The sequence below is a fragment of the Paraburkholderia graminis C4D1M genome (genome assembly GCF_000172415.1).
GTDB classification, from domain to species: Bacteria; Pseudomonadota; Gammaproteobacteria; order Burkholderiales; family Burkholderiaceae; genus Paraburkholderia; species Paraburkholderia graminis.
The window spans coordinates 56,440-171,782 of record NZ_ABLD01000004.1; the positions used below are offsets into that span (position 1 = coordinate 56,440).

At 62.9% G+C, this 115,343-nt stretch carries 100 protein-coding genes and 2 pseudogenes (2 of these 102 only partly in view); 32 read left to right on the forward strand and 70 right to left on the reverse strand.

Features of this window, described 5'->3' with window-relative positions; translation table 11 throughout:
* Positions 1–324 carry the start of an SDR family NAD(P)-dependent oxidoreductase gene (locus tag BGRAMDRAFT_RS08325; RefSeq protein ID WP_006048262.1) on the reverse strand. 435 nt of this gene lie to the left of the window's left edge, so 324 of the gene's 759 nt are visible here — the first part of the coding sequence; it begins with the start codon at positions 322–324; its stop codon lies beyond the left edge, outside the window.
* Between the two features lie 96 nt (positions 325–420).
* Between BGRAMDRAFT_RS08325 and BGRAMDRAFT_RS08330 the strand changes: the two genes are divergently transcribed.
* Positions 421–1,335 (forward strand): LysR family transcriptional regulator, encoded by a 915-nt coding sequence (locus tag BGRAMDRAFT_RS08330; RefSeq protein ID WP_006048263.1) that lies wholly within the window; start codon positions 421–423, stop codon positions 1,333–1,335.
* Positions 1,336–1,538: 203 nt separating this feature from the next.
* Positions 1,539–1,856 carry a hypothetical protein gene (locus BGRAMDRAFT_RS08335; protein ID WP_006048264.1) on the forward strand — a complete coding sequence of 106 codons (318 nt, stop codon included), beginning with the start codon at positions 1,539–1,541 and terminating at the stop codon, positions 1,854–1,856.
* Positions 1,857–2,867: 1,011 nt separating this feature from the next.
* On the opposite strand, the gene BGRAMDRAFT_RS08345 is transcribed toward BGRAMDRAFT_RS08335, so the two are convergent.
* The 13 genes from BGRAMDRAFT_RS08345 to BGRAMDRAFT_RS08405 all read right to left on the reverse strand — a co-directional run bounded on the left by BGRAMDRAFT_RS08345 (position 2,868) and on the right by BGRAMDRAFT_RS08405 (position 16,807).
* Positions 2,868–3,455, reverse strand: a complete 588-nt coding sequence (locus tag BGRAMDRAFT_RS08345) for a c-type cytochrome (protein WP_006048267.1) — start codon at positions 3,453–3,455, stop codon at positions 2,868–2,870.
* 123 nt (positions 3,456–3,578) lie between these two features.
* A complete protein-coding gene (locus tag BGRAMDRAFT_RS08350) occupies positions 3,579–4,904 on the reverse strand; it encodes an amidase (protein ID WP_006048268.1) in 1,326 nt (441 codons plus the stop codon).
* Between the two features lie 19 nt (positions 4,905–4,923).
* Positions 4,924–5,904, reverse strand: coding sequence for an ABC transporter substrate-binding protein (locus BGRAMDRAFT_RS08355; RefSeq protein WP_006048269.1), 981 nt, complete (start codon positions 5,902–5,904; stop codon positions 4,924–4,926).
* A gap of 43 nt (positions 5,905–5,947) precedes the next feature.
* Positions 5,948–6,805, reverse strand: coding sequence for an ABC transporter permease (locus BGRAMDRAFT_RS08360; protein ID WP_006048270.1), 858 nt, complete (start codon positions 6,803–6,805; stop codon positions 5,948–5,950).
* Entirely contained in the window at positions 6,802–7,578 is a 777-nt protein-coding gene (locus tag BGRAMDRAFT_RS08365) for an ABC transporter ATP-binding protein (RefSeq protein ID WP_006048271.1), read from the reverse strand. Before BGRAMDRAFT_RS08365 ends, BGRAMDRAFT_RS08360 begins: the two co-directional genes overlap by 4 nt.
* 54 nt (positions 7,579–7,632) lie before the next feature.
* Entirely contained in the window at positions 7,633–8,928 is a 1,296-nt protein-coding gene (oxlT, locus tag BGRAMDRAFT_RS08370; protein ID WP_006048272.1) for an oxalate/formate MFS antiporter, read from the reverse strand.
* A gap of 107 nt (positions 8,929–9,035) precedes the next feature.
* Entirely contained in the window at positions 9,036–10,646 is a 1,611-nt protein-coding gene (locus BGRAMDRAFT_RS08375) for a gamma-glutamyltransferase family protein (protein ID WP_006048273.1), read from the reverse strand.
* Positions 10,647–10,784: 138 nt separating this feature from the next.
* A complete protein-coding gene (locus BGRAMDRAFT_RS08380) occupies positions 10,785–11,531 on the reverse strand; it encodes a GntR family transcriptional regulator (RefSeq protein ID WP_006048274.1) in 747 nt (248 codons plus the stop codon).
* A gap of 115 nt (positions 11,532–11,646) precedes the next feature.
* Complete coding sequence (locus BGRAMDRAFT_RS08385) at positions 11,647–13,095, reverse strand: purine-cytosine permease family protein (protein WP_006048275.1); 1,449 nt, start codon at positions 13,093–13,095, stop codon at positions 11,647–11,649.
* A gap of 9 nt (positions 13,096–13,104) precedes the next feature.
* On the reverse strand, positions 13,105–14,265 hold the full coding sequence (gene argE, locus BGRAMDRAFT_RS08390) for an acetylornithine deacetylase (protein ID WP_006048276.1): 1,161 nt from the start codon (positions 14,263–14,265) through the stop codon (positions 13,105–13,107).
* On the reverse strand, positions 14,258–14,935 hold the full coding sequence (locus BGRAMDRAFT_RS08395; RefSeq protein ID WP_006048277.1) for a DUF1028 domain-containing protein: 678 nt from the start codon (positions 14,933–14,935) through the stop codon (positions 14,258–14,260). The genes argE and BGRAMDRAFT_RS08395 overlap by 8 nt, the downstream gene beginning before the upstream one ends.
* Before the next feature lie 10 nt (positions 14,936–14,945).
* Positions 14,946–15,383: a RidA family protein gene (locus BGRAMDRAFT_RS08400; RefSeq protein ID WP_006048278.1), complete on the reverse strand. Its 438-nt coding sequence runs from the start codon at positions 15,381–15,383 to the stop codon at positions 14,946–14,948.
* A 65-nt stretch (positions 15,384–15,448) separates the two neighbouring features.
* Positions 15,449–16,807 (reverse strand): flavin-containing monooxygenase, encoded by a 1,359-nt coding sequence (locus BGRAMDRAFT_RS08405; protein ID WP_006048279.1) that lies wholly within the window; start codon positions 16,805–16,807, stop codon positions 15,449–15,451.
* Positions 16,808–16,976: 169 nt separating this feature from the next.
* On the opposite strand from BGRAMDRAFT_RS08405, the gene BGRAMDRAFT_RS08410 reads away from it, so the two are divergent.
* The 6 genes and pseudogenes from BGRAMDRAFT_RS08410 to BGRAMDRAFT_RS08435 all read left to right on the forward strand — a co-directional run bounded on the left by BGRAMDRAFT_RS08410 (position 16,977) and on the right by BGRAMDRAFT_RS08435 (position 23,696).
* Positions 16,977–17,903: a LysR family transcriptional regulator gene (locus BGRAMDRAFT_RS08410; protein WP_006048280.1), complete on the forward strand. Its 927-nt coding sequence runs from the start codon at positions 16,977–16,979 to the stop codon at positions 17,901–17,903.
* Positions 17,904–18,086: 183 nt separating this feature from the next.
* Positions 18,087–19,247: an SRPBCC family protein gene (locus BGRAMDRAFT_RS08415; RefSeq protein ID WP_006048281.1), complete on the forward strand. Its 1,161-nt coding sequence runs from the start codon at positions 18,087–18,089 to the stop codon at positions 19,245–19,247.
* Between the two features lie 32 nt (positions 19,248–19,279).
* Positions 19,280–20,463: pseudogene (locus BGRAMDRAFT_RS08420) on the forward strand (ABC transporter ATP-binding protein).
* Position 20,464: 1 nt separating this feature from the next.
* On the forward strand, positions 20,465–21,511 hold the full coding sequence (locus BGRAMDRAFT_RS08425) for an ABC transporter substrate-binding protein (RefSeq protein ID WP_006048284.1): 1,047 nt from the start codon (positions 20,465–20,467) through the stop codon (positions 21,509–21,511).
* A gap of 42 nt (positions 21,512–21,553) precedes the next feature.
* Positions 21,554–22,807: an ABC transporter permease gene (locus tag BGRAMDRAFT_RS08430; protein ID WP_006048285.1), complete on the forward strand. Its 1,254-nt coding sequence runs from the start codon at positions 21,554–21,556 to the stop codon at positions 22,805–22,807.
* A gap of 61 nt (positions 22,808–22,868) precedes the next feature.
* A complete protein-coding gene (locus tag BGRAMDRAFT_RS08435; protein WP_006048286.1) occupies positions 22,869–23,696 on the forward strand; it encodes an ABC transporter permease in 828 nt (275 codons plus the stop codon).
* 59 nt (positions 23,697–23,755) lie between these two features.
* Here BGRAMDRAFT_RS08435 and BGRAMDRAFT_RS08440 read toward each other — a convergent pair whose 3' ends face one another.
* Positions 23,756–24,118: a DUF4148 domain-containing protein gene (locus tag BGRAMDRAFT_RS08440; RefSeq protein ID WP_006048287.1), complete on the reverse strand. Its 363-nt coding sequence runs from the start codon at positions 24,116–24,118 to the stop codon at positions 23,756–23,758.
* Between the two features lie 345 nt (positions 24,119–24,463).
* Here BGRAMDRAFT_RS08440 and BGRAMDRAFT_RS08445 point away from each other — a divergent pair, with 345 nt between their 5' ends.
* From BGRAMDRAFT_RS08445 to BGRAMDRAFT_RS08455, 3 genes are read left to right on the forward strand one after another with little or no spacing between them, the layout of a single operon-like run.
* Positions 24,464–27,658: an efflux RND transporter permease subunit gene (locus tag BGRAMDRAFT_RS08445; RefSeq protein ID WP_006048288.1), complete on the forward strand. Its 3,195-nt coding sequence runs from the start codon at positions 24,464–24,466 to the stop codon at positions 27,656–27,658.
* 9 nt (positions 27,659–27,667) lie between these two features.
* Positions 27,668–28,909 carry an efflux RND transporter periplasmic adaptor subunit gene (locus BGRAMDRAFT_RS08450; RefSeq protein ID WP_006048289.1) on the forward strand — a complete coding sequence of 414 codons (1,242 nt, stop codon included), beginning with the start codon at positions 27,668–27,670 and terminating at the stop codon, positions 28,907–28,909.
* A 15-nt stretch (positions 28,910–28,924) separates the two neighbouring features.
* A complete protein-coding gene (locus BGRAMDRAFT_RS08455; protein WP_006048290.1) occupies positions 28,925–30,379 on the forward strand; it encodes an efflux transporter outer membrane subunit in 1,455 nt (484 codons plus the stop codon).
* Here the strand turns inward: BGRAMDRAFT_RS08455 and BGRAMDRAFT_RS08460 are convergent.
* From BGRAMDRAFT_RS08460 to BGRAMDRAFT_RS08535, 16 genes are all read right to left on the reverse strand, one after another.
* Positions 30,354–31,769 carry a heavy metal sensor histidine kinase gene (locus tag BGRAMDRAFT_RS08460; protein ID WP_006048291.1) on the reverse strand — a complete coding sequence of 472 codons (1,416 nt, stop codon included), beginning with the start codon at positions 31,767–31,769 and terminating at the stop codon, positions 30,354–30,356. The two genes, BGRAMDRAFT_RS08455 and BGRAMDRAFT_RS08460, sit on opposite strands and share 26 nt — an antisense overlap.
* Complete coding sequence (locus BGRAMDRAFT_RS08465) at positions 31,769–32,446, reverse strand: heavy metal response regulator transcription factor (protein WP_006048292.1); 678 nt, start codon at positions 32,444–32,446, stop codon at positions 31,769–31,771. Before BGRAMDRAFT_RS08465 ends, BGRAMDRAFT_RS08460 begins: the two co-directional genes overlap by 1 nt.
* Positions 32,447–32,492: 46 nt before the next feature.
* On the reverse strand, positions 32,493–33,164 hold the full coding sequence (locus BGRAMDRAFT_RS08470) for a response regulator transcription factor (protein WP_006048293.1): 672 nt from the start codon (positions 33,162–33,164) through the stop codon (positions 32,493–32,495).
* Entirely contained in the window at positions 33,154–35,355 is a 2,202-nt protein-coding gene (locus tag BGRAMDRAFT_RS08475; RefSeq protein WP_052303190.1) for a sensor histidine kinase, read from the reverse strand. The genes BGRAMDRAFT_RS08470 and BGRAMDRAFT_RS08475 overlap by 11 nt, the downstream gene beginning before the upstream one ends.
* A gap of 228 nt (positions 35,356–35,583) precedes the next feature.
* A complete protein-coding gene (locus BGRAMDRAFT_RS08480) occupies positions 35,584–35,964 on the reverse strand; it encodes a response regulator transcription factor (protein WP_006048295.1) in 381 nt (126 codons plus the stop codon).
* 140 nt (positions 35,965–36,104) lie between these two features.
* Positions 36,105–36,506, reverse strand: a complete 402-nt coding sequence (locus tag BGRAMDRAFT_RS08485) for a hypothetical protein (RefSeq protein WP_006048296.1) — start codon at positions 36,504–36,506, stop codon at positions 36,105–36,107.
* A gap of 64 nt (positions 36,507–36,570) precedes the next feature.
* On the reverse strand, positions 36,571–37,653 hold the full coding sequence (locus BGRAMDRAFT_RS08490; RefSeq protein WP_232292237.1) for a GlxA family transcriptional regulator: 1,083 nt from the start codon (positions 37,651–37,653) through the stop codon (positions 36,571–36,573).
* Positions 37,654–37,759: 106 nt separating this feature from the next.
* Complete coding sequence (locus tag BGRAMDRAFT_RS08495; RefSeq protein ID WP_006048298.1) at positions 37,760–38,560, reverse strand: crotonase/enoyl-CoA hydratase family protein; 801 nt, start codon at positions 38,558–38,560, stop codon at positions 37,760–37,762.
* 2 nt (positions 38,561–38,562) lie between these two features.
* Entirely contained in the window at positions 38,563–40,164 is a 1,602-nt protein-coding gene (locus BGRAMDRAFT_RS08500) for a class I adenylate-forming enzyme family protein (protein ID WP_006048299.1), read from the reverse strand.
* Between the two features lie 18 nt (positions 40,165–40,182).
* Positions 40,183–41,373 (reverse strand): acyl-CoA dehydrogenase family protein, encoded by a 1,191-nt coding sequence (locus BGRAMDRAFT_RS08505; RefSeq protein WP_006048300.1) that lies wholly within the window; start codon positions 41,371–41,373, stop codon positions 40,183–40,185.
* A 13-nt stretch (positions 41,374–41,386) separates the two neighbouring features.
* Positions 41,387–42,265, reverse strand: coding sequence for a nitrilase-related carbon-nitrogen hydrolase (locus tag BGRAMDRAFT_RS08510; protein WP_006048301.1), 879 nt, complete (start codon positions 42,263–42,265; stop codon positions 41,387–41,389).
* A 35-nt stretch (positions 42,266–42,300) separates the two neighbouring features.
* Positions 42,301–43,197 carry a glycine betaine ABC transporter substrate-binding protein gene (locus BGRAMDRAFT_RS08515; RefSeq protein WP_006048302.1) on the reverse strand — a complete coding sequence of 299 codons (897 nt, stop codon included), beginning with the start codon at positions 43,195–43,197 and terminating at the stop codon, positions 42,301–42,303.
* Positions 43,198–43,232: 35 nt separating this feature from the next.
* On the reverse strand, positions 43,233–43,970 hold the full coding sequence (locus tag BGRAMDRAFT_RS08520) for an ABC transporter permease (protein WP_006048303.1): 738 nt from the start codon (positions 43,968–43,970) through the stop codon (positions 43,233–43,235).
* Positions 43,967–45,085 (reverse strand): ABC transporter ATP-binding protein, encoded by a 1,119-nt coding sequence (locus BGRAMDRAFT_RS08525; RefSeq protein ID WP_006048304.1) that lies wholly within the window; start codon positions 45,083–45,085, stop codon positions 43,967–43,969. Before BGRAMDRAFT_RS08525 ends, BGRAMDRAFT_RS08520 begins: the two co-directional genes overlap by 4 nt.
* A 2-nt stretch (positions 45,086–45,087) precedes the next feature.
* Entirely contained in the window at positions 45,088–45,813 is a 726-nt protein-coding gene (locus tag BGRAMDRAFT_RS08530; protein ID WP_006048305.1) for an ABC transporter permease, read from the reverse strand.
* Between the two features lie 315 nt (positions 45,814–46,128).
* Entirely contained in the window at positions 46,129–47,436 is a 1,308-nt protein-coding gene (locus BGRAMDRAFT_RS08535) for an MFS transporter (RefSeq protein ID WP_006048306.1), read from the reverse strand.
* Between the two features lie 403 nt (positions 47,437–47,839).
* On the opposite strand from BGRAMDRAFT_RS08535, the gene BGRAMDRAFT_RS08540 reads away from it, so the two are divergent.
* Positions 47,840–48,607, forward strand: a complete 768-nt coding sequence (locus tag BGRAMDRAFT_RS08540; RefSeq protein WP_006048307.1) for a transposase — start codon at positions 47,840–47,842, stop codon at positions 48,605–48,607.
* Between the two features lie 59 nt (positions 48,608–48,666).
* On the opposite strand, the gene BGRAMDRAFT_RS08545 is transcribed toward BGRAMDRAFT_RS08540, so the two are convergent.
* The 4 genes from BGRAMDRAFT_RS08545 to BGRAMDRAFT_RS08560 form a co-directional block, all read right to left on the reverse strand.
* The gene (locus BGRAMDRAFT_RS08545; RefSeq protein ID WP_006048308.1) at positions 48,667–48,954 is read right to left on the reverse strand and encodes a DUF1330 domain-containing protein; all 288 of its coding nucleotides are present in this window, start codon (positions 48,952–48,954) and stop codon (positions 48,667–48,669) included.
* A gap of 550 nt (positions 48,955–49,504) precedes the next feature.
* Entirely contained in the window at positions 49,505–50,683 is a 1,179-nt protein-coding gene (locus tag BGRAMDRAFT_RS34455; RefSeq protein ID WP_006048309.1) for a response regulator, read from the reverse strand.
* Positions 50,683–51,138: a response regulator gene (locus BGRAMDRAFT_RS34460; protein ID WP_006048310.1), complete on the reverse strand. Its 456-nt coding sequence runs from the start codon at positions 51,136–51,138 to the stop codon at positions 50,683–50,685. Before BGRAMDRAFT_RS34460 ends, BGRAMDRAFT_RS34455 begins: the two co-directional genes overlap by 1 nt.
* Positions 51,128–54,478, reverse strand: a complete 3,351-nt coding sequence (locus BGRAMDRAFT_RS08560) for a hypothetical protein (RefSeq protein WP_157140595.1) — start codon at positions 54,476–54,478, stop codon at positions 51,128–51,130. The genes BGRAMDRAFT_RS34460 and BGRAMDRAFT_RS08560 overlap by 11 nt, the downstream gene beginning before the upstream one ends.
* A 770-nt stretch (positions 54,479–55,248) precedes the next feature.
* On the opposite strand from BGRAMDRAFT_RS08560, the gene BGRAMDRAFT_RS08565 reads away from it, so the two are divergent.
* Positions 55,249–55,989 carry an ABC transporter substrate-binding protein gene (locus tag BGRAMDRAFT_RS08565; RefSeq protein WP_006048312.1) on the forward strand — a complete coding sequence of 247 codons (741 nt, stop codon included), beginning with the start codon at positions 55,249–55,251 and terminating at the stop codon, positions 55,987–55,989.
* A gap of 32 nt (positions 55,990–56,021) precedes the next feature.
* Here BGRAMDRAFT_RS08565 and BGRAMDRAFT_RS08570 read toward each other — a convergent pair whose 3' ends face one another.
* The gene (locus BGRAMDRAFT_RS08570) at positions 56,022–56,996 is read right to left on the reverse strand and encodes a LysR substrate-binding domain-containing protein (RefSeq protein WP_006048313.1); all 975 of its coding nucleotides are present in this window, start codon (positions 56,994–56,996) and stop codon (positions 56,022–56,024) included.
* A gap of 136 nt (positions 56,997–57,132) precedes the next feature.
* On the opposite strand from BGRAMDRAFT_RS08570, the gene BGRAMDRAFT_RS08575 reads away from it, so the two are divergent.
* Entirely contained in the window at positions 57,133–58,347 is a 1,215-nt protein-coding gene (locus tag BGRAMDRAFT_RS08575; protein WP_006048314.1) for an MFS transporter, read from the forward strand.
* 14 nt (positions 58,348–58,361) lie between these two features.
* Here BGRAMDRAFT_RS08575 and BGRAMDRAFT_RS08580 read toward each other — a convergent pair whose 3' ends face one another.
* Entirely contained in the window at positions 58,362–58,544 is a 183-nt protein-coding gene (locus tag BGRAMDRAFT_RS08580; RefSeq protein ID WP_006048315.1) for a hypothetical protein, read from the reverse strand.
* Between the two features lie 169 nt (positions 58,545–58,713).
* Here BGRAMDRAFT_RS08580 and BGRAMDRAFT_RS08585 point away from each other — a divergent pair, with 169 nt between their 5' ends.
* Positions 58,714–59,616, forward strand: a complete 903-nt coding sequence (locus BGRAMDRAFT_RS08585) for a LysR family transcriptional regulator (RefSeq protein WP_006048316.1) — start codon at positions 58,714–58,716, stop codon at positions 59,614–59,616.
* On the opposite strand, the gene BGRAMDRAFT_RS08590 is transcribed toward BGRAMDRAFT_RS08585, so the two are convergent.
* Positions 59,582–59,980 carry a RidA family protein gene (locus BGRAMDRAFT_RS08590; RefSeq protein ID WP_006048317.1) on the reverse strand — a complete coding sequence of 133 codons (399 nt, stop codon included), beginning with the start codon at positions 59,978–59,980 and terminating at the stop codon, positions 59,582–59,584. The genes BGRAMDRAFT_RS08585 and BGRAMDRAFT_RS08590 overlap by 35 nt on opposite strands.
* Positions 59,981–60,110: 130 nt before the next feature.
* On the opposite strand from BGRAMDRAFT_RS08590, the gene BGRAMDRAFT_RS08595 reads away from it, so the two are divergent.
* Positions 60,111–61,016, forward strand: coding sequence for a LysR family transcriptional regulator (locus BGRAMDRAFT_RS08595; RefSeq protein ID WP_006048318.1), 906 nt, complete (start codon positions 60,111–60,113; stop codon positions 61,014–61,016).
* A gap of 86 nt (positions 61,017–61,102) precedes the next feature.
* On the opposite strand, the gene BGRAMDRAFT_RS08600 is transcribed toward BGRAMDRAFT_RS08595, so the two are convergent.
* The 4 genes from BGRAMDRAFT_RS08600 to BGRAMDRAFT_RS08615 form a co-directional block, all read right to left on the reverse strand.
* The gene (locus BGRAMDRAFT_RS08600) at positions 61,103–61,555 is read right to left on the reverse strand and encodes a winged helix-turn-helix transcriptional regulator (RefSeq protein WP_006048319.1); all 453 of its coding nucleotides are present in this window, start codon (positions 61,553–61,555) and stop codon (positions 61,103–61,105) included.
* Complete coding sequence (locus tag BGRAMDRAFT_RS08605) at positions 61,539–61,970, reverse strand: hypothetical protein (RefSeq protein ID WP_175130879.1); 432 nt, start codon at positions 61,968–61,970, stop codon at positions 61,539–61,541. Before BGRAMDRAFT_RS08605 ends, BGRAMDRAFT_RS08600 begins: the two co-directional genes overlap by 17 nt.
* A 157-nt stretch (positions 61,971–62,127) precedes the next feature.
* Complete coding sequence (locus BGRAMDRAFT_RS08610; protein ID WP_006048321.1) at positions 62,128–62,640, reverse strand: GNAT family N-acetyltransferase; 513 nt, start codon at positions 62,638–62,640, stop codon at positions 62,128–62,130.
* A 24-nt stretch (positions 62,641–62,664) separates the two neighbouring features.
* Positions 62,665–63,564, reverse strand: a complete 900-nt coding sequence (locus BGRAMDRAFT_RS08615) for a LysR family transcriptional regulator (protein ID WP_006048322.1) — start codon at positions 63,562–63,564, stop codon at positions 62,665–62,667.
* A gap of 120 nt (positions 63,565–63,684) precedes the next feature.
* On the opposite strand from BGRAMDRAFT_RS08615, the gene BGRAMDRAFT_RS08620 reads away from it, so the two are divergent.
* Positions 63,685–65,262: an MFS transporter gene (locus BGRAMDRAFT_RS08620; protein ID WP_044020647.1), complete on the forward strand. Its 1,578-nt coding sequence runs from the start codon at positions 63,685–63,687 to the stop codon at positions 65,260–65,262.
* 23 nt (positions 65,263–65,285) lie between these two features.
* Here BGRAMDRAFT_RS08620 and BGRAMDRAFT_RS08625 read toward each other — a convergent pair whose 3' ends face one another.
* Positions 65,286–65,492, reverse strand: a complete 207-nt coding sequence (locus BGRAMDRAFT_RS08625; RefSeq protein ID WP_006048324.1) for a hypothetical protein — start codon at positions 65,490–65,492, stop codon at positions 65,286–65,288.
* A 309-nt stretch (positions 65,493–65,801) separates the two neighbouring features.
* Here BGRAMDRAFT_RS08625 and BGRAMDRAFT_RS08630 point away from each other — a divergent pair, with 309 nt between their 5' ends.
* Entirely contained in the window at positions 65,802–65,996 is a 195-nt protein-coding gene (locus BGRAMDRAFT_RS08630) for a hypothetical protein (protein WP_006048325.1), read from the forward strand.
* Between the two features lie 104 nt (positions 65,997–66,100).
* Entirely contained in the window at positions 66,101–66,571 is a 471-nt protein-coding gene (locus tag BGRAMDRAFT_RS08635; RefSeq protein ID WP_006048326.1) for a YaiI/YqxD family protein, read from the forward strand.
* Positions 66,572–66,592: 21 nt separating this feature from the next.
* Here the strand turns inward: BGRAMDRAFT_RS08635 and BGRAMDRAFT_RS08640 are convergent, their stop codons facing one another.
* The 16 genes from BGRAMDRAFT_RS08640 to BGRAMDRAFT_RS08715 form a co-directional block, all read right to left on the reverse strand.
* Complete coding sequence (locus tag BGRAMDRAFT_RS08640) at positions 66,593–67,468, reverse strand: lipid A biosynthesis lauroyl acyltransferase (protein WP_006048327.1); 876 nt, start codon at positions 67,466–67,468, stop codon at positions 66,593–66,595.
* Positions 67,469–67,753: 285 nt separating this feature from the next.
* Positions 67,754–68,179 (reverse strand): c-type cytochrome, encoded by a 426-nt coding sequence (locus BGRAMDRAFT_RS08645; protein ID WP_232292238.1) that lies wholly within the window; start codon positions 68,177–68,179, stop codon positions 67,754–67,756.
* Positions 68,180–68,196: 17 nt separating this feature from the next.
* Positions 68,197–68,526 carry a hypothetical protein gene (locus BGRAMDRAFT_RS08650; protein ID WP_006048329.1) on the reverse strand — a complete coding sequence of 110 codons (330 nt, stop codon included), beginning with the start codon at positions 68,524–68,526 and terminating at the stop codon, positions 68,197–68,199.
* Positions 68,527–68,536: 10 nt separating this feature from the next.
* Positions 68,537–69,175, reverse strand: coding sequence for a cytochrome c oxidase subunit 3 (locus tag BGRAMDRAFT_RS08655; protein WP_006048330.1), 639 nt, complete (start codon positions 69,173–69,175; stop codon positions 68,537–68,539).
* Positions 69,172–71,097 carry a cytochrome c oxidase subunit I gene (ctaD, locus tag BGRAMDRAFT_RS08660; protein WP_044020737.1) on the reverse strand — a complete coding sequence of 642 codons (1,926 nt, stop codon included), beginning with the start codon at positions 71,095–71,097 and terminating at the stop codon, positions 69,172–69,174. Before ctaD ends, BGRAMDRAFT_RS08655 begins: the two co-directional genes overlap by 4 nt.
* Positions 71,098–71,108: 11 nt before the next feature.
* Positions 71,109–72,176, reverse strand: a complete 1,068-nt coding sequence (coxB, locus tag BGRAMDRAFT_RS08665; RefSeq protein ID WP_006048332.1) for a cytochrome c oxidase subunit II — start codon at positions 72,174–72,176, stop codon at positions 71,109–71,111.
* Position 72,177: 1 nt separating this feature from the next.
* Positions 72,178–72,798 (reverse strand): c-type cytochrome, encoded by a 621-nt coding sequence (locus BGRAMDRAFT_RS08670; RefSeq protein ID WP_006048333.1) that lies wholly within the window; start codon positions 72,796–72,798, stop codon positions 72,178–72,180.
* Complete coding sequence (locus BGRAMDRAFT_RS08675) at positions 72,795–73,694, reverse strand: substrate-binding domain-containing protein (protein ID WP_006048334.1); 900 nt, start codon at positions 73,692–73,694, stop codon at positions 72,795–72,797. Before BGRAMDRAFT_RS08675 ends, BGRAMDRAFT_RS08670 begins: the two co-directional genes overlap by 4 nt.
* Positions 73,675–75,450 carry a methanol/ethanol family PQQ-dependent dehydrogenase gene (locus BGRAMDRAFT_RS08680; RefSeq protein WP_006048335.1) on the reverse strand — a complete coding sequence of 592 codons (1,776 nt, stop codon included), beginning with the start codon at positions 75,448–75,450 and terminating at the stop codon, positions 73,675–73,677. Before BGRAMDRAFT_RS08680 ends, BGRAMDRAFT_RS08675 begins: the two co-directional genes overlap by 20 nt.
* A 194-nt stretch (positions 75,451–75,644) precedes the next feature.
* Positions 75,645–76,664 (reverse strand): chemotaxis protein CheB, encoded by a 1,020-nt coding sequence (locus tag BGRAMDRAFT_RS08685; RefSeq protein ID WP_006048336.1) that lies wholly within the window; start codon positions 76,662–76,664, stop codon positions 75,645–75,647.
* Positions 76,665–76,854: 190 nt separating this feature from the next.
* Entirely contained in the window at positions 76,855–77,232 is a 378-nt protein-coding gene (locus BGRAMDRAFT_RS08690) for a response regulator (RefSeq protein WP_006048337.1), read from the reverse strand.
* A gap of 2 nt (positions 77,233–77,234) precedes the next feature.
* Complete coding sequence (locus tag BGRAMDRAFT_RS08695; RefSeq protein ID WP_006048338.1) at positions 77,235–80,381, reverse strand: CheR family methyltransferase; 3,147 nt, start codon at positions 80,379–80,381, stop codon at positions 77,235–77,237.
* Positions 80,378–80,617: a type II toxin-antitoxin system ParD family antitoxin gene (locus tag BGRAMDRAFT_RS08700; protein ID WP_006048339.1), complete on the reverse strand. Its 240-nt coding sequence runs from the start codon at positions 80,615–80,617 to the stop codon at positions 80,378–80,380. The genes BGRAMDRAFT_RS08695 and BGRAMDRAFT_RS08700 overlap by 4 nt, the downstream gene beginning before the upstream one ends.
* A gap of 102 nt (positions 80,618–80,719) precedes the next feature.
* Positions 80,720–82,450 (reverse strand): putative bifunctional diguanylate cyclase/phosphodiesterase, encoded by a 1,731-nt coding sequence (locus BGRAMDRAFT_RS08705; protein WP_044020653.1) that lies wholly within the window; start codon positions 82,448–82,450, stop codon positions 80,720–80,722.
* Between the two features lie 21 nt (positions 82,451–82,471).
* On the reverse strand, positions 82,472–82,972 hold the full coding sequence (locus tag BGRAMDRAFT_RS08710) for a GAF domain-containing protein (RefSeq protein ID WP_006048341.1): 501 nt from the start codon (positions 82,970–82,972) through the stop codon (positions 82,472–82,474).
* Positions 82,973–83,059: 87 nt separating this feature from the next.
* Positions 83,060–83,485 carry a TOBE domain-containing protein gene (locus BGRAMDRAFT_RS08715; protein ID WP_006048342.1) on the reverse strand — a complete coding sequence of 142 codons (426 nt, stop codon included), beginning with the start codon at positions 83,483–83,485 and terminating at the stop codon, positions 83,060–83,062.
* A gap of 195 nt (positions 83,486–83,680) precedes the next feature.
* Between BGRAMDRAFT_RS08715 and BGRAMDRAFT_RS08720 the strand changes: the two genes are divergently transcribed.
* Positions 83,681–85,360: an SH3 domain-containing C40 family peptidase gene (locus BGRAMDRAFT_RS08720; RefSeq protein ID WP_006048343.1), complete on the forward strand. Its 1,680-nt coding sequence runs from the start codon at positions 83,681–83,683 to the stop codon at positions 85,358–85,360.
* 189 nt (positions 85,361–85,549) lie between these two features.
* Positions 85,550–86,014, forward strand: a complete 465-nt coding sequence (locus BGRAMDRAFT_RS08725) for a VOC family protein (RefSeq protein ID WP_006048344.1) — start codon at positions 85,550–85,552, stop codon at positions 86,012–86,014.
* A 192-nt stretch (positions 86,015–86,206) separates the two neighbouring features.
* Here BGRAMDRAFT_RS08725 and BGRAMDRAFT_RS08730 read toward each other — a convergent pair whose 3' ends face one another.
* The gene (locus BGRAMDRAFT_RS08730; protein WP_006048345.1) at positions 86,207–87,124 is read right to left on the reverse strand and encodes a recombination-associated protein RdgC; all 918 of its coding nucleotides are present in this window, start codon (positions 87,122–87,124) and stop codon (positions 86,207–86,209) included.
* A gap of 249 nt (positions 87,125–87,373) precedes the next feature.
* Between BGRAMDRAFT_RS08730 and BGRAMDRAFT_RS08735 the strand changes: the two genes are divergently transcribed.
* Positions 87,374–87,706, forward strand: a complete 333-nt coding sequence (locus BGRAMDRAFT_RS08735; protein WP_006048346.1) for a hypothetical protein — start codon at positions 87,374–87,376, stop codon at positions 87,704–87,706.
* Between the two features lie 147 nt (positions 87,707–87,853).
* Here the strand turns inward: BGRAMDRAFT_RS08735 and msbA are convergent, their stop codons facing one another.
* Positions 87,854–89,647, reverse strand: a complete 1,794-nt coding sequence (msbA, locus tag BGRAMDRAFT_RS08740; protein WP_006048347.1) for a lipid A export permease/ATP-binding protein MsbA — start codon at positions 89,645–89,647, stop codon at positions 87,854–87,856.
* A 237-nt stretch (positions 89,648–89,884) separates the two neighbouring features.
* Between msbA and BGRAMDRAFT_RS08745 the strand changes: the two genes are divergently transcribed.
* On the forward strand, positions 89,885–90,670 hold the full coding sequence (locus BGRAMDRAFT_RS08745; protein ID WP_006048348.1) for a glycosyltransferase family 2 protein: 786 nt from the start codon (positions 89,885–89,887) through the stop codon (positions 90,668–90,670).
* Between the two features lie 13 nt (positions 90,671–90,683).
* On the opposite strand, the gene dnaE is transcribed toward BGRAMDRAFT_RS08745, so the two are convergent.
* A complete protein-coding gene (dnaE, locus tag BGRAMDRAFT_RS08750) occupies positions 90,684–94,274 on the reverse strand; it encodes a DNA polymerase III subunit alpha (protein ID WP_006048349.1) in 3,591 nt (1,196 codons plus the stop codon).
* A 402-nt stretch (positions 94,275–94,676) separates the two neighbouring features.
* Here dnaE and BGRAMDRAFT_RS08755 point away from each other — a divergent pair, with 402 nt between their 5' ends.
* Complete coding sequence (locus tag BGRAMDRAFT_RS08755) at positions 94,677–95,540, forward strand: sulfurtransferase (protein ID WP_029969960.1); 864 nt, start codon at positions 94,677–94,679, stop codon at positions 95,538–95,540.
* A 74-nt stretch (positions 95,541–95,614) separates the two neighbouring features.
* Complete coding sequence (gene gluQRS / locus BGRAMDRAFT_RS08760) at positions 95,615–96,514, forward strand: tRNA glutamyl-Q(34) synthetase GluQRS (RefSeq protein ID WP_006048351.1); 900 nt, start codon at positions 95,615–95,617, stop codon at positions 96,512–96,514.
* A gap of 172 nt (positions 96,515–96,686) precedes the next feature.
* Here gluQRS and BGRAMDRAFT_RS08765 read toward each other — a convergent pair whose 3' ends face one another.
* From BGRAMDRAFT_RS08765 to purT, 6 genes are all read right to left on the reverse strand, one after another.
* On the reverse strand, positions 96,687–98,168 hold the full coding sequence (locus BGRAMDRAFT_RS08765) for a DEAD/DEAH box helicase (protein ID WP_006048352.1): 1,482 nt from the start codon (positions 98,166–98,168) through the stop codon (positions 96,687–96,689).
* A gap of 510 nt (positions 98,169–98,678) precedes the next feature.
* Positions 98,679–100,115, reverse strand: a complete 1,437-nt coding sequence (locus BGRAMDRAFT_RS08770; RefSeq protein WP_006048353.1) for an aldehyde dehydrogenase family protein — start codon at positions 100,113–100,115, stop codon at positions 98,679–98,681.
* Positions 100,116–100,197: 82 nt separating this feature from the next.
* Positions 100,198–101,850, reverse strand: coding sequence for an acetolactate synthase large subunit (locus BGRAMDRAFT_RS08775; protein WP_006048354.1), 1,653 nt, complete (start codon positions 101,848–101,850; stop codon positions 100,198–100,200).
* Between the two features lie 282 nt (positions 101,851–102,132).
* Positions 102,133–102,489, reverse strand: coding sequence for an MliC family protein (locus BGRAMDRAFT_RS08780; protein ID WP_006048355.1), 357 nt, complete (start codon positions 102,487–102,489; stop codon positions 102,133–102,135).
* Between the two features lie 22 nt (positions 102,490–102,511).
* Entirely contained in the window at positions 102,512–102,760 is a 249-nt protein-coding gene (locus BGRAMDRAFT_RS08785; RefSeq protein WP_006048356.1) for a DUF6726 family protein, read from the reverse strand.
* Between the two features lie 86 nt (positions 102,761–102,846).
* Complete coding sequence (purT, locus tag BGRAMDRAFT_RS08790; protein ID WP_006048357.1) at positions 102,847–104,070, reverse strand: formate-dependent phosphoribosylglycinamide formyltransferase; 1,224 nt, start codon at positions 104,068–104,070, stop codon at positions 102,847–102,849.
* A gap of 252 nt (positions 104,071–104,322) precedes the next feature.
* On the opposite strand from purT, the gene BGRAMDRAFT_RS08795 reads away from it, so the two are divergent.
* The 3 genes and pseudogenes from BGRAMDRAFT_RS08795 (at position 104,323) to BGRAMDRAFT_RS36075 (ending at position 109,559) form a co-directional block, all read left to right on the forward strand.
* Positions 104,323–104,871, forward strand: a complete 549-nt coding sequence (locus tag BGRAMDRAFT_RS08795) for an META domain-containing protein (protein ID WP_006048358.1) — start codon at positions 104,323–104,325, stop codon at positions 104,869–104,871.
* A 170-nt stretch (positions 104,872–105,041) separates the two neighbouring features.
* Positions 105,042–109,296 (forward strand): annotated as a pseudogene (locus BGRAMDRAFT_RS08800) (FtsK/SpoIIIE family DNA translocase); the annotation flags it as partial.
* A 38-nt stretch (positions 109,297–109,334) separates the two neighbouring features.
* Positions 109,335–109,559 (forward strand): DNA translocase FtsK, encoded by a 225-nt coding sequence (locus BGRAMDRAFT_RS36075; protein WP_409372888.1) that lies wholly within the window; start codon positions 109,335–109,337, stop codon positions 109,557–109,559.
* 138 nt (positions 109,560–109,697) lie between these two features.
* On the opposite strand, the gene BGRAMDRAFT_RS08805 is transcribed toward BGRAMDRAFT_RS36075, so the two are convergent.
* The gene (locus BGRAMDRAFT_RS08805; RefSeq protein ID WP_006048360.1) at positions 109,698–110,990 is read right to left on the reverse strand and encodes a lactonase family protein; all 1,293 of its coding nucleotides are present in this window, start codon (positions 110,988–110,990) and stop codon (positions 109,698–109,700) included.
* Here BGRAMDRAFT_RS08805 and BGRAMDRAFT_RS34945 point away from each other — a divergent pair.
* Both BGRAMDRAFT_RS34945 and BGRAMDRAFT_RS33580 read left to right on the forward strand, forming a co-directional pair.
* Complete coding sequence (locus BGRAMDRAFT_RS34945; RefSeq protein ID WP_175130877.1) at positions 110,930–111,157, forward strand: hypothetical protein; 228 nt, start codon at positions 110,930–110,932, stop codon at positions 111,155–111,157. The two genes, BGRAMDRAFT_RS08805 and BGRAMDRAFT_RS34945, sit on opposite strands and share 61 nt — an antisense overlap.
* Positions 111,158–111,231: 74 nt before the next feature.
* Positions 111,232–111,384 carry a DUF3096 domain-containing protein gene (locus tag BGRAMDRAFT_RS33580; RefSeq protein ID WP_006048361.1) on the forward strand — a complete coding sequence of 51 codons (153 nt, stop codon included), beginning with the start codon at positions 111,232–111,234 and terminating at the stop codon, positions 111,382–111,384.
* A 223-nt stretch (positions 111,385–111,607) separates the two neighbouring features.
* On the opposite strand, the gene BGRAMDRAFT_RS08810 is transcribed toward BGRAMDRAFT_RS33580, so the two are convergent.
* Positions 111,608–111,853: a hypothetical protein gene (locus BGRAMDRAFT_RS08810; RefSeq protein WP_006048362.1), complete on the reverse strand. Its 246-nt coding sequence runs from the start codon at positions 111,851–111,853 to the stop codon at positions 111,608–111,610.
* Positions 111,854–112,106: 253 nt separating this feature from the next.
* Between BGRAMDRAFT_RS08810 and BGRAMDRAFT_RS08815 the strand changes: the two genes are divergently transcribed.
* Positions 112,107–114,029, forward strand: a complete 1,923-nt coding sequence (locus BGRAMDRAFT_RS08815) for a glycoside hydrolase family 15 protein (RefSeq protein ID WP_006048363.1) — start codon at positions 112,107–112,109, stop codon at positions 114,027–114,029.
* 181 nt (positions 114,030–114,210) lie between these two features.
* On the forward strand, positions 114,211–115,343 hold the 5' portion of the coding sequence (locus BGRAMDRAFT_RS08820) for a polyhydroxyalkanoate depolymerase (RefSeq protein ID WP_006048364.1). It continues 145 nt past the right edge of the window; 1,133 of the gene's 1,278 nt are visible here — the first part of the coding sequence; its start codon is at positions 114,211–114,213; the stop codon falls past the right edge of the window.

The following is a 115,343-nucleotide window of genomic DNA, read 5'->3' on the forward strand; positions in this document are numbered from 1 at the left end:
TTCAGTCGTGTTTTCGATGCGGTTATGATGCGAGTTCCCTGCATTGTTGACGAGGTAGTCGAAGCGGTCGGCGCCCCATTCCCTCAGCGTGTCGCGCAGCGTCGTGACGAATGCGTCGAACGCACTGGCGTCGCCGGTATCGAGCTTCAAGGCCGCCGATCTGCTCCCTGTGGCGCGGGCTTTGGCGAGCACTTCGTCGGCGGCCGCGCGATTCACGTGATACGTAAAGACAGTGTCGATGCCGCGCTCCGCGAGCCTCAGCACTGTGTTGCGGCCTAGACCCCGGCTGCCGCCGGTGACGATTGCGATCTTACTTGCTGGCATGGCGATTCCTCCATTGAACATGCGTCGATCGTAATGACCGGCATGCCGGACGATAAGCCTGCGCACACCGCACGGGCTGTGCGGAATAGACGAACAATGACCATTGCACCGAACATCAAGGATTTGACGGCGTTCGTCGCCGTGATAGAAGCTGGCGGTTTCCGCGACGCTGCGCGCGCAATCGGCAGCAGTCCGTCCGCCGTCAGCGAAGCGGTGCGCCGCCTCGAAACGCGCACCGGCGTGCGGCTGCTGCATCGCACGACGCGCAGCGTCGCTGCGACTGAAGCGGGCACGCGCCTGCTGTCGCAGCTCAAGCCCGCGCTCGACGGACTGGAAGCGGCGCTCGACGTGGTCAATCAATTCCGCGACAAGCCGTTCGGCAAGCTCAAGCTGAACGTACCGGTGGTCGCCGCGCGGCTCATCCTGCCGCGGATACTGCCGGCGTTCCTGTCGATGTATCCGGAGATCGAACTGGAAGTCGTCGCTGACGACAGCTTCGTCGATCTGTTGTCCGCAGGCTGCGACGCGGGCATCCGGTACGGTGAAAGCCTCCAGCAGGACATGATCGCGGTGCCTATCGGCCCGCGCGAGCAGCGCATGGCGCTCGGCGCCTCACCGGCGTATCTGGCACGGCACGGACGGCCCGAACATCCCGACGATCTTGTGCGGCATGCCTGTCTGCGGCACCGCTTCTCTAGCGGCGCAATAGCCGAATGGCTCTTCGAACGCGACGGCAAAACCGTGCGGATCGAGCCGCAGGGGCCGTTGATCGTGCGCACGGGGAGCTCCGCGGAACTGTCGGTCGACGTCGCGCTCGCGGGCAACGGCATCGTGCAGTTATTCGACGACTGGCTCCGTCCGCACTTTGAAAGCGGCGCCCTCGAACCGGTGTTGGAGCCGTGGTGGTTGCGCTTTCCCGGGCCCTATCTTTACTATCCGGGACGCCGCTACCTGCCCGCGCCGCTGCGCGCGTTCGTCGACTTCGTCAAGGCCGAATGCGAGCGCGCATGAATGTAGTTGATGGTTCGATGAACCGCGAACGCGGCGACCGAATCGGGCTCGCCATATCGCCCGAGATATTGCGGACATGCGCGGGTCGCATCTAAAACTGAACAGTACGATATCGTGCTGATGTAGCTCCGCCCGACCAATAGTTCGCGATTTCCGAAGCCAACAGGACTACACTTGAGGTACTGAATTCCGGGAGCAGCGCAATGGACGACTCTACCTCTCGAGGCACCTTTCGCGGTCTCCCATTGACTCCCGAGCAGGACGCAGAAGTCAGGCACTATATAAAGACGAAAAGCCGGCGAGGCGAGCCGTGGGACACGCCGGAGCTGGAGCTTCTACTCAAAGACATGCTTGTGCCGCCGTTAGACGAAGACACAGAAGCCGGTGCGACGGTGGACGAAGTGAGATCCGCCGCCGAACGCGCGACAACCTTTTCCGACGAGACAATGGATCCGATTGAAGCAAGCGAGGAGCGCAATGCCGCTATGGAAGCGGAGGGAATGAAAGGCCCGAGGCACTGATCCTGGCTCACGCCGGTAATGCGCGTGGCAATTAAATTGGTGAGTCGACAGATGCCTGCATATCTGCACGCGTCGAGTCGAACACTGTGAAAGTCTTACATAAAAAAGGAAGTCATCATGAGCAAAGCCCACGACGCGAAAAAGACGGAAAAGAAAGTCGCTACAAAAACGCCGAAGGAAAAGAAAGACGCGAAGAAGCTGAAGAAGGAGGCTTCGAAGCGTCAATAAGTATGACTATGTCGGGAGCACCGCTGAACTCACACTCACGGCGGGTTGAGCGGGCGCTCCTGCCAGCGATCATGCCGCGACGGTAAAAACGGCAGCAGCCGTTACGGTCGCCTGGGCGGTGTACTGCCACTCTGCGAGCCGCGATTGTAGGGCTGTGGTTGGGACGATCGGCCGTCCGCCCCTTCGTCCTTGCGCGTGCTGTTATCGGCGGCATTGTTCTTTTTGTTTGGCGCAGCAGTCGGGGCCGTGCGATTCAAGGTTTGCAGTTGCAGCAGCTTCAAGAGGCGGTCATCCGCGTGCGCAGTGGCCGTGGCGGCCATGCAGCTCGCGACAAGCAGTCCCATCGTCACTCGTGATTTAAGTATCGTAGTCATCGACGTCTCCCATCGAACGGCAATCGCCAGCGTAATTCAGGAATGCCGCGCATGAACCGCGCCTGCCCGCCGACGACCGTTTGCCAGTTCCGCTTTCCATAGTACTCGCTGATGTAACCGGTGCAGCAGCACCGCGGAAATTCATCGCTTGCTGTTAATCACATAGCCGATGCCGCGGACCATCTGAATAGCATGTGGTCGACATGTGAGGCAAAGAACACGCTGGCATTTTCACGTGCATGTTTTGTTCGTGACAGACATTGCCGTCGTAATCGACGATCTGTCCGCGAGTAACCCGATCGCGCGTCGCCGGGTGCTTCACTTCCTGTGCCGCGCAACCAGTCAGGATCACTACGCATTGCAGCGTGATCAGGAAGCGCTTCATTTCGTGTTTGGTAACTCGCGGCTCTTATTGAGCGTGAGCGCCCGACGCAATGCGGGCTGACGGCGCGGCGGTGCCCGAGCTCGACACGCCGTGCACCATCCCGTCATACTGTTCCTTCGATACCCCGCGCTCGGCGTAGATAAACGCCGCCACCTGCCAGAGCGTCTGGTCAGACTGCGTCTTCCCGAACGACGGCATCGCCGTCATGTTGACGCCATGCTTGATGACCCAGAACATCAGCTCCGGCTTATTGCGGCGTTGCGCAGCCAGCAGCGAGGGCGCGGCCGGCTGAATGCCTTGACCCACCGCGCTCAGCGGACTGTCCGGCGCGCCGTGACAGGTCGCACAGTTGGCGTCGTACATGCGCGCACCGGCCCGAACGTTTTCGAGCGACAGTAGATCGCCAGGTGCGATGTCGCGTCCCCCATGCCGGTGCAGAGACGCTTCGTAGGTCGCGTGCAGCGCCGCGGCCAGGTACGGATTGTCTTTCGAACTCGCCGATACGTCGTAAATTCCGGAACGGACGAATGCAAGCGCGCCGCCGCCGATCAGCACGAGCAGACCGACGGCGGTGGCAACAATCTTTGCAAGCGTGGAATGAAGAAAACGCATGACGTGTCTGCCGATAAAGGTTCGAAGACCTCTCATTATCGGCAGCGTTGCTTGCCGGACGCCGTCGCCCCTATTACGGATTTGTCATCAAACAGGCACGACCTGTTCAAGCACTCCGCGTCGTCACGCGCGCCGCTGCGTCACTGCGTCTTCCCAACCCGTGCGCGCCTCGACCCATTCCGCCAACGCCAGCAAGCCGGCGCCATTCTGCGCGGCGCCCACCAGTTGCGCGCCGAGCGGCAAGCCCGACGGCCCAAATCGCATCGGCACCGTCACAGCGGGCACGCCGAGGAAAGTCCACGGCGCGCAAAACGAGGCATCGCCCGTATAGTCGAGCCCGCGCGGCGGCTCGCCGGTAGCGGGCGCGACCAGCAGCGCGTCGAGCGTCATGGTTTGCGTCAGCCACGCATGAAAGCGCTGCGCCATCGGCATCTGCGCGGCCTTGATCCGCGCGTAGGTGGTGGCCGGCAACTTGCGCCCTTCATCGACGAGACCGCGCATCGCCGGACTCACGAGTTCGGGCGTGCGCTCGACCAGTTCGCCATGCGTGATCGCGGCTTCCACGGCCATCAGTTGCAGCGCATACGCGGGCGTCGCGAAGACTTCCTCCGGCAAATCCACCGCGACGATCTCCGCGCCGTCGCGCGCGAGTTGCGCCGCCAGCACGTCGAGCGCGGCTTGCTGCGCCGGCTCTATCGCGCCGCCTGCCTGCTTCGACAACACGCCGATGCGCCGCTTGCCTGCGCTATGCGCGACGGCGGCCACATGCGACGCGTGCGGGTCCGCGACGTCGACGCCCGCGACGAGCTTCAGCACATACGCCACGTCCGCGACGCGTCGCGCGAACAGTCCAACGTGATCGAGCGACCACGCCAGCGGCAACACCCCGGTTCGCGCAATCGTGCCATACGTAGGCTTGAATCCGACGATGCCGCAATAAGCCGCCGGACGGATCACCGAGCCCTGCGTCTGCGTGCCGAGCGCGAGCGGCACGATACCGGCCGCCACCGCCGCCGCCGAACCGCTGGACGATCCGCCCGGCGTAAACGCGCCATTCCACGGATTAACCGTCGGTCCCGGATGGCGCCACGCGAACTCGGTCGTCACCGTCTTGCCGATAACCGTCGCGCCGGCGGCCCGCAAGCGCGCCACCACCCACGCATCGCGCTCGGGGCGCCGCCCCTTGTACGCCGCCGAGTTGAATTCGGTCGGCATGTCGGCGGTATCGATGACATCCTTCACCGCAACCGGCACGCCGGCAAGCGGCGCCGTCGCATCGACGAACGTATCCGGCGGCGTGTCCGGCAGATAACAGAACGCGTGCAACGTCGCCTGCGAATGTCGCGCGGCCTCGTAAGCGTCCGAAACGTATTGCGCAGGCGTGGCGTCACCCGCGGCGAGCGCCGCGCGTATTTCGCCGATGGTCGGTGCTTGATTGAATAGGGTCATGAGAGCGTCGGAAAGCAGTTTATTTCGCGGCAAGCGCGGGCTGGATATAACTGTGGACGACGAACGTATCGTACTTCGGCTGCTGCTTCAGGTTGCCGAGCGCGATTTGCGTATCCATTGCAACGGCCAGCGCTTTCGGCGTGATGTCGACGCTCTTCGGATACACGCCTTCGGTCAGCATGCGCTTGACGGCCGCATCCACCACGGCCGCATCGAGCGTCGGGAATTCCTTGCGCGCGATCGCCTGCGTTTCCGCCGGATTGCTTTGCATGTAGCGCAGCGCGCTTTGCAGGCCCTTCACGAAGCGTGCGGCCGCATCGGGATCGACGCCGCGCTTCGCCGAAATCGACGAGAACGCGTACTCGCCATAAAGCTTCGGAAAGCCGAGCACGACTTTCATGCCTTTTGCCACGGCCTGGTCGAGGCCCGGCTCATACATCACCGCGATCTTCGACTGCCCGGCCACGAGCGGTCCAATCTCCGAACCGAGCGGCACCTGGATCAGCTTGACGTCGCTCTGCGACATGCCGTTTTCCTTCAGCAGCTTGAAGAACAAAGAGGTGCTGGTGGTCGGCATCTGTCCGGACACGACGACCTGATCCTTCACGTCCTTGATGCTGTCGAATTTGACGCCGGGCGCGGTGGCAATCCATACCGCCGCGCCGTTCACGACGTTGGCGATGATGTCGACATCGGCGCCCTTCTCCGCGGCGACCGCCGTCCACTCCGGTCCGTGCAGCGAGAAATCGGCGCTGCCCGACAGCACGGCCGACAGCGCCGCGCTCGGGCTGCCCGCCGTTTGCTTCGTGACGTCGAGTCCTTCCTTCGTGAAGAAGCCGCCGTCGATCGCGACATAGAGCGGCAGATAAAGCATCGACTGGAACGCCTGCGAAATCGTCACTTTCTTGTCGGCGGCAAATGCCGGCAATGAAACGGATGCAACGCTCAGCGCGAAAACCGTGGTCAGCGCGGCGAGCGCTTTTTTTGCTGTGAATGCCATCGTCCTGTCCTGGGATAAAAGTGATTGGACTGCGGGAATGCGTTTAAACCTTCAGCGTGCTCGTATTCGACGCCTGCCGCCAAGGCAGCAACTTGCGCTCGACGAGATCGATCAGGAAGTACAGCACGAAGCCGATCGCCATCAGCACGAAGAGCCCTTCCCATACGGTGTTGAGGTCGTACAGGCTCGACGCGGTGAAGATCATGTGCCCGAGCCCTTTCTCCGACGAAATGAATTCCCCCACCACGGCGCCGACCAGACCGAAGCCGACGTTGATGCGGAACGTGGAGATCACATACGGCAGCGTGAACGGCACGACGACTTTCATGAACACGTCGTTCTTGTCGGCGCCGAGCGTGACGAGCAGCGCCTGCAGATCGGGATCGGCGTCTTTCGCGGCCTCGTAGGCGGCAATCAACGCGACGATCGCAGTCAGCGAAATCGCCAGCGCGACTTTCGATATCAGACCGGTGCCGAACCACAAGATCACGATGGGCGCGAACGCGATCTTCGGCACGCTATTGATCGCGACGATGAACGGCTCGATCAGCCGCGCGACGAATGGCGAGTACCAGAGCGCGAGCCCGCACACCGAGCCGACCGCCGTGCCGAACACGAAGCCAAGAATGGCTTCGAAGAGCGTATAGCCCGTGTCGACGAACAACTGATAAGAGCGGATGTCGCGCAGCAGCGCGTCGAAAATTTTCGCTGGCGAGCCGACCAGAAAATTCGATACCCAGCCAAGGCGCGCCGCCCCTTCCCAGATCGCGAAGAAAGCGACCACCGCCGCGAGTTGCAGCAGCGAGCGGCCCCAGCCGCTGTCGAGCACGAGCCGCCGCGCGCGTGCGCGAGGCGCGCGCCGCGCCGCAGCGCTTTTATCGATGGAAACGGATTGCGTCATGCCGCCCTCACCTCGGTCTGGATGTCCAGTTCGCCGCACAACGCGTGGAAATAGCCCGCGAAGTTCGGATCGCTGCGCGCACCGATCGGCGAACGCGCGGCAATGTCGATGTCGTAGACCTTCTTCACCTGCGAAGGCCGCCCGCCGAGCACGACCACGCGCTTGGACAACGCTACGGCTTCGTCGATATCGTGCGTGACCAGCACCACGGTCTTGTGGAACGTCTCGACCGCTTCCATCAGCACGCCCTCCAGATACAGGCGCGTTTGATAGTCGAGCGCGGAGAACGGCTCATCGAGCAGAATGATGTCGGGATCGTTGATCAACGTGCGGATCAACGCCACACGTTGGCGCATGCCGCCCGACAACATGCGCGGATAAGCGTTCTCGAAGCCGGCAAGGCCATACGTGTTGAGATACTCCATTGCCATTTCATGCGCCTCGGCCGCCGGCATGCCGGAAAGCTCGGGGCCGATCAGCACGTTCTGCAACACCGTGCGCCACGGCAGCAACAGATCGCGCTGCATCATGTAGCCGACCTTGCCGCGCAATCCGTCCACTGCTTGCCCGCGATAGACGATCTCGCCGCTGTCCGCCTCGAGCAGCCCGGCGATCACATTGAACACCGTCGTCTTGCCGCAGCCCGACGGTCCGATGATGCTGACGAAATCGCGTTCGTGAATGTCGAACGTGAGACCGCCGAGTACGTCGACCGAACCCAGTTTGTTCGAAAACGATTTACGGATATTGCGTAACGCGAGTTGAACTGACATGCATGCTCCTCGATCACGATTCATGGTGCGTCGGCAGAAGCCGCGGCCGTCGCGTCACACACCCTGCGGCGCGGCAAGAAAACGGCGACGCATCGGCTTGAGCACGGCAATCGCGAGCAGCGCGGTCACGATGTCGAGCGTGATCGCCGTCGAGAACACCGGCACCCAGCTTCCCGCGTGTTGATGCATCAGTGCCGCGAGCGGCCCGCCGAAGATCGAGCCGATGCCCTGCGAGATGTACAGCCAGCCGTAGTTCTCGGTGGCATGACGGGTGCCGAAGGTGTCGGTGAGCGTCGACGGGAACAGCGAAAAAATCTCGCCCCAGCCGAAGAACACCACGCCCGACAGCAGCACGAACAGCACTGCGTTATCGCGCGTGAAAAGCCACAGCGCCATCGCGACGCCTTCAAGCGCGAACGCGATGAACATCGTGTTTTCGCGGCCCAGCTTGTCGGACACCCAGCCGAACAGCGGCCGCGTGAGGCCGTTCGTGAAGCGGTCGATGGTCAGCGCGAGCGGCAGCGCCGCCATGCCGAATACAAGCACCTGGGTCACGCCGAAGTCGGCGGCGAAGGTGGCCATTTGCGAGGTGACCATCAGGCCCGATGTGGACATCATCGTCATCATCGCGAACATCAGCCAGAAGACAGGCGTCTTCAGCGTTTGCGACGGACGCAGATTCGCCACCACCGAAACGCCGGAGCCGGCTGCGCTCGCAGCGACGCTTTCGTGCGAAGGCGGCACGCGCAATCCTTGCGAGGCCAGCAAGCCGACCAGCGCGAACGCAATGCCGAACATCCACAACGTGGCGTCGATGCCGCGAGCCTGCAACGACGTCGCAATCGGAAACGTCGTGACGATCGCGCCCATGCCGTAGCCGGCCGCCACCGCGCCCGCCGCGAAGCCGCGCTGCTTCGGGAACCAGCGCACCATCAGACCCACCACGCCGACATAGACGATGCCGGTTCCCAATCCGCCGACCACGCCATACGTCAGGTAAAGCATCGGCGCGCTGTGCACCTGCGAAGCGAGCACCCAGCTCAAACCCGACATGACCGTGCCGATGGAGATCAGCACACGCGGACCGAAGCGGTCGATCAGCTTGCCTTGGAACGGCGAGAAGAAAGTTTGCAGAATGATCAGCAGCGAGAACGTCACCTGCAGTTCGGGCAGCGCAACGCCCAGCTTCGCGGCGAGCGGTTTGGTCATCAGCGTCCAGACGTATTGCGGGCTCGAGATCGCCATCATGCAGACGAGACCGAGTCCAAGCTGTAGCCAGCGGTTGTGCGCGGCGGACGTCGAGACGTTCCCGATTTCCGCGGATGTCATGGGTTGAGAGCGTGTGTTCATCGTGACTCCGGTTACTGAACGAATGCCCGCCGGCAAGCGGCGGACGTGCAGCGTCCTCCGGGCCGATAGGCCGGACCTGCGGTTCGATTGAAAAAACGCCTGTAGGCTTACCAGCCCGCGGCGGCGCCGTCACTGCGCGGATCGTGGCCCGCTTCGATCAATCCATCGGGATACCGAACGATTGCGCCCGCATGTCCCATTGCTTCGTCGTAAGGCTGCATCGTCTCGACCTCGTGGCCCAGCGCTTGAAGCCGCGCCACGGTGCCCGGTGCGAAGCGCGCCTCCAGCTTGAGCGTGTCGGTCGATTGGCCCCATGTGCGGCCGAGCAGCCAGCGCGGCGCGTCGATCGCGGCCTGCGGATTCCAGCCGAAGTTGGCGATGCGGGAGAACACCGCGCTCTGCGATTGCGGCTGACCGTCGCCGCCCATATTTCCGTAGACCATCGTGCGGCCGTCGTCGAAACATGCGAGCGCCGGATTCAACGTATGAAATGGCCTGCGCAACGGCGTCAGCGGATTGAGCGCGCGTTCGTCGAGCGAGAAACTGCAGCCGCGGTTCTGCCAGTTGACGCCCGATTCCGGCAGCACGATGCCGCTGCCGAACTCGTGATAAATGCTCTGGATGAAGCTCACCGACACGCCGTTGTTATCGGTGACGCCGAGCCACACCGTGTCACCCGGCCCGCGGCCGGCGCCCCACGGCGCGGCCTGCGTCGGCGAGATGCGCGCGGCCATTGCGTCGAGCGCGGCGGGTTCGAGAAACGCGCGCGGATCGGCGCGCATGTGGTCCGGATCGGTGATCGCGGTGTCGCGCACGGCGAAGGCCAGCTTCGTCGCCTCGACGCACGCATGCACGAACTCGGGACCGAGCGGGTCCATGTCGTTCGTCAGCACGCGGTCGAGCATGCCGAGAATCAGCAGCGACACGAGCCCTTGCGTGGGCGGCGGCATGTTGTAGATCGTTCCGAGCGAGTGCTTGAGCGCAAGCGGCGTACGAAACCGCGCCTCGTGCCGTTCGAGATCCGCGAGCGTGAGCAGCGAGCCGGCCGATTGCAGATCGCCCGCCATGCTGCGGGCGAGATCGCCGCGATAAAAATCGTCGAGGCCGGCATCGGCGAGATGCTGCAAGGTCGCGGCAAGGCGCGGCGCAATGAACAACTCACCGGTGGCCGGCACGCGCTCGCCGTGCAAAAACGTTTCGGCGAAGCCGGCAACCGGACGCAATTCATCGAGCCGGCTCGCGACGCACTGCGACTGGCTGCGCGTGACCGGCACGCCGTGTCGCGCGTAATGGATCGCGTCTTCGAGCAGACGCTTGACCGGCATCTTGCCGCCGAGCGTGTCCGCCGACCAGCGATGCGCGAGTTGCCAACCCGACACGGTGCCTGCCACGGTATTGGCCGCGAGCGGTCCGCGCGTCGGAATCGCTGTGAGCCCGCGCGAACGGTATTCGTCGATGGTCGCGGCAAGCGCCGCCGCACCGCACGCCTCGATCGCAACCGGCGCCGCGCCTGGGCGCGAGATCAGCCAGAAACCGTCGCCGCCGATGCTGTTCATGTGCGGATAGACCACGGCAATCGTCGCGGCGGCGGAGATCATCGCCTCGACCGCGTTACCGCCGTCGCGCAGGATCGCGAGCGCGCTTTGGGCGGCGAGCGCGTGCGGCGCGACCGCCATGCCGCGAGTCGCGCGCGTTGAATTCAGTTGTTCGGACGACATGTTTTCCCGGCAGATTTGCTTGTATACATGCAGATCAGATATGCGAGAACCATGCCAATAAGCGCCGCGGAGTGAAACGTCCGCTACATAAGGCTTCCGGCGAATCGGCGCTCAGTAGGTGATGACTAGGTGATGACCCTAGGTAGTGCGGCGCGACCTGGGTGGTGCATACGGAGCGCCGTGCGGCTCCATTGCGGTGCGCGCATGTTGCAGGCGTTCGGCGGTCAGGCCGCGCACTTCCGAGCGGCTGCCTTCTATATGACGGCCGACCAACGCGACGCTGCGCTCGGTCTCGCGATTGCGGATCGCGTCGAGAATCGCGATGTGTTCGTCGTAGGTTTCGTCGATGCAGTCGCCATACACGAGATCGAGCCGCCGCATCACGCGGATGCGATCCGTCACGCGCTGCATCGCGGCGCTCAGTTCCGCGTTGTCGGCGGCGGTCACAAGCGCCTGATGGAAGGCTTCGTCGAGCGCGACCATCTCGCGTCCGTCGCGGATACGCTGTGCACGGGGCACTTTCCAGGTTGCATCGAGCCGATCGAGCACTTGCTGCACGCTGCCCGACAACGACGAATCGGCGGCGACCAGCCGGCCCACCGCGAAGGTTTCGATCAGCTTGCGCATCTCGTACAGGTCTTCGAAACGCTTGAGATCGATCGGTACGACTTCCCAGCCGCCTCGCACGTAGCCGCGCATGAGGCCGTCGCTTTGCAGACGCTGCAGCGCCTCGCGCGCGGGCGTGCGCGATACGCCGAAGCGTTCGGCGATGCTGCCTTCCGTGAGCCGGTCGCCCGGCAACAGACGCATCTCGAAGATATCGTCGCGCACGCTGTAGTAGACGTGATCAGCGCGCGATGAGGAAGAGCGGGTTGTGTCGTTCACGCACGGAGCCTGGAATTAACGGATCTTTTGGGCCCCGACTATCGGTCAGCGGGGAAAGATTCGTCAATAGAAAATAAAATCCGGCGCCGGCGTGATCGTCATGCTCCAGTAGATCTTACGAATCGGCTTTGGATACGCTCATCGTCGGCGCCGTTCGACGCCCGACACTCGCGCCCGCCTGTCTGCGCCGATAGTGGCTGTCGCGCGAAGCGAGCCAATAATACAGCGGCGACGTCAGCAGCAAGCCGATTAGCCAGGACAGATCCGCGCCGTCCAGATACTTCGGCACCGGGCCCGCATACATCGGCGTATTCATGAACGGAATCTGCACGACGATGCCGACCGCGTACGCAATCAGCGCCTGCGGATTGAAGCGGCCGTAGATGCCGCCGTCCACCTGGAAGATCGACTGAATGTCGTATTTGCCCTTGTGAATGACATAGAAGTCGATCAGGTTGATTGCTGTCCACGGCACCAGCACGACCAGCAGCGCGAGCACGAGATCGACCAGGTTGCCGACGAAGTTCGTCGAAGCGCCAATCGCGCCGTAGCAGCATGCAAGCAGAATCACAATGGACAACACCGCGCGCGCCTTCGCCGTGGGAACCCAGCGATAGGCAAACGTCTGCATCGACGTAATCGCAGCCAGCACCGCGCCGTACAGATTGAGTGCGTTGTGGCTGATCACGCTCAACAGGAACAGCACGAGCATCGGCAAGCCGAGCGGGCCGGTGGCCTGCCTGACCGCGTCCATTGCGTCGACGCCGGGCGGCACCGCGAGCACCGCCACCGCGCCGAATGCGAACGCGAGCGTCGAGCCGATCGTGCAGCCGATGTAGGTCGCCCAGAACGTCGACGCGACTCGCACGTTCGCCGGCAAATAGCGCGAATAGTCGGACACGTACGGAGCAAAAGCAATTTGCCAAAGAGCCGATAGCGACACAGTCGCGAGCCAGCCGGCGAAATTGAATCCGCCGCGAGTCAGAAAGTCGCCAGTGGAAATATGCGTGAAGATATAGCCGAAACCGATAACAATGCCGACGCCGAGCACCCACGTTCCAATGCGGTTCAGGATATGAATGAACCGATAGCCGATGATTCCGATCAGCCCCGAACCCACCGCGCCAATCACAATGCCGATGGGCACCGGCACGCCGGCTTCAATGCCATGCAGGGACTTTCCGGCAAGCACGATATTGGATGCGAAGAAGCCGACGTACATCACACCTGCAATCACAGTGACGAGCAGCGCGCCCCATGAACCGAATTGCGCGCGGCTCTGGATCATCTGCGGAATGCCCATTTGCGGACCTTGCGCGGAATGCAGCGCCATCAGCACGCCGCCCACCGCCTGGCCGACGATAATCGCCACGATGCCCCACACCAGGTTCAAGTGGAATATCTGCACGCCGAGCGCGCCGGTCACGATCGGCAACGGAGCAATGTTGCCGCCGAACCATAGCGTGAAGAGATCGCGCACCTTGCCATGACGTTCTTCAGGCGGCACATAACCAATGGTGTGCTTTTCAATCAACGGTGATGCGTTCGCTTGCGAAGTATTCAAGTTTGTCTCCTAAGCGGCGGAAAGATGGTCCGCGAGGCGGGTCAACATTGCGTCGCAGGCGCTCAGTTGCTCGCTCGTGATGAATTCATCGGGCTTGTGTCCCTGGTCCATGCTGCCGGGTCCGCAGACCACGGTCGGAATGCCCGCCTCGTCGAAAAGTCCGCCTTCGGTGCCGAACGCGACCGTGCCGAATTCGTTCGATCCGCTAATCAATGCGAGAAGACGCGCCGCTTCGCTATCGGGCGAAGTAGCCAGCCCCGGATAAGCGGACAGCGAATGAAAGCGGATGTCCGCGTCTGACTTCACGGCACGCATTTTCGTCAGCAGTTCGCCTTCGGCGTAGGTCTGCAATTCGTCGGCTACCTGGTGAGCATTGAAGCCCGGCAGCGCGCGCACTTCGAAATCGAATTCGCACTCCGCCGGCACGATGTTCAGCGCGCGGCCGCCTTTGATCACGCCTGTCTGCACGGTTGAAAACGGCGGATCGAAGCGCTCGTCGTGATGCTCGGGCTGCGCCAGTTGTTCGCCAATTTCCTCGAGACGGCCGATCATGCGCGCCGCGTACTGAATGGCATTGACGCCGTATGGCGCATACGCCGAATGGCACGGCGCGCCCTTTACATGGCAGCGCATTGCGAGCTTGCCTTTATGGCCGAGCACGGGCTTGAGTTCCGTTGGCTCACCGATCAAACACAAGGCCGGCTTGGGCGTACGCCGTTCGAGTTCCGCGAGCATCGGCCGCACCCCGAGGCATCCGACTTCCTCGTCGTACGAAAAGGCGAGGTGCACGGGCAACGTCAATTCGCGTTCGACAAACGTGGGCACTGCCGCCAGTACCGACGCGATAAAACCCTTCATGTCGGCCGTGCCGCGACCATACAGCCGTCCATCGCGCTCGGTGAGACGGAAGGCATCCACGGTCCACGCCTGGCCTTCCACGGGTACCACGTCAGTGTGGCCGGACAGCACGATGCCGCCTCGCTCGCGCGGTCCGATGGTCGCGAACAGATTGGCCTTGGTGCGCTCGGCGTTGTAGAAAAGCTCGCTTTCGACGCCGAGTTCAGCGAGGTATTGTCGAACGAACTCGATCATGTCCAGATTCGATTCGCGGCTGACCGTATCAAAGCCGATCAACTCGGCGAGCAGCGCGCGGCTGGATCTGTCATTCATTGCCGGGCACTCCGTAGCTCGGCGCGGCGGTCGGGTTCAACGCCCGCGTCAGGTAGTCCTGCATTTGCGGCCGATATGCGCGCCACAAACCGTCGAGTTGACCGATAGGATCGTCGTCGGCCCAATCGACACGCAAGTCGACCATCGGCCAACTCACGTCGCCCACTATCTTGAGCGCCGCCGAATGCACGGGCCCCGCCTCGCCGCCGGCGGCCATCGCCGCATGCATCGCGGCGAGCAATCTGTCGGCAAGCGCGCCGGAGGTCTGCTCGAACGCCGGGACCATCGCCTCGATCACGTGGACGCCGGCGAGCATGTTGCCCGCGGCGACGCATTGCACGCCGGCCACGGCGTGATACGTGCCCAACGCTTCCTTGCCGCTGAAGAATGCGACGCGGCCCTGGCTATCGACCACCGTCACCTGCCGGTATTCGCTCCACTCGCTCGCGCCGAGCGCGCGGTCGAGCGCGGCGGCGGGATCGAATTGTCCGCTCGCGAGAAGATCGAGAACCTGCGGGCCGAGCGCGGGCAGCGTGACGTTCTGCGTCGCCACCGCGCCGACGCCGGCCCGCACCCACGGGCAGCGCGCGCCTACCGCGATGCTCGAAGAACTGATCGCGATACCGAGTTGCCCCGTTTGCTGACAACGTCCGACAATAGAGAATGTCATGTCCCGCTCCTTACGCTTGCGGCCGCGTCCATCCATCCGGAATCACGGCGATGACGTCGATTTCCATCAGCCATTGCGGTTGCCCCAACGCGACCACGACGAGGCCTGTCGAAATGGGAAACACGCCTTTGAGCCACTTCCCGACTTCCTGATAAACCGGCTCGCGATAGCGGACGTCGGTTAGATACGTCGTCGTCTTGACGACGTGAGAGAGATCGCTGCCGGCTTCTTCCAGCAATTGCTTGAGGTTCTTCATCGCCTGCTCGGCTTGCGCGCGCGGATCGCCGAGTCCGACGAGGCGCCCTTCGAAATCCGTGCCGACCTGGCCGCGCACATAGACGGTGTTGCCGGCGCGCACAGCCTGGCAAAGATCGTTATCGAGCGTCTGGTTCGGATACGTGTCCTTCGTGTTGAACATGCGGATACGGGTATGCGTCGGTTGGCTCATCAATGCACCTTTGAATGCTGGAAATGCAGGGAGAAATGGATCGCGGGTCGGCGTTGGCGTAGCGATCAGCTCACGCCGATCTCGCTGACTTTATGGACGCGTGAAGCGGCGGATGCATCGTTCGAACTATCCGCATCATCCGCGTTGCCGATCGAAGCCTGAGGTTGCGGCCCATCGTAATACGCCAGATATTTGCGCTGCGTGGCGATGTGATCGGCAATGTGCTTCGCGTCGTGCCACACGCCCCAGATAAACGCCGAGCCGCGGCGCGACAACCACGGCAAGCCGAGAAAATAGATGCCCGGCTCTTTCGATACGCCGCGCTGATGCGTCGGCTTACCCTTTTCATCGAACGCGTTGACCTTCAGCCAGTTGAAGTCCACTGCATAGCCGGTCGCCCACACAATCGACGTGACGCCCGCTTCAGCCAGAGCCAGATCGTGCAGCGGATGCGTGACGCACTCCGGGTCGGCCGGAATGATGCGCGCCTCCGGTTCTTGCGGAAGATCGAGACCGTTGCGCTCGGCGTACGCGTCGGCGGCGTCGAGCAGCGACAGATAGTTTTCGTCGCCACGTCTGATGTTTGTTGCGAGATCGTCTTCGAAGGTCACGACGCCGTCGTGGAACGACTTCGTCAGACCAACCAGCGTGACGCCCTGACGCGCGAGACGCCGGAAGTCGACGGTATGACCGCCGCGCGAGCCGCTCACCGCAATCGTGACGTGTTCCCTGCCGGGCTTCATCACTTCGGCGTCCCATTCGCCGAGCACGCCCAGCCACCAGCAGAAGTCGCGGCCGCGATAGGCGCGCGGCGGACGATCATGCGCGCCGACCGACAAATAGACGCGCCGGCCCGCACGCTGCAATTCGTCCGCGATCTGTACGCCCGACGATCCCGCGCCCACTACCAGCACGCCGCCTTCGGGCAATTGCGCGGGATTGCGATAGTCGGCGGAATGAATCTGCGTGAGCGCAGCGTCTTGCGGCGCGATCGGCGGAATGACGGGGCGCTGAAACGGGCCCGTGGCGACCACCACGCGGTTGGCCTGAATGATTCCGTCCGACGTTTCCACGGTGAAGCCGGGTCGTCCCGCATTGCGCACGACCTGCTTCACTTCGACGCCGGTGCGGATCGGCGCGTCGAACTTTTTTGCATATGCAACGAAATAGTCCGCGACCTGCTCCTTGCCCGCGAACGCGTCGGGGTCGACGTCGGCGAACTCCATATTAGGGAAACGATCGTGCCACGCGGGACCGTTGGCAACCAGCGAATCCCAGCGCCCCGTGCGCCAGCGCTCGGCGATACGCGCACGTTCAAGCACGAGGTGCGGCACGCCGAGCTTGCTCAGATGTTCGCTCATCGCGACGCCGGCCTGGCCGGCGCCGACCACCAGCGTATCGATTGACGTTGTTTCCACTGTCATGACTGTGTCCTTCTGAAGAGGCGGAAATACTTTCGTGAAAATCTACTCGCCGGATCAGAATCTGAAAAACATATTAAAAAAATGCAGCGCATCGGTTTTCCCTATGCAGCACTTTTTGACGACCTCACAATTGGACGATTGAGAACCTTGAAGAGAGGGAGTGTTGTCGATGGAGAGTCACCCGTTGCGCTACTCATTGCGCCAGTTGCGCTACTTCGTCGTCACGGCGGAAGCGCTGTCTTTCACGGCGGCCGCGAAGCGTCTGCACATCTCGCAGCCGTCGATCTCGACGGCGCTCGCGGACCTGGAAGTGTCGTTCGGCGTGCAACTTTTCATACGGCATCACGCGAGCGGTTTGTCGCTCACGCAAGCGGGGCGCGACCTGCTCGGGCAAGCGCGCAATCTTCTGAAGATCGCGGAAGAACTGCAAACCACCGCGAAGGAAATGGACGGCGGCATGACCGGCGCCATCGCGCTCGGCTGTCTCGTGTCGCTTGCGCCGCCGCTCATGCCGGGGCTTATCAGCCGCTTTACCGGCGAGCATGCGGGCATTTCGTTTCGCACGGTGGAGGCGCATCAGGACGGGCTCTTGCGGGGACTGCACGACGGTTCGCTCGATATCGCCCTCACCTATAGCCTGGATCTGACTGAAGACATCGCCTTCACGCCGCTGCTCTCGCTGCCGCCTTACGCGATCCTGCCGCGGACGCATCGTCTTGCACGCGCACGCAAGGTGTCGCTCGCCGACCTGCTGCCCGAGCCTTATGTGATGCTCGATTTGCCGCACAGCCGCGAGTATTTCGCCGCCCTCTTCGACGCGGTGGGCAGCCGCCCGGTGCCCGCGTTCCGCTCGTCGCAGCCGGAAGTGGTGCGCGGCATGGTGGCCAACGGTCTTGGCTATAGCCTGCTCAACTTTCCGCTCAAATCGAATCGCACCGTGGATGGCGAAGAGTTTGTCATCAAGCGCTTCAAGGACAACGTCAACGCAACGATGCTCGGCATCGCGCAATCGCGCACGATGAAGCCGCGCCAGGTCGTGCATCGCTTCGCGTCGTTCTGCGAAAACTACATTGGCCGGCTGCACATCGACGCATGATTTGAAGCACACAATCGCCGCCTTCCAGTACTGCGCGCGTTGCATAGTCAAAACCTTTGCTTTGTATCTGAAAACAATATTTCGGCTTCCAAATTGGCTTGATAGATTGGTGTCCATGTCGAGCGCAACACCGCGAGAACCCGCACCGGCGCGCTCTTATCGTGACAAACCGAGAGGAACACCATGACCGACCCGGCAACGACGATCGCAGTGCAAGCGCTGGTCGACGACCTGCAAGCGGGTTGCGAAAGGCCCTTCGGCGATGCGCATTCAATGCCGCCCGGCGTCTACACGTCGCCCGAATTTCTCGCGCTTGAAGAGCGCGCGATCTTCCAGCGCGAATGGCAATGCGTCGGCCGCGCGAGTTCGCTCAAAGCGCCAGGCGATTACCTGACGGCGCGTCTTGGCGCACAACCTGTCGTCGTATTGCGCGACGATCAGATGCAGCTCAAGGCGATGTCGAATGTGTGCCTGCACCGCATGTCGGTGCTGCTCGAAGGACGCGGCAACGTGCGCCGAATCGTCTGCCCTTATCACGCGTGGAATTATTCGCTCGACGGCGCGCTGCAAGGCGCACCGCTAATGGACCGGCAACAGGGCTTCTGCAAGGAGAGCTACCGGCTTCCGTCCGTGCGTTGCGAGGAATGGCAAGGCTGGCTCTACGTGACACTCGATGCCAACGCGCCGCCCGTGCACACGCAACTCGCCGGGCTGAACGAGCTGATCGGCGCATACGGCATGTCGGACTACATCGAAACCTTCCATGAAGAGCACGTGTGGGACACGAACTGGAAGATTCTCGCGGAAAACTTCATGGAGAGTTATCACCTGCCGATGCTGCATCGCGCGACGGTGGGTCCGCATTCGCGGCTGGACGAAATGGAGTGCCCGCCCGGCAGTCCCGCTTTCAACTATCACTGGATCACGAAGGAAGCGTCCTTGCCCATCGGCAACGCGCATCCGGACAACACGCGTCTCACCGGACATTGGCGCAAGACGACGGCGCTGCTCGCGATCTACCCGACGCACCTCGTCACGCTGACGCCCGGTTACTTCTGGTATCTCGTGCTGCAACCGCAAGGCGTGGGGCGCGTGCACATCCGTTTCGGCGGCGGCCTCGCGCCGGAGTTCATCGCGGACCCCGAAGCGAACGCCCACATGAGCACGCTGAAAAAACTGCTCGACGAAGTCAATGCGGAAGACAAACGCGGCGTCGAAGCGGTCTTTCGCGGCGTGCATGCGCCGCTCGCGAAGCCGGGCCACCTGAGCCATCTCGAGCGCCCCAACTATGACTTCGCGCGCTACCTCGCCGGCCGGATCGCCGCGGCGAAGCTCGCACCTTGATGACGACGCAACAAAGACAGGACGCGATCACGATGTCAAACCCTTCCTTCATCTCGCTCTCGCGCGTGAGCAAAACGTATGACGGCGTTCAGCTTGTCGTGGACGACCTGAATCTCGACGTGAGCAAGGGAGAATTCGTGTCGCTGCTCGGGCCTTCGGGGTCGGGCAAGACGACCACGCTGATGATGCTGGCGGGCTTCGAGTCGCCTACTCACGGCGAGATTCGTCTCGACGGCCGCCGGCTCGACGACAAGCCGCCGCATCAACGCGACATCGGCATGGTGTTTCAGAACTACGCGCTGTTTCCGCATCTGACGATTGCGGAAAACGTCGCGTTTCCGCTTTCTGTGCGGCACGTAGGCCGCGCCGAGCAGAAGGCGCGTGTGAAGCGTGCGCTCGAGATGATCGAATTGCCGCATCTGGCGAACCGTCGTCCGGCGCAGCTTTCCGGCGGGCAGCAGCAGCGCGTCGCGCTGGCACGCGCACTCGTGTTCGAGCCGAGCGTGGTGCTGATGGACGAGCCGCTCGGCGCACTCGACAAGCGCCTGCGCGAGACCATGCAATACGAAATCATGCGGCTGCATCGCGAGCTGTCGCTCACGATCGTCTACGTGACGCACGATCAGGCCGAGGCGCTGACTATGTCCGACCGCGTCGCCGTGTTCTCCGATGGACGCATCCAGCAGGCCGCCACACCGAGCGAACTGTACGAGAACGCGCAGAACGCATTCGTCGCCAACTTTCGTCGGTGAGAACAATGGCTTGACCGGGCGCGTCGTGAATGCGCACGAAAGGCTGGGCCACGCTTGCGCTGTCGAACGGCAGCATGATTCGCGGCCGTTGCGAAAACGGCCTGCACGCCGGCGACGAAGCGATGCTCGCGCTGCGCCCCGAACGCGCGCATATTCCGGGCGCCGAAGGCACGCAGCCGACCGAACATGACAACGTCGTGCGCGCACGCGTCGACGAACTGGTGTATTGCGGCGATCACCATCGCGTACATCTGACGCTCGGCTCGCGCGATTCCATCGTCGTGAAAGTGCCCAATACGCAGCGTCACGCGTTGCCGACACCCGGCAGCGAGATCGACGTCGCCTGGCGCCATGACGACTGCAAGATTCTCGCGATGAGCGCGCGCAGCAGCGCGCCGGCGATTCACGTATCCACACCGCCCTCCCCTTCCATCATCACGACCGCACCAGCAGGAGCCAACTGACATGCGCACTATCATCAAAGCACAATGCGCCGCACTCGCCGTACTCGCGTTCGCCACCGTGACCACGCAGGCAGCGGAGACGCTCTCTGTCGTGACCTTCGGCGGCGCGTACGAAGCAGCGGCGAAGAAGGCCTATTTCGAGCCGTTCACGCAGGCGACGGGCGTCGGCTTCTCGACCGAATCGTATGACGGCGGTCTCGCGAAACTCTCCGCGATGGAGCAGGCGAAGAACACCACGTGGGACCTGATCGACCTCGAAACCAACGACGCGATCACCGCCTGCGACGAAGGCCTGCTGCAGAAGTTCGACAAGAAGACGATCGGCAAGACGAGCGACTTCATCCCCGGCTCGATCAGCGATTGCGCGGTCGCGAGCATGGTCTGGTCCACGGTCTATGCGTACGACGCGAGCAAGATGAAGACCGCGCCGAGCACCGTCAACGACTTCTTCGATCTGCAGAAATTCCCGGGCAAGCGCGGCCTGCGCAAGTCGCCGAAGGTATCGATGGAATGGGCGTTGATCGCGGACGGCGTCGCGCCGAAAGATGTGTACAAGGTGCTGGCCACGCCCGCGGGCGTCGACCGTGCGTTCAAGAAGCTCGACACGATCAAGAAGAACATTGTGTGGTGGGAGTCGGGCGCGCAGGCGCCGCAGTTGCTCGCGGACGGCGCGGTCGTGATGACGCAGGCCTACAACGGCCGCATTTCCGATGCCGCGCAGAAGGACAACAAGCCCTTCAAGACCGTGTGGGACGCGCAGGTTTACGACTTCGACTGGTGGGGCGTTCCGACCGGCGCGAAGCATGCGGATCTGGCGGCAAAGTTCATCGCGTCGGCTTCGCAGCCGAAGGCCTATGCGGACCTGTCGAAGTACATCGCGTATGCGCCGCCGCGCAAGGACGCGATCGCGCTCGTCGACAAGCAGCGCCTTGCCGATCTGCCGACCGCGCCCGATAACTTCAAGCGCGCATTACAGATCAACGCGAACTTCTGGGCCGACAACGCCGACCAGATCAACAAGCGCTTCCAGGTGTGGCTGACGCAGTAACACCATCGCATCGTCCGACGAGAGCCCAACGTGACCACCAGCATGCCCACTGCCGCCCGAGCCACGGCCCCCGGCTCTCCGACGAAAGGCGACGGCCGCGCGTCGTTTAACAAGGCGCGCCGCCGCGCATCCATGCAGGCGCTGCTGCTTGCGTTGCCGCTGCTCGTCTTTCTGCTGTCGACGTTCATCGCGCCGATCACGCTGCTGCTTGCACGCAGCGTTCAGAATCGCGAAGTGCCCGACAGCATGCCCGCGCTCACGCGTGCGCTCAATGCGTGGGACGGTGGCGGCGTGCCGGACGAACACATGTTCGCGCTGCTGGCCGCGGGGCTCGCCGAGGCGCGGCAAAGCGGACAGATCGGCACCGTCGCGCGGCGGCTGAACTTCTCGATGCCCGAGTTTCGCAGCCTGTTGATGCGCACCGCCCGGCAACTGCCAACGGACGCGCCGCCCGCGTGGAAACCTGCGCTCGTCGAACTCGACGAGCGCTGGAATACGCCGGAGACGTGGCGTTTGCTGAAGCGAGCCGCCGCGTCGCCGACGCCCGACTATCTGCTCGCCGCCGTCGATGCGCAGGTGACGCCGCAAGGCGCCGTCGCGTTCGTGCCGGACAATGCGTCCGTCTATCGGGCGGCGTTCGTGCGAACGGTTTCGATCAGCGCGACGGTCACGCTGCTATGTCTTGTGCTCGGTTATCCGGTCGCGTGGCTGCTCGCGAATCTGCCCGAGAAAAGCAGCAACCGGCTGATGCTGTTCGTGATCGTGCCGTTCTGGACTTCGCTGCTTGTGCGCACGACCGCGTGGTATGTGTTGCTCCAACCGGGCGGCGTGATCAATAGCCTGGTGATGAGTCTCGGGCTCGCGACGCATCCGCTGCCGCTCATCTTCAATCGCACGGGTGTCCTCATTGGCATGACGCATGTGCTGCTGCCTTACCTGATCCTCGCGATTTACTCCGTGATGAAGGGCGTGTCGCCGGTGTATATGCGAGCGGCGCAATCGCTCGGCGCGCATCCGTTCACCGCGTTCATGCGGATCTATGTGCCGCAGACGCTGCCGGGCGTCGGCGCCGGCTGCTTCCTCGTGTTCGTGCTTGCGCTCGGCTACTACATCACGCCGGCGCTGCTCGGCGGCGCGGGCGACGAAATGATCAGTCAGCTCATCGCGATGCAGACCAACACGCAGTTGAACTGGGGCCTAGCCGGTGCGCTGTCGGCTTATCTCGTGATCTTCACGGCGATCTTTTATTTCCTGTTCAACCGCATCGTCGGTATCGACCGCCTGCGCTTCGGTTGAGTCGATGAGTCGACAAGTCGACGAGTCGATCGAAAAAACAGGCACACGACGAAGGAACGACATGCAAGATCAACGCAACAAGATGCTGACCGAACGCATCGCCGCGCGCTGGGTACGGGTGCATACCGCGCTCGTGCTGCTCTTTCTCGTCGCGCCGATTCTCGCGATCATTCCGCTCTCGTTCAATTCCGGTTCGTACTTCTCGTATCCGATGCAGGGCTTTTCGCTGCGCTGGTACGAGCAGGCGCTGACAAGCCCGGACTGGCAGCGGGCGCTGCTGAACAGCATCGGCATCGGCGCGGCTTCCACGCTGATTGCCACCTGTCTCGGCACGCTCGCGGCGCTCGGTCTTTCGCGCGCGCAGTTTCCACTGCGCTCGCTGATCATGCCGCTCATCATCTCGCCGATGATCGTGCCTATCGTGGTTGTCGCCGCCGGCTTCTATCTGATCTTCGCGCCGCTCGGCCTGGTGAATTCATATCCAGGCGTGGTGCTCGCGCATGCGGCGCTCGGCACGCCATTCGTCGTGATCACGGTGACCGCCTCATTGCTTTCGTTCGATCACAGCCTGTTGCGCGCGGCTTCCGGGCTCGGCGCGCGCCCCTGGGTCGCGTTCAGACGCGTGACCTTGCCGCTCATCACGCCGGCCGTTGCGACCGGCAGCGTGTTCGCTTTCGCGACCTCGTTCGATGAAGTGATCGTCATTCTGTTCATCGGCGGCCCGGATCAAACGACGGTGCCCCGGCGCATGTGGAGCGGCATTCGCGATTCCATCGACCCGTCGATTCTCGCGGTCGCGACCATGCTGATCGTGTTCGCCGTGCTGCTGCTCGCGAGTATCGGCTGGTTGCGCGGGCGTCATGCCGCGGCCGGCGAAGGGCTTTCGTGATGCAGCTTTCCTTTTCAGCATGACACGCGATACCGCAGGTCCGCTGCGCCCCGCCGCCATCAATGGCCGAAGAAGATCGACTTGCCGTTGCCCGATGAATGGCCCGACGAATGGTCCGATGAATTGCCCGATGAAGCGCGCGCGGTCGTCGCGCCCGACTGCGACGAGCCCTCCATTGCAACGCCGCCCTTCGACGTCATGCTGAGCGCCGAATCCGCTGCGGCCACTTTCGCATCGGCAGCCTGAATGTCGGCAGGATACGACGCATCCGAAGCGACTGGCTGGTAGCCTGCTTGTTCGACACGCGTGAGATCGGCCCGCACTTCGGCGCGTGTGACGGGACCATTGGTGGTTTGCGCAAATGCAAGAGCGGGTGCGGCCAATGCGCAGGAGACGAGGACAGCGTTCAGAAGTGCTTTCATGATGGTTCACCTATCGTTGAGTAGCGGCTGCGTTCACGATAAACGGAGCCTTTGAAACCTTCACCGCTAGTCGTGAAGGAGTGGTTGCATTCTGCGCAACCGCTGCTGACTCAATGGTGACTCCCGCATTACATGCTTGTCATCTTTAGCCCTTTATCGGGTTCATACGGTTATCCCAACGCCGATCCATTCGTTACGGCGCTCTCATCTGCATAGATGACGGACTTGTAATGTGTCCGTCACTCGCGAGTAAGTGCCTGCCCGGCACACTGCCTCCCATTACGAAGCCCCGTTTGCGTCGCTTTCGCACAGGGCATTCCGACCGCCATCGTCCAGGAAAACGTTATGTGGATTGTCAGACTCGCGCTGCAGCGGCCGTACACCTTCATTGTTCTGGCCGTGCTGCTATTTATACTCGGGCCACTTGCGATCATTCGCACGCCCACGGACATCTTTCCGAACATCGACATTCCCGTCGTCAGCATTGTCTGGTCGTATAACGGCTTCTCCGCCGAAGACATGGCGCGTCGCATCACGTCGAACTACGAACGCGCGCTGACTTCCGACGTGGACGACATCGAGCACATCGAATCGCAATCGTTGAACGGCGTGTCGGTCGTGAAGATCTTCTTTCACCCTGGCGCCGACATCAATCGCGCGATCGCGGAAGCAGCGTCGAACTCGGCGTCGATTCTGCGCGTGCTGCCGCCCGGCACGTTGCCGCCGAACATCATCACGTACAACGCATCGACGGTGCCAGTGCTGCAGCTTGGCCTTTCCAGCGATACGCTGCCAGAGCAGTCTCTTTATGACCTCGGCAACAGTTTCATCCGCACACAACTCGCCACGGTTCAGGGCGCCGCGGTGCCGCTGCCATTCGGCGGCAAGATTCGCCAGATCATGGTCGAACTCGATCCGCGAGCGCTACAGGCAAAAGGACTCGCACCGATCGACGTGGTCAACGCAGTCAACGCGCAAAACCTGATACTGCCGGGCGGCACTGCGAAGATCGGCTCGCGCGAATATAACGTCGAGATGAACGGCAGCACCGACACGGTCGCGAAGCTCAACGATCTGCCGATCAAGACGGTGAAAGGCGGCGTCGTGTATGTGCGCGACGTCGCGCATGTGATCGACGGCTATGCGCCGCAAACCAACATGGTGCGCAGCGACGGCAAGCGTGCCGCCTTGCTGCAGGTCGAAAAAACAGGAAGCGCGTCGACGCTGACGATCATCCAGCAGGTCAAGGCGATGCTGCCCAGGATCGCCGCGGGTCTGCCGAAGGCTCTGAACATCGTGCCGCTGTCCGACCAGTCGGTATTCGTGAAGGCCGCGATTTCCGGCGTTGTGCGCGAAGGTCTGATCGCCGCGTGTCTCACAGCCGCGATGATCCTGCTGTTTCTCGGCAGTTGGCGCGCGACGCTCATCATCGCCGTGTCGATTCCGCTCGCGGTATTGACGTCGCTGATCGCACTGGCCGCGCTCGGGCAAACCATCAACATCATGACGCTCGGCGGACTCGCGCTCGCGGTCGGCATTCTCGTCGACGACGCGACCGTCGCGATCGAAAACATCACGCATCACCTGGAAAAGGGCGCGCCGCTGCATGACGCGATTCTGAACGGCTCCGGCGAAATCGCGGTGCCCACGTTCGTGTCGACGCTGTCGATCTGCATCGTGTTCGTGCCGATGTTCCTGTTATCCGGTGTCGCCCGTTACCTGTTCGTGCCGATGGCCGAGGCCGTCGTCTTCGCGATGTGCGCGTCGTACTTTTTCTCGCGCACGCTGATCCCGACGCTCGCCATGTATCTGATGCGCGCGCCGTCGAAAGCGGGTGATTCCGCGCAGCGCCGCAAGAACGTGTTTGCCCGTTTTCAAGTGCGCTTCGAGCAGCGCTTTGAAGCGCTGCGCAATCGCTATCGCTCCGTGCTGCAACGCGCGATCACAAACCGCCGCCGCTTTCTGCCGATTTATCTCGCGCTCTGTCTCGCTTCGCTCGCGCTGATTCCGTTCGCGGGACGTGACTTTTTCCCCGCTGTCGATACCGGAGAAATCCGTCTGCATCTGCGTGCGCCGACAGGCACGCGCATCGAGGAAACCGCGCGCCTGACCGATGAGGTCGAAGCAAAGATTCGAACCGTGATTCCGCAGTCGCAGCAGGCTGCCGTGCTCGACAACATCGGCGTGCCGGTGAGCGGCATCAACCTGACGTACGACTCGTCGGACCCGATCGGCTCCGAAGACGCGGACATCATGGTCACGCTGAAGCCGGATCACAAACCCACCGCGCAATATGTCGCGCAACTGCGCGACGTACTGAACACGGCTTTTCCCGGCGTGACATTCGCGTTCCTGCCCGCCGACATCGTCAGCCAGATTCTGAACTTCGGTTTGCCCGCGCCGATCGACGTGCAGATTGTCGGCAACAAGCTCGCGGCGAATCGTGTCGTCGCCGACCATCTGTTGGCGCAACTGCGCGGCGTGCGCGGACTCGTCGACGCGCGTATCCAGCAGCCCGGCGACGCGCCGGCCATCAACGTCGACGTGGATCGCACGAAGGCGATGCAGGCGGGCCTCACGCAGCGCGATGTCGCGCAGAACCTGTTGATCGCGCTGTCCGGCAGTTCGCAGACCACGCCGAACTTCTGGCTCGACCCGAAGAACGGCGTCAGCTATCCGCTGCTGGCCGAAGTGCCGCAATACGACATTCATTCGCTGCAAACGCTGTCGAACATTCCGTTGACGACGAATCAGCTCGGCGTCGATCCGCAAAACCAGCTCGGCACGCTCGGCACGATGTCGCGCGGCTCGCAACAGGCCGTCGTCTCGCACTACAACGTGCAACCGGTGCTCGACATTTTCGCGTCGACGCAAGGACGTGATCTCGGCGGCGTCGCTGCGGACGTCACGAAGCTCGTCGATGAAGCGCGCGCGCAATTGCCGCCCGGCTCGTCCATCGTGATCCGCGGCCAGGTGCAGTCGATGAACGAATCGTTCGCGGGCCTCGGCGCAGGGCTCGTGTTCGCGATCGCGCTCGTTTATCTGCTGATGGTCGTGAACTTTCAGTCGTGGCTCGATCCGTTGATCATCATCAGCGGTCTGCCTGGGTCCCTGGCCGGCATTGCATGGATGCTGTTCGCGACGCACACGACCTTGAACGTACCCGCGCTGACAGGAACCATTCTTTGTATCGGCATCGCGACGGCGAACAGCATTCTGGTGATCAACACCGCGCGCGAGTCGTTGCAAAACGGCATGGAGCCGCTTGCGGCCGCGCTCGATGCGGGCTTCAACCGCTTTCGTCCTGTGTTGATGACGGCGCTCGCGATGCTGATCGGCATGCTGCCGATGGCGCTCGGTCTCGGCGACGGCGGCGAACAGAACGCGCCGCTCGGACGTGCGGTGATCGGCGGCCTCGCGATCGGCACGCTGTCCACGCTCATGTTCGTTCCCGTCGTGTTCGGGATGGTGCATGCGTGGCTCGCCAAGCGCCGCGCGCACCGTGCCGCCGATGCGTCGCTGACACCACACGCTCAATAAGGAACCGCCATGACTACGTCCGATCTGCCGCCGACGCCCGATGCGGCCACGCGCACCAACGCCCTGCCCGTTTCGCGCGCCGCTGCGAATAACGAAGCCGTGAAGCGCCGTCGCTTGATATTGCCCGTTGCGCTCGCCGCAGTCGCCGCCGCATTGCTGGCACTCGGCATCGTGCCGCGTTTGCATGCAAGCACCGCGCTCACCGAGCAGGTCTACGCGCAGCGCGAAGTGCCCGTCGAAACAGTCGCGCCGACGCGCGCACCGGCATCGCAGGAACTGTTGTTGCCGGGTTCCGTGACGCCGTACGCCGACGCGTCGATCTATGCACGCACGAGCGGCTACGTCCAGCACTGGTACGCGGACATTGGCACGAAAGTCAAAGCCGGGCAGACGCTCGCAGACATCCAGACGCCGGAACTCGACGCGCAACTAAAACAGGCGCGCGCCGACGAAGCCACGGCAAAAGCAAATTACGCGTTCGCGAACAGCACCGCTCAGCGCTGGCAAACGATGCTGAAAACGCAGTCCGTTTCGCAGCAGGACACCGACGCGAAGACGAGCGACAGCGAAGCCAAACTCGCGGCGTTGCAATCCGCGCAGGCGAACGTCGCTCGGCTCACCGAACTGGTGTCGTATGAAAAAGTCACCGCGCCGTTCGACGGCGTGGTCACCGTACGCAACGTCGATGTGGGCGCATTGGTGACGTCGGGTGGATCGCCGGGGCTCGCGGGGATGCCTGGCGAACTCTTTCATATCGAACAGACCGACCGCTTGCGCATCTTCGTCAACGTGCCGCAGGACGACGCCAGCAGCATCTCAACGGGCACGCAGCTTTATCTGACGACGCAGCAATATCCCGGACGCCGCTTTGCAGCCACCGTCGCGCGCTCGGCCAATGCGATCGATCCCGTGAGCCGCACGCTGCGTGTCGAAATCGATGTCGACAATCACGACGGCGCGTTATTGCCGGGTGCGTACGCGCAGGTGCATCTCGCGTTGCAGACCGCGCACCCCGCGCTCGAACTTCCCGTCAGCGCATTGCTGTTCAGGCCCGACGGCGTGACCGTCGCGGTGATCGGCAAGAGCAATACGGTGCAGCTAAAGACGGTGACGATCGGCCGCGACTTCGGCACCTATGTGGAAATCGCTACGGGCGTCGAAGCAACGGATCGCGTGATCAACAATCCCGGCGACGCCATCAGCAACGGTGAAGCGGTACGCGTCGTGGCATCCGCTGCGCTCCACGGCTAAGCGAGGCGCATCATCATGCTGAACGTACCCGTCGCATCCATTCGCAGGAACCTTGCAATCGGCGTTGCGTGCGCGCTGACTGCGTGCTCGACGCTGCCTCGTTACACGAATCCCTCTGTCGATGTGCCCGATCACTATGCAGGCACGGCCGCGCCCGGCTGGGCTGTCGCGGCTCCGGCCGATGCACAGCCGCGCGGCCCCTGGTGGACGCTCTTCAACGACGACGAACTGAACCGTCTCGAAGCCCGCGTCGATGTGTCCAATCAGACCGTGGCCAAGGCAGTGGCGCAGTTGCAGGCAGCGCGCGCGATGGTCGACTATCAACGCGCAGGCTATGCGCCGACGATCACCGCCGGCGCCGCGCAATCGCGCGCGCGTTTGTCGCAGAACGTCCTCGGCCATTCGCTCGCGGGCAAGACGGTGCCCGATTATTCGGTCGGCGTGTCGGCGAGCTGGGAGCCGGACCTGTTCGGCCGCGTGAAGGATGCAACGGTCAACGCACGCGACAATGCGCAGGCAAGCGAGGCTGATCTGGAATCGGTGCGCCTCTCCATCGCAAGCGATCTCGCGCTCGACTACTTCGATCTGCGCTCGCTCGACCGGCAAAAGAAACTGCTGGACGATTCCGTCACCGCGTACACCGCTGCATTGAAGATCGTGCAGCAGCAGTTGAACGACGGAGCCATCGATGCCTCCGCCGTCGCGCAAGCTCAGACCCAACTCGAAAGCACGCGCACGATGGACAGCGATATCGACGTGCAACGCGCGCAGTTGCAACACGCGATTGCGACGCTGATCGGCGTGCCCGCTTCGTCGTTCGCGCTGCCGCAACAGGTGCGCGACATTGCGCTGCCGCAGATCCCCGCGGGACTGCCGTCGCAATTGCTCGAACGCAGACCCGACATCGCCGCCGCCGAGCGGCGCGTCGCCGCGGCCAATGCGCAGATCGGCGAGGCGCATGCGGCCTTCTATCCGGACCTGACGCTTTCGGCCACAGCGGGACTCGAAAGCACGTTCTTCGCGCCGTGGCTTACCGCGCCGAGCCTCTTCTGGTCGATCGGCTCGCAACTCGCCGGCACGCTATTCGACGGCGGCCGCCGCGATGCCGCGCTCAAAGGCGCGAACGCACAGTATGACGGCGCGGTCGCCGATTACCGTCAAACGGTGCTGGTTGCGTTTCAGCAAGTGGAGGACAACCTCTCGGCGCTGACCACGCTCGCCAGTGAAGCCGATAGCGAGCAGCGTGCGACATCAGCGGCGGAACTCGCGCTGAAGCTCACGACGAACCGCTATCAGGCCGGCGCCGTCAGCTATCTGGATGTCGTCACGGCGCAGACCATCGCGCTCACCAACGAGCGCACGGCCGAGCAGATCGACGCGCGCCGCATCGATGCGAGCGTGCAGTTGTTGAAGGCGCTAGGCGGCGGCTGGGATCGCGCGACGCTTACCGATGCGCAAAGGTCAGAATGAAGCGCGTGCTCTGTGCGTCGCTTTCGGCGTGCGCCGAACCGCCGTGCAACTCCATGATGGTGCGCACGATGGCGAGCCCGAGTCCCGTCGAACCCGTCGACTCGGGATCGCTCTTGCGCGAAGGATCGACGCGATAGAAACGGTCGAAGATGCGTTCGAGCAACGAAGGGTCGAGCGGCGCACCCTGATTCGCGACGGTCACGCGCAAGCCGTGCGGCGTATCCTGCGCGTCGAGTGTGATCGTGCCGTTACGCGGCGTATAGCGGATCGCGTTGGCGAGCAGATTGCTGACCGCGCGGCGGAACAACTCGGCGTCGGCATGGACGCGGCCGCCGCCCGTCACTTGCAGATGCACGCCGGCATCGTCGGCGACGCCTTCAAAGTACTCGGCGATGCGCGCGAGTTCCTTCGCGGCATCCAGTTCGCTCAACGTCGTAACGAACTGCGGATGCTCGGCGCGCGCGAGAAACAGCACGCTTTCGATCATGCGCGAGATCCGCTCGCATTCCTCGAGATTCGATGCGAGCAGCGACTGATACTCGTCGGCGGAGCGCGGACGCGCGAGCGCGACTTCGGTCGAGCCGCGCAGATTGCCGAGCGGCGTGCGCAGATCGTGAGCGAGATCGGCCGTGTATTGCGACATGCGTTGAAAGCCGCCATGCAGCCGGTCGAGCATCGCGTTCAGCGAGACGACCAGCGTGGCGAGTTCGCTCGGTACGTTATCGACTTTTATGCGCGTGTCGAGCTTGTCGACGGTGATCGTCGCGGCCTTGCCCGCCATCTCGCGCAAAGGCTTCAGCGACTCGCGCACCAGCATCCAGCTCATCAGGAATGCGAGCAGCATGCCGGCCAGGCCCGCGCCATAAAGACGCTCGCGATAGTAATCCAGCAGACGCCAGCGGTCCGTCATATTGCGCGCGATGACCAGCGTGACGGGCGTGCCGTCGCCCAGCACCGCATCCGCTGCGAGCCCGCGCACAGGCACGCCGCGCGCGTTGTGCCATTCCTCGATGCTGGTCTCAGCGATACGCTGCGACGCGCCAAGCGGATTCGCCAGGGTCGGCGACGGCACGGCCGGATCGGCGATGCCCGCCGTGTTGTGCTCGAACACGAGCTTGCGGTCGGGGCCGCGCACTTCCATCGACATCGCGAGATTGCCCAGCACCTGGCTCGTCAGCCGGTCTTCATGGGCGCGCAAATCGGCAAGCGTCGCGATTTCCTGCGCGAGACGCCGCGTATGGCGCGCGATCAGCACGATGTCGAGATCGTCCTGCTGCTTGACCTCGCGGTCGAGCGCGAAATACAACACGCTGCCGACCAGCGCAAACACCATCAACGTCGTTCCGGCGAAGGCAAGCGCAAGCGTGGTGGTCAGCGAGCGCGCCGCCATCAATCGGTCTCTTTCAATTCGATCACGTAGCCGACGCCGCGCACCGTTTGTATCAGCTTGACCGGGAAGTCGTCGTCGATCTTCGCGCGCAGCCGGCGAATCGCCACTTCGACCACGTTCGTGTCGCTGTCGAAGTTCATGTCCCACACATACGATGCGATCTGCGTGCGGCTCAGCACTTCGCCCTGACGGCGCGCGAGCAGTTGCAGCAGCGAGAATTCACGCGGCGTCAGATCGATGCGCGTGTTGCCGCGGCGCACCCGCCGACGGTTCACGTCGATTTCCAGATCGCCCACTTTCAGCAGTTCGCTTTCGCGCGGTGGGCCGCGTCGCGCCAGCGTCCGTACGCGTGCGAGCAGTTCGACGAACGCGAACGGCTTGACGAGATAGTCGTCGCCGCCGAGTTCGAGACCGCGCACGCGGTCGCTCACGTCGTCGCGCGCGGTGAGGAACAGCACGGGCGTGGTGCGCGTGGCGCGCAGGACTTTCAGCACGGCCCAGCCGTCCATGGTCGGCAGCATCACGTCGAGCACGATCACGTCGTAGTCCTGTTCCTGCGCGAGCAGCAGACCATCGGCGCCGTCATTCGCGACGTCGACGGAATAGCCCGATTCTTCAAGGCCCTTTTTCAGGTAGGCGCCCGTTTTCGGTTCGTCTTCGATAATCAGGATTCGCATGACAGGCTCCGGCGCTTGAACGCACTTGGACGCGCTTGGACGCGCTTTAACCGCGCTGAATGCGCGGTGGCGTAGTCGTGCCTTGTGGCGGTTTGACGCCGAGCGCTTCGGCCTTCAGCACGAAATCGGCCAGCGAGCGCGACTCCATCTTCTTCATCGCCTGACCGCGGTGAATCTTGACGGTGATCTCACTCAGGTTCATTTCGGCGGCAATCTGCTTGTTCATCAGGCCGCTCGCGACGAAGGCCATCACTTCGCGCTCGCGCGGCGTGAGCGATGCGTAGCGGCGGCGCAGGTCCGCGACCGAGCGGTCCGCTTCGCGCCGTTCCTCGTCCTTGCCGAGCGCACTCGCCACGGCGTCCAGCATGTCCTGATCGCGAAACGGCTTGGCGAGAAAGTCCATCGCGCCGGCCTTCATTGCCTTGACCGACATCGCGATATCGCCGTGCGCGGTCATGAAGATAATCGGCACGCGCAATTCGCCCGCGGCAATCTGTTCCTGCACGGCGAGGCCGCTTTGCCCTTTGAGCCGTACATCGAGAATCAGACAGCTCGGCACGTCCGGTCTCGGGAACGCGAGGAATTCCTGCGCGGACGCGAACAGTTCAACGCGCAAGCCGACGGAGCGCAGCAACATGCTGACGGCTTCGCGCATCGACGCGTCGTCGTCGACGACATAAACCATCGCGCTAGTCGCGTTGACCGGTTCAGTACTCATTGCGCTTTGCCTCATCGAGCGGCAGAACGAACTGCATCACGGCACCCTTTCCCTCTTGAGATTCCGCCCAGATCCGGCCGCCGTGCGCCTCGACAATCGAGCGGCAGATCGACAGTCCCATTCCCATGCCTTCCGCCTTCGTCGTGAAAAATGCGTTGAAAAGCCGCCCGGCGTTCTCTTCGCTGATGCCCGTGCCGGAGTCTTCCACGACCACCAATGCGTGCCGCGCGTCGAAAGAGCGCGTGCGAATCCGCAATTCCCGCGGCCGTGCCGTGATGCCCGACATCGCCTGCACGCCGTTCATCACGAGGTTGATCACGACCTGCTGCAACTGCACGCGGTCGGCGCACACCGACGGCGCGGGACTCGCGTAATCGGCATCCACTTCGACGCGGTGCGCATCCAGTTCACGCCGCACGAGTTCGATGGATTCTCTCACTATAGCGTTCAGATCGAGCACCGCGTGGCTCGGATCGCGCTTTTGCGCCATCGACCGTATCTGGCGGATCACATCGCTCGCGCGCCGCGCGTCGTGAATCATCTGGTTAATCGACTGACCGACTTCCTTCAGATCGGGCTGCGGACGGTTCAGCCAGCGCAGCGCGGCGTCGCCGCACGTGGCGATCGCCGCAAGCGGCTGCGTGACCTCGTGCGCGATCGACGCGGCCAGTTCACCGAGCATCGTCACACGCGTGACGTGCGCGAGTTCGGCCGTCGAGCGGTCGAGCGCTTCCTGCGCCGCCCGCCGTTCGGTCACGTCCATCAGCGCGCCGACGTATTCGGGATTCGCCGATTGCGGTGCGGCGAGACGCGCGACGTAGTGCACGTGCTTGACGCTTCCATCGGGCATCGCGAGGCGATGTTCGAGATCAATCAACGGCACGCCCGCGAGACTCTGCTGATAAGCCTGCCTCATCAGCGCGATGTCTTCCGGATGCGCGCGCGCGAGGATCAATTGGAAGCTGGGCGCGACGTCTTTCGAATAGTCGAAGATCCGATACGTTTCGTCGGACCACCACATCTCGCCGCCGGGCAGTTTCGTCGCGATGCTGCCGGTGCGGCTCAAACGCTGCGCGTCGGACAGAAACGCCTCGCTGCGCGCGAGCGCCTGCTCGGCCTGTTTGCGTTCTTCGATATCGGTGTTCACGCCATACCAGCGCAAGATTTTGCCGGCGCTATCGCGCAGCGGTTCGGCGCCGATATGCATCCACCGGTAGACGCCGTCGCTGTGCCGGATGCGCGACACGCTTTCGAACGGCGCACCCGTTGCAATGGCTTCGCGCCAGGCGCGCTGCATCGCGCCGTAGTCGTCGGGATGAACAATCGAGCGCCAGATGTCGCCGTCGTTCTCCACGCACGTCACGCCCAGTTCGTTCCAGCGACGGTTGATGAAGACGAGCCGCCCATCGCTCGACGAACTCCAGACCATGCCTGGAATCGCGTCGATGGTCGCGCGCAATTCGTCCTTCTGGCGCCGCAACTCGCCTTCCATCTGCTTGCGAACGGTAATGTCGTTGTTGGTGGCGAGCACGGCGCGCGGCTTGCCCTTCGCGTCGCGCCACAGCGCCCAGCGGCTCGAAATGACGACCGTTGTGCCGTCATTGCGCACATGCTGCAGTTCGCCTTGCCAGCGCCCGGAACGCAACAACTCGCGGCGAATTTCGTCGAGCGAGACCGACGAGCGCGTTTGCGTCAGCTCATGCACCGGTTGGCCGATCGCCTGTTGCGTGGTCCATCCGTAGAGTTGTTCCGCGCCCTGATTCCAGAACGTGATCAGATCGTTCATGTCGTAGACGACAATCGCGTCATGCGTCAGATCGAGTAACTGCAACTGCTCCTGCAGCGTCGCCGTGCTCTTCTGATTGCGCAGCGCGAGCACCGACGCCGTCGCGATCGCGAGCAGGCTCACAAGACAGCGCGCAACGGGGCCGCCCGAGTAGTGCTCGTCGTGGGACATTGCAAAGGCGATCACCGTGAGCGCCACGCAACCCCATGACGTGAGAATCGCAGCGGGCCGCGAACTCGTCGACGCGACGAGCAACACCACGACCACGTACAGCACGGCGATCGCAATATCGAGTGGCGTGAATGCGTCGATCAGGAATACGACCAACGCGACTGCCGCCGCGAGAACGGACAACACGCGTGGGTCATGCCGCATCGGTTCGTCGGCGCGTGAGCGAAATATCATGTCGGCGATTGAGCGCGCCGCGCGAGAAGGAGGGAGACGAAACGAGGCGATGCTGGCATAGGCATTCGAGGTAAACGTTCGTTGACGAGTACCGGGGACCCTGTCTCGCGCCGCCATAACGGCGCATCGAAGTCAGACACGCGGGACGCCGACCCATTTAATCCGGCAGTTATCTTATCTGAGTTTTTCGGTATCCAACCGTTAAGTCCCTTCCCGACGAAGCCTTAATCAAGGCTCCCCGCGTTCGGCCTGCAGCGTTTCGAGGCAACGCAATATCGCCGCGCCATCGACGGGTTTGCTCAGCACGCACAGCGCGCCATCGTCCAACGCCTGGCGGCGCACCGCGTCCGATGCGAAAGCGGAGATAAAGATGACCGGCAGCGTGATTCCGTCGTCGATCAGACGGCGTTGCAACTGAAGCCCGCTCATGCCCGGCATCTGGACGTCGGAGATGACGCACGCGACATCCGCGATCTGGCCGGAGGCGAGAAAATCTTCGGCCGACGCATAGAGCCGCACGTCCCAACCCAGCGAACGAACCAGACTCGATGTGGCGATACGGACGGATTCGTCGTCGTCGATAATCGAAGCTATCGGATGGGAATGCAAGCGACTGATCCTCTGCCATACATGCGGTTACGGCGGCACGCTGTTGCTTCGCCCGCCGTTCAGGTGTTCCCATCTTAGGGAGAAAAGCCTGCCGGGAAAATTATATGTGTGTATAGGGTGGGTGCGTGGAGTCGGCGTTGCTATCCGAAAAGCCGCGCCCACACCTGCCGCACACGACGCGCGCGGTCTTCGAAAAGATATGACGCAACCAGCGCCAGAAGACCTGAAATAGCCCCCGTCAGGATGTGCTCGACGTAGGGGATTGGGTAGTGACTCGCGTGCGAGTAGGCGTCGCCTATCGTTGTCAGCACGCCGACGACAAGCGCATTGCCGTAACGATGCCCGTAGAGTTTCGCTGCAGGTGTGAAAGTCAGAAGTATGGCCAGGAGCCCGGTGAGCAAACCGGTCCGGAATGCAATCGTCCAGTGGACAAGGCTCATGATGTTGCCCCAGCTACCCGGCATGCACGTCATGCATGCGCTTGTGGGCTGCCAGAAACGCTGGATAAACAGCCTGATGCGGCGCTTCCACTCGCTTGACATGATCGATGCCCTTGTCACGGCCGACGCCAATATACGGTGGAATACTACACTCGCAACGGCAGCTTCACTTCCCCTTGACGTTACGTTCCTGTCCCGGCGTAACGTCAAAGACCTTCCGATAACACCGCCCCAGATGCGAAGCGCTGGCAAACCCGCACTGCATCGCAATGTCGAAGATCGAAGCGGTCGATTCATGCAGGAGCTTTTGCGCCGCCTTCAGGCGCACGCCCAGATAGAACTGCGACGGTCCCATGTCGAAATGCTTGAGCCACATGCGCTCGAACTGGCGAGGCGAGATACCGACCAGCGAGGCGAGCGTCTGCACAGGAACGGGGCGCTCTATGTTCTGCTCCATCAGCGTGATCGCATTGACGATGCGCCGGTCCTCGATACCGTAGCGCCACTGGATCGCCATTTTCTGGCTTTCCTGCGACGCGCGAATCCGCGTATGCAGAAACTGATCGGCGACATCGGCGGCGAGCCGGTGGTTATGCGCGCGCGCGATCACGTCCAGCATCAGATCGATCGCCGCGGTGCCGCCGCCGCATGTCAGCCGGTCGCCGTCGATGCAATAGAGGTCGCGCGTGACCGCGAGCGAAGGGAACTCGTCGGCGAGCGCTTTCAACGCTTCCCAATGAATCGTGCAACGCCGCTTGTCGAGCAGCCCGGCGCGCGCGAGGATCATCGTGCCGAGGCTCACGCCGCCGAGCGGTTTGCCTGTCGCGGCATAGCGGCGCAAAAAGTCGAACACCCGCTCGTTGCGGTAGTTCTCCACACCGATGCTCGCCACCACGAACAACTGGTCCACGGCAATCGACGAGGTCATTGCGGATTCAGGCTGCAGCGAAAATCCGGAACTCGACGACACGGGCTCGCCGTCGGCGCTGATGAGATGCCAGCTATACAGCGGCTTGCCGCTCACCCGGTTAGCCGCGCGCAGCGGCTCGCTCGCGGAGCTGAGCGCCATCATCGAGAAGTTGGGTACGAGGAAAAAGCCGATGCGTTCCGTGTCGGGCCGTCGCTCCCGGCTCGAATCCGCCGTGCCTTCCGTGGGCGCGGCGGCGAGTGCGGCGGCCAGTGCGCCCTCTCCCGCCACCGGCCACTTTTGACTGCGGGCGGAAGCCGGTTGCGGACCCTCATCGTTCATTTTCCTGCGCATGTCCATGCTGGATTGGCCAAGGTGAGGAAACTGTCGCATATCGGGCCGCGCCGGTCCATCGCCGCATGAGTGCGCAAGCGCTATCGGGCCCGCCTCAATCGCCGGTGTAGTTCGGCGGACGCTTTTCGAAAGTCGCGGCGAGCGCCTCGCGATGATCCTCGGTGCGATGCGCGATGCCCTGAAAAGCCGCCGAGAGTTCCAGCAGGCTCGGCAGGTCCATCCGCTGTCCTTCGCGGATCAGGCGCTTGCTCATGCGCAGCACGTTGGGCGGATTGACGGCGATTCGCGCCGCCAGTTCCTTCGCCGCGGCCAGCAGTTCCGCGTCCGGCACCACCCGCGAGACGAGCCCCCACGCGAGCGCGCATTGGGCATCGATAGGCGTGCCCGTGAAAATCATTTCCGCGGCGCGCGAAAGACCGATTGCACGCGGCAGCAGCCACGCGCCGCCGTCGCCAGGAATGATGCCGACCTTGGCGAAGCTCTCCGCGAACAGCGCGCTTTCTGCGGCGATACGGATATCGCACATCAGCGCGAGATCGCAGCCCGCGCCATGCGCCGGTCCGTTCACCGCGGCGATGCAAGGCACGTCCAGTTCATGAAACGCGCGCGGAATGCGTTGAATGCCGCGCCGGTAGTTCTCGCGTATTCGTGCCGCGTTGCCGGCGAACGTGCCGAGCTCGTCGCGCATGTGTTTGATGTTGCCGCCTGAGGAGAATGCCGGGCCCGCGCCCGTCAGCACGATCGCGCGGACGCTCAGATCGGCTTGCGCGCGCGCGAGGCTCGCTACCAGCGCGTCGACCACTTCCATTTCGGTGAGTGCATTGCGCGTTGCAGGACGGTTCAGCGTGATCGTAGCGACGCCACCGTCCAGTTCGTAAAGTACCGGTTCGTTCATGTTCAGGTTCCCGTGCGCAGAAGTTCTTCGGCGACCGATGCAGCCAGTTCGCGGCGCAGCACCTTGCCGCTCGGGTTCAGCGGCAAGCGGTCCACGAACAGTATTTTCTTTGGCCGCTTGTATGGCGCGAGGTCGTCGCTCGCCTTGCAAAACGCGATGACGGCGTCTTCCGTCAACTGTGCGTCGCTGCGCACGACAAACGCCGTGACCGCCTGGCCCCACTTCGGATCGGGCACGCCGATCACCGCGGCCTCCTGCACGCCGGGGCAGTGATACAGCACCTCTTCGACTTCCCGCGGATAGATGTTTTCGCCGCCCGAGACAATCATGTCGTCGGCGCGGCCGTGAAAGTGGAAATAGCCGCCCGCGTCGACGCTGAAGAGATCGCCCGTGTAGAGCCAGCCGTCGCGAAACTTCTTTGCCGTTTCGACGGGATTGTTCCAGTACGCGCGCGCCAGTTGCGGGCCGCGTACGATCAGTTGACCGACTTCGCCAGGCGCCACGCTTTCCGTGGATGGCACGACGCGCTCCGTATCGTTCGTCACGACGCGGCAGGTGCTGATCAGCGTCGGCTTGCCGCACGACCCGAGGCGCGACAGTGCATCGCGTGGATGCAGCAGCAGCGTCAGGCTCGCTTCGGTCATGCCGTAGCCGTTGTAGACATTCGGACAGAACTCGTCGATGACGCGTTGCATCGCTGCAGCGGGAATGGCCGCGCCGCCCGTGGTAATCATCCGCAGGCTGCTGTGATCGGTCCGCGCGAACGATGGATGGAACAGCATGTCCTGGATCTGCGTCGGCACGGCAAAGAGCGTCGTAATGCGATGTTCGCCGATCGCGGCGAGCGTGCGCTCGGGATCGTAGCGCGGCAGAACGATGTTGGCCGCACCGACCATCAGGTGCGGCATGAAATACGCCTGCATGCCGCCGACGTGGTACAGCGGCGCGATATGAAGCGCCGAATCGGTGCTCGTCAGGCTGTATTCCATCACGCAGTTCGTGGCGATCGCGACGTCGTTGCCATGCGTGTGGATCGCGCCTTTCGGACGCCCCGTCGTGCCGGACGTGTACACCAGCGCCGAGATGTCCTCGGGCGTGACGGGAGGCAGCGGCGCATCGCGATGACGCGTGCCGTCTATCAGCGAATCGAAGTCGTGATGATGCGATGGCGCATCGCCGTCGCCGGGAAGTTCATCGCCGTGGCCGCCGTGTCCTGTCACACGCACATAGATGCGCAGATCGGGCAAGCCCTGTTCGACCTTCGCTACGACGGCCTGCATCGAATCGTCGTAAATCAGTGCCCGCGCGCCGGCATCGCGAATAATGAACGCCGCGTCGTTCGCGGACATCCGGTAGTTCATCGGGACTGCAATCGCGCCGAGCAACTGACAGGCGAGATACGCGGTGGCCGTGGCGTCGGATGTCTTCTGGAAGATGGCCACGCGATCCGTTTGCCGCACGCCCAGATCGAACAGCGCCTGCGCGAGTCCGCGTACGCGCACGTCCCATTGCGCGTAGGTCAAGCGCGCGTCGGCGCAGACCAGCGCGAGACGGTCGGGGTACTTCGCGACCGTGTTTTCGAACAGCGAGGTAATGGTCAGCATGATGGAAATGGAGTGCGCTCAGAGGTTGATCTTCAGATCGGGGAGATCGCGCGAGGCGATCAGGTATTTCGCCATTTCCGATGTTCCGCCGACAATCGTCAGCGCGCGCGCGTCGCGATAGAGCTGTTCGGCGCGGCCGTATTCCTTGGTCAAACCGTCGCCGCCCAATATCTGCACGGTTTCGTTGACACAGAAATTCGCCGTCTCTGTCGCGACGAGCTTGGCCATGGCCGCTTCCTTCATCAGCGCCTTGCCGTCGGCGCCCGCGTCGTACATCTTCGTGGCGCGATACGTGAGGAGTTCGGCGGCGTCGATCCGCCAGCTCATCTGCGCGATCTTGTCCCAGATCAGTTGCTTGCAGCCGAGGAGCTGCCCGAACGTCCTGCGGCTTTGCGCATGCGCACGGGCGATGTCGAACGCACTGCGCGCGACGCCGAGGCCCGAGCCGCCCAGAATCGCGCGCTCGAAATTGAACATGCCGCGCATGATTGCGAAGCCCTCGCCGGCCACGCCCAACAGGTGATCCGCGCCGACCCGGCAATCGTCGAACTTCACTTCGCCGACGATGCAGCCGTGCCTGCCCATGAACGTATAGTTGCGCGGAAAGCTGATGCCGCGCGCGTCTTTGGGCACGGCCACAGCGGTGATGCCCGGCCGTTCCAGGCCATCGCGCGGCGTGATGCCGTAGGCGATATAGACGTCCGCAACCGACGCGTTCGAGATATAGCGCTTGAAGCCGTTGATGACCCATTCGTCGGTGCGGGCGTCGTATTCGACGCGCGTTTGCATGTCGGCGGAATCGCTGCCCGTGCCGGGCTCGGTCACGCAGATCGCGCCGATCGCGCGGCCATCCAGAATCGGTTCGAGATACGCATCGCGCACTTCCCTGCTGGCATGACGATGCAGCGGATAGGCGCAGCTCAGCGCGGTGGCGATGGTGGTCTCAAACGCATAGTTGATAGCGGACGCTTCCTCGGAGAGGATCGTCGCGTGCGTGAGACCGGGCTTTGTCAGCGAGCCGCGATACAAGTCGGCGAACATCAGCCGCAAATAGCCGGCTTCACCGAGCGCGCGCACCACGCGTTTGACGGCGTCCCAGTCGCGGCGCTCTTCTATGTCCGCGGCGCGCGGCGCGAGTTCGCGTTGCAGGAACGCGCGCGCTTCGGCGCGAAACGCGCGGTCTTCGTCGGTAAGGAGAAAATCTTGCATGGCAGACGACGCTTCAGGTATTGACAGGTGAATGAGCCGCGCGGATGCCCCGCGCGGCATAGACGCGTGCATCGCGCACGGTCGGCAGCAGAAAGCGCGCTTCGCGCAGCGCCGCATAGTCGAGTTCGCCGACCACCAGTTCTTCGTCGGTCGTCGAGCCCATCGCGACCGTGTTGCCGAACGGATCGAGAATGCGCGAGCCGCCCCAGAAACGCAGCATGCCTTCGGTGCCGATGCGATTCGCCATGACCACCGCGACCCCGTACGTGACCGCATAGAAGCGCAGGTTCAGTTCCCACGCGGACGGATTGTCGAAGCCGCCGCCCACCGCTTCGCGCGCGGAACTGATCGGCGCGGCGAGCAGCGTGACGCCGTCGCACATCAGGTCGTGAACGAGCGCGGGGTTCCACAGGTCGTTGCAGATCGGCGTGGCGACGCGCCAGTCGCGGTCGATGCCGAACGCGCCGAGATCCGCTCCCGGCGCGTAATAAAGGCCATCGCGCAGCTTGCCGTAGGTCGCCAGTTGAATCTTGCGATGCACGTGCACGATTGCGCCTTCCGTCACGCTCGCCTGGCTGTTGTAGAACTGGCCACCAGGCGCTTCTTCGATAAAACCAAACGACGTATGGAGACCAACGCTCGCTTGCGCAAGCGCCGCAATGGCCGGGTGATCGACACGCATTGCAAGCTGCAGCGCGTCCTTGCCCGCGCTATGGCCGCATAGGGACAATTCCGGAAAGAGCAGCATCGCGACGCCGCGCCGGCGCGCTTCGTCGATCATGCTCAGATGCTTGCCGAGGTTGGTGTCGAGATCGCCATACGAACTGTCGATCTGCGCGGCCGCGACTTTTAGCGCGCCGTCTCGCGGCGCTTCGGGGGAAGGCGAAGGCATGTTCTCGTCTCTCTGATCTGATCGGGTCGCGTGCGTTACAGCAGACCGGCTTGCTTCAGGAAATCATGCGAGACTTCGCTGAACGATTTCTTCTGCACGTCGACGGATGCGTTCAGGCGCGCCATCGTCGGTGCGTCGAGTTTTGCGGACAGCGAGTTGAGGATCGGCCCGAGCTTCGGATTGGCGTCGAGCGTCGCCTTGCGGATCACCGGCGTGAGCGCGTAGGACGGAAAGAAGCCCTTGTCGTCCTTCAGAATGACGAAGTTGAATGCGGGCACGCGGCCATCGGTCGCGAAGACGAGCGCGATATCCACCTGACGATCCTTCAGCGCCTGATACGTGAGGCCGGAGTCCATCCGCTTGACCTCGTCCTGCGAAAATTCGAAGCCGTACAGCTTTTGCAGCGGACGCAACCCGTCGGGGCGCGCATAGAACTCCGAATTGGACGCGAAGGTCAGCGTCTTGCCTGCTTTAATCGCCCTTGCAAGATCGCTCAGGGTCGCGATGCCCAGCTTCTTCGCTTCGTCCTGATTCATCGCGAACGAGTACGTGTTGTTCGCACGCGAAGGGTCGAGCCATACCAGGCCCTTGCCTGCATCGAGTTCCTTGACCTTCCTGTAGGTGTCTTCCGGCGACAGGCGGTCATTGATCTTGTTGTACGTAATGAGCGACGTGCCCGTGTATTCCCAGTACACGTCGACCTGTCCATTCTCTTGCGCCGAGCGCAGCACCGCGCTGCCCAGGCCATCCTTCTTCGTGACGGTGAAGCCTTTTGCCTGCAGTAGCTCCGTCGTCATTTCGGCGAGCAGTTGCTGCTCGGTGAAGTTCTTGCCGCCGACCACCACGCTGGCCGCCGCGCAACTGATGGCCCACGAGGACGCAAAAGAGAGAGCGACGAGCGCGCAGGCCCGCTTGAAAAAAGTAGTCTTCATGATTTCCTCGGAAAACGCGTATGCGTGGGATGGAACTAGCGTTGGGAAGCGACGCCTCGCGACACGAGATGCACCTGCATCTGTCCGACGAGCACGTCTGTGAGAACCGCGAGGACCGCGGTTGGAATAGCGCCTGCCAGCAGCATCGAAAAGTCGTTCATGTCGATGCCGGTAAAGATCAGTTCACCGAGCCCGCCGCCGCCGACGAGAAACGCGAGCGGCGCGGTGCCGACGGTAATGGCGAGCGCGGTGCGAATGCCCGCGAAGATCACGTACAGCGCATTGGGCAATTCCACCTGCCATAGAACCTGCGCAGGCGTCATGCCCATGCCGGTGGCCGCTTCGATCAGCGCACGCGGAACCGCGCGCAGACCTTCGAGCGTGTTGAGCACGATGGGCAGCAACGTCGCCACCCACAGCGCGAAGATGGACGGCCATCGTCCAATGCCGAGCACGCTCATGGCGAGCGCGAGCAGCGCGAGTTTCGGCACGGCCTGCCCCATGTTGAGCGTCTGCATGAGTGCCTGAGCGACGCGAGCCTGTTTGCCCGACTCGCGGCTCAGATAGATGCCGAGCGGCACCGCGACGACGATCGCGAGGCTGCCCGCGATGGCGACCATCGTCATCTGCGCGATGGACTGATAGACGATATCGCTGCGATATTGCGCGATCGACGCGAGCCAGTTGTGCCAGTTGTCCGCGCGGGCCTGCAGCGGCGCAGCGCACGCGAAGAGGACTGCGCAGCGTGAAAGCAGTGTTCTCATGTTTTTCATGCGCAGACCTCCGCGGGCAAACGCAACATGTCGACGATATGCGCCTGGTTCACGTAGCCGACGAAGCGGCCCTCGTCGTCGACGGTGGGCAGCCATGCTTGCCCGAGCGCGAACATCGACGAAATCACGCTGCGCAGATCGTCGCAATCGCGCGCCACGCCGCGCATGGGTCTGGCATGCGCCGCCGTCAGCGTGCCGTCTATTGCCGCGAGTTCCGCCGCGCCGAAATACCCTTGCGGCTTGCCTGCGGCATCGAGCAACACGATCTGCTCGACGCCGTGCCGCTCGAGCAGCGCCCGCGCTCGCACGCTGCTGTCGCCTACCCGCGCGGCGCACTCGCAGGCGGACAAAGCGTCTTTTGCGCGCACGAGGCGCAGCCGCTTCAATGCCCGGTCCGCGCCGACGAAGCCGGCGACGAACGGGCTCGCGGGCCTCGCGAGAATCGTGTCCGGCGTATCGAACTGTTCGAGCCGGCCTGCGCGAAAGATCGCGATGCGGTCGGCCATCTTCACGGCTTCGTCGATGTCGTGGCTCACGAACATGATCGTCTTCTTGACCTGCTGCTGGATGCGCAGAAACTCGTCCTGGATCAGCTCCCGATTGATCGGGTCGATCGCGCCGAACGGTTCGTCCATCAGCATGACGGGCGGATCGGTTGCCAGTGCGCGCGCGACGCCGACGCGCTGCTGCTGCCCGCCGGACAGATCCTTCGGATAGCGCGACAAATAGATCGACGGATCGAGCGCGACGATCTCCAGCAATTCGGCCGCGCGGCGCTTCGCTTTCGTCTTGTCCCAGCCGAGCAGACGCGGCACGACGCTGATGTTTTCCTCGACCGTCATGTTGGGAAAAAGCCCGATCTGCTGGATCACATAGCCGATCTGGCGGCGCAATTCGACGACTTCGAACTCGTCCGTATCGCGGCCGTCGATGAAAATCTTTCCCGAAGTCGGCTGGATCAGACGGTTGATCATTTTCAGCGTGGTCGTCTTGCCGCAGCCCGACGGGCCGAGCAAAACGCAGATTTCACCCGCGCCGACTTCCATGTCGATGCCGTCGACCACCGGGGCGCTGGCGCCTTCATAGCGCTTCGAGATGCTGGAGAGCTTGATCATGGTTATTGCGCGTGATGAGGAGATTTACGGAACGACGCCCACGCGCCGAGACGCACTGCAAGCCTGCCGGTACGCGACGGGCTGCGAAGGCCCTTCGGCGTCAACAGACGCTGCACCCAGCCGAGGCCATAGTCGGCGGCGATCGCGAGAACGCTCACGAGAATCGCGCCGGCAATCAGCTGACGCGGGTCCGACTGCGAGATGCCGCGGCTGATCAGCTTGCCGAGGCCGCCCGCGCCGATATAGGCGGCGACGGCGGCAATGCCCACGTTGATCACCACCGCCATGCGCACGCCCGCCATGATGATCGGCAGCGCAATCGGGATCTCGACTTTCCACAGACGCTGGCGCGTGGTCATGCCGATGCCGCGCGCCGCTTCGCGCAGCGCCGGATCGATGTTGGTGATCGCCGTGTACGTGTTGCGCACGATCGGCAGTTGCGAATAAAGGAAGAGCGTGATGACCGTCGGCAGAAAGCCGATGCCCTGGCCGATCAACGACAGGACCGGAATCATCAGACCGAATAGCGCGACTGACGGAATAGTCATCAGAATCGCCGCGAGGTACAACACCACTCTCGCGGCGCGCTCATTGGCCGTGATCGCGATGCCGAGCGGCACGCCGGTGAGAATGGCGAAACCGACGCCAACCCCGACGATCTCGATGTGCTCAACGGTGAGCCTGATGATCGACGCAAGGTTGTCGATCATGAAAGCAAGGGTATCCACGTTGTCTCCGTTCCGCTGTTGCGTGTCCGTGTGCTTCGCCACCGGGCAAAGATATCCGGACAAAACCCGGAACCCTTCATCTGCATTCGACGTCGTTTGTCACGGAAGCGACATCGCGATTTCGCTGTGGTGCGTTTCCCTTGCGGCACGGGGAACGGGCTATGCATCGCTAAGGGTTATCCCCGTCCTTTAAGCGACAGGTCGGTGCGGTGACTGAATCAGGAAGAAGCGAGAAGAGGCGCTGGCGGCGGGCAAACCGGCGGGCAACTAAGCGCATGGTTGGCGAGGCCGCCCGCGATCACGTGCGGCTTTGCGTCAGCTTTCCTGCCGGCGCAAGACGCTGCGTAGCGTGAACGTGGCAAGCGCGCCTGTGACGAGCGCGGTGAACAGATAAAGCCCCGCCGGACCCGCGAGCGCCATCGTCGCGGAGGCGAGAGTCGGGCCGGCGCTCGCGCCGACGGAGAAGATCAGCAGAAGGCCGGCGCTCACGGCGATGCGCTGATCGGCGGGAATGCAGTCGTTCACATACGAGGTCACGACGCCGTACATCGAGAAGGCCACCGCCACATACAGATAGCCGAAGGCCCGGACCAGAGCGCCGTCGCGCAACACGAACAACAGCACGCTCAGCAATCCGGCGATGACTGCGAGACACAACAGCACCTTGCGTCGATCGAAGCGGTCGGCGAGCCGTGCGACGGGCCATTGCGGCACCAGCGCGGCCAGCAGCGCGAAGCCCATGAAATGCGACACCTCCGGCACCGGATAGCCGAGGCGTCGCATGAACACCGGCTGCATCGTATAGAACGCGCTATTGAGCACACCCGCCGACAGACACGCGAGCACGCCGAGCGGCGCCCAACGGTAGATGGTCTGCAGCCCCGACAGTCCGCGCGCGAGGCGAGAGCCGCAGGACGCAGCGGCCGCGTCGAGCGCGTGGGCGGGTGCGGGCGCGGTGCCTGCCAGCGCGACGGGAATCAGGGACGCCGCGAACAAAGCGGCGACCGCGCTGAAGAGTTCGAAGCCGCCGGGGTCCGCGAGCCCGATCAGGAACTGTCCGGTGCCCACGCCGAGATAATTGGTGATCAGATAAGCCGAAAATACGCGGCCGCGTTGAGCGTTCGTCGCGACCTGATGCAACCAGCTTTCGACGATCGTAAAGATGCCGACGAGACAGAAGCCCGTTACGAAGCGCAAGGCCACCCACATCGAGGCCGCGCTCCACACCGCATAGCCGAGCGCGCAGCATGCCGACGACGCAGCCAATGTCACGAACGCGCGGTGATGACCGACCCGCGCGATGAGCGCGCCGCCGTACAGCGCGCCGAACAGGAAGCCAACGTAATACGCCGACTGCACCACGCCCATCACGATCGACGGCGCCTGCTGCTGCGAGAGGCGCAGCGAGATGAGCGTGCCAAGCAGGCCGTTGCCGGTGATAAGAATCGCGTAGCCGAAAAGCAGGACCGCGGTGGAGCGCAAGCTTCCAAAGGCCGGCTCGCGTGACTCGACAGCGGCAGTGAGGGGCGCGGCCCTTTCTCCGCAATCGGCGAGCGGTAGCAGGTCCGTTAAAGAGGACGCGCCCGTTGGTTGACACACAGCCGGTTCCGGTGCCTGTTTCATTCGTGCTGAGTCTCGTTCGTCCTGCGCGGCACCGTTTAGCGACGTTGGGGCTTTCGAGTTCCGAATGTAGCGGTCCGCCGCCTCGCCGGCATATCGCGAATGCGACGTCGGTTAGCAGCATAACGACATTATGTTTCGCGCTTCATCGCGCTGCGCGCCTTCGGGTCCAGACACCGGAGCCTCAAGCGGTGTGAAACGCGGCGCCGCTCTTTGCTCGGCGGCACGAAAGGGACACCGGCTGCGATCGGCAAATCAATGAAAAGAGGCCGGAAAAAAGGCCTGTTCGGCACGTAAACGCAAGCAGACCGCCGATAGAATTTCGTCCCATAGGCAGGTCACACACTGCCACACGTTCGACTCCGGTCGGATCGCTTTTTCACATCGGATTTCCGGTTAATTCAGCATGACACGGCTTGCACGGCACTACATTCCAGAACAACCGCAGCACGTTATCTTGCAGGGGTTCACGGGGCACGCGTTCCTGGACGAAGGCGACTATCTGTACTTCATCGCCTGCCTCGCAGACGCAGCGCGCGTCGCCGGTCTGGCCGTCCACGCGTGGGTCCTGATGCCCGACGCGGTACAGCTGCTGGTCACGCCTTCCTATGAGTCGAGCCTGGCGATGGCGATGCAAGCGGTCAGCCGCCGCTATGCCGAGACCTTCAACCGACGCCACGGACGCCGCGGCATGATCTGGCGTGGCGGGTACTCGGCGACAGTGATCGAGCCCGAGCGATACTTTCTGCTCGCGAGCCACGTCATCGATCATGCGCCGGTGCGCAACCGCCTTGCGGCTGAGCCAGGACAATACCCGTGGTCGAGCTATGCGCACCACGTCGGGCTGCGTATCGACAGGTTCATCAAGGAGCATCCGGTCCACCGGGCGCTCGGCGATACGCCGATCGAGCGCCACGAGGCTTATCGCAATCTGGCCGCGCAGCGTCTTGACGATCACGAGGTCAATAACCTGATGCAGTCGACGCTCGAAGGCTGGGTGCTCGGCGGCGCCGCGTACTGCGAGTGGGCGGCACAGACCGCGAATCGGCGTTTGATGCCGCTGTTGCTACGCGACCGGCAGCCGAAGGTGCGCGCGACGCGCGCCGTCGCGCATCGGACGAATGAAAAGAAACAGGAGCGAGGAGCGAGTGTCGAACTATCGCAGCCAACGTGAGGCCGCGATTGTGGTGATCGCCCGCTGAGGTCCACGACCCCGCGCGTCGCCGCCCTTTCTTACACGCCTTCCACGAGAACGGCGCGATACTTGGCGCCCTTGAATCGATGCTGTGCGACTTCCTGATACGCAGGGCTGTCGTACCACGCACGCGCGGTCTCAGTCGACGGAAACTCGACAATCACGACGCCCTCCGGCGCGTCACCCTCGAGGACCTGCTGAGGTCCGTATGCAGCCAGAATCTTCACGGGATGACCTTTGAAGGTCTCGCCCACCTCGCTTTGGTAGATGTCGAGCTCGTCCTGAGCCTGCGTGCTTTCCTTCGTGAAGACAATATAAGTCGGCATGGCGTACGCTCCTGAGCGTGGAATAGAGGCGGATACGATGATGCCATGAAATTGTGGCGGGGCTCGGGGGGTGGTGGGGGTGGTGGCGGTGGTGGTGGTTGGGGTGGAGGGATGCCGGGGGTTCGTAGACGGGTGGTCGTGAGGCGGTAGGAGGTGAGGCGTTATACGATATGCGTGCTGGCGGCGGACGCATATCGACCCGTTGCTGCCGGTCGACACATTGCGGCCCGTGTGGCGCGTTCCGGGCTACAGCAGCCGTTCGCAGGATGAGGCCCTTGACGAGTTGTCGGCCTTTGCCGACGCTGGAGCGCACCAGATTCGACGTCAGCAATGTGAATGATTGGCGACGGTGCCGAACACAAAACCTGCGCCACTGAAAGCGACTAGCTGACAAACTTGGAAGCATTCGATTTTGGGTAGGCGAAGATGCATGATAGACAGTTTGCAATCTGTCATCGGTTCGTCCATCCGCTCGCTCTCACGACTCAACGACGGCGTTACCAGAGGTGTGTGGTTTCCACGAGTCACCGTCGGACCGGTTTAGGCGGCATTAGAAAATGAAGTGAAGCAGCACGCAAACGATGACAATTACGTAGAGCACTTCCTTCGACTTCGAAAGAATCGATATAGCCTTCTCAAAGAATCCATTGACAAGTTCGTTTGGATTTCGTTCGTCGACATCGGGAATCGGCTGCGTAGGATTGATAAGCGGGAGCCAATAGCGCTGGAAAAAACTTGTATCTTTGAAGTATAGATCGTGGCCGCCAATAAAAAACCGATTAACAAAATTCTGGTTGTTGATGCCATGAAATCCTGTACGACCAGCCATCCCAAGAAGCGGAACAAGAGCATCGCACAAGCACAGCACGTAATCTTTTATCCCACACTCGTTCACAATTCTAAGTCGTTTGGATGCCAATGCAAACGACCAATCGAAACGTGATGGAAGCACACTGCCGGCAAGAACAATAGTACGAACTGGCACAAGGCGTTCTGTCTGGAGCATACGCTTGAGGGCATTGCTGACGATGAACGTTCCGAAGCTGTGACAGAAGATGACTAACTCTTTGTCCGGGTGCACCTCTAAGAACTGACATAGATGCCGATAGAATCGGTCGACCTCTCGAGTTCGGAAAAATGGTAGAAGCAATGCGAAAGCCGAAAAGTAACCGTATCGGTAAGTATGGAATTCCACTCCGCCCACATGCTCTCGTACAACTCTCTTCAATTTACTTTGCCACGCCCCAAACGTTCTGATCCCATGCACTGTGAGGACATGAGTGGGGTTAGCATCTATGATGCGACCAAGTTCCGCTCCAGCGGTATAGTTCAGGGCCTTACAGATCCGTGGCTTCCATTCGTCGGAATTCGCCGGCGCCTCGACGACTGTCCAGCAATAATCTAAAAAAAGCTGTTGGAAGTTTCCAAGGTCGCTCGTGTGCGATGTAATGCCAATGATCTTCTGCGGTTTGCGCAGCCCATTAGCCCCTCTTGATAACTGCTCCAGGAGGTTTATGCTGTGCTCTCGTGACGGACTTTCGGGCCTCCTTTTTGGGATCACTACATCTAGAAGCATGGCATCAAAATGTATATTGCGAAGAGCCCTCTTGGAATCGTCCAGACACGTTACATGTACAACTTCGTCATCGGTTGCGCATCCGTTAGCAACAAGATATTTGGAAAGCGAAGCGGCGCGAATTTCATCATCATCGACGATAAGAATGTGCATTATTTTAAGTCTTTTAATTTCTTTTCAACTTCGAGTTTCCAGGAGCTTTTTGAGCTGTCGAAATAGACCAAACCGAGAAAATTGTCACCACACTCGCTCGATAAGCTTTTACCGAGATCCTCAAAAGTAAAAGAATTGCCACGATCGCTGAATGCTTGATATTGCGTAATAAACAATATTCGGGCTCTAGTTCCACGTCTCAGAATCTTACGAGCAATCTCTTGTCCACCAAAGGGACGAAATCTTCCGCCATTTTCTCCGGCCGCGCGCTCATAAGTAGGAAGACTAATATCAAGTACTATCAGTCTGTACTCTCGCGACTCCGCCAATTGACACCCCGAAGCGTAGGAGGCTGCCTCGTATAGAATGGCATCAGGCAGCACCTCTCTGATTAGGGAGCGTACACGTTCCCGCTTATGCTCATTGTCTTCGACCAACATGATATCAATTGACATAAGTAACCTCCGCCACAAATTGACGATCCTCGACACAAAGGTTTAAATCCAGCGCAGTATCGGCGATCTTGAAATGATGATATGCCTTACTCGTTCCTGAGCCGCCCTCCACACGCATCAAGTTCAGATGATCGGGACTAGCCATCCGAGACTTCAACTCGTCGATGTACTCGCAAGTTAGGGCAGCCTGTCTGTCAGGCGTCAAAGAATTTGAGATCGATATTACGTAACGATCTTTGACGACTGCCCCTGCAATTTTGACCTCTGTGTCAGGCCCAAAACCACTTCGTCTATAGCAGTTGTCCAAAAGGTTAATCATCCCAACAACGAACGGCTTAACCCCCCCGCCATGTATGGTAGGCGAAGAAAAGTCCAGTGGCAGATCAATGGAAATTGGCCGTACGATCGTCTTGATAAGCTGAAAACAACGCACAGAGATCTCAACCAAAGAGCTTAGGGAGTGGTCCCGCAGATAGGGATTTTGGTTCCGTTTGAACCATCCAGTAACGGTCAGAATGTCTTCTTTGATATCGCTTCGGACTTGGGTGATCGTGTTAGTCAGTTCAACCGCAGCTGCGCCGCCTCTGTCGCGGCTTATTCGATCTGACAGTTGCTCGAACAGGTCATCCACTTTCGGTTGAAAGACGCTGTTCAATCGAGAGCGCATAGCATAGAGGCACGTTTCGGTCCGCTCCCACAGGAAGGCCATTATCGCGTCAATTAGCTTTTCTGGCTCGCGCGCCGCGTTGGCAGCAGTCTGCACCTGTTCGAAATCGCTCACTGAAATTGAAAAATCGAATATCGGCCCGTTGGACGTCTCTTTGTCAGTCGTGATTTGCATCCAGCTTTCGGCTTCAGCAATCAGTCCATTGAACGATTTCGAAAACCATGCCAAATGCGCGTCAATCTCGGCAGAGGTACGCTTATTAAACAAGACATGTTTTTCCGCCCAAAACTCATTTTTCTTATATGAGCCTTTCTCATCGATTTCCGTGATGAGACGTGCTTTCTCAAGACGGGATCGCATGAGATTTGAAAAAAAGCCGTGCCGGATTTCAGCGCTTAGGTTCTTATCCAAGCCATGTTTCTCATCAAGGAGGAACTTCCTACGCACCAACGTGAGTATCTTCAGCAGTGTGGTATTCCGATCTCCTGCAACCACAGCTTTCTCCTCTTCTCGTATGCTCGGCGCTCGTATGAAAGTGTCCCCCTTTGGCTCATCGGCAATCTCGTAAAGCGATAGCAAAGATTGCACGTCATCCTTGACATGTTCAGCGATTGCAGTCGAGTTAACATAGACTTTGTTAGCATTGAGATCGCTCATACTCGTCTCAACAATGGTTTGGCCGACTATCTCAAGAATCTCCCGCGTCTGATCAACCGCTTTCATCGCGCCAAGCTCCCGCAACCGATCTAGGATTTGAATCCTTTCGATCCGCAGTTCGTTTGAATTGCTAAAGCAGCTTAAAAAGTCCATCACCTCGGAAGTGCATATCTTTGTGAAAAACAGTCGCGACTTCGCGTCGAGCGTGGTAGCAGATGTCAGTATCTCTGAGGGCTTTTCTACTCCCTCTGACGCAAGGTAGTCTTCGAATACTTCGTTTAGAACGTACTCTTTCTTGGACGACACGTTTCGGGCGTAAGCGTACGCTACGATAACGGCGTCGAGCGATGCTAAGCGTTTAGTCTCGACTTCCGCTATTAACGCGCTCATAGGAAAGCAAATATGACTATTTGGTTCGCGAGCGAGAATCTCTGCTGCCACGGAAACGAGCGTTACAAAATCCCCGACACTCGCTAAGTACGAAGAGGTGAGTTCGATGTAGTCTTTCTCTAATGGTGTTTCTCTTCGGTAGTTCTCGAGTTCACTCTCCACCAGAATGCGTGCAGCCCTTGACTCTGCCAAACGGACGATCCGCTGCTTGGTGCTGCGATATATAGGAACGTCGGCATTCTGGCCAAATCGAGCTCTTGCAACAGAAAGTGTTCCATCTTCCAAGGACATTGTGGCCGCTAACGGCGTGAACTTGTCGTCCGTTGAACGTGCCAACGCCGCGGCGTACCTACGGTACGCCGCGTCGAAAAGGTAAGGGGTCGCCTTGTAGACCATCAACTGAAAGTGGGAACTTCGAGTAAAACCGCGCAGCTTGATAATGTCGGTAGCGATTGCAGATCGCATGTTACCTTGGGTGCTATCGAGCCGGTACACGGCGGCCAAGTGCGTTGCGAACGTCAACAGTGGATTGTTGACGTTCGCTGGCACACAGGCGCCATACGCGATGGACTTAGCGACAAGATTTATGAAAGCAATGGCGTTGGAGAAGCTTGATAGCTCCGCGAGATACAGGTCTATGACGTCTTGATATCGCCCCTCATCATACCGATCGCATAACAGAGACTCGTATTCCGTCAATTTTGACGGCGCCAGCGATGCGCCGAAAAAGTCTCGATGAATGAGTGGATCAGAAACATGGCGGCGCACCTCACTCAAGAATGCATTGGCTAAACTTAGTTGCTCTTCTGAATAACTGAAAGTAGGCGAGGCGACGAACAGCCGCGGCAGAAGATCAACAAGTGCGTGGTATTGATCGACCACGGTCAACATTGAAAACACCGGAAGACATTCCGTGTAATCGATATGCTGGATGAGCGGGTCTGGAGCAAAAAGAAAAGTTAAAAATCCAGCGAACGGCGCGGAACTGCCTTGACGCAACTCGTTAATATCGGAGGCGAGCAATCCCTGCAAATGCATTGCGGTCTCATTGGACTGCGTCAGGAGATATGCTCGATTGATGAGATAGGAGATCAAAGCACCGTTGCGGCGCTTCTTTGAGGTTTCGCAGAATGTGGTTAATTCGTCAAGCCTATCTTGATAGACAAAGACTAAGATTTTACTGCGTAAATACCAGAATGACTCGCCGATCTCATCCTTCGCCCGCTCAAGTGTTTCTTGTGCTGAATTATAGTCGCCACAAAGAAATTCTCTTTCAAATTGATCTCGAAATGAGGCGAACGTCGACAGGACGTGTGCACGATCTTTGAATACGGCCTCGTAGAGATCCAGGCAACGCTCGAAAGAGAGGTTGTCTGCGAACCTTTGCTTGCTACCTAAGGTTTCGATGTTGATGCTAAAAGCATTAAATGCCTCACGGAATGCTTGATCTTTCAACATTCTCGCCAAACGTTCTTTGAAATCAGTTCCGCGATAATGAAACATGAACTTCCGGGCGTTTGCTATGTACGCATCGCTTGTCATGAATTGTCTTGCAAGCGGATTATTTAGCATTGAAAATGCATCTTTTGGCCTATTCAATGTCGGAATTCTTCTTTTCTTTCTCATTTTCTCACGCTATGCAAGAACGTACCCGTTCGATTCAGGATGACAGAGGGATGGTAGCAGCTATCGCTTTTTAACTCCGACTGGACCAACCGACGACATTATAGCGTCGTCGCTGAACAGATATCCTTGCATACGTCTGTCGTTGTAACCCGTGGAAATCCTAAGCCGACCAGCTCGAGCTTCGTAGTGCAGCGAGCTTCAGACTCTTTTACGATCGCACGCAGTTACACATATGCGTTCAACAAGCATCGGGCGACCGATTCGGTGTGCGCCACGGTCTCGATGGCGTCAATGCAAGAACAGGCCGGGAAAGCAAAAGCAGTGCTGAATTCTGGACAACTGAACCCCATGCCCGCGAGGAGTGCACCGTCGAAGTCGGCACACAGAAACGAATTCTGACGATTCCGTGGGTTGGGCGTCCGCCGGCCCAATGCTGAGAACGACGGAAGAGGAACGTGAAGCAGCCGGACAAACGTAGACCGCCTGAGCGTCGGCTAAGGCCGATGGACTGCCATCGACTCCGCCAGGATCAACGGCGGCTTTCGAAGTGCTACCGACGCTCGGATGTCCAAGTTCGTCTTCCAATGAATGTCGCTTCTGGCCGATCTCAGCCTAAGACGTCAACCCACCTGACCCTCTTCCAACAATCACCCGCCAACCTTCGTCCGACAGCGACTACAGTGCCCAAAACCAAACAGTACGATATTGTGCTGATGTAGTTCAAACCGAACGACTTCACGCCGGCGCTCATCTTCCCGCGAGACAACACCATGACCCTCACCCAACCCGTCATTTCCGCATTCACCCCAACCGGCAAACTACGCGCGTCGATCAACCTAGGCAATCCGATCCTCGCCAACAAGGACCCGCAAACCGGCGAGCCGTTCGGCGTTTCCGTCGATCTCGCGCGAGCGTTCGCGAGGCAACTCGGCGTCGAACTCGAACTGGTGGTGTTCGACGCCGCGGGCAAATCGGTGCAGGCCGTCAGCGAAGAGCGCGCCGACTTCGGCTTTTTCGCCGTCGATCCGTTGCGTGGCGAGACCATCGCGTTCACGGCGCCGTATGTGCTGATCGAAGGTTTCTATCTGGTGCGCGACGACTCTCCGGTGCGGACCAATGCGGACGTCGATCAGCCGCATAACCGCGTCGCGGTCGGCAAAGGCAGCGCTTACGATCTCTTTCTCACGCGAGAGTTGAAGGCCGCGCAAATCGTTCGCGCGCCGACGTCGCCGACGGTCGTGCAAACGTTCCTCGAACAGGGACTGGAAGTCGCCGCGGGCGTGAAGCAGCAACTTGAAGCCGATGCGCGAGCCGCTTCCGGCCTGCGCCTGCTCGACGAGCGCTTCATGGTGATTCAACAGGCGATGGGCACGCCGAAAAGCCGCGGCGAAGCGGCCGCAGCCGCGCTGCGCAGCTTCGTCGAGGAAATGAAAGCGTCCGGGTTCGTCGCCGAAGCACTGACGCGACATGGGATTGCGGGAGCGTCGGTCGCGCCGGCATCGCCGGATTGATCGATAAGTCGGGGCGTCGCGTGGCGAAGTAACTAGCGCCGCGCCCCTTTCCTGCGCGATGTGCGTCGAGCCGGCACCACCGAACTGCGCGCCGCGGCCGCGAGAATCCATTTCTCGAATGCGATGACCGCGTCGTCGCGGGCCCGGTCGGTGTTCACGACCAGGGTGTAATCGGGTCCGCGCCCCGCGGGCTCGGATATCGGACACACAAGACGCCCGGTCGCGATATCGCGCTCGATCAGCGGCAGCGATGCCAACGTCACGCCGAGCCCTTCCGCCGCCGCGCCCAGTTGCAGAAAGACATGGTCGAAGTCGAGATGGCCCGCGCCCTGCAAGCCCGGCGCGCCGGCCTCGCGTAACCAGTCGGACCATGCCGTGCGCGTGCTCATCGAGTGAAGCAGCGTGTGATTTCGCAAATCGGCAACCGTCCTGATCGGATGGCTTTGCAGCACCGCTGGACTACATGCGGGCAGGCGCAAGTCGGGCATCAGCGGCGTCGACGTGAGGCCCGCTGCGTCCTCGGGTCCCGAACGCACGCCGATGTCGAACGCGCCGCCGACATAACGCAGCTTGCGTGAGGTTGTCGAAAGCCGCACATCGATGTCCGGATAGAGAGCGCGGAAATCGGTCAGACGCGGTATGAGCCAGCACAACGCGAAGCTCGCCAGCGTATTCACGCGCACGACGCCCGTTACGCGACGCGTAATCGATTCGTGGCGCAGCCGCGTGACCGAACTGCTCAGCCGCGAAAACGCACCTTTGACATCATTGAGCAGAGCGGCGCCCTCGTCGGTCGGGACGACGCCGCGCGAGCGGCGCTCAAAGAGAGGCACTCCGAACCAGTCTTCCAGCATTCGGATCTGCTTGCCGACCGCCCAGTGCGTGACGTGCAGATCGCTCGCCGCCGCGGCGAAACTGCCCAACCGCGCGACCGCCTCGAAGTGCCGCAATGCATTCAACGGAGGAAGGTTTCCGGCGTGTTTACCCGTGCGTTCGTCTGTGTCCATGTGGTGACTTTTTCTCCCGGCTGACGCTATTTTACGTCAGTTGTGCGTCGCTGCCGACGACCCATAGACTATGGGTGCGCTTCAACAAACGCTCGAGCAGTCGCCAGGCCGCGCGCTTTCACCACTCGATTGAACCATGAGACCTTTCTCTTCTTCGTTGCCAACGACGGCGGCGGCCAACGCATCCGGTAACTCGTCCTCCGTTTCGCGCGCGCGCGTGCTCTGGCTCTCATGCACGGCGCACGCGCTGCACGACGGCTACACCGACATGATCTACGCGTTGCTGCCGGTCTGGCAGACGGACTTCGGATTGGGTTATGGCGCGCTCGCTATCGTGCGCGGCGTCTATGCGGGCACGATGGCGACGCTGCAATTGCCCGCCGGGCGCCTCGCGCGCGCCTGGGGCACGCCTCTGACGCTCGCGTTGGGTACGTTGCTGGCCGCGCTGGGTTACGCCGTCGCCGGCATGTCGGGAACGCTCTTGGGTTTATGCGTCGCGCTCGCCCTCTCGGGAAGCGGTTCGAGCACGCAACATCCACTGGCTTCGGGAGCAGTCGCGCGCGCATATGGGCGCAACGCTCGCGGGCCGCTGAGCGTCTACAACTTTGCAGGCGACCTTGGAAAATCCGCGCTTCCTGCGGCTATCTCGCTTCTGATCACCGTCATGCCGTGGCGCCATGCGCTCTGGGCGATGTCGGCCATCGGCGTTTTAGTCGCGGCCGTGATTGCACTTTTTCTCCCTTCGATACCAGCAAGCGAGCCGTCCGCAGCCGAAGCGCCGAGCCAGAACAGCAACGGTTCGCGCTCGGGCTTCTCACTGCTGTTCACGATCGGCGTACTCGACACCGCCGTGCGCATGGGCTTATTGACCTTTCTGCCATTTCTACTGAAAGCGAAAGGCATCTCGCCGCCGATGATGGGCACGGCGCTCGCGCTCGTCTTCATCGGTGGCGCGGCGGGCAAGTTCGTGTGCGGCTGGCTCGGCGCACGCATGGGCGTCATCGGCACTGTGTTTGCAACCGAAGGCGGCACCGCCGCGCTGATTCTTGCCGTGCTTTACCTGCCATTGACGCCCGCCCTCATCTTGTTGCCGCTGCTCGGCGCGATGCTCAACGGCACATCGTCGGTGCTTTATGGAACGGTGCCCGAACTGACTTCGGTCGAGCGGACCGAGCGGGCATTTGCACTCTTCTATACCGGCACTATCGCTTCGGGCGCGCTGTCTCCGGTGGCTTATGGTTTTCTCGGCGACGGCATCGGCGCACACGGCGCCACGCTTGCAACCGCGGCCACGGCGCTGGCGGTCTTGCCACTCGCGCTTGCGCTCCGTCCGCATTTGCGCAAGACGTGAGCTTGCGCGCGGTCTCACAGCAAACGCATGACCTCGCACACCACCGCGGTCGTCGCGAGAATGATCAATGCCCCACAACATAAACCCGTTAGGTACGCGAACAATGCCTGCTGCGCGTCGAACGCAACGGGGTCGCCATCCGGCGGAATCCGCGGATAAATAGCGTCGTCGTAGTAGGCCTGTTCAGTGTCGGACATGGCGTTTCTTCGTGATCGATCCATCGTGGACCATGCATCGAACGGCAGACGCCGGGAAGCCGCACGTCTGCTTGCGCAATGCAACGGATGACGTTAGCGTGTCACGAAACGTGCTGCTTTCAAACCGGCTGCCGCGTATTTCTGTGATGACATAATCGAATGGATCGTCATGAAAACACTCGATTTCGAAGCGGTACAAGCTTTCGTGCTGGTCGCCGATCTACGCAGCTTCACGCGCGCGGCCGATGCGCTGAACAGCACGCAATCGGCAATCAGCATCAAGCTCAAACGGCTCGAAGAACGGCTCGGCCACCGCCTGATCGAACGCACGCCGCGCATGGTGCGTCTGTCGCCGAAGGGCGAAATCTTTCTGCAGGCCGCGCGCAATCTGCTCGGCGCGCACGACGACGCGCTCAGCGCGCTGGCGCGCGAGCGCATCACGCTCAAAGTGGGCATCAGCCATCACATTGTCGGCAATGAATTGCCGCTGCTGCTGCGGCATATGCATCGCGCCGATCCAGGCCTGCTGGTGGAGATGCGCGTATCGAGTTCGCGCGATATCGAAGCGCAATTCGACAGCGGCGCACTGGACGCCGCGCTCGTCCTGCGGCATGACGACAGCCGCCGCGACGGCGAAACGCTGCTCGACGAACCGTTCGGCTGGATAGCGACACCCGACTGGGTTCATCACGCAGGGCAGCCGCTGCGGCTCGCGACTCAGGCTTACCCCTGCCGTGTGCGGGCAATGGCCGTGAGCGCGCTCGATGAAGCACGCGTGCCGTGGGTCGAGGTATTCGTCGGCGGCGGCATTGGGACGATCGGCGCGGCCACGCAAGCGGGGCTCGCGGTCGCCGCGCTCGCGTTGCGCGTCGCGCCGCCGGGCACGGTCGATGTCGGCCCGCGACTCGGCTTGCCGCCGCTGCCGTCGCGCGAAGTCGTGTTGTATTCGTCGACGTCCGACGCGCAGGTCCGCGCGGCGTTGCGCACGCTGGTCAGCGCTTTCCGCTCGACGCCGGCCAACGCGCCTGACCGGCACATCAGTCGTTCAGAGGAAGCTTCGCAATTACCTTGATCTCGAAGTCGAAGCCGTAGAGCCATGTCACTCCGACGGCGGTGAGCGCCGGATGCGGCGCGTCGCCCCAGAATTCGGGAACGACCTGCCACACGCGCTCGAATGTCGATTGCGGGTCGACCATGAACACGGTCACGTCGACCACATCGTCGAATGTGCATCCGGCCTCGTGCAGGATCGCATTCAGGTTTCTAAACGCGAGACGCACCTGCTCCTGCAGGTCCGGTTCAGGCGTCCCGTCGTCGCGGCTGCCGACCTGACCCGATACGAACAGCAACCCGTTCGCCCTCACGGCCGGTGAATACCGGTTACGCTCGTAAAGCGCCCGACGTCCCGGCGGAAATACCACATCGCGCTTCGCCACTTTCGCCTCCATTGATCAATCGCTGGTTTCGATCAGCCCACTCTACCGATCGACGCGCGCACGATAAACCATCAACCCTGTCCATGACTATTTGTAGAATGCAAACAATCTAATTACGAGGCAAACGTTCATGGACCGCTTCGACGCAATGCGCGCTTTCGTCCGGGTCGTCGAGGCAGGCAGCTTCACGAAAGCGGCCGAGACGCTGCATATGAGCAAGACCACGGTGACGCATCTGGTCCAGCAACTGGAAGCGCGCTTACGCGTCCGGCTGCTGAACAGGACGACGCGCAGGATCAACGTCACGCCGGACGGCATCGCGTATTACGAGCGCGTGACGCGACTGCTCGCCGACATGGACGACGCCGAGACGAGTCTCTCGAGCGCATCGGCGGCACCGCGAGGCCGCCTTCGCGTGGACGTGCCGAGTCCGCTCGCCCGTCTGATCCTCATCCCGGCGCTTCCGGCATTTCTCGCCCGCTATCCGGACATTCAACTCGACATGGGCGTCAGCGACCGCACCGTCGATATGATCGGCGAGAACGTGGATTGCGTCGTGCGTGGAGGCGAGCCGAACGATCAGTCGATCGTGGCGCGGCGCGTGGCGGATCTTGCGCTCGGCGTGTTCGCTTCGCCTGGATATCTTGCGTTGGCGGGTGTGCCTTCGCATCCCGCGGAGCTTGAAAACTCGCATCACCGTATTGTCGGGTTTTCGTGGGGACGCGCGGGCAATCTCTATCCGGCCGTCATGCGTCGTGCAGGGGAAACGGCAAAGGTGCAAGGCCGCTACGCGCTCGCGGTGGATGACGGCAACGCCTATCTCGCGGCCGGAGTCGCGGGGCTCGGCATCATGTGGCTGCCGCGTTATATGTCGAAAGCGCATCTGAAACGACGCGAACTGGTCGCACTATTCGAAGACTGGCAACTCGATCCGATGCCGCTTTACATCGCGTATCCGCCGAACCGCCACGTCAGCGCGAAGCTGCGTGTGTTTATTGATTGGGTGGTGGAACTGATGAATGAACGGGACGTGTGATGGGAAGCTATCTGAGCACCGTCGATGCGATAGTGAATGATGGACGCAACGATGCCGTCACTGTCCCGTCGCGGACTGCCTCCCGCTCACTCCCTACTCTCAGGAAAAATACATCCGCCATTGCGGACCAGTTCCTTCACTTCTTCGCTCACCTGCACCGGGCTTGCCTTCAAACGTGCAACGAAGTCCTTGCGGCGCCTCACGTACGACTTCGAATCGTGCCTGGCGCTCCAAACGACTATGCTAAGCACGATCGGAATCAGGTCGAGACCCTTCTCGGTCAGCGTGTAGAAGTCCTTGCGCCTGTCCTCGGGGCTGGGCGCCTTCGAGAGAATGCCTTGCTCTTCAAGAAACGCAAGGCGCGTAGCCAGCACGTTGGTCGCGATTCCCTCTTCCGATTTCAGGAATTCGCCATACGTCTTCTTGCCAGCAAACACGATGTCGCGAATGATCAGCAGCGACCACCGGTCGCCGAAGATCTCCACGCCGTAATTGACCGCGCAATGGGACCGAAGGTCTTCTTTACACGTCGTCTTCATGGCTGGATTCTAACATCGCTTGCATGTCGCAAGTTAATTTCGGTCGTTGACTTCCAGGTTGTGGGGGAACCGTCCATTGATATCGCTCCACCAGCTTTTCCGCAGCGGCGACCGCCTTCTCATTCCACAATTTCTCGGCAGCATCAATACGGACGTCCTCACGTTCCAGCGCATCTGCCGCCCAGTACGCACGGACGCTGCCAACCGGAAGATCATCGGTCGCCGATGCAATCGCGCGGAACAGTAGAAACTCCGGCTCGCCCTCAACCTTGGTCCAATACGCCAATTGAAGCATGGCGCGAGCGGCTTCAATGACGCCGAGGCGACCTTCGAGCAAGTCCAGCGCTCGGGCGCGAATCTTCCGGCAATGCTTGCGCCAAAGCTCTTCGTTCGTGACTCCAGGCGGGATCTTCATTTTTTTATGCATCGCGTGTGCTGACGCCGAATCGTGCAAATGTCAGTTTTCAAGTCGAGGAGCAGTCCGGCCGCAGGGCATTGCTAAGGTCGGCGATGAGTTCATCGGCGTCTTCCTGGCCAACTGAAACTCTGACAAGGCCAACTGAACACGTCGATCACAACTTTTCCATCGACGCATACCGAACCATCTTCCTTCCGTGCCCCACGACATCCCCTCGCCGCACCAACCCAAGCTTCTCCGCAACGCGAATAGACGCCAGGTTCAACGGATCGATTTCAGCCACCACTTCCGCCAAACGCAGCGTTGCGAAAGCATGCTGCAGCACCGCTGTTGCAGCCTCCGTCGCTATGCCCGAGCCCCACGCTTTTCGCGGCAAGCGCCACCCAATTTCAATCTCCGGTCCAACAGCATCCGCGGGAATCAGGAGAACCCACCCAAGAAAATCCGCCGCATCATTCCGGCTTCTGATCGTCCAATAGCCCATGCCCGCCGGGTACGGGCCGAGCGTGCGCGCTTCGACGAATGCGCGATGCTTCCGTGCGTCCGACCAGGGCCCATCGACGAAGCGCGTGACCAGCGGATCTCGATCCATCGCAAGACATTCATCCGTATCCGCTAGCGTCCGCGGCCGCAATATCAAGCGAGGCGTTTCGAAAACAGGTTGCATATAAGAGCCTTCCTCCGGTTGCCGCTAACCCTCGCGACCGCCAAACAGCCGTTCAGCAAGGAAATCGACGAACACCCGCAGCTTCGGCGACAGTTGCCTGCTCGACGGCCACAGCACCGAGAACTGGCCTTCGTGTTTCAGATGCGCGTCGAGTACGGTTCGCAGCGTGCCGGCGGCGAGATCGTCGCGCACGAGGAAGTCGGGCATATAGCCGATGCCGAGTCCGAGCACAGTCGCGCCGCGCAACGCCTCCATGTTATTGCAGGTGAGCACCGTCGGAAACGACGCCACGAAGTTCGCGGGCTGGTCGCGGAACTGCCAGTCGTGCAGCTTGCCGGTGGTCGGAAAGCGAAAGCGGATGCAAGCGTGCCGCGCGAGATCGGCGGGCACGCGCGGCACGCCGTGTTGCGCAAAGTAAGCGGGCGTCGCGCACAACACGAAGCGAAAAGGTCCGAGACGGCGCGCGGTCAACTGTGAATCGGCGAGATCGCCGCTGCGGATGGCCGCGTCAAAGCCGCCTGCGATCACGTCGACGATGCGGTCGTTGAAATCCAGTTCCAGCTCGACGTCGGGATAACGCTGCATGAACTCGGGGACGACCGGCAGCAGGAAGCGATAGCCGATGGTCGGCAACGTCACGCGCAGGCGGCCGCGCGGCGCGGCGTTGGCCTGCAGCATCATCGTCTCCGCATCGGTGAGCGCGTCGAGGATACGACGGCAGCGTTCATAGAAGCGCTCGCCGTCTTCGGTCACGCTGACGCGCCGCGTGCTCCGCTGCAGCAGACGCACGCCGAGCCGCGTTTCCAGCCGAACCACGCTCTTGCCGACCGCCGACGCGGACAGCCCGAGCCGCCGCGCAGCGCCGACGAAGCTCTGCGCTTCGACCGTATGAACGAACGCCACGATACCGGTGAGATTTTCCATGGAAGGCGCTCAGCAGATTACGGAATTAAAGTCCGCATTGATTGTACCTGTCGGGCATTTATCGATTGCATGTCCGCAACTAGACTGCCCGGCATCACGTCACGCCTGGATGGACACATCATGACTTCTTCAATCGATCGATCCGCGTCAGCGCGCTGGATGGTGCTGCTCGGAGTGTGCTCGGCAGCCGTCGTGCTGCCGCTCAGTTTCTCGGCGGGAGCGATAGCAACGCCCGCGATCGGCCGCGCGATCGGCGGCGGCCCTGTCGCGCTGAACTGGATCACGAACGCGTTCATGCTGTCGTTCGGCAGTTGCCTGATGGCAGCCGGCGCGCTGTCGGATCAGTTCGGCCGGCGCCGCGTGTTCCTCGCGGGCATCGCCGCGTTCGCGCTTTTTTCGCTGCTGCTGACGATCGCGCCAGACATCGTCTGGATCGACGTGCTGCGCGGCGCGCAAGGCATCGCGGCAGCCGGCGCGCTCGCGGGCGGCTCGGCCGCGCTCGCGCAGGAGTTCGACGGCCACGCGCAAACGCGCGCGTTCAGCCTGCTCGGGACGACCTTCGGCGTGGGACTCGCATTCGGCCCGGTACTCGCGGGCGGCTTGATCGAAGCAGCGGGTTGGCGTGCGGTGTTTGCGTCGACGGCGGTCATCGGCGTGATCGCGCTGCTGCTTGCGGCGCCGTGGATGCGCGAGACGCGCAATCCATCGGCAGGCCGGATCGACTGGCCGGGCATCGTCAGCTTCACAGCGATGCTGTGCCTGTTCACGGTCGCCATTCTCGAAGCGCCCGCGCGCGGCTGGTCGGACCCGGCGATCCGCGCGTTGTTCGTGGCGGCAGCGTTCGCGCTCGCGGCATTCGTCGCGATCGAGCGGCGCAGCGCGCATCCGATGCTCGACCTGTCGCTGTTCCGCTATCGCCGCTTTATCGGCGTGCAGATGCTGCCGATCGCGACCTGCTATTGCTTCGTTGTGCTGCTGGTGCTGCTGCCAATCCGCTTCGTCGGCATCGACGGCCACACGCCGTTGATCTCCGGCCTGATGATGCTCGCGCTGTGCGGTCCGATGCTGTTCGTTCCGTCACTCGCGGTGTGGCTCACGCGTCACGCGTCGCCGGGCGTCGTGTCGGCGGCGGGCTTGCTGATGTCGGCGGCGGCGCTTGTGTGGCTCGGCAGACTGCCCGCCGACGCCACGCCGTTCGCGATGCTCGCGCCGATGGCCGCGATCGGCATCGGCGCGGGACTGCCGTGGGGCTTGATGGATGGACTGTCGGTGAGCGTCGTGCCGAAGGAGCGCGCGGGCATGGCCACAGGCATCTTCAGCACGACACGCGTGGCCGGCGAAGGGCTCGCGCTCGCGATGGTCAGTGCGGCGCTCTCGGCGTTGGTCAGTGCACGGTTGCGCGCGGCGTTGCCGTCGTTGTCGTCATTGCCGTCGTTGCCCGGCATCGACCGGGACCGGCTTGCGGCCGCCGCTCAGCAGCTCGCGACCGGCGATCTCGCCGGCGCCGCGGCGCGACTGCCAGGCGTTCGCGCAGCGTTCTTACGCGAACAATACGTCGACGCGTTCTCGTTGCTCGCAGACGGGCTCGCCATCGTGACCGTGCTCGCCGCGCTCGCGACGCTGCATTACCTTCGGCCCGATCCGCAGACCGCAACGCGCATCACGAACGCACCAGTGCCGGAAGCCGCGGACCGATAGACGCCTAGCTAAAAAGCACGCACTCAACTGCGTCCTTTCGCTTGACTGGTTCCCGATCCGAGCGAGTTGCCGCTGCCGCTCGTCGGGGACTTTCCGGACACCTCCGTTTGCTGCCGCTCGCGTCGTGCGTCTTCGCGCGCCTGCTCGGAGGGCTCGCGGCGAACGCCGCTTGCCTGTTGCCTATCGGCTTCGCCGCGGCTCGGCATGGACGATTGCTTGGGTCGATTCATTGCGCCTCCTTTTTTGCGCCGGACTACAAAATACTGCTACGCCGCAAGCGCGATACCCGAGCGCGATTTTCGCGGCACATGCAGGGGCAGTCAGCGTAATAGCGGCGGCAACCAGCTCCGTTGAACCGCGCAATTGAAGGATTTACGAGTCGACGTGTACTTGCTACACCGCATCGGTTGCGTCATCCAGCAAGCGTCGGCGTGCGCGTGGCATACCGGTTGCGACGACAAATCAGCCGGAAGCGCTCGCTGCAATTCGACGGCGAACCGGCAACGCCAAGTCATCCACGATCCAGCCTGGAGATTTTCATGAGCACAGGAAGACACGCCAATAGCCCGTCGGGGCCGGGGAAACCGACCGCGGTTGAAACGTCGATCGTCAAGGAAGAGGAAGGAATAGTCGAACTAACGAACGAGGACGATGCCGCTGGCGGCGCCGAAGGTGTCCAGCCACAGCAGCAAGATGAGCAACGCCGCGACGACGATTCCGCCGCCAGGCCGTAGACCACGACAGCCGACCGAAGTACACCGAAGCAACACCGAGACAACAACAGGACCGCTGCCACCGTTGATATATGATCGCGTTTTAACCTGCTGGAATGGCCTTCATGCAAGTCCTGGTCGACGCCGACGCTTGTCCCGCCGTCATCAAAGACATGTTGTTTCGGGCCGCGCGGCGTGCCGAAATACTCGTGACGCTGGTCGCAAACCAATATCTGCGCACGCCGCCGTCGCCGTTTATCAGGTCGATCCAGGTGCCGGCCGGTTTCGACGTGGCCGATGCGCGCATCGTCGAACTCGCCGCGTCGGGCGATCTCGTGATTACCGCTGACATACCACTCGCCGCCGCGGTGCTCGACAAGGGCGCGCATGTGCTCGATCCGCGCGGCAACCGGTTCACACGCGAAAACATCCAGGAGCGCCTGACGATGCGCGACGTGATGGATCAACTGCGCAATACGGGTATCGATACGGGCGGCCCTGCGCCCTTCACCGCGCGCGACAGCAAAGCGTTTGCCGGCGAACTCGACCGCTTCCTCGCGCGTCACGGCACGCCGCCTCGCGCGCCAGGTGGATAGGCCGCAAGCGAGTCAAACGCTTCAATACACCGGTGCCATGCCCGGCGGCCGATGCTTGAAGCGCCGGTGAACCCAGTAATATTGCTCCGGAAACCTAACGACCTGCTCTTCGAGAAACGCGTTCATTCGACGCGCATCGACCTCATCGCTGTCCGAGGGAAAGTCGGCGAGCGGCTCGAAGATCGTCAGCTTGTAGCCTTCGTAATCCGGCAGCACTTCGGTCACGAACGGCACGACGCGCGCGCGCCCAAGTCGCGCGAGACGCGAAACAGCCGTCAGCGTGCAGGCGGGAACGCCGAAGAAAGGCACGAAAACAGAGTTGTCGACGCCGTGGTCCATATCCGCCGCGAGCATCACGTCTTTGCCCGAACGCAATAACGCGACGATCCTTTTGGCGCTCGACCCGCGCTCGATCATCTCGGCGCCGAACCGGCCGCGTTGCCGCTTTGCCAGCTCACATAGACCTGCGTTCGACATGCGCGTGTACAGCGACGCAATCGGCAGGCGCGTCGAGTACAGCATGCAGCCGACCTCAATGCCCACGAAGTGAAAGCCCATGAAAATAGTAGGCGGCGCGGACTCGTCGTCGAGATCGATTCTGCTTTCGATCTGCACGATGTCCCGGATCGATTGCGCACTGCCGAACCACTGGATGCCTCGCTCGAGATAGCTTCGGACAACGTGGCGAAAGTGCGCTTTCGCAAGCTGTTGATGTTCGTGCGCCGTCTTCTCGGGGAAGCAAAGCCGCAAGTTCACCAGCACGATGTGCTTGCGGCGGCCGGGAAGCGCATACAGCAGCGTGCCGATAACGATTCCAAGCCGTGCGACGAATTTATAAGGAAGTACGGAAAGCGTGCGTAGCAACGCCACGATGAGCGCAAGGCTGAGGCGTTTCAAAGGTTGTCCCCTACCGGTGGTAAGTGTTGGAAAGCGAAGTGCAGCAGCCGCCGTTCGACCGTTGCGACGGCCGCCGATTGCCTAAGAACAGGAATGTCTTCGCTCGAAATACCAACCGTGGACCGCACAGCCCAAGCGTGATTACCGAATGACTGGGACGACTCGCGAATCCCGGCAGTGTAACAGGCGGCTCAGTGGCGACTCACTTCACGATCGAGCCCCGAATCTTTGCGAGCGCATCGACGCCGGCGCGCCACGATGCAAACCGGCGCACCTGTAGCCCGTTCAATGCAGATAGAGATAAGCGGCAATGTCGCGCGCCTGATCCTCGGTGAGGCCGAGATCGGGCATCGCGGTGCGCGGGCTGAACGCTTGCGGATGCATCAGCCAGCGCTCGAGGTTGGTCGCCGAATTGGCCGCAACTCCGCCGATGTACGTCCGTTGACGAAGGCCCGTGAGCGGCGGCCCGACCAGGCTGTTGGCGCCTTCCACGCCTTCGATCGTGTGGCACGAGCCGCAACCGGCGTGCACGATCAAGGCCTGGCCTCGAGCCGGATCGCCGCCGGTCAACGGCTCGCGTTGCGGCGTCTGTTGTCCGCACGCGCTCAGCGTGAGGACGGCGAGACCCGTCATCGCGTAAGCAAGAGCCGCTTTAGCGACCGTGGCTCGCCGCGCCGCCAGCCCGCTCGCGCATCCACCGATGCGTGCCAACGGAAATCGCCGGATCGTCATTGCGCGCATGGCTGAAGCACCCATTGCGGCACATACTGCGCGAACAGCACGAACGTCGACAGCAGACCGACCAGCGTCGCGACCTGCGCGAGAAAATGCGCGCGCGCGGTGCTTTCCGCGGTGGCATCCGGTGGAAACAGGCCGCCCATCCAATGCCGCCACGCGCCGACGGTCGCCGCCGCGCTCAACACCGCGCTCGCAAGCGTCACGGCGTGCAGCATCCAGGTCGTGCCGGCATCGCACGATCGCGGCACCAGCGCATACGTCAGCGACAGATTCGAGAGCGTCAGGAAAGGCGCGAGCAATAGCGCGGACCACACTGCCATGTCGATCTCCTCACAAACGCGGCGCCCAGTAGACGACTGCATAAATCGGCAGCCAGCTAAGCACGACGAAGTACCAGTAGGCGGCGTTCTCGCTGACGTCGACATAGCGCTTACCTTCCACTGGCCCCGTGAACAGCAGGACGTCGAGCACGGCTGTGTCGAACGTATCGGTGATCAGGTGAACGGTATGCAAGCCCATCAGCATCCACAGCACGGACCCGTAAGCGTTGTCGTACCAGGTCACGTTGAGCGCCTTGAACTCCAGCGCCCGCACGCCGAGAAAGGCGAGCGAAAACGCGAGGCACACCAGCAGCCAGAGCCGCGACGCCGCGCGATCCTCCCGCTCGGCCGCGCGCTTCGCGAGATGATTCGGCAGCATGCTCACGACCAGGATCGCCGTATTCACGCTGCCCCATAGCAGGCCGGGGCCGGGCGCATTCATCGGCCAGACGGATGCGAGCGTGCGCAGATAGAAGTACATCATGACGGCGATGGCGAACACCGTCCCCTCGATCACCATCAGTCCCATCGTGCCCCACCACATCAGGCTGCGATGGCTGAAGCCATACGTCGGCAGTTCTCCGACGTGGATCGCCTTGCGGGCTGCGCGCGGCCGGCTGTCGGCATAGCGCTCGTCAACGGTAGTCACGGGCGTTTCTCCAGCGCGAGATGCTGATCGGTTTCGCGCCGCCGCGGCCAGAACCACGCGGTCATCGCGATAGCGACGGGCACCGTGCCCCACACCACCGCCCACGGCGTGAAGATTGAGCCAATGAACAACACGGTCGTCGCCACGGCGCTCACGAACGGCCAGATGTTGGGCATCGGAAAGACCGGCCGATGATCCGGCATCGCGTCGAGAACGCTCGTCACCAGCACCTGCCGGCTATTCGAATCCAGTCCGCTGACGGTGGAAGGTTCGCGCGGCGCGTCCCACAGCGGATAGCCGCTATGCACGACCGGCACCTTCACGAAATTGCCCGCGTGAGGCGGCGACGCGGTGCTCCATTCGAGCGTTCCTGCGCCCCACGGATCGTCGCCGGCAACGAGTCCTTGTCGACGGCTATGCAGCACGTTGACGATAAACAGCAGCACGCTCACGGCGATAATCGACGCGCCGATCGTCGCGGTCAGATTCATCGTGTCCCATCCCATTCCGGACGGATACGTGTACACCCTGCGCGGCATGCCATGCAGCCCGAGCAGATGCATCGGAAAGAATGCGACGTTAAAGCCGATGAAGAACAGCCAGAAATTCCAGCGCCCGAGCGTCTCGTCGAGCAGGCGTCCGGTGAACTTCGGGAACCAGTAGTAGAACGCGCCGAATAGCGGAAACACCGCGCCGCCGATCAGCACGTAATGCAGATGCGCGACGACGAAATACGTGTCGTGCACCTGATAATCGAGCGACACCGACGCGAGCATGATGCCCGTCAGCCCGCCCAGCACCAGAATGAAAAAGAACGCGAGGACGAAGAGCATCGGCGTCTTGAAGTTGAGGCGTCCGGTCCACAGTGTCGCGATCCAGCAGAAAATCTGGATCGCCGAAGGCACCGCGATCATAATGCTCGCCGCCGTAAAAAAGCTCTTGCCGAGATCGGGCAGATTCGTCGCGAACATGTGGTGAACCCACAGTCCGAACGATAGAAACGCCGTCGCGATCAGCGCGAGCACCATCGCCGGATAGCCGAATACGGGCCGTCGCGAGAAAGTCGGAATGATGCTGGAGATAAAGCCGAGCGGCGGCACGAAGATCAGATACACCTCCGGGTGTCCGAAGAACCAGAAGAGATGCTGCCAGAGCACCACGTCGCCGCCCTCGCCGGGGTTGTAGAAATGCGTGCCGACGAGGCGGTCGAGAATCAGCGCAGTACTGCCAAGCATCACCGACGGCATCGCGAACAGCACCATGAACGACGTCACGAGCACGCTCCAGACGAAGAGCGGCATGCGGTTGAGCGTCATGCCCGGCGCGCGCATCTTGAAGATCGTGGTGATCAGCACGATAGCCTCGAGCAGCGCCGACAACTCGGTGAAGGTGATCATCTGCGCCCAGAAGTCGATGCGCTTGCCCGGCGAATAGTCCGGACCCGAGAGCGGCACATAGGCGAACCATCCGGCGTCGGGGCCGATGTCGAGTGCGAAGGCCACATACAGCATCAGTCCGCCGAACAGGAACACCCAGTACGCGTACGCGTTCATGCGCGGAAACGCGACGCTGCGCGCGCCGATCATCAGCGGCACGAGGTAGACGGCGACCGCCTGCATGACCGGCACGGCGAACAGGAACATCATCGTGGTGCCGTGCATCGTGAACAACTGGTTGTACATGTCGGGGCCGACGAGCCGGTTGCCCGGACGCGCGAGCTGCAGGCGCATCACCAGCGCGAGGATGCCGCCCGCGACGAAAAAGCCGAACGTCGTGGTCATGAAGCGGCGGCTGATCGTCTTGTGATTGATCGCGGCGAACACGCCCAGGAAGCCCGGCGGGTCGCGCCAGGTTGCTTCGAGCCTGTCGGCTTCCTGCGGGTCGGTTTGCGGTTCGTCGATCACGTCGAACCGGTCCGTCATCGAGGCATGATTCATCTGAGCGTCGCCATGTAGGCCAGCAGCGCGTGCAGTTCATCGGGCGCCAGCGGGTTGGGAGGCATCACGGTGCCGGGCTTGATGCGCTGTGCGTCGACGATCCAGCCGGCGAGGTGTCCTGGTGTATTCGGCAGCGTGCCGGCAGCCAGCGTCTGCCTGCTTGCAACATGAGTCAGGTCCGGCCCGAGCACCGCGTTCGCACCGATGCCCTGCACCGTGTGGCACATCGCGCAACTGTGCGTGAGGAAAATCTGCTCGCCGCGCGTTTCGAGTTCGTTCGACGGCGGCGGCGCATCCTGGCGCTGATGCGCGAGCCAGGCCGCGTATTTGTCGGGTGTCTCGGCGATCACGAGGAACGACATCAACGCATGTTCGTAACCGCAGAACTCGGCGCACTGGCCGCGGTACTCGCCCGCGTGGTCCGCGCGAAAACGGATCGTCGCGGTGCGGCCGGGAATCAGGTCTTTTTTGCCGTGCAGATTCGGCACCCAGAACGAGTGAATCACATCCGACGATTTAAGCGTGACGAGCACGGGCTGGCCGACCGGAATGTGCATCTCGTTGGCCGTAATGAACACGTTCGACGCTTGCGGGTCGTTGTACCGTATCTCCCACCACCATTGATGCGCGGTCACTTCGATCTGCACGGCATCGCGCATCGAAAGCCGCGCGAGCGCGCGGTCGGTCAGCACGTCGGCGAAAATCAGGCCGAACAGCAATACCGTCGATACGATCGTCGCGACGATGACCGCCCTTCTCAGGCCAGGTTCGGCGACCGCTTTCGGACCCACGGCGGAGTCCGCCTCCGTCGACATATCGGCGGGCGTTTCGCGCGTGCCTCGCGGCGCGCGCCACAGCGCCCAGAAGAAGGCGATCAGCACGGCGGCGAAGACTGCCGTGCAGACAATCACCGTCAGATTCAGCAGATCGAGGATGGTGCTCGCCTGGACACCGGCCGGTCGCAGCGCATCCTGCAATGGCGCGGCCCACGCCGACTGAACGGTTCCCGTTGCGGTTGCGATGGCGGCAGCGCCGGATAGCGGAAGAACGACTCGCGCAGTCATGTCAGTGCTCCGCGGCGGGCGGCACCGAAGAGCGCTTCGGCTCTTCCGGCGGGCGCCGTTGTTCGGGCTTGCCGGCCTGCAGACTGTCGCTGCGCGGCGGTTCGATATCGGAGCGCAACTGGCCGCTCATCGAACGGACGTAGGCCACGATTTGCCAGATCTGATCGTCGGAAACGTGGCCGCCGAACGCCGGCATGCCGTTCGGCCTGCCTTGCTTGATGGTCGTGAACACGCTGGCCGGGTCCGCGCCGTAAATCCACTTATCGTCCATCAGCGCCGGACCCGAATCGCCGCTGCCTTGCGCGTGACAACCACTGCAGTTGTACGCGCGAAACAGGCGCTTGCCTTGCGAGACCGCGTACGCGTTATTTTCATAGGGATTGCTAACGGTAGCGCTCACAGCGGCGGCCACGGGTTGAGTCGAGCTCGTCGTCACGGCGGAAGCGACCGGTTGTATCGAACTCATGGTCACCGCCGAAGCCGCCGATGCAGCCGGAGGCGGCGTGTGCAATTGCCGCTGCTCGCGTTCGCAGCCCGCGAGGCACGCGACGCTCGCGATCACGGCCGGCGCGATGAGCCAGAGCGCCCGAGGCATCTGTCGACGAAAGCGGGCGGCTGTCATCGCGCACTCTCCCTCGCAGCCGACGACACCGCGCGCGGCGCGTCCACGCGAACCACGTTGTAGTCCGTGAGAATCGCATCGATCTCCGCGTGCCGACGATCGAGCGCCGCTTGCAGTTCATCGCGCAACGCCGGCTTCGCGCGGTTCACGCCGACCGCCACCGAGAACTCGAACGGCAGCGCCGAGCCAGCCGGCGGGCGGGCTCGTTCGACCGTCAGCGACACAGCGGCGCGAGTCGCGAAGTACGCAAGCTGCGGACCCCAGCCAAGCGCGACGTCGATGCGGCCCGCCGCGATGTCGTTCACCATGCGCTCGCTTGCGGGACCGTCGCCGTAGACGGTATAGCCGGTCACGTTGTCGGTCGCGCCCGCACGCGCGAGCGCGTAAGCGGGCGGCGTCGCCGCGAGGTCGTCGCCGATCAGTTGCACGCCGATGCGGCGCTGCGACAGCGCACGCGGTTCAAAGCCGTCGAGTGGCGGGTCCGCCGCGCGTTGCACGAACACATAACTCGACCGATAGTAAGGCCGCGTCAGCAGCAGACGCTCAAAGCCGTCGGGCACGCCGATGAACACATCGCATAAGCCCGCGCCGACCGTCTTGCGCACGAACCCGCGGCGTTGCGGAAGCCACGCGTAAGTGAGGCGCAGATGCAGGTCGCTTGCGAGCACCTGCGCGATGTGGTTTTCGAAGCCGCTGCCGTCTTCTTTCGAATACGGCAGATTGTCGGGATCGGCGCAGACGCGCAGTTCGGTCGCGCCGGACGCGGCTTCGTCGACAGGTCGATGAGCGCATGCGCCAAGCGCAACGGCGAGCAAACCCAGCACACCGAAAATAACCGCACGCGGCAGCCCACCCAGACGCCGCGCAACACACATTTCAAGGAAGCGCGAACACATAGAGCGTGCCCCCCTTGGTCGTGCGCTGCGGCAGATCGCGCATCGCGTTGACGAAGCCCTTGGCTCCTGTGCCGTCGCGCGGATCCAGATTGTTCGAGACGATCGCGCCGGCCCATCCGCCGACGCCCGCGAGGATCGCGATGTATTCCTTGCCGTCCGGGCCGCGATACGCAACCGGCTGGCCGATGATCCCGGAGCCTGTCTTGAACTGCCACAAGAGCGCACCGCTGCGCGCGTCGACGGCTTTGAACCAGCCGTCCATCGTGCCGTAGAAAACGACGTCGCCGGCCGTGGCAAGCGCCCCGCTCCACACGGGAAAGTCTTCCTTGATCGACCACGCCTTCTTGCCCGCAATCGGGTCCCACGCGGAGAACTCGCCGCGATTGCCGCCGGGCCCGGCGTACATTTTCGTATCGACGCCCACGTACGGCGTACCCGCGATGTAGCTCGTCGCGTAAGCCTCGGCGTCCTCGCACAGATTCTGGTGGGGGATATACAGCAGGCCCGTGCGCGGCGACCACGCGGACGGCTGCCAGTCCTTGCCGCCAGGCGACACCGGACAGATGTTGCGCACCGAATGGCCGACCTTCGGTTCGGTTGCCGGGTTGTATTTCAACAGCCCCGTCCTGAGATCGACGCCCTCGCTCGTCGTGATATGAACAAACGGTTTCGCCGACAACACTTCGCCGGTCAACCGGTCGAGCATGTACACGTAGCCGTTGCGATCCGGATGCACGAGCACTTGCCTCGGCTTGCCGCCGACGGTGAGCGTCAGCAGCACGTTTTCGTTGACGCCGTCGTAGTCGTGCAGATCGTGCGGGCTCCATTGATAGAACCAGCGCGCCTGCCCCGTGTCGGGATCGCGCGCGAAAATGCCGGCCGTCCATTTGTTGTCGCCGGGACGCTGCTCGGGATTCCACGGGCCGGGGTTCGCGGTGCCGTAATAGATCAGGTTGGCGTCGGGGTCGTAGGAAATCCAGCCCCACACATTGCCGCCGCCGATCTTCCACGCACCGGACGGCCAGGTGCTCACGCCGAGGTCCTTGCCCTTGTCCTGTCCGTACCAGGGCTTGAACTGATCGCCGATCAGCACATCGCTGTCGGGTCCGGTGCTATACGCGCGCCAGACGATGCGGCCGGTCGCGGCGTCGAGCGCGGTCAGCCATCCGCGCACGCCGAGTTCGCCGCCGCTATTGCCGACCAGCACCTTGCCCTTGACGACGAGCGGCGCCATCGTCGTCGTTTCGCCGCGGCTGATGTCGCCGAGCCGCGTGCGCCACAATTCCTTGCCGCTTGCGGCATCGAGCGCGATGGTTTGTGCGTCGAGCGTGTTGATGAAGATTCGACCGTCCGCATACGCGGCGCCGCGGTTCACAACGTCGCAACATGCGACGCCCTGCGCGCTCGCGTTGGGCGCCGGATCGAACTGCCATTTGACGGGAGCGCCGGGTTTCGTCAGATCGAGCGCATACACGCGATTGGGATACGGCGTGACGATGAACATCGTATTCGACACGACGAGCGGCGCCGCTTCCTGGCCGCGCAGCACGCCGGTCGAGAAGGTGAACGCGGGCTTTAACCGGCTCACATTCGATGTGTTGATTTCAGCGAGTTCGCTGTAGCGCGTGTTCTGGTAATTCTTCGCCGCCATCGGCCAGTCGCCGTCGCTGGTCTGAGCGCAGGCCGTCGAACCATAGGCGAGCGACGCCGCCGCTAACGCCGCCATCAGGTTCCGTACCGGTCTGGCCCACGCCATGATGCGCTCCCGTTGCAAGGCACTCGAGGCGCATCCAGCAAAATTCGTGCATGAGGGTGAGATCGAAGCGGCAGCGGCGTGTGAGTCGAACTGGCGGCGTCGATCACGCTGCTTTAGTGGCAGCAATAGCAACTGGTCCCGGACTATTTTTCAACGCATACCGGGCTGAAATGTTGTGGCAGACTGGCCGCCGCTTAGCCGACCTTTTGACTGCTCGTCGACTTGGCCGACTCGAGCGCCAGGCGCCTGACGGCCTCGACCGCTGCCTCGAGCGGAGCTATCTCGTCGCGCAGCGCTTCGGCGTCGTCGCTGTGCGTCGCTTCGGCAAGCGAAAGCCGCTCGCGTACCAGCAGCAGTTCTTCTTCGAGGCGCCGCACAGCGGACCACAGCGCGTCTTCGGCGCCGGAGCGCTGGCGCGACTCGAGCGACATCGCGGAAAACGCATGCCCGGTATGGCAGCGATACCTCAGCGGATACCCTTCGCCGATACGCCAGATCACGCCGCCGCACTCCGGGCAGGTCAGGCTCGTTCGGTGGCCGATCCGCTCCATTTCCGCGGGCGAAGAATAGCCGGTCGCTGCAATCTTCAGTTCCAGCGCGGCGCGCTCGCTTTCGTCCATGTCGATGCGCCTCGGTGTGCGGTCTGTCAAGGCCCTGACGATGGCCGGACCGATGTCGTCAATCGGCGCGACCACGTCGGGGGGAACAGCTTTAAGCGCAGCGTCGGGCATGTCGGGCGCCGCGCAAGTCGACGGGTCCTGAACGATGGTGAAGCCGCCGCACGCGTGAATCGCCTTCAGTCCCGCCGCGCCGTCGTCCAGTTTGCCGGTCAGCACGACGCCGATCGCGCGAGCGCCATAATTGACCGCCGCCGAACGAAACAGCGGATCGGCGGCCGGGCGCGCGAAGTTTTCCTTGGGTCCGGTCGACAGCACCACCGTATCGTCGCGCAGCAACATGTGGCGGTCGGGTGGCGCGACGTAGATCGTGCCCTTCTCGATTGCTTCGCCGTCCGATGCATGGACTACCGGTAGCCGGCTGTCCGACGCAAGCAGATGTGGCAACTGGCTCGGCCACGTGCCGACGTGCATGACGATGAACACGCTCGCCGGAAGATCGGCCGGCAGCACGCCGACGATCTTCTTCAGCACCTGAAGGCCGCCGAGCGACGCTGCAACGACGACGATGTCCCGCCCATTCGAAATCTTTGCCATGAATGCCCTCCGCTGGAGAGGAGCAGCAAATGGCAAGCCTGTCGTCCGGCGCGCGCGGCCTTTTTGGCTGCGCACGCGCGCAATCGCCATCAGCTCAGCTTAAAACCAGTGTCATGACCGCCTGACGGATTGTCCTTGCCTCGATGATTCAACCCATTGCCTGCGGCACTACGGCTACGGGATTCGCCCGTTATCGCGTGCCGACTGTCAGCGCCCTGAAAAGCATCTGATGGTCGAACGGCTTCTGACAACGCTCGTACTGACGATACTCTCCATCGACGGCGTCCGCGCCATAACCGGTCACGAATACAAAGCGGATATTGCGCGACACAAGCGCATCTGCGACCCGGTATGACTTCTCGCCGTTCAGATCGACGTCGAGAACTGCGACGTCGACCTGCTCCTTGCCTTCTTCGATCATGGCCACCGCTTCCTGCGCGCCCGAGATGGGACCGACGACACTGGCTCCCGCGTCCTCGAGCGCACTCGACAGCGCCAGCGCAACCAGGTAGTCGTCTTCGACCACCATGACTCGCCGGCCCTGCAGCAATTTGGCGACACTGCCCATTTCTATCCCTCCTGCGAACCGCTGCGCACGCGTGGCGATGGCAGCGGTATCTCAATGTGACATGAGACGCCGTCGGTCTTGAACGCGAGTTCAGTCGTTGCATGCAGCGTGAACTTCAGCGCTTTCTCGATCAGCCGCCGGCCAAAGCCCGTTCTCGACGAGTCGGGCACTGAGCGCAGACCGCTCTCGGTCCAGTCGATCACGAGCGAGGCGGCACCGGACGCCGTATTGCGCACGTCCCATGTGACTTCGAGCCGCGCCTCGCAATCCTTGAGCGCGCCGTACTTGACGGCATTCGTCGCCAGTTCGTGCAACACCAGCGCGACCGTCTGCACGTTGCGGAATCCGAGCGGCACCGGCGGACCGGCCACGGCGATCCGCTCGCTGTCCGCGACCCCCAATGCCTCCAGTTCCAGCCGCACGATGTCGGTCAGATTGATGAGATCGCCGTTCGCTTCGCCGATAAGTCCCTGCAAACGTCCGAGCGCCGCGAGACGGCTGATGAACGTTTCGAGCGAGGGAGCGGCCGGAAGCGTCTGCTGTGCGATCGACTGGATGACAGCCAGCAGATTGCGGGTGCGATGCTGCAACTCGGCAATGAGGACACTCTGCCTTTCTTCAGCATGGACCATTCCCGTGACGTCGACGAACGCCACCACGACGCCGTCCGTTGCGCGGTCGCCGTTGCGGTACGGCGCGAGGCGGATCAGAAAGTGCGTCAGCCCGTCGTTGCTGCTCACGTGCCGTTCGCGCGGCGCATTGGTGCGAAAGACGGTCGCAATGTCCTTCTCGAGCCCCGGCAAATCGAGGCGGCTCGCGAGTTCGGTGATCGGCCGGCCGCGATCCGTCGGGCGAATGTGGAAGATGCCGTTCATCGCCGGCGTGAACGAACGGATCACCAGGTCGCGATCGAGAAACACGGTCGCAACCGACGTGCTTTCAAAGAGATTCTGCAGATCGGTGTTCGCCCGGTCGAGCGCTTCGATCTTGCCGTTCAGTTCGAGATTGACGGTATGCAGTTCCTCGTTCAGCGAAACGAGTTCTTCTTTCGACGCCTCCAGTTCTTCATTGGACGACTGCAGTTCCTCGTTGACCGAGACGAGTTCTTCGTTCGACGACTTCAGTTCCTCGAGCGCGGTTTCGTATTCCTCGATCATCGACTGCAAGCGTTCGCGCGTGTCGCGCAATTCTTTTTCGGCTTCGGCCACCGTGCCGTCGCGCGGCAACTGCGCGCGCGCGATGGCTTCTTCGCGGCTCAGACCCGGGCCTTGATCCGCGAACACGACGAGGTACATTCGCTCGTTCTGCGGGTTTCCGTTCAGCGGTTCGACCGTCAGACTGAGAATCTGCACGCGGCCGTCTTCTCCCTCGACCGCGACGCCATCGCGCGTCACCGCTCTGCCCGATTCGACCGCTTCGCGGAACACCGAGCGCAGGTCGAGGCCGAGACCCTTGCGCGCCATCGCAAAGAGCTGGCGCGACGGGACGCCGGGCGCGGCTTCCAGATACTTGCCGGTGCGGCTCGAAAAATAGACGACGTCGCCGTCGCGCGTGGCGAGCACATGCGGCGGCGTGAACCGCTCGAGCATGTGTGTATCGACCGTATGACGCATTGCGCCGCTGCCGAGCACGGGCCGGCCGGGCGCGAGCGCGGCCGGATGCCCGACGCGCAGCGCAGAGACGGTCATGGGCAAACGGATCTGCGGCGACACGTCGGCGCGACGGCGGAAGATCCGGTGCTTCTTCTCGACAGCCACGAACAGTTCGTCGAACTGACTGACGTTCTCCGACGTGCCGAGAAAAAGGTAGCCGCCCGGACGCAACGCATAGTGAAACGTCGGGATCACCTGGTTCTGCACGTCGGCGCCGAGATAGATCAGCAGGTTGCGGCACGACACGAGGTCGATACGCGAAAAAGGCGGGTCGCGAATCACGCTATGCGGCGAGAAAATGCAGAGATCGCGTACGTCCTTGGCCAGTACATAACTGCTGCCCTCGAGCCGGAAAAAGCGCTGCCGGCGTTCCTCGGAAACGCCGTCGAGCAGCGCTAACGGATAACGCGCCGCGCGTGCCACGGCGAGCGCGCCGTCGTCGATGTCGGTTGCGAAAATCTGCACGCGCGGCGTATCGGCCTGGCCGTCGAAATGCTCGCGCATCAGAATCGCGATCGAATAGACTTCTTCGCCGGTCGCACAACCGGGCACCCACACGCGAACCGTGTCGGCCGAACTGCGCCCCTCGAACAGCTTGGGAATCACGACGCTCGCGAGCGTCTCGAACGCCTGCGCATCGCGAAAGAAACTGGTCACGTTGATGAGCAGGTCGCGGAACAAAGCGGTGACTTCCTGCGAGTCCGTGGAGAGCCGCGCCACGTAGGCGTCGGGCGTGCCGATCTCGAGGACCTGCATGCGCCGCTGCACGCGGCGCACGAAAGTCTTGACCTTGTAGCCGCTGAAATCGTGTCCGACCTGGTTGCGCAAAATCGCATAGATCGCTTCGCGCGCCACGTCGAACTCCGACGTTTGAGCTTGCGCGGTCGCGTTTCCGGCCAGCCCGTCGAGCATGAAGGCGCCCGTTGCGAAGGTGGCGAGCTTTTCGCCCATCTGCCCGACCGGCACGGCGAAATCGACGAGTCCAGTGGCGATCGCACTGCCCGGCATGTCGGGATGCTGCGGGCCGAAGCCGTCCGCCGCCTGGGCGAGCGTCAGTCCACCGCGCTCCTTGATGGCCTTGATGCCCAGCGTTCCGTCCGAATCCCCGCCGGACAGCACGACGCCGGCAGACAGTTCGCCGAACTCCGCGGCGAGGCTGCTGAACAGAACGTCGATCAGCTTGCGTTCCCGCCGATGACTGTCCTGCGGCTGAACATGAAGCGCGCGTTTCTCGACGCTCAGCACGGCGTCGGTCGGTAACAGGTACACGTTATCGACTTCGATCTGCATGCCATCGGTAATGACATGCACCGGCAACGACGTAAATCGCGCGATGATTTCCGGAAGCAGGCTTTCGCGGTCCGGACTCAAATGCGTGACGATCACGAATGCAAGGCCGGGGGCTTGCGGCATGCCGCGGAAAAATCCTTCGAGTGCTTCGACAGCCCCCGCTGAAGCGCCCACGCCCACTACTGGAAAATTATTTGCTGGCATCATGACTTCTCCGCCAGCAGAGCGCGTTCCCGCGCACGGGCGCGCTGCTTGCGCTTGAGGCTCGCGGTGCCGTCGCTGTCGTCCGCAACCGCGCGGCCGGGGGTTCGTTCCTGAAGCAGGCGCAGGCCCGCGCGCACGACCTCGCTGGCCGTGCCATAACGGCCAGAGGCGATTTCTGTTTTGATAAACGAAGCGAGATGCTCCGTCAGGCTAATGCTTATTGCGTACTTGGCCGGCATGGCGTTTCGAATCGCGAGGGTGGTTGTTTATACTACCTTGCGATTCCCACCTGGCATGAATTTTTGCAGACGTTTCCGACTTGGCGGCGCTTGAACGCGGTTCTACGGCCCGAGCAAATTCCGCAGTCCCGATGCCGTCACCGGTCGCGAAAACCAGAAGCCTTGCGCCTCGTCGCAACCGAGCGCCTGCAATTGCGCCGCCTGCTCCGGTGTTTCGACGCCTTCGGCCGTGACGCGCAGCTCGAGCGCATGCGCCATCGCGATGATCGCGCCGACCAGCGCAAGACTTTGCGGATCGTTGCCCATGCGCGCGACGAACGAGCGGTCTATCTTCAGGCGGTTCAACGGAAAACGCGTCAAATACGCGAGGCTGGAATAGCCCGTGCCGAAGTCGTCGACGGCAATTTCGACGCCGAGTTCGCGTAATGCGTGCAAGGTTTCCAGCGCCTGGTCCACATCGCCGAGCAACGCGCCTTCGGTGATCTCCACTTCCAGGTAAGACGGATCGAGCGCGGCCTGGTCGAGCGCGTCGCGAATCGTGTCGAACAGGTCCGGCCGCCGGAACTGCTGCGGCGACACGTTGACCGCCACGCGCGGCAAGTTGCCGGTCAGCCGCAGCAGCCTGCCCGCTTCGCGGCACGCGGTGCGGATCACCCACTCGCCGATCTGCTCGATCAAGCCGGACTCTTCGGCGACCGGCACGAATTCCGCGGGGCTGATCATGCCGCGCTGCGGATGATTCCAGCGCAGCAGCGTTTCGACTTGCGCGATGCGTCCGTTGGCGAGCGTCACCTGCGGCTGATACACGAGGTGCAATTGCCGGCGCCCCAATGCTTCGCGCAGCATCGTCTCGATCTGGAAGCGACGCGCGGCCTGTCCTTCGAGCGCCGTCGAAAAACGCCGGACCGCATTGCCGTTCACCGCCGACGCCGCCGACAGCGCGACGCCCGCGCGCCGCATGAGCGTGGCCGCGTCGCCGCCGTCGTCCGGATACGCGGCGATGCCGATGCTCGCCGCGATGTTGAGCGCCGTGCCGCCATAGTCGATCGGCTCGGCGATGCGCGCGAGCGCCTCCGCGGCGAATGCGTCGGCGGCGGCGCCCGTTTCGTTGATCAGCAGCGCGAACTGCGTGCCGCCGATCGACGCGATCGTGCCGTCGTTGGGAAAAAGTCCGCGCAAGCGTTCGCCGACGATCTGCAGCACCAGTTCGGCCGCATGCAGGCCGAGCGCGTCGCGGAGCTTACGCAGATGATCGAGTTCGGCGATCAGCACGGTAAAGGAAGCGTGGCTGCGTGCGCAGCGTGAGATCGTCAGCTCGAGACGTTCGGTGAAGAGCGTCTGATTCGGCAGACGCGTGACGCCGTCGTGATGCGAGACGTACCAGAGGCGCGCCTCGGACTGCGCATAGCGCGTCATGTCGACGACCACGCCGACGTAACGCGCGTCGGACGCGTGGCAGGCTGTGGCGTCGGAACACGCAGGCAGCGGCGACAGCGCGAGTACGACGCGCACCGATGTGCCGCTGCGTCGCAGGTACGTCCATTCACCCTCGTAGCGCGCGCCGATTTCCGCGAGCGACGGCAGTTCGGCGCGGCGTCTCGCGAGTTCGGCGGGATCGTGCAGCGATTCGAAGCTGCGCCGGCCGATCAGTTCGTCGGCGCTCCATCCGGTCAGCTTTTCTAGCGCCGCGTTGACGAACTGAAAGGTGCCGCGCTCGTCGCAAATTAACATGCCGAAGGGAGCGGCGGTTAGTGCGGCGGCTAGTGCCGAGGCCGGCGCTTCTTGTGCAAGACGCGACTCGGCTTGCGTCCCGCCGGCGTGGGTCGTGTTCAAAACGCGGTGTCTGTGCGGTGACTACGACGCGCGCGGCAATGCCGCTTCGATGAATACCGCGCACAGCGCCTCCATGCCCTTCGCGTCTTCTTCGTCGAAGCGCGCGAGGACCGGGCTATCGACGTCCCATACGCCGATCAGCGTGCCGTCGGGCGCGACGAGCGGCACGACAACTTCCGATTGCGACGCCGAATCGCACGCGATGTGGCCGGGGAATTCGTGGACGTCGCGCACGATCTGCGTCTCGCGCGTTTGCGCGGCCGTGCCGCAGACGCCTTTGCCGAGCGCAATGCGCACGCACGCCGGCTTGCCCTGGAAAGGCCCGACCACCAGTTCGCGGCCGTCATGAAAGTAAAAGCCGGCCCAGTTCAGATCGCTCAACGAATGGAACACGAACGACGAGAAGTTGGCCGCGTTGGCGATCCAGTCGGTTTCGCCGGCGAGAAGCGCGCGCGCCTGCGCGACGAGTTCTTCGTATTGCGCGGCCTTGGGCAAGTGCGATGCGGAGGAGACTTCGAACATGACGGGTCCGTGATGAAGGCGGGAAACGATGCAACGTGGCGCTCCAGTGTAAAGCAAGCAGCTTGCTCGATCACTGGAATGCGGCCACTACGACTCGACGCCGACGATCACGCTCGACGCCTTGAAGATTCCCGTCGCCGCCTGGCCGACCGCGAGGCCGAGGCGCTCGACGCTCTCGTTGGTCACGATCGCGGCGATCTGCGCGCTGCCCGCGCCGATCGTTACTTCGGAATTCACCGCGCCGGTCGTCACGGCGGTCACCGTGCCCGCGATGCAATTGCGCGCCGACACCTGGTCCTTCGATACGTCGACCATCACGATCACCGACGATGCCTTCACCAGCGCAAACGCCTGCTTGCCCACGGCGAGCCCAAGCGTTTTAGCGCTGCCGTGCGTGATGATGGCGACGATGTCGAGGCCGTCGGCGGTTCGCAGCGTGACCTCGTCGTTGACGGCGCCGTGCGTGAGCTGAACTATTTCGCCTGCGAACTGATTGCGTGCGCTCGTTTTCATGTTGGGCTCCTTTGGAGTTTGGGAAGCGCTGATGTGTTGCTTTAGCTGGCGGTCAAGTGTAATGGAAGGCGCAACGCCGTATCATCGTGCCCTTGCAGTCTCCCTTGCACTCTCTTTGCCGAACTCATGTCTTTAGCCGTTCCTTTTCGCGTTGTGCGCGTTGTTTATTTTGGGCGCGTTGTGAGCGTTGTTCGTATGGTCCGCGTTGCCCGCATTGCACACGCGTTGCCGCATGCCTGGCGCCGTGTGGCGTCGTTCATGGCGCTCGCGTCGCTCGCGGCTCTGGCCGCTTGCAGCAATCCGTCCCAGACGCATGACGCGCGAATCGCCGCCGATAACCTCACGCTCTTTCCGCTCGCCGCCTACGACCAGAACGTCGATCACTGGCTCGAGCCCGACAGCGCCGGCTACGACAAGCCGTTCCTGAGCCCCGCCGATCAGCAGGCGCATTTCCAGGCGCTTTACGCCCGCTACTTCGGCACCGGGACGAGCGCGCCGTCGCCGTGGAACTCCGCGTATGTGACGATGCGCGTCTATCGCCAGCAAGGCGCGGATGTCGCCGCGCTGCAGCAGCGCCGCATCGCCCGCTTCGACAATACCGGCAAGAGCGGCGCGGGCATCGGTTATGGCGAGAACTTTCGTCCGCACGACAAGGCGTGGATCGACGCCATCGCGCGCAATATGAACGTCGCGCAGTTCACCGACGCGCCGGTCTACCAGCCGGCGCGGCGCGCGATCGCGACCACCAATCTGATGGTGCGCGAACTGCCGACCACCGACCCGTCGTTCTACGATCACCGTCTGGCCGGCGAAGGCTATCCGTTCGACAACCTGCAAATCTCCGCCGTGCGGCCGGGCACGCCGCTGTATGTGCTCGGTACGAGCGTCGACGGCGCATGGCATTACGTGCAGACGCCCGATGTGCAAGGCTGGGTGCGCAGCGACGGCGTCGGCATGGCGAGCGAGCGTTTCGTCGATAGCTGGCGCGCCGCGAGTGCGAAATCGCTCGGTGCGGTGATCGGTGCTTTTACGCCGGTGCGCGATAGCCGCGGCGTGTTCCGCTTCGAGGCGCCCGCAGGCACGCTGCTGCCGTTGGTGGCGGCGTCGGCGGATCGCGCGATGCGGGTTGGAAAGATGCGGGCTTCCGCGCCAGCGTCCGATGTGAGTTCGAACGACAATGAGACGGGCATGGACGCCAATGCCGCGCCTCCACCGCCGACACATCGCACGGTCCTCGTGCCCGCGCGCGGCGCGGAAGGCGAGGCGTTGATCCGCACGGCCGAACTCGACGACACGCAGATTGCGCCGATGCCGCTCGCCGCCACGCCGCGCCATCTCGCGACGCTGATGAAAGCGCTGATCGGCCGGCCTTATGGCTGGGGCAACAGCGGCCTCTACAACGATTGTTCGTCGGAACTGCAAAGCATCTTCGCGACCTTTGGCGTGTGGCTGCCGCGCCATTCGTCCACGCAGATGAGCGCCGGGCGCATGATCGATCTGTCCGCGTCGACGCCCGCGCAACGGCTTGACTATCTGGCCGCGCATGGCGTGCCGCTGCGCACGCTGATCTACATCGGCGGGCATGTGATGCTTTACATCGGCAATACGACTCGCAACGGCGTCACCGTGCCGGTGGTTTATCAGGACATCTGGGGATTGCGTCCGTCCGACAACAGCCGGCGCGCGGTGATCGGCGGCTCGGTGATTCTGCCGCTCCTCGAACACATTCCCGAGGACGCAACGCTGCAATCGCTCGCGGGCACGCCGACGTTCCAGATCAGCATACTCGGTGCGCCGACCGGCGCGTCGGCGCCTTCGCCGGGTTCCGCGCCGACGCCCGCCGCACCGGCTGATGAGGACAATCCGGCGGGCTAACGTCGTCTAACGATCCGTAGGACTAATAGCCGGGGCGCGTACGCGCGCACGTGCGTACGTGCGTACGTGCGCGAAATATTTTTTTCGGAGTGTCGATTCGGTGGCGACCCGTTCGTCGTAACGTTGAAAGGCTCGCTGAAACAGTCGGACTTTCAATCCACGAACCAGTTACTTCAAGGAGTCGCCGTCATGAGCAGCCCCGCTGTCAAACCGATCCCGGACGGGATGCACTCGCTCACGCCGTATCTGATTTGCGCCAACGCCGCCGAAGCCATCGCGTTTTATACAAAAGCCTTCAACGCCGTCGAGCAGTTCCGCTTGCCAGGGCCGGGCGGCAAGGTGATGCACGCGTGCCTGAAAATCGGCGATTCGATGCTGATGCTCACCGACGAATGGCCGGAGCACCAGGCGTTCGGCCCGAATCATCTGCAAGGCACGCCGGTGACGATTCACCACTATGTCGAAGATGTCGACGCAAGTTTTCAGCAAGCTGTCAATGCCGGCGCGACCGTGAAGATGCCGGTCACCGACATGTTCTGGGGCGACCGCTACGGCCAGTTGAAAGACCCGTTCGGGCATAGCTGGTCGCTGGCCACGCACAAGCGCGATCTGAGCAAGGAAGAGATCGAGCAGGCGATGGCGGCGATGAAGTAACGTCTTCTGCCGTTTGGCGACGATGGTCGCTGTGGGCCGTTATAAAGCCGGGCGCGCGCAAGCGTGCCCAACTTCGATGTCTCTGCAAAAACGGCCAGCGCGTCAATGAGTTGCGGAGATTGCGGGGTAGTTATGCACAGCCTTGCAAACAGAATCTGTGGGTAACTTTCCCCGCTGCAAACCACCCCTCTCTCAAGCCGCCCGCGCCATCGCATCGCCCTCTTCACCACCCAATGCATCGACGAGATCGCCCAGCATGCGCTCGAGCTCCGCGGTCATCAGCGTAAAGTCGGAATCGAACAGCTCGTCGTCGCCTTGAACGGTTGGGTCGCTTGCTTCCTTCAGCACGTCGAGCGGTGCAATGCGCTTGATCGTCAGCGAAGGCGTCAGCACGAACGACACGCGGTCCTTCCACGTCATCGCGAGCCGCATGCATTGCTTGCCCGCTTCGATGTGACGGCGCATATCTTCCGCGTCCAACGTATGGCCGACGTAACGGACCGTCGCGTTGCCTTCGGTCGGCGAGCGCAATTCGGTATCCTGATCGACGGTGAAGCCGCTCGGCCCCTCACCGGAAAGCAGCCACTCGGTCATGGCCGCGACCGGCGATTGCGTGACGCGCACCGTGCCAAGCGGCAACTGATCAATCGACTTCACGAGCAGGCCGCGCACTTCGTCGGCGACCGTCTGTGACGCCGCGTCGATCACCAGCCAGCCGTTGCGGCAATCGATCCACACGCGCGTATCGCGGCGAATGCTAAAGGCGCGCGGCAGCAGTTCGTCGGTGACCTGCTCCTTGAGTTCGCGCATCTGCTTGCGGCCAGGTTTGAAGCCCTGCTGCTCTTCGAGTTCGGCGGCACGCGCTTTCGTCACTTGCGTGACGACCGAAGCCGGCAGCAGCTTCTTCTCCGTGCGGAACGTGAGCAGCAACTGGCCGTTCAGCGCATAAACGAGCGAGTCGTTATCGCGCGGCGACGCCCAGCCTTGGCTTTGCATTTCGACGCTATTGCCGGGCGCGAACGCGTGCGGCACGAGCCACTTTTCCATTTGTTCCGCCGTGACGGACCACGGAGCGGGAAGACGGTGAAGCTGTAGGTTTTTGAACCACATAGGCGAGATGTCCGACGGGCAAAGCGCGTCATTCTATATGACGGCGCTGGTCAAGCAACTGCGGTGGCCAATTGGCCGATGTCCGCTGGGGCTTCATGAAAAGTCCGCAATGTGCTGCGTCGGTGGCCATTCGTCTGAGGCGCGGTCAAGCCGTAATCGTTTAATGGTTTTGCCGTAGTCGTCGAGGCCCGCGCTTCGCCGCTAAATCGCCTAGACTTTCCGATATGCGCGACGAAGACGGAGGCGGCCATGGCCGACGAAACCGCACCTTGGCAAATGGTCGAATACGAGGGCTTCGAGATTCACGTGGCGCTCATGCCAAAGAATGAGCCGGACGAAGGCAACGCGTCCTACGCGCCGCCGAACGAGGCGAATAACCGCTACACGTATGTCGGCTACGTCTGTCATCCGGGCGCGGACCCGTCGATTCCCGGTCACGCGGTCCCATTTCATGCGGACGGCGAGGAAAGCTTCGCCAGCAAGGACGACGCGCTGTACGAAGGCGTGCACGTGGGACGCAGCATTGTCGATGGCACGCATCCGGATTTGACCGTGCTGCCGCTGGTCACGGGCGGTGTTTGAGCGTCTGTCGTCAATCACCCGGCAACGGCACGCCGATCGGCACTAGCAAGCCAGCGTTGCCATCTTCCAGCAAGTCCCGCGGCCCGGTCGGGTAACCAGAACCGTGGAACGGAGACGCCGCTGGCAGGCGACGCAACTGCCGGACACTTATGCCGCACTCTGCTGAAACTGAATCCGATGCAGATGCGCGTACAACCCGTTCTGTGCCAGCAGTTCCCGATGACTGCCGCACTCGACGATATGCCCCGCCTCCATCACGAGGATGCGGTTCGCGCGCTCGATGGTGGACAGCCGGTGCGCGATGACGAGCGTGGTGCGGCCTTTCATCAGCGTTTCGAGCGCGGCCTGCACGTGGCGCTCGGACTCCGAATCCAGCGCCGACGTGGCTTCGTCGAGAATCAGGATCGGCGCGTCCTTGTAGATGGCGCGCGCGATCGCGAGACGCTGGCGCTGGCCGCCGGACAGCATCATGCCGTTGTCGCCGACGAGCGTGTCGATGCCGTTGGGCATCGCGTCGACCGTGTCCCACAGGTTGGCCGCGCGTAGCGCCGCGGTCACCCTGTCGCGATCGGCCGTCTGGCCGTAAGCGACGTTGTTGGCCACCGTGTCGTTGAAGAGCACGACGTCCTGGCTCACCATCGCGATCTGGCTGCGCAGCGCGTGCAGGTCGTACTCGGGAAGCGCGACGCCGTCGACGAGAATCTCGCCGCCGGTCGGATCGAAAAAGCGCGGCAGCAGGTTCACCAGCGTGGTCTTGCCGCTGCCCGACGGACCCGCGAGCGCGACCATTTCACCCGGCGCCACCTTGAACGAAACCTTGTCCAGCGTGTGGCGATTGTGCGTCGCGTTGGCGCTGTACATGAACGAGACGTCGCGGAACTCCACTTCGCCGCGCGCGCGCTCGAGCGGCTTGCCGCCGCCCGCTGGCTCCGCCGGTTCGTCGATCAGGCCGAAGATCAGCTCGGCCGCCGTCATGCCCCGCTGCAGCGGCTGGTTCACATCCATCAGATGCTTGAGCGGCGAGATGATCAGCAGCATTGACGTGACGAAGGCGACGAAGCCGCCGACCGTGGTCTGATCCGACGACGACTGCACCACCGCGATCGTGATCACGACGGCAAGCGCGATGGACGCGAGGAACTGCGTCAGCGGTTGAGCGAGTCCGCCCGAGACCGTCATGCGCATCGCGTAGCCGCGCAGACGCTTGCTCATCGACGAGAAGCGGTCCATCTCGTACTTCTCGCCGTTATGAACCTTGACGACCTTGTAGCCGCCCACGGTTTCCTCGACGATGTAGGACAGCTCGTTGGTCAGCAGTTGATGCTCGCGGTTCAGCCGCCGCAGCCGGCGATTGATCTTGCCGACTAGCCAGCCGATGCCCGGCAGCAGCACCGCGACGATCAGCGTGAGCCGCCAGTTCAGATAGAACAGATAGCCGAGCAGGAAGACGACCGTGAGCGAGTCGCGCACCAGCGTGACCAACACGCTCAACAGCACGTTGAGAATCTGGTTGACCTCGAAGACGATCGCGTTGATCACCGTGCTCGCGGTTTCGCGCTGAAAAAACGCGACGCTCGTGTGAATCATGCGGTCGAACATGCGCAGCCGCAGTTCGAGCAGGATCTTGTTGGAGACGTATGCGAGCAGATAACCGGACGCATATTGCGACACGCCTCGAATCAGCGCGAGGCCGATCACGGCGACGGGCACGAACCATTTCGCGTTATCGCTTGCATGCGCGCCGAAACCTTTGTCGAGCAGCGGCTTGAGCAACGCGGGAATGGCGGCGTCGGTGGCGGCGCTTGCGGCCATCGCGATAATGGCCCCGATGATCACCCACAAGAGCGGCTTGACGAACGGCCACAGGCGCCGGAAAACGACGGCGGGCGACGACGCTTCGCCTTCACCGATGGGTTTGCTTAACGTTGGCTTCGCGCTCAAGGAATCCTCTGGGAATGCGGAACGAGATTCGCGCCGGCGACCGGCTGCCCGCGGCGCGAAGATCGAAAAGCAGCATTGTAAACGGTTGGTGTGGACGCTCGGCCGACGTTTTTGGGGGGTTGCGCCGCTTGCCGAAGCATCGTATTGCCCGGGTATACTTGCGCGGCCCGTTGCGCCTCACCGCGCGATCCCTTGCGTCGCTCCGCCTTCACGCCACTCGCCATCACCACTTCAGGTATGCAAGAAACTACCCTCGGCGTCGCCATCATCACTAAAAACGCGGCGGCGCGGCTCGCCGAATGCCTGCGGTCCGTGGCCTTTGCGGACCAGATTGTCGTGATCGACGGCGGCAGCGTCGACGGCACTGCCGACATTGCCCGCGCGCACGGCGCCCAGGTGATCGAACAGACCGACTGGCCAGGCTTCGGCCCGCAAAAGAACCGCGCGGTGAACGCGCTCAACACCGCCTGGATTCTCTCGCTCGACGCCGACGAGATCGTTTCGCCGGAGCTCGCCGCGTCGATCCGCGCGGCGCTCGCGGCACCCGCCGCCGACGTCTATGCGGTAGACCGTTTGTCGAGTTTTTGCGGGCACTGGATTCATCACAGCGGCTGGTATCCGGACTGGATTCCGCGCCTCTTCAAGCGCGGCGCCGCGCGTTTCTCGGACGACCTCGTTCACGAACGGCTTGTCTTCGACACGCCCGCGCAACGCCTCACCGGCAAGCTGATGCACTACTCGTACGAGGACTTCGAGTCCGTGCTGCGCAAACTCGATGCCTATTCGAGCGCCGGCGCGCTGCAGCGTCATGCGGCGGGCCAGCGCGGCAGCTTCGGCAAGGCGCTTGGCCGCGGCGCGTGGGCCTTTGTGCGGACTTACCTGTTGCGCCGAGGCTTTCTGGACGGCCGCGCCGGCTTCATGATCGCGATGTTCAACGCGGAGACGGTGTACTACCGGTTTCTGAAGCTTGCGCGACTCGGGGAAGCGTCGCGCTCGAAGCCGGGCTCACAGCAACGCCCGTAGCAGCGACACACCCTTAATACACAATCTCGATCGCGCTGCCGGCGAACTGGCCGCGCAGATCGGCCAGCAATTCGTCGGTCGGCTTCACGCGCCAGGCGTCGCCAAGACGCATTTCGCCCTCGGCATTCTCGCTTCGATACACGATCTGAACCGCGAGCCCGTTCGGGATTTGCACCGGCTGACGCTGGCGTCCGTTGTCGCCGCCGTAGCCGCCACCGAAGCCGCCGCTACCGCCATTGCGCCCGCCGCCGTTGCCGCGCGCCGAAGCCGCGGGTGCCGGCGCCGCCTGCGGCTCATCCTTGCCCGCGCTATGCGCTTCGAGCACGCGCCGCAGCGCCAGCGCGTCGGCGTTGCCGTTCATCTTCACTTTCACGGCCTCTGCGTAACGGCAGCGTGCGCGGCCGAGGTCCATGACCGTATCCACCGTGAAGCGGATGCCGCCCGTGAACGCGTCGTTGCGCGCCTGGCCCTGCACGACCAGCAACTCGTCTTCCTTGAAGAGTTGCTTGTTCGCCTCGAAAGTCTCGTTGAACACCGTCACTTCGCATTGACCGGTGCCGTCGTCGAGCAGCGCGATCAGCATCTTGCCGCGCTGGGTCATCTGCGTGCGCAGCGACGCGATGATGCCCGCGACCAGCTTGTCGCGCCCTTCTTTCAATTCGCCGATCTTCTGCCGCACGAAGCGCCGCACTTCGTCCTTGTAGGCGTCGAACAGATGGCCCGACAGATAAAAGCCGAGTGCGGCCTTCTCTTCCTGGAGCTTCTTCTTTTCCGGCCACTCGGGTTCGTCGACGAGTTCGTGGCCTTGCGACGGCGCGTCGCCCATATCGAACAAACCGGCCTGCAACGCATTCGCGCTCGCCTGTTCGGCGGCTTCCATCGCGAGCGAAACGGACGCGATGAGTTGCGCGCGATTCTGATGCAAAGTATCGAACGCGCCGGCGCGAATCAGTGCTTCGACCGTGCGGCGATTAACCACGCGACGGTCGATCCGGTTGCAGAAATCGAAGATGTCGATAAACGGACCGTCTTCGCGCGCGCGCAAAATTTCTTCGATCGCATTCTGCCCGCTGCCCTTGATTGCGCCCAGGCCGTAGCGGATGGTTTTCGAGCGCTTGCCGTCAGGCTCCGCAACCGGTTCGAAACGATACGCCGACAGGTTGATGTCCGGCGGCAGCACCGTCATCTTGTTCGTGATGCAGTCTTCGAACAGGATCTTGACCTTGTCCGTGTCGTCCATCGCGAGCGACATATTCGCCGCCATGAATTCCGCCGGATGGTGCGCCTTCAGCCACGCGGTGTAATACGCGAGCAACGCATACGCGGCCGCGTGCGACTTGTTGAAGCCGTAGCCCGCGAACTTCTCCATCAAGTCGAAAATTTCGTCGGCCTTCTCGCCGGTCAGGCCATTCTTCGCGGCGCCCTGGCGGAACAACTCGCGATGCTGGGCCATTTCCTCGGCCTTCTTCTTGCCCATCGCGCGACGCAGCAAGTCTGCGCCGCCGAGCGAGTAGCCGCCGATGATCTGCGCCATCTGCATCACCTGCTCCTGGTAGACCATGATGCCGTAGGTCTCTTTCAGAACAGGTTCGACGCGCGGATCCGGATACTCGACCACTTCGCGCCCGTGCTTACGCGCGCAGAAACTCGGGATCAGGTCCATCGGGCCCGGACGATACAACGCGACGAGCGCGATGATGTCTTCGAAGCGGTCGGGCTGCGCGTCCTTCAGCATGCCCTGCATGCCGCGGCTTTCCAGCTGGAACACGGCGACCGTATTCGCTTTCTTGAGAATCGAAAACGACGCGGGATCGTCGAGCGGCACTTGCGCGAGCGACCAGTCTTTCTTCGACGGATCGAGACGGCGGATATAGCGCTCGGCCCAGTCGAGAATCGTGAGCGTGGTCAGGCCCAAGAAGTCGAACTTGACGAGGCCGACGGCTTCGACGTCGTCCTTGTCGTACTGGCTCACGACGCCGCTTTCGTCGCCCTGCGTGTACAGCGGGCAAAAGTCGGTCAGCTTGCCGGGCGCGATCAGCACGCCGCCCGCATGCATGCCGACGTTACGCGTGAGACCTTCGACGCGTTGCGCGAGCTCGAGCAACTGATGCACCTCGTCTTCGTTGTCGAAGCGCTCCTGCAAGAGCGGCTCTTCCTTCATCGCGTCGGCGATCGTGACGTGCTTGCCCGGCTTGAACGGAATCAGCTTGGCGATGCCGTCGGTGAACATATAGCCGAGATCGAGCACGCGGCCGATGTCGCGCACCGCCGCCTTCGCCGCCATCGTGCCGAAGGTCGCGATCTGCGAGACGGCGTCCGCGCCGTACTTTTCCTTCACGTACTGGATCACGCGGTCGCGGCCGTGCTGGCAGAAGTCGATGTCGAAGTCGGGCATCGACACACGTTCCGGGTTCAGGAAACGTTCGAACAGCAGGTTGTAGCGCAGCGGATCGAGGTCGGTCACGCCGAGCGCGTACGCGACGAGCGAGCCCGCGCCCGAACCCCGGCCCGGCCCCACCGGTACGCCGTTGTTCTTTGCCCAGTTGATGAAGTCCGCGACGATCAGGAAGTAGCCCGGAAAGCCCATCTTGATGATCGTGCCGCACTCGAATTCGAGCCGCTGGTAATACGTGTCGCGCTGCGCGGCGCGCTCGGCTTCATCGGGGTACAACTGCTCGAGACGCTTTTCCAGGCCCTCTTTCGACAGATGCACGAGGTAGTCGTCGAGCGACATGCCGTCGGGCGTCGGAAAGAGCGGCAGTTTCGGCTTGCCGAGTTCGAGTGTGAGATTGCAGCGCTTGGCGATCTCCACCGTATTGGCAAGCGCCGACGGAATGTCCGCGAACAGCGCGGTCATTTCGTCTTGCGTGCGGAAATACTGCTCGGGCGTAAAGCGCTTCTGACGCCGCGGATTCGCGAGAATGTCGCCTTCGGAAATACACACGCGCGCTTCGTGCGCGGTGAAGTCGTCGGGCGTCATGAACTGCATCGGGTGCGTGGCGACCACCGGCAGTTTCAGCGACGCCGCGAGCGCGACCGCCTGCTGCACGTACTGCTCGCCGCCCGGCTGACCGCAGCGCTGCAACTCGATGTAGAAGCCGCCCGGAAACACCTTCGCCCAGTGCAGCGCGTTGCGCTTGGCCGCCTCCTGATTGCCGGCGGCAAGCGCCAAGCCGATGTCGCCCTGCTGCGCGCCCGACAACGCGAGCAAGCCTTCGCCGAGGCCGGATTCCAACCAGCCGGCCTCGATTTCCGCGCGTCCGCGATACTGGTTCGTGAGCGAAGCCTTGCTTAGCAACTCGCACAGATTCAGATAGCCGCGCCGGTCTTTCACCAGTAGCAACAGGCGCGAAGGCTTGTCGCGGTCGTCGGGATTCGTGATCCAGACGTCGCAGCCGGCAATGGGTTTGACCCCTTTGCCGCGCGCTTCCTTGTAGAAACGAACGAGACCGAACGCGTTGCCGAGGTCGGTGAGAGCGAGCGCGCCCTGACCGTCTTTGGCGGCCGCCTTGACGACGTCGTCAAGACGCACGATGCCGTCGGCGATCGAGAATTCGGAGTGGACGCGGAGATGGACGAAGCGGGGATCTGACATGGGCGACATTGTAACCCCAGCCTCCCGGAGATTTCAGCCGCAAAACCGCGCGTTAGCCATCCGGCCTAAGACGCTGACGCGCGAGCCGCGGGCGTCGACAGTTTCCAGGCTTTTCTGCGCGTCGCTTTGTTCGCGCGGCGGCATCGTGCGGCGACATACAGGCGCGTAAGTTTGGCCGTGGTTTGCGCTAACGCAAGCGGCTGGCCGTTTGGCCGAATCGGGGAAAGCGCCGGCTTGAGGGATAATATGGGTTTCGCCTATCCGACGTGGCTGCGGCGCAAGGCATTCAAACGCTCTGACGCGTTCGAGTGCATCCAACAGGCTTTCGGGCTCGCGAGGCATGCGCGCCGCCCGCGGTCGCACCGCGCGCCCGCCTGGCCCCACGCCGCCACTTATTACCGCTGGACACCCATGAGTATCGTCAATCTCGCCGCGTATCATTTCGCGACCATCGAAGACACCGCCGCCTGGCGTCCGCACGTCACCGAGCGCTGCAATGCGCTCGGCTTGCGCGGCACTATTCTGCTCGCGCCCGAAGGCATCAACCTGTTCGTCGCGGGCACGCGCGAGAACACGGACGCCTTTATCGACTACATCCGTCACGATCCGCTGTTCGAAGGCAAGTTCGCGAACCTGCAGTTCAAGGAAAGTCTGTCGGACAAGCAGCCGTTCACGCGCATGCTCGTCAAGCTCAAGCGCGAAATCATCACGATGAAGAAGCCGGCCATTCGCCCGGAACTCGGCCGCGCGCCATTCGTCGACGCCTCCACGCTGAAGACATGGCTCGACCGCGGTCACGACGACCAGGGCCGTCCCGTCGTCATGCTCGACACGCGTAACGCCTTCGAAGTGGATGTCGGCACATTCGACAATGCGCTCGACTATCGCATCACCAAGTTCAGCGAATTCCCGGAAGTGATCGAGCAGAATCGCGCGGACCTGGAAGGCAAGACGGTCGTGTCGTTCTGCACGGGCGGCATTCGCTGCGAGAAGGCCGCGATCCATATGAAAGAGGTCGGCATCGAGCACGTGTATCAGCTCGAAGGCGGCATCCTCAAATATTTCGAGGAAGTGGGCGGCGCGCATTATCACGGCGACTGCTTCGTGTTCGATTACCGCACGGCCCTTAATCCGCAGCTCGAGCCGACCGCGACTGCGCAGTGCTTCGGCTGCCGTGCGGTGGTGACGCCCGAAGAGCAGAAATCGCCGATGTATGTGGCGGGCAAGACGTGTCCGCACTGCCATCCGGATAGCAAGGCGGCTCGCGCGGCTTAGGCGGCTTGGCGCGGCGGCGTTTTTCGCCGGCCGCTTCTCACCGCGCACGGAATCAATCTCCAACGCATCGATTCATGACCTATCGCGGACGCTTCGCGCCCTCGCCTACCGGACCACTGCACTTCGGCTCGCTGGTGAGCGCGCTCGCAAGCTGGCTCGACGCGCGCGCGCATCGCGGCGCATGGCTCCTTCGCGTCGAAGATATTGACGGCCCGCGCACGGTGCCGGGCTCCGCGCAGGACATTCTCGCCACACTCGAGCGCTTCGGCATGCGCACCGACGAGCCGCCCGTCTGGCAAAGCACCCGCATGGCGCGTTACAGCCAAGCGCTGGAACAGTTGAAGGCGGACGGCTTCGTCTATCCGTGCGGCTGTACGCGCAAGGAAATCGCCGACTCGCTGCTGCATGCGCATGCGCGCAACACGACGCTCGCCTATCCCGGCACGTGCCGCAACGGCCTGCACGGCAAGCCGGCGCGCGCGTGGCGGCTGCGCGTGCCGGACGGCGACGCGGCTGTCATCACATTCGAAGATCGCTGGCAGGGCAAGCAGACGCAGAATCTCGCCACTGAAGTGGGCGATTTCGTGCTGAGACGCGCGGACGACCAGTGGGCGTATCAACTGGCCGTGGTTGTCGACGACGCCGACGCGGGCATCACGCACATTGTGCGAGGCGCGGATCTGATGGATTCCACGGCGCGGCAGATTTACCTTCAGCAATGCCTCGGCGTGCCGACGCCCCGCTACCTGCATGTACCGGTAGTGACGAACGAGCACGGTGAAAAGCTGAGCAAGCAGAACGGAGCGACCGCGCTCGACTGCGACAAGCCGCTCGAAGCGCTGAATGCGGCGGCAACGCACCTGGGATTGAATCTGGCGGATGGCGGCGCGAGCGGCTCAGTGCACGCCACGCTGGATGATTTTTACGCCGCAGCTACTGCGGCATGGTCGAAGAAAATGCGCTTGGCGGTGTGATATGCGCTTGGCCGTGTCACGGCCAACTAACGCGCCTGGCAATGCGTGCGCGGCGGTCGAAACGGCTTCGCGCGAAGTCTTGACGGGGAGCCGCGGCCCGGACAAAACGGGAAGCACCGCAACAGCGTCAACTAGCTGGCGAGCCCGCACGACGAGCCCGCAACAACCAACCTTACGACGACGACTTCCGCGGCATGCCAAACCCGCCCAGCAACGCCGCGAGCGGCTGCTTCGAAGACGGCTTCTGCGGCGCGGACCCTGCGGCCTCGGCCTCTTCCACCTTGCGAACCGAAGCGGGCGACGGCTCGTAAGGCTTCAGGAAAAAATCGTCCACGGGCTGCGCGCGGTGATGATGCGGCCGGTCGTACGAACCCGACGGCGCACCCGAACGGCGGCGAGCGCCCCGCTCTTCACGACCCTCACGGCCCTCGCGACCTTCGCTGCGCTCACGGCGCGGCGCGCGCTCTTCGTGATGATGACGCACAGGCGTGTCCACGGTCAGACGCAGTACCTCGAGCGGACGCTTGATGAGCTTCTCGATGTCCGCCAGTTGCTTGCGCTCGTTCGGGCTGCACAGCGACAACGCGTCGCCGGAAGCGCCCGCGCGGCCCGTGCGGCCGATACGGTGCACATAGTCTTCCGCGTTGAACGGCAAGTCGAAGTTGATCACGGCCGGCAATTCGGCGATATCGAGACCGCGCGCGGCGACGTCCGTTGCGACCAGCGCCTCGATCTCGCCGCGCTTGAACGCGTCGAGCGCCTGCATACGCTCGTTCTGCGTTCGGTCGCCGTGAATCGCGGTCGCGACGACGCCGTCGCGCTCCAGGCTGCGCGCAAGACGGCTCGCGCCGATCTTGCTGTTGCAGAACACGATCACCTGCTTGAGGCTGCGCTCGCGGATCAACTGGACGACGGCGCCGGTCTTGTCGCCCTCGGCCACTTCATAGACGATCTGCGTGACATTGGTCGCCGTCGAGTTGCTGCGCGCGACTTCGATGGTTTGCGGATCGCGCAGATACGTGGCCGCGAGCTTCTTGATTTCGCCGGAGAATGTGGCCGAAAACAGCAGCGTCTGACGCTCTTTCGGCAGCAGATTCAGAATGCGCTGCAAGTCCGGCAGGAAGCCCATGTCGAGCATCCGGTCGGCTTCGTCGAGCACGAGGATCTGCACCTGACCCAGATTGGCGGTTTTCTGCTGCACGTGATCGAGCAGACGGCCCGGCGTGGCGATCAGAATTTCGACGCCGCGGCGCAACTGCTCGGACTGCGGGTTCATGTCCACGCCGCCGAACACCACGGCGCTGCGCAGCGCCGTGTGCTTCGCATACGACTGGACGTTCGCGGCAACCTGGTCGGCCAGTTCGCGGGTCGGCGTGAGGATCAGCGCGCGCACCGGATGGCGCGCGGGCGACGCGCTCGTGCTTGCCTGCGGCAACAGGCGCTGGATGATCGGCAGCGAAAAACTCGCGGTCTTGCCGGTGCCGGTTTGCGCGGCGCCCATGACGTCGCGGCCTGCCAGCACGACAGGAATGGCCTGCGCCTGAATCGGCGTGGGCGTGGTGTAGCCCGATTCCTTGACTGCTTTCAGGATGTCGGGCGCGAGACCGAATTGGTCAAAAGTCGCAGTGCTGGGCGTGACGGCTGTGTCGGACATGGTGGCTTTCGCTAAAAATGCGCTTGGCGCGTGCGCGCGGCAGCGGTCGGAACCGCAGAAGGCATCAGGATGAAGGCGGAGCCACGGCGTTCCGCACGGGACCCGTCGCTATTGCGGGAAAGGATGCGGCCGGCTCCGGCCGGCGGAAATACCCGCCGGAAAGGCCGGTATTGTAGCACTTCAGCAAAAACACTCATGGCGCATGCGGCGGCTTTCTGCTTGTGCGGCAAAGGCACGGCGCCGCATCCCGGCGCGCGCCGCCGTGCGCCTCGCCCGGCGAGCGTAGTGCGTTGAAACGACAGTCGCATGACAGAGCGGAAAAGCGGTTTTGCGGGACCGTGCTGCTGTCGTCGCAGCAGGTCCCGGCAGACGCAGCGTCGAGCAACACCTTGCCCGCCGCTATTCGGCCCATTTTGCGGCCGCTACAGGCAATCGCGTGCATTGCCGCTGCGCGCGCCGCCGTGAATCTGGCCGCCTCGCCAACTCTCATGCTTCGCCAACTCTTATGCCTCACCACGTCTCGCGCATCACCATCAGACGCAGTTCCGTCATGTCCTCGATCGCGTAACGCACGCCCTCGCGCCCGAGCCCCGAGTCCTTCACGCCGCCATAAGGCATGTTGTCGACGCGGAACGACGGCACGTCGTTGATCACGACGCCGCCCACTTCCAGTTCGTCCCACGCGCGGTGCGCGTGCGCGAGCGAATCGGTGAAGACGCCCGCCTGCAGGCCGAAGTCGCTGTCGTTGACGGTCGCGAGCGCCGCGCCGAAATCGTCGAAACGCTCCAGAATGGCGACCGGCCCGAACGCTTCCTTGCGATACAGGTCGGTGTCGCGCTTCACGCCTTCGAGCAGCGTCGCCTCGAACATCGCGCCTTCCACCTTTCCGCCCGCGACGATTTTCGCTCCCGCCTGCACCGCGCTTTCCATCCAGCCGGCGAGGCGCTTCGATTCCGATTCGGAGATCATCGGCCCGACGAAGGTCTTTTCGTCCTTCGGATCGCCCATCACCAGCGACTTGGTTTTGGCAATCAGCTTTTCGCGCAGCGCATCGTAGAGGCTCGCGTGCACGAGAATGCGCTGCACGCCGATACAGCTTTGCCCCGACTGATAGAACGCGCCGAACGCGAGCCGGTCGACCACGTAGTCGAGCTTGCCGCCCTGATCGCCGTCGACGATCGCGGCTGCGTTGCCGCCCAGTTCGAGAATCACCTTCTTCTTGCCGGCCTTTTTCTTCAGATCCCAGCCCACCGCCGGCGAGCCGGTGAACGACAGCAGCTTGAAGCGTTCGTCGGTGGTGAAGAGATCGGCGCCGTCGCGATGCGCGGGAAGAATCGAGAACGCGCCCTTCGGCAGGTCCGTTTCCGCAAGAATCTCACCCATGATCAGCGCGCCGACCGGCGTGCGGCTTGCCGGCTTCAGCACGAACGGCACGCCCGCGGCGATGGCCGGCGCGACCTTGTGCGCGGTCAGATTCAGCGGAAAATTAAACGGCGAGATAAACGAGCACGGGCCGATCGGCACGCGCTTTACATAGCCGTGATAGCCGTTCGCGCGCGGCGAAATCTGCAGATTCACGATCTCGCCGTCGATGCGCACGGCTTCCTCGGCCGCGACCTTGAACGTGTCGATTAGCCGCGTGACTTCGCCCTTCGAATCGTTGATCGGCTTGCCCGCCTCGATGCACAGCGCGAGCGCGAGTTCGTCGTAACGTTCGCGAAAGCGCTTCACGCAATGTTCCAGCACCGCCTGGCGCTTGAACGGCGGGAACGCGCGCAGTGCGGGCATTGCATCGACCGCGAAGCCGATCGCCTTGTCGATCGCGGCCGCATCGGCCATCGCGACGCGCGTCGCGACTTCGCCGCTGAATTTGTCGGTGACTTCGAGATCCGTATTCGCAGCCACCGCTTCGTTCGCGAGGTAGTACGGGTAGGTCTTGTTCAACATCACGCGTTCTCCTTCCGATAGATGACAGCGGCAACTCGGGCCTTCTTGCACGAGCACGAGCACGAGCCCGAGCCCGCGCCGCTCACAATTGCGCGGACAGCCGCTTGATCTCGCGGTTCAGCACGCGCTCGTTATCCGAATAGTCAATGGGCAGGTCGATCACATGCACGCCCGGCGTCGCGAAACACTCGCGCAGCAAGGGCGCGAACTGCTCCGCCGATTCAATGCGATGCCCCTTTGCGCCATAGCTCTGCGCATACGCGACGAAGTCCGGATTCGCCAGCGTCATGCCGTAGTCGGGGAAGTTCATGTTCTCCTGCTTCCAGCGGATCATGCCGAACGCGTCGTCGCGCAAGATCAGGATCACAAGATCGAGCTTCAGACGCACCGCCGTTTCGAGTTCCTGTGAGTTCATCATGAAGCCGCCGTCGCCGCACACGGCCATGACCTTGCGCTCCGGATGCACGATCTTGGTGGCGATGGCCGACGGCAAGCCCGCGCCCATCGAGGCCAGCGCGTTATCGAGCAACAGCGAATTCGGTTCGTGCGCGCGGTAATAGCGCGCGAACCAGATCTTGTACATGCCGTTGTCCAGACACACGATGCCGTCCACCGGCGTGGTCTCGTACACGTCGTTGACCACGCGCACCGGATACATCGGAAAGCGGTCGTCGTGCTGGCCTTTCACCAGATGCGCCTCGAAATGGTCCTTGATCTCCTTGAAGCGCGTGAAGTCCCAATGCTCCTGACGCTCCTTGAGGCTTTCCTTCAGTTGCCACACCGCGTTGGCGATGTCGCCGACCACCTCGATCTGCGGGAAGTACACCGTGTCCACTTCCGCGCCGAGGAAGTTCACGTGAATCACCGTTTTCTCGCCGGCCTCGCCGCTGCGCATGAAGAACGGCGGCTTCTCGATCACGTCATGCCCGACGTTGATGATGCAGTCGGCGTGATCGATCGCGCGATGCACGAAGTCGCCATCGGACAAGGTCGCGTTGCCGAGCCACATCGGATGCGATTCGTCGATCACGCCCTTGCCCATCTGCGTCGTGAAAAACGGAATGCCGGTCTGGTCGACGAATTCGCGCAGCATCTTCGTCGTGGTCTTGCGATTGCCGCCCGCGCCGATCATCAGCAACGGATGCTTCGCTTTCGTGATCGCCTCGACCGCGCGCGCGACCGCTTTTTCCTCCGCGACCGGACGCCGGCTGTAGCTCTTCGGAATCGGCTTGCCGTCGCCTTCCTCATGCGCGACGTCCTCGGGCAGTTCGAGATGCGTGGCGCCGGGGCGTTCTTCTTCCGCCTGCCGGACGGCTTCGCGCACGGCCGCCGGAATATTCGCGATCGACACGATCTGACGCGTGTATTTGGTGAGCGGCTCCATCATCCGCACGACGTCGACGATCTGAAAATGGCCCTGCTTGCTCGACTTGATCGGCTTCTGGCCGGTGACCATCAGCATCGGCATGCCGCCCAGTTGCGCGTAGGCGGCCGCGGTCACGAAGTTGGTGGCGCCGGGGCCGAGCGTCGCGAGACAGACGCCGGTGCGGCCCGTCAGGCGTCCATAGGTCGCGGCCATGAAGCCCGCCGCCTGTTCGTGACGTGTCAGGATCAAGCGGATTTTCGAGCGGCGCAGCGATTCTAGAAGATCGAGATTCTCTTCACCGGGGATGCCGAACACGTACTCGACACCTTCGGCTTCCAGCGATTTGACGAACAGGTCCGATGCTTTCATGGAGGGTCTCGCTTGATGGTACGGACGCGGACGTGAAGCCGGGCCGTGGGTGAGCGGAAACGGACTTTCGGAGACTCGGGGCGACTGTAAAAGACGGTGATGATCGCGACGACAGCAACCGTCGCGGCGACGCGCCGAAGGTCACGCCGGACAGCTTACTACTCAGGGGGAAATGATGCGCGCACGCTGGCAATGCTGCGTGGCTGAAGAAAGAAACAGGCGGCTTCGACGCGCCGCTCGATGATGTCGAGCGGGCGCGTTCGGTCGAAGCTCACCCTAAGCTCAGCGATTGAGCGTAATACAGTCGGACAAAACCGGCGTTGCGTCGTCGCCGGCCATGACGTCGTAGAGATCGGCGCGCGGGCCCTTGGTCCACCACGTATAGCTGCCGGCCTGATATTTCACGCCCGACGCCGCTATCGTGTTGACGAACAGCAGTTGCTTGCCCTTCACCGGCACGAGCGCGAAGCTCTGGCCATTGGCCGTGTTCCAGTAAGTGACGTGCAGAATCTTGCCGGTCGCGCACGTGTATTTGCGCGTCTGGCGGCTTTTGGCCTGAACCTCGTCGAGCTGCGAGGGCGCGGCGAACGTATAGCCGCAGATCGCCGCGAGGCTCACTGCAAGCAGCGTTTTTTTCATTGGATGCCCCGGTCGTTGCGGATCAAGGGTCGATGACATCGGCGCAGGCGTCGGTCGGTGCGGCGGCTACGTGTCCGACCACCGGCACGATCTTCAGCCCCGCCGACGCAATGCGGCACGGCGCGGCCGCGAGTCCGCAGCCCGTCAATCCGGCGCACAGCGCGAACAGCACGCCGAGAGAGCCAAGCGTGCGGACAGAGCCGGCCGCGGTGCGCCGCGTTGCCACGCGCGCCGCTTCGTAACTGGATTGCTGCGGGGATTCCTGCGACATACCTACCTCGACTTCAATGAACCCGCGATTCGTTCGATGGGCTCGGATCATTCACACCAGCTTTGCGGACATAAGCCCGGCGCACATCATCGCGCGGATTTCGCCGACACCGGACGCACCGCCGCCGCCGCCTCTTTCGCACGCGAGCGTGCTTCGCCGATGTTCTCGCCGGTCGCGAGCGCAACGCCCATGCGGCGCTTGACGAAACTCTCCGGCTTGCCGAAGAGACGCAAGTCCGCATTCGGCACGGCAAGCGCGGCGGCGACGCCTTCGAATGCAATGCCGGCCTCGTCGAGTCCGCCGTAAATCACGGCCGACGCACCCGGCGCACGCAACGACGTGTCCACCGGCAAACCGAGAATCGCGCGCGCGTGCAGTTCGAATTCCGAAAAGCGTTGCGAGCACAACGTGACGAGGCCTGTGTCGTGCGGACGCGGACTGACTTCCGAGAACCATACGTCATCGCCGCGCACGAAAAGTTCCACGCCGAAGAGTCCCCGCCCGCCGAGCGCGGCCGTGACCTTGTGCGCGACTTCGCGCGAACGCTCGAGCGCGAGCGGGCTCATCGGCTGCGGCTGCCACGATTCGACGTAATCGCCCGCGACCTGCACATGGCCGATCGGATCGCAGAAATACGTGGCGACCTCACCGTTCGACGGATCGACCGCGCGCACCGTCAACTGCGTGATCTCGTACTCGAAGTCGATAAAGCCTTCGACGATCACGCGCCCATGATTCACGCGGCCGCCGGCCATCGCGTATTGCCAGGCCGGTTCGACGTCCGCGTCGCTGCGCAGTACCGACTGCCCTTTACCCGACGACGACATGACCGGCTTCACCACGCACGGATAGCCCACTTTTGCGATGCCCGCGCGCAGTTCATCGAGCGAATCGGCGAATGCATACGGCGAGGTCGGCAAGCCCAGTTCCTCGGCGGCGAGGCGCCGGATGCCTTCGCGGTTCATCGTGAGTTGCGTGGCGCGCGCGGTCGGGATCACTTCGGCGATGCCGTCGCTTTCGACTGCGGCCAGCGCGTCTGTCGCGATCGCCTCGATTTCCGGCACGATCAGATGCGGACGCTCCTGTTCGACAAGTGCGCGCAGCGCGGCGCGGTCGGTCATGTCGATCACATGCGAGCGGTGCGCGACCTGATGCCCCGGCGCATTCGGATAACGGTCGACGGCGATCACTTCGACGCCCAGCCGTTGCAGCGCGATGATCACCTCCTTGCCGAGTTCGCCCGCGCCGAGCAGCATGACGCGCGTGGCGGATTCAGAAAGGGGCGTGCCGATCCGTTGGCCGATCTGCATGAGGTCTCCAGATAAAAGTCGGATGAGGGTGGGATTGGGTGGAACACGATGTTAACATGCGGACCCCTCGCCGCGGCTTGCTCGCGGCGCCCGGTTTTAATCCGCACGCGAAGCGCAACGGGTCGCTACATGACGCCGCACGGCGCGGCGCACGCAGGCAGCGCCTAGTCAGTTCGCGCCAATGTCCACGAGCGCGCCGCGCGCCGAGTGCGTTACCCTTACGCCTTTGCCAGTTTGAAGAGGAACGACGCCATGCAACCACGCTTGTCCACGCGACGTCTTGCGCGCATCGCCCCTTACGCGCGCACGGCCCTCGCCGCGTTGAGCGTCGCGGCGCTGCTCGGCGCATGCGCGATTCCGAAACATCCGGATTCGGAAGCAGCCGCGCCTGATCCGTTCAACCCCGCCGCGACGCAATTGCTCGATGACACGAGCTGGACGCTCACTGCATGGAAGCAGTCGGACGGCACGGCGCGCACGGTTCCGTTCGCGAACCTCGGCACGCCGATCACGCTGACGCTTTCGACCGCCGGAGGCCAGCGGCACGCGAGCGGCTTTTCCGGCTGTAACCGCTATATGGGCTCGTACGCGCTGAAGGACGGCAAGCTCTCGTTCGGCACACTCGGCGGCACGCGCATGGCCTGCGCGACGCCGGGCGGACAGATCGAAAGCACTTATCTGAACGCGCTCACGCATATCGCGCGAACCGGCGTGCAGATGCGCGCGCCGCAGCAGATGCAGCTCGTGCTCGACAACGGCGATACGCTGGTGTTCGAGCGCAGCGGCAGTAGTGACAAATAAGCGGGAAATAGTGGCGAAGCGAACGGCGCGTGAGTTCGAGTTGTCCGGCGCGCCGCCCGCTTTGCACGAGGACGCAGGCATACTTGCGTCCGCCTTCGAAGCGTTGCGCTTCGCCGGTTTAAACTCGACGGATTGCGTTTTTGCCAATCCGTCATTCGTCGATGTCTAGTATGCACACGGTAGTTTTCGGCTGGTTCGGCGGGTCGGCCGTCTGGTTCATTCCTCTCATCTGGCGGCTCATCAAGTCGATGTTGCCGGGCGGCGCGGGCTTGCGCGGCCCCGGCACGATCCGGCTATGGCTCGGCTTCGTCTCGGCGATGGTGGCGAGCTGCACGCTCGAGGCGTCGCTGATCGGCGCGGCCGGTATGAACGCGATCGGTCACGCGCTCGCGGCGGGCTTCGGCCATCTGCTCGGGCATATCGGCACGCCGCTCGCGGCGCTCGCGCTGTTGGTCGTGAGCCTGCCGTGGCTGATCGGCTTTCACTGGCGCGAGTTCCTCGCGTGGGCGGACGGCGCGTTCGGCCTCGGCCTCGCGTCGCGCGGTCTCGCGAAACGCGACGACGAAGCGCGCCGCCATCGCGCGCTCGACGACGGTGCGCCGCCGCACATCTCCAGTTCGATGAACACGATGGCGCCAAAAAGCAAGGGGCGCTACGCGCGGCCGACCGTGTGGCGGCCGCCTGTCAAGGGACGAGCTGCGGGTGGTGCGGCTGTCGGCGGTGCGGGTTCGGTGGCGGCTGGACCGGCTGCTGGCCGGGACGCGGGAGCGCGCGCGGCTGCGCAAGGGTGGCGTGGCGGGCAAGGTGTGACGCGCGGCCAGGTTGCGCCAGTTGAGCCGGTGTTGCGGACTGGTAGCGCGATGCCCGCTCGGCAGGCTTCGGGGCAGACGCCGGTGTCTGCGTCCGGTGCTGGGAAATCGGGTTGGTCGCCGGCTGAGCCGGTTGCGCCGGCTGGGTGGTTGCGGGAAGGGAGTCCGCGGTCGGGGGCGGGTGCGAAGGTCGGCGTTGGTGGTGTTGGTGGCGTCGGTGGTGTTGGTGGTGTTGGTGGCGTCGGTGGGGCTGCGTCGGTGGCCGTTGGCCGCGCGGCTCGCGAGCCTGCAAGCGGTGGATCGTTGCTTAGCGGAGCCGCCGCTGGTGTTTCAGGTTCAGGTGCGGGCGCGACTGCCGCCTACGGCGCGTCGGGCCTTGCCGCCCGCGCGGGAACAGCAGCCGGCGCGACGCCGGCTAGCGTGGACGTCACTGCACGTCCGCTAGCGAACCGAACTACCGCGCCGCTCAATCGCGCGGTATCGCCGGCGCAGGGGTTGTCGTCGGCTGCGCGCGTGGAGGATGCCGCGACGGCCTCGGGCATGCGCCGTCCGTCATCGACGGCGCCGGCCTTTACGAGGCCGATGGCCGCCGCTGAAAAAGTCACGCCGCCCGCCAGCGTCCAGGAGACGCTGCGCAGCATCGCGGAAAACGCCGCACGTTGGACGGATATGGCCGGCGTCAGCCTCGCGCGCAGTAGCGGCGCGGAAGGCGCGAAAATCGCGGGTGTGAACGTTGCGTCGAAGGGGCTGGCGGGCGCGGGTTTGGTGGGCGGGGCGAGCGAGGCGGCTTCGGGGGGCGGCGGAGTCGCTTTGGGAGGTAGCGGAGCTGCTGCAGATTCACAGGGCAGCGGAGTCGAAGCCACTTTGGCACGCGCCGGAGTCGAGGCTGCTTCACGAGGCACCAGCGTCGATGCCGGTTTGGTAGGTGGCGGAGCCGCGGCCGATTCACAAAGCAACGGAGTCGATGCCACTTTGGCACGCACCGGAGTCGACGCTGGTTCACCATGCGTCGAAGTCGACGCCGCTTTGGGACGTGCGCGAGTCGACGCGCCGTTCTCTGACGCGCACGCCCTTTCGCGCGACGCTGCGGAATCCGCATCCTCAACGAGCGATGCGTCGCATCAGCAGTCCGATCGCAGTGTCGAAGACGCTTCTATCGCGCCGACCGTTCAATCTCCGTCGGCAACGCCCGTAGAAACGTCGCTGAAAACGGCTGTCGAAACGCCGACTCGCGCGCCGTGGACTGAAACGCAGCCCTCTGCTGCGGCCAGCCCCGAGCCAGTCGTGCAATGGCCGATCGAACCGCCTGTCATTCAGACACCGGCTGGCGCACTGACCGACCAAGCTGTACCTTCCGCGCCCGCGTTGCAGCAGGCAGCGTCTATCACGCCAGCGACACAGCCCGCAGCAGAAGCGCCCGCGCGGACAGCAGTGGCTGAACCGTCATCTGCTTTTGCATCGACGGTCGCCCCGCCGGTTGCGCCAACGACGCACGTCGCCCCGCCGCTTGCTCGCACGCCGTTCGGAATCTTCGCGAGCCGGTTGCAGCAAACGGATGCGCCGTCGCAGACGCCGCCGTGGGAACATGAAGCACGTTCATCGACGGAAGAACGGGAAGAGGACGCGCAAGAAGACACGCGCGGTATAGCAAGCGCAAACGCGAGCACGGACACCAACCCCGACACGAACCCGGACCGCGATCCGCAACGCGAACTACCTGCTGCGCCGCCCGCGGACGACGCGCGGTTCATCGCATCTGACAACGGTTCGTGGACGCCGCACGCTGCAAGTGCAAGTGCAAGTGCAAGCAAAGACGCAGCGGCAGGCGCAGCCACGTCGCCGTCGTCGGCCGATAGCGACGCGCTCGCGTCCCCTGCTCTCTCGCACGTCGAACCGAGGCTCGCTGATGTCGACAGCCCGCAAGTAGCCGAGCTCGCCGCCGCGCCCGAGCAAACCATCGCACCGCCGACATCATCAAACGTCGTGCGCTTCCCGGGTCTCGCGACGCCGATGCAAGCGCAGACGGAGGCACATGCACCGACGCACGCCGCGCCGGTCCAGCACAATAGCTTCACTGCGCCGCCGCCCGCTGCACTCGTTCAGCCGACGCCTGGCCAAAGTCATGGCCTCTTGGCACCGCTCGCTCAAGCGAACGCTGAGCGCGAGCCGACGCCCGCCCAAAATCCGGGCCTCTTGGCATCGTCCGCTCAGGCTCACGCTCACGCTCAGGCTCAAGCTCAAGCGAACACCGAATTCCAGCCGACGCCGCCCCAAAACCCGAGCCTCTCCGCATCGCAGACTCAAGCGCCGGCCCAGCCAACCACCGAACCCCAACGCACGCCCCTGCGCGGCCACGGTCCAACCAACGGCTTTGAATTCCACGCGCCGGCTGCGTCGATGGTCGAACTGCCCACGCTCGACCTGCTCGCGCCCGCGGACACCCACATCGAACCGGTCTCCGAGGAAAAGCTCATCGAGACGGGCCTACTGATCGAGCAACGACTGCAGGAATTCAAGGTGCCGGTCACGGTGGTCGGCGCATCGGCCGGTCCCGTGATTACGCGCTTCGAAGTGGAACCTGCGCTCGGCGTGCGCGGCAGCCAGATCGTCGGTCTGATGAAGGACCTGTCGCGCGGTCTGGGGCTCACGTCGATCCGCGTCGTCGAAACGATTCCCGGCAAGACCTGCATGGGGCTCGAGTTGCCGAACGCGAAGCGCCAGACGATCCGCCTGTCCGAGATTCTCGAAGCGAGCGTCTATCAGAATTCGCACTCGCAACTGACGCTCGCGATGGGCAAGGACATCACCGGCCATCCGGTCGTCGCCGATCTCGCGAAAGCGCCGCACATGCTGGTCGCGGGCACGACGGGTTCGGGCAAGTCGGTCGCGATCAACGCGATGATCTGCTCGCTGCTCTTCAAGGCGACGCCCGAGGAAGTGCGCCTCATCATGATCGACCCGAAGATGCTCGAGCTGTCGGTCTACGAAGGCATTCCGCATCTGCTCGCGCCCGTCGTCACCGACATGAAGCTCGCCGCCAATGCGCTGAACTGGTGCGTCGGCGAAATGGAGAAGCGTTATCGGCTAATGTCCGCAGTCGGCGTGAGAAATCTCCCTGGCTTCAATCAGAAAATTCGCGACACCGAAGCGAAAGGCAAGAAGCTCGGCAATCCGTTTTCGCTGACGCCCGAAGCGCCCGAGCCGCTCGCGCCGCTGCCGCTGATCGTCGTCGTGATCGACGAGCTTGCGGACCTCATGATGGTGGCGGGCAAGAAGATCGAGGAACTGATCGCGCGGCTCGCGCAGAAGGCGCGCGCCGCCGGCATCCATCTGATTCTGGCGACGCAGCGGCCGTCCGTGGACGTCATCACCGGACTCATCAAGGCGAATATTCCGACGCGCGTCGCGTTCCAGGTGTCGTCGAAGATCGACTCGCGCACGATTCTCGACCAGATGGGCGCGGAGTCGCTGCTCGGCCAGGGCGACATGCTGTTCCTGCCGCCGGGCACGGGCTATCCGCAGCGCGTGCACGGCGCGTTCGTCGCCGACGAGGAAGTGCATGCGATCGTCGAGTATCTGAAGCAGTTCGGCGAGCCGCAATACGAGGAAGGCATTCTCGACGGCCCCGCGACCGACGGCGGCGCGGCGCAGGACCTGTTCGGCGACTCGCCGGATGCGGAAGCCGATCCGCTTTACGACGAAGCGGTCGCGTTCGTGGTGCGCACGCGGCGCGCGTCGATTTCGTCGGTACAGCGGCAGTTGCGCATCGGCTATAACCGCGCGGCGCGTCTTGTCGAACAGATGGAGACGGCCGGGCTCGTGTCGGCGATGGGCATCAACGGCAGCCGCGAAGTGCTCGCGCCCGGGCCGGCGGAATAGCGCGCAGACCGCCGGCAAATTGCCGGCAGCAGCCATGCGCGTGCATGACGCCGGTTAGCGGCGCCGCATGAACCACCAGCCACGAACAGGGGCCGCTCGAAGCGGCCCCTGTTCGTTCAACCTGCAGCCTCGCCTCCCTCACGACGGCGACACCAGCTTGAAGTCCACCGGCGAGCCGATCTCGATCCGCTTCGGATTCGCTTCCAGCAAACCGCTCTGCTGGTCGCGCCGGAACACATAGACGGTATCGCTGTTCTGATTGCCGACGATCAGCCACTTGCCGGTCGGATCAATTGCAAACTCGCGCGGCGACTTGCCGAGACTCGATTGACGCCCGATCTTCTTCAGATGTCCATTCGTCGGATCGACGGAGAAGATCACGATCTCGTTCGCATCGCCGCGATTGGTCGCGTAGAGAAAGCGCCCGTCCGGCGACAGATGAATCGCGGCCGCGCCTACCGCGCCCTTGAAGCCCGGCTCGGTCAGCGAGATGGTCTGGACCTGCGTGAGCTTGCCGTCGGCGTAATTGAACGTGCTGACGGTCGCGGCGAGTTCGCTCGTCAGGTACGCGTGCTTGCCGTCGGCGCCGAAAACCAGGTGCCGCGGGCCGGTGCCCGGCTTCTCCTGCGTGTAGCGCCAGTCGGTCGGACTGAACAGACCGCGGCTGCCGTCGGCCGTGTAGCGGTACGAGTACAGCTTGTCGGCGCCGAGATCCTGCGCGAAAAGATAGTGCCCGTCCGGAGAAAACACCGTCGAGTGCACGTGCGCGTTGTCCTGGCGCCCCTTGACCGGACCGCTGCCTTCATGATGCACGGTCAGCACCGACGCGCCGAGCTGCCCGTCAGCCTGCACCGGCAAAACGGAGAAGCTGCCGCCCGGATCGGCCGCGACCGAATAGTTCGCGGCGAGCAGATATTTGCCGTCCGGCGAGAGACTCAGGTAGCACGGGTCGTTGCCATCGGCGGAAACCTTGTTGAGAAAGGTCAACTGGCCGCTCGCGGCGTCGAAGCGAAACGCGCTGACGCCGCCGCGCTGGCTCGCCGGTCCGTTGTCGCCCGGCAGCTCGTTGACGGCGTAGACGAAGCGGCGGTCGCGGCTCACCACCAGGTACGACGGGTTCACCGTCTGCGCGACGGACACGCGTGTGGCGTCGCCCGTCTTCGTGTCGAAGCGATAGACGTACAAGCCTTCGCTCTTGCCGCCGGTGTAGGTGCCGACCAGCAGGTTATAGACGCCGTCGGCGGGAGCGGAACCGGCACCCGAACCGGCGTCTTGCGCGAACGCGGGCGAAGCGGCAATCGAGACCATGAGCGCGAAACCTTTTATGATCGAGCGGGCGGAGTGCATGGGAGACCACGCGCGCACGCGTCGTGAAGAATACCGGTCAGGAGCTGGCGCGGCAGGCACAGCGTCCCGGTGACGAAGAAGCATACGACCTCCTCTACGTGGGTTATGTGAGTAAAGCGGTTGTCATCGTGCCTCTGGTCTGCCGCGCCGAAGTCGAGCGTTATTCTTGTCGGGCAAGTATAAAAGCGTTGCAACGGATCATGCAGCGAAGCGGCCTGCCGTGTCGCCGCGGCGAATCGTCGGCGGCATGACGACTGCCTCGGTAGCAATTGCCCTGCCTCTCGGGGACGTTTTTAATCGCGTGTCACCACACTACGGAGTTTTCATGAACATCACATTGAGCCTGGGCCCGCTGGTTTCGCTGATCGCCGGCATTCTGATTCTCGTGATGCCGCGGCTGTTGAACTACATCGTCGCGTTGTATCTGATCATCATCGGGATCATTGGTATTTTTGGCGTGGGCTCGTCGCACTTCTGACCGGAGAAGCCGGGCGCAGGACGGCCCGGCTTTTCTCGTTGGCAAGAGACGTGGATGCAGCGGGAAAGGATGCCGTAGGGGGAGCAACGGCGCGCGAAGACGCACGCGCGCCGGCGCTACCGCACCGTTCATTGCCGCGCGCTAAGCGATAGATATCATGCGTTCAAACGGCACAGCGCATCCGGCCGCAGCCGGACGCCGACACCTGCGTCGCAGACGCGACTCAGCCGTTCGAAAGCTGTTCGAGGCGCCAGCGCCCCTGCAGCGACAACGCGCCGACGGCATAATGGCCGTCACCTTCCTGATAGCGCCGGAAGCAGGCGCGCTCGATCAGAAAGCTCGCGGCGGTCTGCATGCCATTGCGGCTCAGACCGAGGCGGCTATGATCGAGTGGCAGCATGGAATCGTCCGCGAGTTGGCTCGCGGCGGAGAGAATCGTGATGCAGTCGGATTTTGACGGATTCAGCATGGCTTTCGTCCTCCAAACGGCGTGTGCATGCGCGATGGGCAAGCCGGCTTCGCAAACCCGAAAGTTTTAGGCATCGGCTGGATTACTGATTGTAGGCAGCCATTTGACAATTACAACCCGCGTTTTGCCGCATTGTGTGCGGTGAACCAAACTGCAACCCGCAAGTCCGGAAGAAACCAGTGGGGCGCAGCCGAACTTGCCGCGCCCGCTACTCAAAACGATCAACGTACATTAGGTATCGAAACGCACGGCCATGCCCGCACTCATCGAAGACTATGCGCTCATCGGCGACGGCCACACGGCCGCGCTCGTCTCACGCGAAGGTTCCGTCGACTGGCTTTGCTGGCCGCGCTTCGACTCCGGCGCCTGCTTCGCCGCGCTGCTCGGCACGCCGGACCACGGCCGCTGGCTGATCTGTCCCGACACCGGCAGCGGCAGCGGCACCGAGACCGACGCCGACAGCGGCAGCGACACGCCACTGAAAATCACCCGCCGTTATCGCGGCGAAACGCTGATCCTCGAGACCGACTTCGAAACGCCCGAAGGCGCGGTCACGCTCGTCGACTTCATGCCGCCGGGCAACGGCTGGTCGGAGATGGTGCGCATCGTCGTCGGCAAGCGCGGCACCGTGCGCATGAAGATGGAACTGGTGCTGCGCTTCGACTACGGCTTTTCGATTCCGTGGGTCGACCGCCTGAAGCACGAGAGCGGGATTCGCGCGATCGTCGGTCCGGACAACGCGGTGCTGCGCACGCCCGTCGATCTGCGCGGCGAGAACATGAAGACGGTTGCCGAGTTCACCGTCAGCGAAGGCGAGCGCGTGCCGTTCTCGCTCGCGTACTCGGCCTCGCATCTGCGGCTGCCGCCCGCGCGCGATCCGCATACGGCGCTGGCCCGCACCGAGAATCACTGGCTCGAATGGTCGGCGCGCGGCACCATCGAAGGCAAATGGGCCGAGCCGATTCGCCGCTCGCTGATCACGCTGCGGGCGCTCGCCTACGAACCGACCGGCGGGATCGTCGCCGCGCCCACGACGTCGCTGCCGGAACAGCTCGGCGGCACGCGCAACTGGGACTACCGCTACTGCTGGCTGCGCGACGCGACGATCACGCTGCTCGCGCTGATGCGCGGCGGCTACTACGACGAGGCGCGCGCCTGGCGTACCTGGCTCGGCCGTGTAATGGCCGGCGCGCCCGACCAGTTGCAGATCATGTACGGGCTGGCCGGCGAGCGGCGCCTGACCGAATACGAGGTCGACTGGCTGCCCGGCTATTGCGGCGCGAAGCCGGTGCGGATCGGCAACAACGCGGTCGGACAGCTCCAACTCGACGTGTATGGTGAAGTCATGAACGCGCTGCATCTCGCGCGGGTCGGCGGCCTGCAGGCAGACGACACCGCGTGGAACGTGCAGTGCGCGCTGCTGCGTCACCTCGGCACGATCTGGCAGCAACCCGACGAAGGCATCTGGGAAACGCGCGGCGGCCGCCAGCATTTCACTTTCTCGAAGGTGATGGCGTGGGTCGCGTTCGACCGCGCGCTGGCATCGGCGGAAATGTTCAATCTCGAGGGGCCGCTCGACGAATGGCGCGCCACCCGCGCGCAGATTCACGCGGAAGTCTGCGACAAGGCGTGGAACGCTTCGCGCAATGCGTTTTCGCAGACCTACGGCAGCGATCAGCTCGACGCGAGCCTGCTGCTGCTGCCGCTCGTCGGCTTCTTGCCGCCGCACGATCCGCGCGTGAAAGGCACGGTCGAGGCGATCGAGCGCGACCTGATGCACGACGGCTTCGTGATGCGCTACCGCACCACCGAATTCGACGACGGCCTGCCGCCGGGGGAAGGCACGTTTCTGGCTTGTTCGTTCTGGATGGTGGATAACCTGGCGCTGCAAGGCCGCCTCGACGAAGCCATTGCCATGTACGAACGGCTGCTCGGCCTCTGTAACGACGTCGGGCTCCTCGCCGAGGAATACGATCCGGCGGCAAAGCGGCTCGTCGGCAACTTCCCGCAGGCGTTCTCGCATGTGGCGCTCGTCAACACGGGCCTGAACCTGATGAAGCACGAACAGGCGATGGCGCGCGCAACCGGGCAGCCGTCGCATAACGGCACGGAAGATGCTGAACTTAAGGCTGCTGCAAGCCCTGATGGCGGCGCAGCAGCATCGCCAGTAGCATGATTCGATGACATTTTTACGGATCGGCGCCGCCGGAATGCTGCATTGCACAAGTACCCTGCTTTCTATATGATCGAACTGTCTGTCGGCCTATAACCGATCTACCAACAACCAAGAATGGCCAGCCGCAACGCCACATGCGTGTTTGCGAAGCCCCATGCGAACCGCTTAAAACGGAGCACCCATGCTCTATCAACTGCACGAATTCCAGCGGGCTATGCTGAGCCCGCTCACCGCCTGGGCCCAGGCCGCGTCGAAATCGTTCGCGAACCCTGCTAGCCCGCTGGCTTACGTGCCCGGCGCTACCCGCCTCTCGGCCGGTTACGAACTGCTCTACCGGCTCGGCAAAGACTATGAGAAGCCGGAGTTCAACCTCCACCAGATCGTCAAGGACGGCCACAACATCCCGATCATCGAACAGACGATCGTCGAGAAGCCGTTCTGCCGCCTGCTGCGCTTCAAGCGTTTCGCCGACGACAGCGACGCCGTCACGCAACTGAAAGACGAGCCGGTCGTGCTGGTGTGCGCGCCGTTGTCGGGCCACCATGCCACGCTGCTGCGTGACACAGTGCGCACGCTGCTCCAGGACCATAAGGTTTACCTGACAGACTGGATCGACGCGCGCATGGTCCCGCTGGAAGACGGCGAGTTTCATCTGGACGATTACGTCGCCTACATTCAGGATTTCATCCGCCACATCGGCGCGAAGAATCTGCATGTGATCTCGGTGTGCCAGCCGACTGTGCCGGTGCTTGCCGCCATTTCGCTGATGGCGAGCCGCGGCGAAGAGACGCCGCGCACCATGACGATGATGGGCGGCCCCATCGACGCGCGCAAGAGCCCGACTTCGGTGAACTCGCTCGCCACGCAGCATTCGTACGAGTGGTTCGAAAACAACGTGATCTTCACGGTGCCGCCGAACTATCCGGGCGTGGGCCGCAAGGTCTACCCGGGCTTCCTGCAGCACACCGGCTTCGTCGCGATGAACCCGGAACGTCACGCGGCTTCGCATTGGGACTTCTATCAGAGCCTGTTGCGCGGCGACGAAGACGACGCCGAAGCGCATCGCCGCTTCTACGACGAGTACAACGCGGTGCTCGACATGGACGCCGACTATTACCTCGACACGATCCGCGTCGTGTTCCAGGAATTCAGTCTCGCCGAGGGCACGTGGGACGTGGCCGGCGAACGCGTGCGGCCGCAGGACATCACGAAGACGGCGCTCTTCACGATCGAGGGCGAGCTGGACGATATTTCCGGCGACGGCCAGACCTATGCCGCACACGAGCTGTGCACCGGCATTCCGGAGAAGCACAG

Coding starts and splice junctions, on each gene's coding strand:
- BGRAMDRAFT_RS08330 (WP_006048263.1), top strand. CDS start 421: ATGACCATTGCACCGAACATCAAGGATTTGACGGCGTTCGTCGCCGTG.
- BGRAMDRAFT_RS08335 (WP_006048264.1), top strand. CDS start 1,539: ATGGACGACTCTACCTCTCGAGGCACCTTTCGCGGTCTCCCATTGACT.
- BGRAMDRAFT_RS08345 (WP_006048267.1), bottom strand. CDS start 3,455: ATGCGTTTTCTTCATTCCACGCTTGCAAAGATTGTTGCCACCGCCGTC.
- BGRAMDRAFT_RS08350 (WP_006048268.1), bottom strand. CDS start 4,904: ATGACCCTATTCAATCAAGCACCGACCATCGGCGAAATACGCGCGGCG.
- BGRAMDRAFT_RS08355 (WP_006048269.1), bottom strand. CDS start 5,904: ATGGCATTCACAGCAAAAAAAGCGCTCGCCGCGCTGACCACGGTTTTC.
- BGRAMDRAFT_RS08360 (WP_006048270.1), bottom strand. CDS start 6,805: ATGACGCAATCCGTTTCCATCGATAAAAGCGCTGCGGCGCGGCGCGCG.
- BGRAMDRAFT_RS08365 (WP_006048271.1), bottom strand. CDS start 7,578: ATGTCAGTTCAACTCGCGTTACGCAATATCCGTAAATCGTTTTCGAAC.
- oxlT (WP_006048272.1), bottom strand. CDS start 8,928: ATGAACACACGCTCTCAACCCATGACATCCGCGGAAATCGGGAACGTC.
- BGRAMDRAFT_RS08375 (WP_006048273.1), bottom strand. CDS start 10,646: ATGTCGTCCGAACAACTGAATTCAACGCGCGCGACTCGCGGCATGGCG.
- argE (WP_006048276.1), bottom strand. CDS start 14,265: ATGAATGACAGATCCAGCCGCGCGCTGCTCGCCGAGTTGATCGGCTTT.
- BGRAMDRAFT_RS08395 (WP_006048277.1), bottom strand. CDS start 14,935: ATGACATTCTCTATTGTCGGACGTTGTCAGCAAACGGGGCAACTCGGT.
- BGRAMDRAFT_RS08400 (WP_006048278.1), bottom strand. CDS start 15,383: ATGAGCCAACCGACGCATACCCGTATCCGCATGTTCAACACGAAGGAC.
- BGRAMDRAFT_RS08405 (WP_006048279.1), bottom strand. CDS start 16,807: ATGACAGTGGAAACAACGTCAATCGATACGCTGGTGGTCGGCGCCGGC.
- BGRAMDRAFT_RS08410 (WP_006048280.1), top strand. CDS start 16,977: ATGGAGAGTCACCCGTTGCGCTACTCATTGCGCCAGTTGCGCTACTTC.
- BGRAMDRAFT_RS08415 (WP_006048281.1), top strand. CDS start 18,087: ATGACCGACCCGGCAACGACGATCGCAGTGCAAGCGCTGGTCGACGAC.
- BGRAMDRAFT_RS08425 (WP_006048284.1), top strand. CDS start 20,465: ATGCGCACTATCATCAAAGCACAATGCGCCGCACTCGCCGTACTCGCG.
- BGRAMDRAFT_RS08430 (WP_006048285.1), top strand. CDS start 21,554: ATGCCCACTGCCGCCCGAGCCACGGCCCCCGGCTCTCCGACGAAAGGC.
- BGRAMDRAFT_RS08435 (WP_006048286.1), top strand. CDS start 22,869: ATGCAAGATCAACGCAACAAGATGCTGACCGAACGCATCGCCGCGCGC.
- BGRAMDRAFT_RS08440 (WP_006048287.1), bottom strand. CDS start 24,118: ATGAAAGCACTTCTGAACGCTGTCCTCGTCTCCTGCGCATTGGCCGCA.
- BGRAMDRAFT_RS08445 (WP_006048288.1), top strand. CDS start 24,464: ATGTGGATTGTCAGACTCGCGCTGCAGCGGCCGTACACCTTCATTGTT.
- BGRAMDRAFT_RS08450 (WP_006048289.1), top strand. CDS start 27,668: ATGACTACGTCCGATCTGCCGCCGACGCCCGATGCGGCCACGCGCACC.
- BGRAMDRAFT_RS08455 (WP_006048290.1), top strand. CDS start 28,925: ATGCTGAACGTACCCGTCGCATCCATTCGCAGGAACCTTGCAATCGGC.
- BGRAMDRAFT_RS08460 (WP_006048291.1), bottom strand. CDS start 31,769: ATGGCGGCGCGCTCGCTGACCACCACGCTTGCGCTTGCCTTCGCCGGA.
- BGRAMDRAFT_RS08465 (WP_006048292.1), bottom strand. CDS start 32,446: ATGCGAATCCTGATTATCGAAGACGAACCGAAAACGGGCGCCTACCTG.
- BGRAMDRAFT_RS08470 (WP_006048293.1), bottom strand. CDS start 33,164: ATGAGTACTGAACCGGTCAACGCGACTAGCGCGATGGTTTATGTCGTC.
- BGRAMDRAFT_RS08475 (WP_052303190.1), bottom strand. CDS start 35,355: ATGATATTTCGCTCACGCGCCGACGAACCGATGCGGCATGACCCACGC.
- BGRAMDRAFT_RS08485 (WP_006048296.1), bottom strand. CDS start 36,506: ATGTCAAGCGAGTGGAAGCGCCGCATCAGGCTGTTTATCCAGCGTTTC.
- BGRAMDRAFT_RS08490 (WP_232292237.1), bottom strand. CDS start 37,653: ATGAACGATGAGGGTCCGCAACCGGCTTCCGCCCGCAGTCAAAAGTGG.
- BGRAMDRAFT_RS08495 (WP_006048298.1), bottom strand. CDS start 38,560: ATGAACGAACCGGTACTTTACGAACTGGACGGTGGCGTCGCTACGATC.
- BGRAMDRAFT_RS08500 (WP_006048299.1), bottom strand. CDS start 40,164: ATGCTGACCATTACCTCGCTGTTCGAAAACACGGTCGCGAAGTACCCC.
- BGRAMDRAFT_RS08505 (WP_006048300.1), bottom strand. CDS start 41,373: ATGCAAGATTTTCTCCTTACCGACGAAGACCGCGCGTTTCGCGCCGAA.
- BGRAMDRAFT_RS08510 (WP_006048301.1), bottom strand. CDS start 42,265: ATGCCTTCGCCTTCCCCCGAAGCGCCGCGAGACGGCGCGCTAAAAGTC.
- BGRAMDRAFT_RS08515 (WP_006048302.1), bottom strand. CDS start 43,197: ATGAAGACTACTTTTTTCAAGCGGGCCTGCGCGCTCGTCGCTCTCTCT.
- BGRAMDRAFT_RS08520 (WP_006048303.1), bottom strand. CDS start 43,970: ATGAAAAACATGAGAACACTGCTTTCACGCTGCGCAGTCCTCTTCGCG.
- BGRAMDRAFT_RS08525 (WP_006048304.1), bottom strand. CDS start 45,085: ATGATCAAGCTCTCCAGCATCTCGAAGCGCTATGAAGGCGCCAGCGCC.
- BGRAMDRAFT_RS08535 (WP_006048306.1), bottom strand. CDS start 47,436: ATGAAACAGGCACCGGAACCGGCTGTGTGTCAACCAACGGGCGCGTCC.
- BGRAMDRAFT_RS08540 (WP_006048307.1), top strand. CDS start 47,840: ATGACACGGCTTGCACGGCACTACATTCCAGAACAACCGCAGCACGTT.
- BGRAMDRAFT_RS08545 (WP_006048308.1), bottom strand. CDS start 48,954: ATGCCGACTTATATTGTCTTCACGAAGGAAAGCACGCAGGCTCAGGAC.
- BGRAMDRAFT_RS34455 (WP_006048309.1), bottom strand. CDS start 50,683: ATGCACATTCTTATCGTCGATGATGATGAAATTCGCGCCGCTTCGCTT.
- BGRAMDRAFT_RS34460 (WP_006048310.1), bottom strand. CDS start 51,138: ATGTCAATTGATATCATGTTGGTCGAAGACAATGAGCATAAGCGGGAA.
- BGRAMDRAFT_RS08560 (WP_157140595.1), bottom strand. CDS start 54,478: ATGAGAAAGAAAAGAAGAATTCCGACATTGAATAGGCCAAAAGATGCA.
- BGRAMDRAFT_RS08565 (WP_006048312.1), top strand. CDS start 55,249: ATGACCCTCACCCAACCCGTCATTTCCGCATTCACCCCAACCGGCAAA.
- BGRAMDRAFT_RS08570 (WP_006048313.1), bottom strand. CDS start 56,996: ATGGACACAGACGAACGCACGGGTAAACACGCCGGAAACCTTCCTCCG.
- BGRAMDRAFT_RS08575 (WP_006048314.1), top strand. CDS start 57,133: ATGAGACCTTTCTCTTCTTCGTTGCCAACGACGGCGGCGGCCAACGCA.
- BGRAMDRAFT_RS08580 (WP_006048315.1), bottom strand. CDS start 58,544: ATGTCCGACACTGAACAGGCCTACTACGACGACGCTATTTATCCGCGG.
- BGRAMDRAFT_RS08585 (WP_006048316.1), top strand. CDS start 58,714: ATGAAAACACTCGATTTCGAAGCGGTACAAGCTTTCGTGCTGGTCGCC.
- BGRAMDRAFT_RS08595 (WP_006048318.1), top strand. CDS start 60,111: ATGGACCGCTTCGACGCAATGCGCGCTTTCGTCCGGGTCGTCGAGGCA.
- BGRAMDRAFT_RS08600 (WP_006048319.1), bottom strand. CDS start 61,555: ATGAAGACGACGTGTAAAGAAGACCTTCGGTCCCATTGCGCGGTCAAT.
- BGRAMDRAFT_RS08605 (WP_175130879.1), bottom strand. CDS start 61,970: ATGAAGATCCCGCCTGGAGTCACGAACGAAGAGCTTTGGCGCAAGCAT.
- BGRAMDRAFT_RS08610 (WP_006048321.1), bottom strand. CDS start 62,640: ATGCAACCTGTTTTCGAAACGCCTCGCTTGATATTGCGGCCGCGGACG.
- BGRAMDRAFT_RS08615 (WP_006048322.1), bottom strand. CDS start 63,564: ATGGAAAATCTCACCGGTATCGTGGCGTTCGTTCATACGGTCGAAGCG.
- BGRAMDRAFT_RS08620 (WP_044020647.1), top strand. CDS start 63,685: ATGACTTCTTCAATCGATCGATCCGCGTCAGCGCGCTGGATGGTGCTG.
- BGRAMDRAFT_RS08625 (WP_006048324.1), bottom strand. CDS start 65,492: ATGAATCGACCCAAGCAATCGTCCATGCCGAGCCGCGGCGAAGCCGAT.
- BGRAMDRAFT_RS08630 (WP_006048325.1), top strand. CDS start 65,802: ATGAGCACAGGAAGACACGCCAATAGCCCGTCGGGGCCGGGGAAACCG.
- BGRAMDRAFT_RS08635 (WP_006048326.1), top strand. CDS start 66,101: ATGCAAGTCCTGGTCGACGCCGACGCTTGTCCCGCCGTCATCAAAGAC.
- BGRAMDRAFT_RS08650 (WP_006048329.1), bottom strand. CDS start 68,526: ATGGCAGTGTGGTCCGCGCTATTGCTCGCGCCTTTCCTGACGCTCTCG.
- ctaD (WP_044020737.1), bottom strand. CDS start 71,097: ATGACGGACCGGTTCGACGTGATCGACGAACCGCAAACCGACCCGCAG.
- coxB (WP_006048332.1), bottom strand. CDS start 72,176: ATGACTGCGCGAGTCGTTCTTCCGCTATCCGGCGCTGCCGCCATCGCA.
- BGRAMDRAFT_RS08670 (WP_006048333.1), bottom strand. CDS start 72,798: ATGACAGCCGCCCGCTTTCGTCGACAGATGCCTCGGGCGCTCTGGCTC.
- BGRAMDRAFT_RS08675 (WP_006048334.1), bottom strand. CDS start 73,694: ATGTGTTCGCGCTTCCTTGAAATGTGTGTTGCGCGGCGTCTGGGTGGG.
- BGRAMDRAFT_RS08680 (WP_006048335.1), bottom strand. CDS start 75,450: ATGGCGTGGGCCAGACCGGTACGGAACCTGATGGCGGCGTTAGCGGCG.
- BGRAMDRAFT_RS08685 (WP_006048336.1), bottom strand. CDS start 76,664: ATGGCAAAGATTTCGAATGGGCGGGACATCGTCGTCGTTGCAGCGTCG.
- BGRAMDRAFT_RS08690 (WP_006048337.1), bottom strand. CDS start 77,232: ATGGGCAGTGTCGCCAAATTGCTGCAGGGCCGGCGAGTCATGGTGGTC.
- BGRAMDRAFT_RS08695 (WP_006048338.1), bottom strand. CDS start 80,381: ATGATGCCAGCAAATAATTTTCCAGTAGTGGGCGTGGGCGCTTCAGCG.
- BGRAMDRAFT_RS08700 (WP_006048339.1), bottom strand. CDS start 80,617: ATGCCGGCCAAGTACGCAATAAGCATTAGCCTGACGGAGCATCTCGCT.
- BGRAMDRAFT_RS08710 (WP_006048341.1), bottom strand. CDS start 82,972: ATGTTCGAAGTCTCCTCCGCATCGCACTTGCCCAAGGCCGCGCAATAC.
- BGRAMDRAFT_RS08715 (WP_006048342.1), bottom strand. CDS start 83,485: ATGAAAACGAGCGCACGCAATCAGTTCGCAGGCGAAATAGTTCAGCTC.
- BGRAMDRAFT_RS08720 (WP_006048343.1), top strand. CDS start 83,681: ATGGTCCGCGTTGCCCGCATTGCACACGCGTTGCCGCATGCCTGGCGC.
- BGRAMDRAFT_RS08725 (WP_006048344.1), top strand. CDS start 85,550: ATGAGCAGCCCCGCTGTCAAACCGATCCCGGACGGGATGCACTCGCTC.
- BGRAMDRAFT_RS08730 (WP_006048345.1), bottom strand. CDS start 87,124: ATGTGGTTCAAAAACCTACAGCTTCACCGTCTTCCCGCTCCGTGGTCC.
- BGRAMDRAFT_RS08735 (WP_006048346.1), top strand. CDS start 87,374: ATGGCCGACGAAACCGCACCTTGGCAAATGGTCGAATACGAGGGCTTC.
- BGRAMDRAFT_RS08745 (WP_006048348.1), top strand. CDS start 89,885: ATGCAAGAAACTACCCTCGGCGTCGCCATCATCACTAAAAACGCGGCG.
- dnaE (WP_006048349.1), bottom strand. CDS start 94,274: ATGTCGCCCATGTCAGATCCCCGCTTCGTCCATCTCCGCGTCCACTCC.
- BGRAMDRAFT_RS08755 (WP_029969960.1), top strand. CDS start 94,677: ATGAGTATCGTCAATCTCGCCGCGTATCATTTCGCGACCATCGAAGAC.
- gluQRS (WP_006048351.1), top strand. CDS start 95,615: ATGACCTATCGCGGACGCTTCGCGCCCTCGCCTACCGGACCACTGCAC.
- BGRAMDRAFT_RS08765 (WP_006048352.1), bottom strand. CDS start 98,168: ATGTCCGACACAGCCGTCACGCCCAGCACTGCGACTTTTGACCAATTC.
- BGRAMDRAFT_RS08770 (WP_006048353.1), bottom strand. CDS start 100,115: ATGTTGAACAAGACCTACCCGTACTACCTCGCGAACGAAGCGGTGGCT.
- BGRAMDRAFT_RS08775 (WP_006048354.1), bottom strand. CDS start 101,850: ATGAAAGCATCGGACCTGTTCGTCAAATCGCTGGAAGCCGAAGGTGTC.
- BGRAMDRAFT_RS08780 (WP_006048355.1), bottom strand. CDS start 102,489: ATGAAAAAAACGCTGCTTGCAGTGAGCCTCGCGGCGATCTGCGGCTAT.
- BGRAMDRAFT_RS08785 (WP_006048356.1), bottom strand. CDS start 102,760: ATGTCGCAGGAATCCCCGCAGCAATCCAGTTACGAAGCGGCGCGCGTG.
- purT (WP_006048357.1), bottom strand. CDS start 104,070: ATGCAGATCGGCCAACGGATCGGCACGCCCCTTTCTGAATCCGCCACG.
- BGRAMDRAFT_RS08795 (WP_006048358.1), top strand. CDS start 104,323: ATGCAACCACGCTTGTCCACGCGACGTCTTGCGCGCATCGCCCCTTAC.
- BGRAMDRAFT_RS08805 (WP_006048360.1), bottom strand. CDS start 110,990: ATGCTTCTTCGTCACCGGGACGCTGTGCCTGCCGCGCCAGCTCCTGAC.
- BGRAMDRAFT_RS33580 (WP_006048361.1), top strand. CDS start 111,232: ATGAACATCACATTGAGCCTGGGCCCGCTGGTTTCGCTGATCGCCGGC.
- BGRAMDRAFT_RS08810 (WP_006048362.1), bottom strand. CDS start 111,853: ATGCTGAATCCGTCAAAATCCGACTGCATCACGATTCTCTCCGCCGCG.
- BGRAMDRAFT_RS08815 (WP_006048363.1), top strand. CDS start 112,107: ATGCCCGCACTCATCGAAGACTATGCGCTCATCGGCGACGGCCACACG.